Source organism: Photobacterium lutimaris, assembly GCF_003025555.1.
Lineage (GTDB): Bacteria > Pseudomonadota > Gammaproteobacteria > Enterobacterales > Vibrionaceae > Photobacterium > Photobacterium lutimaris.
The window spans coordinates 285,592-400,934 of sequence record NZ_PYMH01000002.1; the positions used below are offsets into that span (position 1 = coordinate 285,592).

Below are 115,343 nucleotides of genomic sequence, written 5' to 3' on the forward strand. Positions count from 1 at the left end.
AAAGATTGGGTAGAACACTGAACGGATCGACAGAGGAAGGCCCTTGTTGAAGGCAAAGAATGACAACGCCAGGCCCACAATGGCATAAATCGCCCAACCGTGGATACCCCAGTGAAATATGGTCGCACCCATTGCCAAGGCTTTGGCATCTTCGGTATACGGCTCAACATTGAACGGTGTCCCCCACCAGTCAGTGAAGTAAGCGGTTGGTTCCGCTACGCCCCAGAACAGCAAACCGATACCCATACCTGCAGAAAACAGCATTGCCAGCCAAGACACCCTTGAATGCTCTGGCTGGGCATCTTTACCACCGATACGGATTTTACCCAACGGGGATACCATTAGTACCAATGAGAAAAACAGGAAGAAGTTGGTGATCCACATGAAGAACACATCGAAATCGTTGAGGATGCCGTTCTTAAGGCCATTCAACGCTTCTTTCGCTGTATCAGGATCAATAAAAAGGAGTCCCGTAAGGAAAATTAAGATCAGTCCTGCGCTGGTGCCGAAAACAGGGTTATGTATATCAAAACCCCATTTCTGAATGTTGTCCTGACCCACCTGATAGTCGGTCGTCTCGATACTATATTTCTTTAGTACACTATCCATAATACTCTTTAAACGCTTTGTCATTGGTGCTTTCCTATCCAAGAAAAGCACCTTTGAATTGTCAGTGATAAAAAAACAATTTAGAGCACTAAACAATTTATAATGTCGGCGTAGGTTAGCAGCTCTTGATAAACAATTCAAATACAGCGATATGGTGGATTTTTGTACTAAACGTTGCACTAACTGGTCATTTGATTGATATGGGTACTAAACATTAGGCAGTTGAACGTGTTTTTTAGGGGTTATTTAGGATTCGAAACATTTTGGTTTTTACTAGGTAAAGAAGACTATTCAGATAGAGTTTTTGGCCTTTAGTACTATCGTATTCAAACCTCAATTATTCGAACCAAAGGATGGGGTATAAAGTCATGAAAAACCATATGGATACAACAAACAAAAAAACGGCAACCACCTAATAATTAAGCGATTACTTAACTATTTTGTAATTACCGTTCTATTTACAATTCATTTGTTCTACGACTAGCCAAATGGGCTTTTATCAATCACCACTCCCCCACCAGCAAACGACTTTTTACGCCCTTGATCTGCAAGCCCATCGCCTCGAATACATCTTCGAAATTGCGGCACTGTGGCGGTAGATTGGGTAGGGAGAGCACTGCTTCATCGAAGAAGCGGGTTTGCTCTTGCTCGGTTTGCCAAGCAAGTTGCCACCACTCCATAATGCGCTCCCTTGATTCGCTTAGGCGGTGTGACTTAGGAACCCGATCGCTTTTGCTTAGGTTTTCACCAGTTGTAGTTGGCAACAAGTTCCACCTGTCGTTATTCGGCCAGTAGGCAAACGGAAGGCAGTGGTCAACGTGAAACTCTTTACGAAGTTTGGTCCCACTCCAAACGCTTTGGATTTCTGTTCCGCAGTCACGAAGTGTATCGACTTTTTTACGGATAACCCGAGTATCATGCTTCTCGTCTACCCAAATCAAACAGTTATGGTAGGTCTGTAAGTCAATATCCCTAGCTCTGTTACTTTCGTAACGCTTCATCTCTGAAACCCACTGGTTTACTACCAAGGGTTCAATCCAACTACTGTATAAACGTAAGCAATCCCAAAGGCTTTCATCAAGGATAAAGCTACCAAAGCTCGCCAAGAATTCGCTGTCGATAAAAAAGGATGACAGAGGCTTGCGCTGTTTGGATGCCTTTACCATCTCAAACAGACGATTGTCTTTTGTACCTTGGTAAATAAAGGTAACGGGACCACTTTTAATCGTTGCTAGGCTATCCGAGATCGTCTTTTGCAACGCTTTGGCATCATCACCAGTAAATAAAGCACCAATGGCAAGATCGTCTGCTGTTAAATGGGTAAGTTTTCTCCACCCTTCATCTTTAACAAAGCCAAGTCCTCTATTGGTATTGCTGTTTTGCTGGATGCCTATCGAGTCGCCAAAATCGATATCTAACAATCGCTTGAACTGCCTAACCCAATAGAGTGCAACAAGCCCTTGTGGCAAGGCAACCTTACCATCTGTTCGGTCTAATACCGCACCAGGATGAGCATCAGCAATACGAAGCAGCGTTCGCAGTAAAGCTAGCTTGTATGTCGCTGACTTACTGTCGTTCACAATAATATGACGCACTTTGGTGAGATCACCCGTGCCATCATCAGGAAGATTAAGCACCACTGTTTGCCATTGGACACTACTGCGCCCCATGGCATCGTTATTCAGCTCTGTCTTCAAGCAAACATGAAGCGCTCGTTTTTTAGCGAGTTGTTCGATCTCTTCTGCTGAAACGCCATGATTTTTCCTGCCGTCATCAAAGTCACCGTGGCGAAGTGTGATGATCAGCTTACCGTTAGGCGCTAGAAGGTTACTGAGTTTTCTAAAAGTGCGCTCTCGGTCAGAAGGCGAAATATGCATCCATACTGCTGATAGCAAGATGACGTCGAATCGGATACCGAGAGAAATGACTTTTTTTAGCTCAGGAAGGTTATCGTCAAGCCAGACGACCTCCTGTGATTGAGTGTGCTGTTTGCCTATATCACGAAGCGCCTCTGCTGGCTCAACGGCATACACTTCGCAACCATTTTCGGCAAACCATAATGCATCACGCCCACTTCCCGCACCGATATCAAGTACGCATGGCTGCTTACCTATATCATCAGACACAGGCCAAAAGCGTTTCCAGCTGGAGTGCACATGTTCAAAGGCGAGTGTTTGATAGTCTCGGGCTAAGCGAGAAGCATTATTGTGGTAAAAGCAATCTTTCATAGGAGAAGCGGCATGGTGATGACTTAACGTTTTATTTTCATCACTTTAGCTTATATTTTAGTAAGTTAAAGTGATGATTGTCATTATTGTAGGCGCTTTTATTAGAATAACGTCTTGATCTAGGCGTAACAGAGAGTTCCAAAATGCTGACTTCGGCTATCGTTAAACTGAGCTAACAGCCCCGCCGGTACACACTCCCCTGCCGAGTAATCATCAAGCTCTGACAGCTCGCTAATCACTAACAGTAAAATTTCCATAGCAACAGCAATATCGCTTTCAGCGAAGTTTGCCAAGGTTTTCCAACGGCGGCCGGTCTGACCATCTGGAAGGGAAACCAACTCGCACACTTTCAGGCTAATTGGCTTAAAGTTGCCTTCATCGCATGAGGTATCTTTTAAACCAAAGAAGTCAATCGGCATCACTGATCCCATTCGAACCTTCGCGCTGACTTTGGTGAGAGTGTCGAGGCTTAGGTAGCAGTCTCGCTCAATCCCTTCGCTGATCATCAATCCTTCAACATACACCAACACACCCTGTGCCAAGTGGTCATCCAAGCATACCGTCCCATTATTCAGCGACAAATAAGCTTGCTTCAATTGGTGTCTTGTCAAGTTCATGATTGGTTTCCCGTTTGTTGATTTTGTTGGAGCCAGTCAGCTCTTCAGCTTTGCTACTTGTTTAGCTGTAAATCAGAGGCTTTCTTCACCAGTCTAATTCTCTTCAGCGCAGTATTGTCCACATACAAAGCAAAATTTCACCACTAAAGATTTGTGGACATTCGAGAAAACACTTGTTCGCTTTTAATTCACTCAAAGCAAAGCATTTTTATGTCACTAGCGGGTGATTTATACCACTAAACAGCTAAGTACCACAAATTAATACACCTACTCAAAACAAGCACAACCACTTTATCTACTCATAATGAGTATGTAAACCTGTTAATTTAAACAGTTAGTTACTGCTTTTGGTTATGTGTTTGTTTTAGTTAGTCTAACTTCCTTTAACTCGGTGTGATCTTTATAAATAGCCTTGCTTCTACTGATTATCGGTATATATTAGTGGCTAATAAAGTACTGGATAAATACACATGACCTCATACAACACTGCTGGAGTATCACACATGGATGTCGAGACAAAGCTCAATGCTGTTGGTTCGGCGCAACGTGAACGGCTAGCCTTTATAGACTTTGCCCTTTACTTTCTGGGCGAGTTGACTCGAAAGGATTTAATTGACCGTTTTGCGGTAGGTCATGCTGCTACTACTCGAGACTTTGCGCTTTATAAAGAGATCGCACCGGATAACCTCAAGCTAGATATGCGATCAAAAAAGTACTACAAGCAGCCTGGATTCAGCCCGTTGTTTAATCTCGATCTGAAAAAGACGCTAGCAACGATCTCTCTGGGCTATGGCGATGGTTTCTCAGGCCACCAGGATTTTCCTATCCAGTGTGAGTCCCCGACGTCGCTGACCGTTCCGCGTACGCCTATCATGGCGGCGCTGTGTGAAGGTATTTACCGTAACAAGCTGCTAGAAATTGAGTACATCTCCACCTCTAGTGGTAAAAGCCGCCGTGTGATTGCCCCTCACAGTCTTGTTGATTCAGGTAACCGCTGGCACGTACGTTCTTTCGACCGTAAAAATGAACAGTTCATGGATGTGGTTTGTAACCGCGTAATCTCTGTAACGATTCTTGATGATGAGCCTACAACTGATGAGCGGATTGAAGCTGATCGCCAATGGCAGAAATACATCGAGGTTGAGCTGATCCCCCACCCCCATCAAGGGAACCCAGAAGCTATCGAGCTGGACTACGAAATGAAAGATGGCAAGTTGGTCATTGAAGTTCGTGCGGCACTTGCGGGATACCTGCTAAGAAAGTGGGAAGTCGATTGCAGCGAAGACGGCCGCCTACATGAATATGTCGGCTATCAATTAGCCTTGGCTAACCCACAAGCGCTGTACCAAGTAAATAGTGCAACGCTAGCACCAGGATATAAGCCAAAAGAAAACTAATCTCGATTGAGCTTGCCAACACATAAATAAAAACCGCCCAGTTGGACGGTTTTTGTTATCAATCATTGATAATGGCGAAGTCAACGCCCCTACAGATAAAGTGCTTTTAGTTTAAGTGCTTCTTTCTTACCCGGGATCGCTTGCTGGTCATCAATAACTGAAGCTTGCTTTAGCGGTGCCAGTATCGATGATGCTTTCTTCTTACCCTCAACAGACTGCGTTTCACCGTCGCGAATTAGGTAGTTTCCTGATGCATGAGCGCTGTTAATGACATCATCATATTTGCTCTCAACATGAAAACGCAGAGAAACGTTTTCTGTAAACGTGCCTTGTTCAATATCCCCTGAATATGGGCTCTGGCGAAACAAGAAATTGAATCGTTTATTGTCAATGGCAACATTGTCACTCAGCACCAGTGAGCCAGGGTTAAAGTTATCGGTAAAGCCGTCCATATTGTTGTTGAATGACAAGCTGTTTTTAACAACGTGAGGGACAGGAATACCTTCGCCGCCTAATTTAAAGCCATTACCTATGGTGCCACCTTTGTTGGAGACCTCTAAGGTACGCCCATTGTTGAACGCGATGGAGTCAATAATAGTGACGGCACCGTTTGCACCATCCTCTACCTTATTAAATAAATCCCAGCCATCATCGATGTTGTGGTGTGACAAGCAACGGATAAAAGTATTGCCATCGCCAATTCGCATCTTGGCTGCAAAGCCATCGGCATTGATTTGCGATGGGTCCATATTGTTATAGCTCTCACTGTCGATCACGGTATTATGGCTGGCCCATAAAGCACGACCGATATTTTCCGGTGATGTAATTTGGAACCCTGTATCAGGAGCGCTATGTGTCACCATTTTTTCAAATGTATTGTGACTGCCATGGACAATAAACTGGGCGTGAGCCACCTCGATATTGTGGTAGTGCCAGTAGTTGGCATCATGATGGAACTCGGAAATAAACCGCACCTTGTCACCCACGGCACGCAGTGTCTTCGTCTGCTCAGCCGTACCACTTGCCGTAATAGGAATAGTGATCCCAGCGTAATCACCATCCTGAAGCAAGATAGTACCACCAGCAGGTAACAGCTCAATTGCCGTTTTCAAGTCAAACGGGCTGTCAGCAGAGCCATCACCATCAGCGGACCCATTATGAGCGACATAGAGCTCCATAGGATTGATGGAAGGCGTATATTCAACATTATAAGAAAGCGTCTTGCTGTCCATCTCGGGGCCTTCAACGGCTGTGAAGACCAAGTCGAGTTTATTTTCTGCCTTATGAAGATCAACGGTATGATGGAAAAGCTCGCCGGCCGTTACCGCTTTCTTCACAACCGTTGTACCGCCGCGCTTTAGCTCAAACGTGCCGCTGTAATTCGCTCTTGCCTGAACCGGAAATGCTTTCACCAGTGAACGCTCGTAGGAAGCCTTCTGCAAAACAAGCCCCACCGGTTTTGCTTCATATAGCGGCGCATCGACAGTATCGGCCTCTGAAACATCTAACAATACGTTGCTAACCGTCATTTTTGCATTACGTGAGGCAAAAAAGCCAACATACTGTGAGTCAGGGTTCTGTACTTCGACTATGTTTGCATTCGCACCTTTCACTTCTTGGGTTACCGTTTCACTTCCCTTGCGGTAGCTCACGACAAATCCTTCGTTGGTACGAGTCAACGTCATTTTGTAGCTCTCAGGCGACCCGTAGCTTATGCCGTCCACATAGTCTACACGGCTTAACCTGTTGCCTGCCGTGCCCCACGGTTGGTAGACCCCTTCACGAAATGAAGCATTGATATTGGTCATTCCATCATTGGTGCGGCTATGGGAACGCATTAAGTTCATAACCATATTGGATGATGACGGAAACTCTTCATGCCCTTCTGGTTGGGGAACTAAACGTTCAGCCCCTAAGATATCACGCACCATCAGCCCGGCCCCTTCCTGACGATTCGGTGTCGCCCCCGTTTCGGGTCCAAGCTGCTCGAGTACGATATCAGCACTCAGAGTAAAGTTAATGTCCGTTGGCAACTCGGTATAATAGAAAGTCATACCTTCATGGGAATTGGCCAACTTGCCGCCACGGCTTTCGATAGTAAACTCTTGCTGCAGCAAACCAGGTTGTACTTTCAGCCCATCTGCCGTGACTTGGTTCACGCCGACTTTTTCAGGCAAAATAGTCGAACCAAAGTTCATATCTGTCGACTGGCCAAAGGTAATGGCTTTCCACGTCAATTCATCAACAATAATATCAGCTGCATAAGCTGAAGGGATGAATAGCGTACTTAACAATAATGATAGTGTTGTTTTTTTCATTGTTCTTCACCTGTTAAAAACTGTACTTCATGCCCAAACGGTAACGAATTGCGTAATCATCTTTATATCCGTCTCCATCTTTATCAAACGTCAACGCACCAACTTCTACGAATGGAACCCAACCACTTGATAGCTGAGAGTATTCACCAAAGACATTAACCAAATGATCGCGATCCTTATCTTTCCAACCGCCTTTACCCTCGTCCAAATCTTTGTATTCCAGATCCACTCCGACCCTACCCCAAGCTAACTTGTAATCAGTGACAAAATTTAGCTGATGATATGAAGAGTCGTCACCGGATACCGGGCGATCCAGGCCATATCGGTAGCGTAATGAAGCTCCCCAGTTATCGGATATTTTCGCTGCACCTCTAATATTAAACTTGTGAACCGTTTTCGTGCTCGACACATCAGCGGCATACGCTGGCTGAAGACTGAAGCGATCATTCACCTTATAGTTATAACTTACACCGACCTCATGACCGCCACTCTTCATTTTCTGAATGAATTCATCCTCATGGTGACGCCATTTTGCCTCTACCGACAAACCAATACCGTTATCAAACCGGTGTGAAACAGAAATTCGGTCTCTGTGCTTGTCGCCATCACGATCGGGCATGTATTCATGCCTTAAATTGATCGTGGTCGCAAAAGCCGACGTGGAGGTCAGAACAGCAATTAGTGTGAGGGGTAACAGCTTTTGTTTCATATTTAAAATACCGTTTTAATTTATATTAAACTCGATTTCAATATACACACGAAAAAGCAAAAAAAAAGAACAAATAACCTGAAATGTGATCACTGAAACGGCGTTTCATTTAATTCATGAAACTGTACCCTGTGCTGTGGTCCTCGTTATCGTTGTTATCTTTACTCTTTTTGGGATAACGCTGGAGTTTAGTTATGCTCATGAACAAAAGTTACAAAAGCACTAGATAGTTACATAAACGCCCTCCTCAATTTTCCTAGTTGTACATGTTGTTAGACTACGGCCAAACCACAACAACACTTAAAACAGGTGAATTATGTTTTCCAATAACACCATGAGCCAAAGCGATAAGCGCATGATGAATGTGATTTTTGCGCTATCTGCTGCCGTGATTTTGCTGGCAACCGCGCAAAACCATATGCCTACCGGCATCATTGGGGCAATTGGCGTAATGGCCGTCGTTGGCTATATCTTGAATGTCGCTGGTGACAAAACCCCAATCGTTAGCCAGTTCTTCGGTGGCGGTGCCATTGTTATTATTTTTGGCTCTTCTTATATTTTCCACAGTGGCCTGCTTCCCCAAGAAACGACTGAAACCATCACTACTTTTGTAAAGGGCGGCGGCTTTCTGTCTTTCTTTATCGCGAGCCTGGTCACCGGCTCTATTTTAGGTATGGACACCAATGTCCTTAAGAAAGCAGCCCTTAAATATATCCCTGTGATCCTTGGCGGTGTGGCTTGTGCATTCTTGTTTGCCGGCATTGTGGGAGCCGCACTGGGCCATGGCTTCATGGAGTCAGTCATGCTGATTGCCCTGCCAATTATGGGCGGTGGTATGGGTGCGGGTGCCGTGCCTTTGGTCGAGATCATGTCTGGTAACACTGGTATGTCTGCAGAAATGTTGCTATCCAAAATGGTTCCGGCGCTGGCTATCGGCAATGCAATCGCCATCGTAATGGCTGGCCTGTTGGATAAAGTGGGTAAGTTCTTCCCTTCCCTGACTGGTAACGGTCAGCTGATGCGCGGCAAAGTGGAAGAGCAGCAAGAAGAAACCGAAGAGCAGCCAATTTCAATTAATGTACTGGGTATTGGTGCCCTACTGGCGATTACGATGTATTTCGTTGGCTCAATGTTGAGCAGCCTGATCAGCATGCACACTTACGCGCTGATGATCATCTTCGTTGCTTTGGTGAAAGTCGCGGGCTTCATGCCACGTGAACTTGAGCGTGCAGCACACGGTTGGTACAAATTCGTGGTGGATAACCTAACGCCAGCCCTACTTGTCGGTATCGGTGTTGCTTATACCGACCTTAACCAAATCATGGACTCACTAAGCCTGGTTTACTTCCTGATGGTGTTTGCCACTGTATTAGGTGCGATTGTTGGTACTGCCGTTATCGGTCGCTTGATGGGCTTTAACCCAATTGAAGCGTCTATTACTGCAGGTCTTTGCATGGCTAACATGGGCGGTACGGGTGATGTCGCGGTACTGGCTGCCAGTAAACGTATGGCGCTGATGCCGTTTGCGCAGATCTCCTCGCGTATCGGTGGGGCATTCATGTTGATATTGGCCACCATGATTATAGAGTTGCTGAAATAACGCTTTAGAGTTATCACTTTATGCCGGGTTAGCGATGCTGCCCGGCATTTTCCATTCTATGGCTAGTGTTATCGATAGATTTATCCATAACTCGTTAGTTAAAAGATATCTAGCACAGTATTTCCACTTCAATTGCAGTTATAATCCGTGCCAAATTTCGAGCTTAATCACACTACCTGTTCAATGAAACTAAAGAGCTACCTTGCCCTGACAACCTTAGCAACGACGTCTTCTATTGTTGTTGTTGTGACGACCTTTATCTTCTACTTACTGCAGAATGCGCATATTAACGGTATCGAAGAGCGAGGCTTGGAGCTGGCACGGGTGCTTGCCCATGATCCTGTGGTCATTGAGGCGGTAAAATCTAAGAACAACCACCAGCCGTTCGAATTACAGGGTTATATAGAAGATATTCGCAGTAAAACCGATGCTTCGTTTATTGTTGTGACCGATCAGCAAGCTTTTCGTCTCACTCACCCAGACCAAGATAAAGTCGGGCTGCATTTCAACGGCGATGACATTTACCCAACCTTAAATCATGGCGTGGACCATACCAGTGTCGCATCCGGCACGCTGGGCAAAGCGATCCGTAACTTCTCGCCCATCATTGATAACGGCCGCATTATCGGCGTGGTCAATATCGGCTATATGTATGATCGCAGCATCGGTATTTTAATGGAGCAATTTGGTAAAATTGCCGGGCTTGTGGCGGTTGTTTACTTACTGGGTGTCAGTATTACCAGTGCGTTTGTGTTCAAGATGAAGCGTACTTTCCTTGATTACGAGCCCGAGATTATCGTTCATAAATTTCGCGAACGTGAGATGATCCTCAACAGCATTCGTGATGGCATTATTGCCATCGATAACAATCACGGTATTAGCACGATGAACCACAGTGCCAGCAAGATGATCTCGATGGGAAAGTTGGGGCCGCATGATTACATTAACCAACCGCTTTCGTCCTTTTCGACCACACTGAGCCATCTGGTGCTGTCCGACAATGACAGCTTCCACCAGGGTAACTTCAACATCGGCAAGCACTCCTATCGTGCCGACATCTACCCTATCAAGCACAACAAAGGCATTAGTGGCCACGTCATTGTTTTTTATGCAAATTTAGATCAAAATGAATTGGAGCGAGAAGTTACGTACCTCAAGAACTATGCTGAGCTGTTACGCAGTAAAACCCATGAATATTCTAACAAGCTCAATGTGCTGTCGGGGATGTTGCAACTGGGTAACTTTGATAGCGCCGTCGATTATATTCAGCAAGAAACAGACAGCTATCAGTCGATTATCCGCAGTATTGTTACCTCAGTAAACGACAGCGCCATTGCCGGATTGCTAATGGCCAAGTTCAACAAGGCGTCTGATCTCGGGGTAGCCTTTACCTTGGATGACGATACCTGCCTGTCCAGCTATGAAAAGGCCATCTCTGAAAAACTGGTCACCATTATCGGCAACCTGATCGACAATGCCCTGCTCGCCGCGTGGCAAAACCGTAATCAGAAGCCTGCGGAAATTCAGCTATACCTGAGCGATCGTAGCCAGCATATTATTATCGAAGTGCAAGATACCGGTGCAGGGGTACCGGCTGAGATCTGTGATTCGATCTTAGAGTTTGGTGTGAGCAGCAAACACGACGACCAACAAAATGGGGTTGGCCTCTACTTGGTCAACCAACTTGTCGATTACTTCCATGGCAGTATCGACTGGGAACGCACTGAACAAGACACCACCTTGTTTAGCCTGTATTTAGACAAACAGATCACAACACGCTTATGACAAAAACAACGGTCATGGTACTGGAAGACGATATTCGCGCCAGCTATACCCTTGAGTCGACCATCAACCAACATCCACAATTTACGGTGGTAGCTGTCAGCGAAAGCTACGCTGATGCGCTGTTGCAATTTAACGCCTTCAAACCCGACTTAGTGTTTGTGGACATCACCCTACCCGATGGCAATGGCTTGGCACTCATCCGTGAGCTACGTGCCCAGAATGTCACCTGCAGCTTTATAATGACTACCGCAGAGCGCGAGGCTGCGACGGTCGAGCAAGCGGTACAGCTGGGTGTGATGGATTATCTGGTCAAGCCGATCCGCATGTCGCGGGTAAACCAAGCGTTGGAAGATTATCTGAAATACCGTCGCACCCTGACCACGGCGGCAACCGTCGACCAAAATGATATCGACCAGTTGTTCCGCAAGTCATCTGCAGCGCCGGTGCGAATGACCCCAAAAGGTATTGACGCGACAACCTTGGCGAATCTCAAACAGATATTAATCAACGAGCAACTACAGGATTTTTCGGCGGATGATATTGGCAAGAAAATGAATGTCAGCCGGATCACCGCCCGCCGCTACCTGGAGTTTCTGGAAACGGAAGGGATGATCAAGTTAGTGCTTAACTACAAAACCGGTGGTAGGCCGCAACGGCTTTATCAGCTGTTGCAGTAATACCGCCAATCAATTTAGTCAGCACTATTTAGGAATATTGAACGACTTCTCGCCTTTACAGGTAAAGGTAAAGTAACGACTGCGTTCATGAAATGCAGAGAAGCCTTGGCCACGGCAATACGCGCCATTTAGCTCATGCATGTAGGCCAAGGTACTTTGATCTTTGACCGAGAAATAACTGTTGTTATCACAGACGATGCGAATTTTACCGTCATCACCTTGCGCGTAAGACTGAACTTTGGATCCACACAAGGTAAAACTGGCTTCGACAAACTCGTCAGCACGCTCATCAACAGATTTGGAACATCCTGCTATTACCAGGGGCAAAAAAGTCACAAGTAGTAAGTTTTTCACGACCGGTCTCCTACACACATATTAGTAAATGTCTAATAATCAGTGTAGTGCGAGTTTGTGATTGCCGTGTCTCAATTCTTGCATAAATAACTTTTTTATTTAATTGAGTGTCAACTTTATCCGTTCATCTGTCTTTTTTTGCCTTTTGGCTCATCAATACGGCGACGGTGCCAGATAGAGTAATGGCGCAGTCCTGCCGGGCCGTGGGCAATAACCACCGACATCACGAGAATGACAATGAACAACTCAGGTTTGTGTTGCGGGATCAAGAAAAAGCTACTGAGCAGGCCTAACTTTAGATAAGTCAGCACACCTTTTAACTGGATGAGCCATAACCGCGATTGGCGAATTTCCAATCCAGTCATAATTAACCCTGTCACCATTGCCATGATCCACCAATGAATCCACAGCGACTTCTCTACCCCGTACAGGATCCCACCCGCACTGCCTGCAATGCCGAGGATGTGCATGGCACGAATAGCCGTTTTACTTAAACGCTGGATCCAAAAGCGGGTTTCAGACATGCCGAACTCTTGATTGTGAGCATTATCGGTGCGCTTTTTTCCTGACGACTGCTTTCGTTCAGGAGGAGAGGCTTTATCAGAAGAGGCTTTATCAGAAGAGGCTTTCGAGGGTTGATTCATGGTAATGACAGGGTATTCAAACAATGCGGTGAAGAATACCCTTTATACCCGCAATTAACTAGGGGCATTATTTTCGAGGTGCTAGGTCGATATCTCAGCGTGGCGCTTTGGTCAACATGGTAATTTTGCCATCAATAACGAGGTAGCAGTCCATTCCCGCTGCATGAGCGGCTCGTTGGCCTAGCTCTGTATCTTCAAACACCACACACTCATGCGGTTCAACCCCGATACGCTTGGCAGCTTCTAGGAAGGTATCAGGATCGGGTTTGTGGTTGTCAACATCATCAGCCGTTACCAACGCATCGAGCATAGGTAGGATGCCCACCTGATCAAGTAAAGGCTCGGCATTGAACAGTCGGCTACCCGTGCCGACGGCTACTTTCTTGGTGCCTTTATTATCCAGGAGGATCTGGTACACCGGCTCAATCACTTCGCCCTTGTAGGGAATATCATCGTAAAACTTGTACTTGGTATTTGCTAAGCGCTCTGTATCAAAGTTCTGGCGGAAGCTTCGGTTGATCTCGTTGGCAATTTTCACACTAGGCATTCCGCCTAAGTGATAAAACCAATCGCGATCAAAGGGGATCTCATGAATCGCACAGGTTTTCTCCCATGCTTCCAAGTGTGCTGGCATTGAATCAACCAGCGTTCCGTCCATATCGAAAATGATACCTTTGTAGCTTGATAAATCCATGTTTCTCCTTGTTTACTTTAACTGTGTTTTGGGCTTCGTTTACCTCCAAAACACCCGTGCATCGTAACGGCACTACATGACACTTATATTGCAATCTCCTCCCTGTGTAAACCTTAACAAGCCCTAGAAAACTGTACACTTGTTCACATTTCGAGCAAAAGAATCTATTAAAGCCATAAAAAATAGCAAATCCTCCCTCACCACCTATACATGCAAATATTTTGCATATATATTCAAACGATACACATTGATATTCACTGTGCCTTTTTTGATATTGGACGTACAGCTAAGGAACGCTACATGGGCCAACCAGACATTACCTCCCTCATACCAATTATTATCACCCTCGCCTTATCCCTCACAACACGAAACGTTGTGATCGGTTTATTTGGCGGTGTTTTCAGTGGCGTCGTAATGCTCAACGGTATTGCACCACTTGATACGTTCGGCACTTTGGTCAAGGACTATCTCGTCCCTCAACTCACCGACAGCTATAACGCAGGCGTGATCGTTCTGCTGGTATTTATTGGTGGCTTTGTCGCGTTGATGGAGCAATCTGGCGGTGGGCAAGCTTTTGCTGCGAAGGTGACCCACTGGGTCAGTAGTAAATGCCGCGCTCAGCTATCATCATGGTTTGGTGGGATTTTTATTTTCTTCTCCGATTTAGGTACGCCACTTATTGTCGGCCCGGTTTTCCGTCCGTTATTTGACAAGCTCAAGCTGTCTCGTCAAAAACTCGCATTCATCATTGATTCTACCTCTTCCCCTGTCGCGATACTGATCCCCTTTATTGGCTGGGGGGTGTACATCATGGGCCTGCTGCAAAAAGAGTTCACTTCACTGGGTGTCGCCATCACTGACTGGGAAGCCTTCGTCAGAGCGATTCCTTTCCAGTTCTATGCATTTTTAGCTATTTTCATTGTCCCCTTGGTCGCAATCAAAAAGCTCGATTTCGGCCCGATGGCCATTGCAGAAGCGAAAGCTCAGCAAGGAATTATTACTGCTGCCAGTACTGATAGCCTAAAGACATTTACGCATAAAAATGCAAAAGCCTCTTTTGTATTCGCGCCACTGCTTGTCATGGCTTTGGTACTGGTCATGATGCTGGCGCCGCTGGGATTCCCGTTTGAAAAGGTATCTGGCTCGGTATTCCGTGCAGCGCTTTCCAGTGCCTACTTCTTTGCTGCAATCACCTTAATTTCTCTGATGGCGTTCTATGGTGTTCGCAAAATTAATGATGGGATCAGCGTTTACCTCAAAGGCATGGGAAACATGATGCAAGTCGCTATTGTCCTCATCTTGGCTTGGACGCTAAGCAGCGTGGGTAAAGAACTGGGTACAGCGGCTTACATTGCAGAACAAGCACAAGCAGGCTTTCCTTATTGGTTAGTACCCGCAGTGGCATTCTTGCTGTCAGCGATTATTTCTTTTGCGACCGGATCGTCTTGGGGTACTTTTGCCATCATGATGCCGCTTGTGATCCCGACAGCCATTGCCATCGATGCCCCATTGTATGCCTGCATTGGTGCTGTACTCTCTGGTGGGTTGTTCGGTGATCACTGCTCACCGATTTCAGAAACTACAATTTTATCGTCGACAGGATCGGGGTGTGATCAGTTTGAGCACTTCAGAACACAGTTACCTTATGCATTGCTCAACGGCTCTATTGCCTTGGTCAGCTTCATCGCGGCGGGTTTGATGCAAAGCCCTGCGGTATTGGCTTTCGCCCTTGTATCACAGGCTTGTATGGTTTACTTGCTGGCAAAATGGCAGCGCAATGCGCAACCTTCACCCGTGAGTTCTACACAAGCATAAACAAGATACAAAACAGTCAGCGGATCACGCTGGCTGTTTTGCTGATCCTACTCCACGTCCATTTTCACCAATCCCCACTTTTTCGCCACACGATCAAAGAAACCCTGGGTTTGCTTCAACTCGATCCAATGGTTTACGTAATTGATCCACACTTGATCTTCTTTGGGCAGCAACATGGCAATGGGAGTAGGTAGGCGCATACCATCAACCTTGGCCACACTGAGCTGCGGATAGCGTTTTACCAAGGTGGCCGCTTCGATATTGGAGGTAACGATCGCAGTCGTTTTGTTATCCAGCAGATATTGATGGGTTAATTTGGCATTTTCGCTAGCGTGTTTTCTCGCATCCGGCAGTAGCTCTTCTACCAAGCTTTGCTGCACAGTACCTGCGGTTGTCGTGAGAATCACCGATGAAGCGTTGAAGTCACTCCATGTGCGAAAACGCTTTGCATTGGCTTTGTTCACGACGGGAACAAAAGCCAGATGGTAATAAGTCTTGCTGTAGCCAGCTAATCTCGCTCGGTGCATATTCAGTGACGCGCTACCCGACATATCGTACTTATCGGTAATCACACCGTTGACCAATTTTTTCCATGACGTTGGCACGTACTCCACCGTCACACCGAGATCTTTGGCTAGTTCGGTAGTGATATCAATATCAAAACCACGATAAAAATTTGTGGCAGGATCGCGCATTGTCATCGGGCTCCAGTCACCCGTTGTCCCGACCCTCAGCACGCCGCGATCGATAATCTCTGTCAGCCGACTTTTAGCGGCATGAGCCGCCCCTGAAAGCAATGACATCAAAATACAAACAATGACAGCTCCACTTTTTATGTGGCATGTCTTCATAGATGCCCCTGATAACCATCACAAAACTTATCTATAAAGATAGCAGTAATTGATCGCGGTAAAATTAACCTTTGGGGCTTTTATAGCCTTGTAAAAACATTGAGACAGTTGATTTTAGGTACTGCTTGCGCTCTTGTTCTGATTCTCCACTCTGCTGACCAAGATATGCCCAATAGACGCTCCGACCATGGCACATCAATAGAAACTGCATCGCCGCATCGGCGCAATTCAAATCACCGGTTAACACGCCTTTAGCAACTAACTGTCCTAAATACTCAGCCAACATTTCTGTTGTATTTCGAGGTCCTGCATTCAAGTAGACGCTTGCAAGATCTGGGTGAGTATCACTTTGTCTTACTGCCGCTTTATATGTATTCAACGCCTCATCACTGAGTAACATATTCTGGAAACGCCAAGCGAAGTCTTCAAGCACTTTTTGAGGCTCTCTGGGATCATCCAACAAGCAGATATCTAGCTGATTTGCAGTACATTTAGCCCGGATACAAGTATCAAATAACTCATCCTTTGTCTTAAAATGTGAATACACCGTTTGCTTGGACACCTGCGCTCTTAATGCGATGGCTTCCATGCTGATACCATAGCCCTGTTCGCAGAACAGCTCTGTCGCAGCCTGTAAAATTTGTTCCCTTTTCTGGGCACTTCTTGCAGTTAACATGCACTTCCCCTTAATTAACAACTCTAATAATTTTTAATACAATCAAACTGGACAGTCTAGTTTATATGGTTTATTTTTTACACATGGACTGGACAGTCTAGTTTATATCCCAATTATTTGGATATCTCAACCTAAGGCAGGGCAAGATGAAAAGGATAACAATCGCCGGTGTCATGATGGCTTCTATGTTACTAGCAGGATGCAATAGCGCTACGACGTCACCACCCGAGCAGCAAATGAACCCGTTGTTGAGTGTCAATACATTCGCGCTAGCCCCTTCCGATCACTACAATGTCGAGCGCGAATATGTCGGGATGATACAAGCTGGGCAACAAGCGAATTTGGGTGCCGAACTGGGTGGCAAAGTAGCCCGTCTCTTGGCTGACATAGGTGACAACGTAAAAGTCGGTGATCCCCTTCTTATTCTCGATACCCAACTTTTAGTGACCCAAGCAGATGAATTACGCGCTCAGCAGTCTCAAATAACCGCTCAACTTGACTTGGTTGAAGCGAGTTTAAAACGTCAGAATTCATTGAAGAAGAAAGGATTCAGTGCCGATTCAGATATTGATGCTCTCAACAGCCAACGTAATGCGCTGCGAGCCAACTACCGACAACTGACGGCAGCTTTAGCTGCCAACCAGCTCAGGCAAGATAAGTCGACCGTCTACGCACCTTATGATGGCACCATCAGTGCTCGTTACATATCAAAAGGTGATGTGATCAATACCGGCACCCCAACCCTTACCCTGCTGTCGTCTACCAGCAAAGAAGCCCATATAGGCATACCCGCTAAACAGCTTACTAAATTGATCGGGCATAACGGTGTGTGGCAGCTTCGGGTTGGCACAAGGGGTTACCCTGTCACCCTGGTAAACCCTGGTGCTCGTGTTGACAGCGGCTCGCGCACCGTCAAACTTCGCTTTGCTTTACCTGAGTCGGCTGACGTTATCGACGGGGAGCTTGCCTATCTGCAATTTAACGATGTATACGATAAGCCCGGCTATTGGATCCCCCTGTCGGCCATGACCGATGGACTCCGCGGGGTCTGGAATGTCTTTGTTCTAAGCGAGCAAGCCCAACAGCATCTTGTTGAGCGTCGATCTATTCAGGTTCTTCATGCCAACGCTGAGCATGCATATGTAACGGGCGCGCTGACACCTGGCGAGCGGATCATTTCAGACGGGCTTCATCGCCTTGTCCCCGGCCAGACTGTGCAACCAATAAAAAAGTTACCACTTCCGCTGAAAACACGCGATGAGGCAGTGTTATGAAGATGGAAGCCATTATCAGCAATACCCGCCTGTTAATATTAGCCATTGCACTCTTGGTCGTGACAGGCCTCTCGGCAATGACGTCGCTACCTAGGGCTGAAGATCCGGTGATCTATAACCGTCATGCCAGCATCATTACCCACTTCCCGGGGGCAACAGCCGAACGGGTTGAAGCGCTTATCACCGAGAAGATAGAAACTGAACTGCGTCAACTGGAAGAGATTAAAGAGCTATCGTCGGTATCCAGACCCGGCATATCCGTCATTCAAGTTGTACTCAATGATGATATCGTCGATTCTGTGCCTGTATGGTCAAGAACAAGGGATAAGCTTTCAGATGTGACACCTTCGTTGCCTGCAGGCTCCACAATACCCGAATTAGAAAGTGACCATGGCTATGCCTTCACCATGATCACAGCCCTCACTTGGCAAGGTGAAAGCCAGCCGGACCTACTGACCTTACGCCGCTATGCCATTGAACTTGGCAACCGGATGCGGATCATGCGCGGTGTAGAGTTCGTCGATACTTATGGCCTGCCTGATGAAGAAATTCAGGTCACGCTTGATCCTGCGGCAACCAGCGCACTTGGCCGCTCTGCCATTTCCTTGTCGCAAGCTATCGATCAGGCGGATGCGAAAAATTCAGCCGGTGAACTGATCAATGGCAATCATCGCTTTGCCTTAGAAGTGTCTGATTCACTGGATACCCTAGACAGAGTTCGCCGTGTACCAATAGCGATGGATGACAATGGTTTTTTGATCAGAGTCGAAGATATTGCAGAGGTTGAGCGAAAGGCAGCATCCCCCCCCGCTAAAATGGGCGTTGTAAACGGAAAGCCTGCGATGATTGTGGCTGCCCGCATGCAGCCAACATTACGTGTTGATCAATGGACTGAACGAATGAATAAACTGTTGGAACAATTCCAGCAGCAGCTTCCTTCTAATATTTCTGTCGATGTCATTTTCGAGCAAGAAAGCTATACCGAAACCCGCCTATCTGATCTTACCGATAGTTTATTGCTTGGTTTTTCAATTATCTTAGTCGTATTGCTACTGACCTTGGGGATCCGCTCTGCCATTATCGTGGCCGTTTCCTTACCGTTAACCAGCCTTGTTACCCTGTCGATGATGAAGTTCACAGGGTTGCCTATCAACCAAATGTCAGTCACCGGTCTGATTGTTGCCCTTGGTATCATGGTCGATAACGCCATTGTGATGGTCGATACCATTCAACATTATCGCCAACAGGGCAAAGAAAAGATTACAGCGGCACTGCAGGCAATCCAGCATTTATGGATCCCGCTGCTTGGTTCGACCCTGACAACAGTACTGGCTTTCGCACCGATCTTCCTCATGCCAGGCCCGGCTGGAGAGTTCGTAGGAGCGATTGCCGTAACCGTATGTTTCTCGTTGGTTGGATCATACTTGATCTCCCACACGCTGGTCGCCGGCTTTGCTTCCCGCCTATTACCTACGACCAATCAGGGTCAACGCTGGTACCATACTGGTATTGTTATTCCTGCGGTGAGCCAACGCTTTGCTGGCACCATTCGTTTGGCCATCAAACACCCACTGCTTACCGCCGGTCTGGTGTGTATTCTGCCATTCACCGGTTTTGGGGCGGCAACGCAACTAACCGAGCAGTTCTTCCCGCCCTCTGATAGGGATATGTTCGAAATACAGCTATTCTTACCTCCGCAAGCCAGCATTTTTGCTACTTCGGAAGCCACTCAGCAGGTGGACGATATCATGGCAAGCTATGAGGGCGTCGAGCAGGTCAGCTGGATAGTCGGCGGCAACTTCCCCTCATTCTATTACAACCTCGTCAGTCGCCAGCAAGGTGCACCTTATTTTGCCCAGGCAATGGTCAAGGTCCGTGATTTCGAGTTGGCCAACACCATCATAGCGCCCCTTCAGGCTGATCTTGATACGCAAATGCCTCATGCCCAGATCCTTGTTAGAAAACTGGAACAGGGTCCTCCGTTCAATGCACCGCTTGAAGTCAGGCTTTATGGCCCGAACCTTGATAGGCTCAAAGCGATTGGTGAAGACATTCGTCTGATCATGGCAAACACACCAAACGTCACCCATACCCGAGAAACGCTACAACCGGGAACACCAAAGGTGTGGCTCAACGTAAACGAGGAGGCGAGCCAGCTCAGTGGTCTAACCCTCAAAGGCTTTGCTGATTTGCTCCAAGCCACCTTTACAGGCCGTTTGAGCGGCAGCATTATCGAGTCGACAGAATCGATCCCTGTCCGGGTTCGGGTTAGCGATCACAACCGTGAGAATATGAGCCAGTTGAGCAGCCTACCGCTGCCCATACAAGCCGACAGTGATCTCATCGGGTTACCTGTTTTTGCTATCGCCGATTTGTCTCTCACCCCTAGCCGAGGGGCGATACCCCGTCGTAACGGGCAACGTGTAAACGTGATTGAAGGCTATATTCGGGCTGGTGTGCTGCCACAAACTGCGCTGGTGCCTTTTCAGGCAAAACTGGATGAATACCGTTCAACGATGCCAAGTGGCTACACCATTGAGTTTGGTGGTGAGTCGGCAGAACGAGATGAATCTGTCGGTAACTTGATGGCAAACCTGACGATGGTGATCACCTTGCTCGTTATGGTTGTCGTACTGTCATTCAACTCATTCCGCTTAAGTCTGGTTATTTTCTTCGTCGGAATACTTTCAGCAGGATTGGGGTTCCTGTCAGTCGCCACATTTGGCTACCCGTTTGGCTTTACCGTTATCATCGGTTTACTCGGTCTGGTCGGCTTAGCCATTAATGCTGCCATCGTGATTCTGGCTGAACTGAAGAGCTGCCCACAAGCCAGTGAAGGTAACCAAGATGCAATCGTTGTCGCCGTAATGAGCTGTACCCGACATATCACCTCAACAACAATCACGACAATTGGGGGGTTCATGCCACTGATCCTATCCGGTGGCGGTTTCTGGCCTCCTTTTGCCGTCACGATTGCAGGCGGTACTTTGCTCACGACCCTGGTCTCATTTTACTTTGTTCCTGCTGCGTTCAAACTGGCAGTGAAGTACAAACCGTTAGCGGTCCGCAACGTGGAATGGCAACCAAGCTAAGCACAACAGCTAGGATGATCGAGCGATGATTGGATAATCGTTGAAAGGATGAATGACGGGCGTGCCCGTCATTCTTTATTACTGGCAGTATTTCTGTAACATACTGTATGAATTAGAAAAGTTGTCATTTGGAAAGTATTCGTTATTGATCAGTAAGCTTTTGCTCTTAGCCCAATTATGGGCAAATGAGCCATTACCATAAGGAATATCGTAAATTTCAAAATGCCGCTCATCACGAGTATAAATCAGGTTCGCGGCCATCCTCCCCGAACGCTGTAAGGTATTTTTGTAGTACTGAAAATCACCCTGGCAGCTTTTAACCACATATGAACCCTTTTCACTGCGTACACTGATATAGTAATTCGCCGTATTTTCGAACTTACTCAGGTGCCATAGACCTGCATCATTGCTCATTTGTATACGGGGTAAAATCACTTCTTTTTCAATCACCACGCTCGACGGCAACTCAGCCTTCGCCGAACTTGGGTTTTCGCTCTCATTTGGATCATGGTGAAGCAGGCGTATAGTCGGCTTACTGACTTTTTGAGGCTCGGGGTTAAGGCTATTCCATCCATTCAGCAACGGCTCTTTCGCAGGCCCCATTGCAAGCCATACCAAAGCGACGGGTGCCGCAAACATCGCCAAGCGCGTCCAATACCGGCTCTGGCCGATGGCTTTAATTTGTTTGGCTACAGCGGGTGTTAACTTTTGTGAGGCCGTCACTAATTGCCCTGATAAATCAGCTTTCGTAACCTCTGTCTTGTCACTGCCTTTTTCACGGCGAAGGCTATCCACTTTAGATTGCAGACGGCGATTTTCACGGCGCAGCACCTGCATATCTTCTTCCATCATCAGCCTATATTTTTTTCCATCTTCTGGCTGTTCAAGCGCAGCTTGGAGTCTTTTTTCCAGGTCTTTATTACGTTGTTGAAGGACCTGGTTTGTTTCTTCAAGCTGCTGGCATTTTTTCTGCCATATCTGGACTTGTTCATTAGACTTGAGGTAGACCGTCTTTAGCGCCTCTTCATCGCCATGTCCAGACAACACCTTTTCATAAGCCTGACTAACCAGTTGCATCATTGACTTTGACCCCCCTTTATCAGGGTGGCAACGGCTTGAAAGAAATTTATATCGCCGCTTTACATCAGCCACTGGTGTATTCTTTTCTATTCCCAGAATATCGAAATATGTTGTCATTCCATTTTTACCGAAAACATTTTCTGAACTAACATCTCATTTTTATTATATGCAGACCAAAGCATATTGCGAGGCCGATTATCTCTATCTGTCGATTTAACACTCAATAAAAGCAAAAAAAAACCTACCACCATAAGTGATAGGCTGTTCTTTGTCCAAATGTGATTACCTCCCGTTATTAAGGGGTAATCATCCCAATATGCCGTCAGGTATGGAGGTTGTGTTTTCGCATCCTGAACTCACCTGGTGAGCACCCCATGTGTTTCTTAAAAACTCGAGAAAAATATGAGACATCTTTAAAGCCTGTTGAGTGGGCAATCTGAGATATTTTCTCTCTGTCAGAGCTCAGTAACCCACAAGCTAAGTCAAGCCGCTTCTTGATAATGTACTGCTTCAAAGTAACGCCCATCACGTTGTGAAACAGACGTGAAAAGTAAGTGGGAGAATAATGGCAAGCATTGGCGAGATCTTCTTCCCTTAACGGTGAGCTGATGTTCTCATCGATGATCTTCAATGCGGGCCTGATTGACAGTTCACGCTGTTCATAACCCTGTACCGGCTCGGCAACAACATTGTGGGTATGAAGCCTGCTGAAACACGCATCAATCTCTTGTTTAGTTGCGTTGGCGGCAATCACATCCTCACCACCAGCTCGGAGGACATTCAAGGCAAGATCGGCATCAAGACTGTGATAGACCACCACAACCTTGGTCTGCGGGAAACGGCCTTTCACCGACTGCAACAATTCAAAACCATTCGACGTTGAGTCTACGACTTCAAGGAAGATCAGCTCCTGACCTGTCATGGTTGACAACAGCTCAAAAGGTGAGACGTCCACCACATCATGTGACATCTTAAGGTTTTCTTTCGCTTCTGCCACTTTATCGAAGTGGCTACAACTAACCCATATCACAGCTTCACCTTAATCTGTTAAGAAAATTACAAACGCATGTCTGTATAAACTCTCCTTGTCATAAAACTTCGTCGCATCATTTATAGTTTTATGTCCGTCAAAAAAGTGACGTCATATTGATAATTAACGTCTATAAACCCAAAAAATTCCAGACGGCGAATTTGTTGCAACTTTAAAGCTATTTTCTCAAAATAATCTGCTATTGTGATGACTTCAACGAGTTAAAGCACATAAATGCCTTTACAAGGCACTCTAATATAGCCAATTCGAATTTCAAAAATATTTTAATTCTAAAAAAGTCTATTTAAATGTTCTATCTCGTATGTTCTTAAAATTATCTTTTGCTCTTTTTCGCCACACACACCGCAAATTTATAGCGCCGGAGCCTCCAAGCAAGAAAGAGACCATATCAACACATTCCCATATACTCCGTCATATCATATCCAACCAATGTCACATTTTTATAAGCCCACTCGCACTAGTTACGTGACTTCTGACATTTTATCCTGACAACTTGAACAATGATTATTTTAGAAGGTGGAATCAATGGCAAAAAGCGGATTCAGGTGTATATTAAAGCGCTCGCTTATCGCTTTTTGTGTTCTCGCCCAGTCATCATTTAGCCTTGCTCATGTACCGCAACTTGTACTGTACTATCCCGACTGGCAAATTTATCAAAAAGCCTCTCCTGTCCTCAGCGAACTGGCTATCGACAACGCCACGCATTTAGTTTATGCCTTTCTTGCCGTCTGTGGTCCAGTCACGCATTCCTCAGAAAACATCCAGCAATTGATGGAAAAACGGTGCGCGGGCAAGCCCATCGGCCATGTGGTTGTCTTGGATGAACATGCGGCACTCAAGGCCAACCTGCGTGGTAACACCTCGCATCAGACGTACTATCGAGGTAACTTTGGCCAACTAAAATATCTCAAAGAACAAAATCCTGATTTAACTATTATTGCCAGTATTGGCGGTTGGACGCTCTCAGAGCCTTTCCATACCGTAACTGCCAACCAGCAGTATCAGGCAAACATGATCCGTAGCATTCGTGCATTGTTAAAAAAATACCCGTTTTTTGGTGGTGTGCAAATAAACTGGGAGTACCCCGGAGGCTATGGGCTATCCGGGTTAGGACTCAACGAACGCGAGTCAGAAAAACAAGGATATACTCAGCTTTTACACGGTGTCAGAGCTGAACTTGATAAATTGGGCAACGAAATGCTCAGCAGTTACGAATTATCGATCACTTACAATGCCAGCCAAAAGCACCGTGGCAGTATCGACTGGCCCAAAGTGAGCCCATTATTAAGCACGGTGTACTTGATGAGCTATGACTACCATGGCCCATGGCGCAATATTGTTGGACATCATACTAACTTACATGAAACACCATTGACCCCTGAAGGATTATCGGTTTCAAGCCAGGTACAGCACCTACTCGAACAATCGATTCCTGCGACAAAAATCCTTATTGGCAGTCCATTTTATGGCCGAGGCTGGAAAGGCGTCGATAATGTTAGCGAAAACAACCTTGAAGCACTCACAGCGAAAGAAATCGATGGCCTCTCCTCTTCACTCACAGAGTCCGGCTTTATTCGTTACAATGATCTTTCTCAGCATTTCCTTGGCAATGAGGAAAATGGGTTTGTCTATTTCTACGATCAACAAGCTGAAGCTGCAGTGCTCTATAATCCGGCATCGAAAGACTACATTACATTCGAATCACCGCGCTCGGCCAAAGCCAAGGCCACCTATGTCAATCAACAGCAATTAGGCGGCATGTTTATCTGGGAGGTCACCGCGGATCATCAAAACCAGTTACTTGATGCCATTTCGAGTGGGTTGGAATCCTCCCCGCAATAGGCCATAGCCAATGAAGATACCTGCATAAAAATCTGGCACGTCAAATCATCCATTTACATTTTGTTGATTTTTTTGAAGACAATCTCATTTTTATCTATTAGTATGTCCGGGAAATTTGAGTTCCGATGAAGACAGCAGGAGAGTGGCACGTACACGTTTTTAAACGTTAAGTACAAGCCCGCCGAAGAAGTAAGCTCGCTATCCCGTTCGCAGCCACTGCAAACAATGGCAAGTAAATCTTTCAGGCACCCTACTCGGTTAAACACTGAGAAAGGTATGGACTGTTGTTGGAGGAGCCTCTGGAGAGATCCGTTTAGTCGGACGCCGAAGGAGCAAACCTGAATTCAGGTGAAACTCTCAGGCAAAAGGACAGAGGAGATAAGATCAACAGCACAGAAAGTAACACCAACATTCTGAAACACCACACAACGGTATAACTGTTGTTCTTTATCTCTTCCTTTGATGTTTAAAGGTAAAGAGAAAATGAACCCACTATATAATTTTTTACAAACTATTGATAACCTCGTTTGGGGCCCACCACTACTTCTTTTGCTCGTAGGTACAGGTGTTTACCTGACAGTTCGTTTAGGACTGATCCAAATCCGCTACCTACCACTCGCTTTGGGCTACCTGTTTAAGGGAAATAAAAACAGCAAGGCAGACGGCGACGTCTCAAGCTTTGCTGCACTTTGCACCGCTCTTTCCGCTACAATCGGTACCGGTAATATTGTCGGTGTTGCAACCGCTATAAAACTGGGTGGTCCGGGTGCCTTATTTTGGATGTGGCTTGCCGCTTTATTTGGCATGGCAACAAAATATGCAGAGTGTCTGTTGGCAGTGAAATACCGCGAGGTTGATGCTAACGGTCAAATGCTTGGCGGCCCGATGTACTACATTGAAAAGGGAACCGGTCAAAAATGGCTCGCACGTATGTTTGCCGTATTTGCACTCGGCGTAGCCTGTTTTGGTATTGGTACTTTCCCCCAAGCCAATGCCATTGTTGACGCAGCCTACCTATCATTTGAGATCCCGCGTGAAATCACTGTCGTGGTTCTCACGTTCCTTGTGGCAGTGGTCACCCTTGGCGGTGTGAAATCTATTGCCAACGTCGCCAGCAAAGTCGTGCCGTTCATGGCCGTGTTTTACATCATTGCCTGTGTCATTGTTCTTGGCTCACAATACAGCGCGATCCCTGAGGCTATTCAGCTTGTGGTGCAATCGGCCTTTACCGGTCATGCCGCAACAGGTGGTTTTGTTGGTGCCGGTATCATGCTGGCTATCCAGTCTGGTATTGCCCGTGGTGTCTTCTCGAACGAGTCGGGCCTAGGTAGTGCACCTATGGCAGCCGCGGCAGCAAAAACAGATTCCTGTGTAGAGCAAGGCTTGATTTCGATGACAGGGACTTTCTTCGATACCATCATCATTTGTACCATGACAGGTCTTACTTTGGTGGTCACGGGGGCTTGGCAGAGTGATTATGCGGGTGCAGCGATGACCAGTTATGCCTTTGCCAGCGGGTTGGACTCTAGTTTCATTGGCCCTATGATGGTCACTATCGGTCTGATGTTCTTCGCCTTTACGACTATTTTAGGCTGGAACTACTACGGTGAGCGCTGTGTTACATACCTATTTGGTGTAAAAGCTATCCTTCCCTACAAGGTATTCTTCCTGGTATTGATTGCGGCTGGCGCCTTTATGAAGCTGGATATGATTTGGCTGATTGCCGATATCGTTAATGGCTTGATGGCTGTCCCGAACCTAATTGGTTTGATCTTGCTACGTGACGTGGTTGTATCGGAAACCAAAGCGTTTTTCCAACAACTGAATCCACCAACGCAAGCACAAACAATTTGAATGCGGTGAGTTAAAAATAACACCCAGCGCACAGTCCGTTGACCAAACACCCTTCGACAAAAACATCGAGGGGTGTTTTTTATTCTAGACGCCGGGTTAGTTGCTGGTATACATCAAAGCTACTGTCCTCGAGACGGCAATCAACAATCTTATCCCCTTGGTGTTTGAAGTAAGCCATCCCTGTCATCATGACTTTTTGTTTTTTCGCTGGGATCTTTGCCCATCCCCCGCAATACAGAGCATGACATTGGTAAACAACGACAGTTTTGTTGTCATCGCTAACCGTATCAATAATTCGGAAGGTAACATCTCTGAACCGCTGCCCCCACACCGTAATAAAGTTGAGGTACTCAGTATGACTGAGCAGGTAGCTCTTTCCACCGGGGACGTGGAAATGAAAAGGATCGGTAGCTAACGCCTGTAGCCTGGTACTGTTAGCGTTAGACCAAACATCATTAAACCATTGCAGAACCCACTTCTCATCCATGTGATATAACTCCAAGTCCGCTGCTTACTCACATTTAGCATAGAACTTATAGAGCCTTCTACCTAATCATCTGTAGCGATATGACCGTTGATTTTGTCTCACTCAGAGCCAGCGCCGTTATCGATCGCCATTAACCTGTGGGCGCTAAACAGTTATGCCGACAAAGCTAGCCGCGAAAATGCCGCCTGATAATGCGCAAGATTCGGAATATGCGTGTGGGGACCATTAACGATACCAACTTCAACATAATCGTAGCCCAACTCTTGTGATGCATGCTTGTTACGATCCCCTTTGGCAAACACAACACGGCGTTCAAATACAACACCAGAGTCTTGCTTGGCACGAAAAGCAGCCAACGCCATAATTTCAGTTCGGCTTAGTGCATCAGATGCTGAGGTAAAAGTCAGATTACTAACATCAAAACCTGCTGCACGCAGTTTCAATTTCGCTGTCGATGCCCAGCCACTGGTCGCGATAGCAATATATGTATCTTGGAGATCTTTCATTTTTGTCAAAAATGCTTTCGCCCCCATCGCTTCACTCACTGTCTCTGGGTATTCCTTGATAGCTTGTTGAACCAAACTGGAAAAGCGATTTTCTACTTTACGATGAATCAGTGATCGACTCTCGGCAATAGCGTATTTAGCGATGAGCTCGTCTAATACACCTGCATCCGTCAGATTGGCGTATTGGCTTAGGTCTGTATCCATTTCAATTCCTAGCACTTCATTGACTGCTTTAACATAACAATCCAACTCTAGGTCATGTGAATCCACCAGCGCCCCATCAATATCCAATAAAAACAAATTTGCCATTTTTTATCCTTATGACTCGCTGCATTCGACGCAAGATAATGCGCTTGTAAAAAAAATGTTGCAACCCTTAATTTAAACCAACCTGTAAAATCTTGTTTCAAATCAAGCCTTATTTGTCAGTACGTTACTCACTGCATGATAGCTTTCACCACTAACTGTTCACTTATCAATCAATGGCCTCCCCTTACCACGACCAACACCTGAGCAAAGTATAACCACAAAATATAACAAACAGATTAATATCATCACATTTTTGACCCAACATTACCTTGTGATCCGTATTACTCTTGTATAGCAACATAAAAAGTCAGATCAAAAACTAAAAACAAAGTCGTTAATTGTGAGCAATAAGAAAGGTAGTAATATGAAATACACTGCAAATAGAAGGAATTTCCTCAAACTTGGGCTTGCCAGTATCATCGGTATTACTGTTGGTAAAGAGTTATTGGTTAAGCCTGCTCATGCCGCAGACTTGCCCCAACTGACTGAGGATGACCCTCAAGCAAAAGCCCTTCAATACGTTCATCAAGCAGCAGACAGTGAAAAACATTGTGGTAATTGTGCCCTTATTCAGGGTAATGAGGGAGACGAGTGGCGTCCTTGTGCTATCTTCCCCGGCAAAGCCGTCAACACCAATGGCTGGTGTAGCGCTTGGGTGAAGAAGCCTTAATGCGCAGTTTTATTTAAGCAACAAGATGTAAAATGAAAGCCTGCCTATCAATAGCCAGGCTTTTTTATTGCTCCATTTGGATTATTTGAAGCAATGATCAGCCCAGCGGGCCAGTCCGGCAGTGACCGAGCCAAAATAACTACCACTCACAACCGGTATTCCCGGTAATTGCTGCTCGATACAAGCACGCAGGATCGGCGAGCGTGCTGTGCCCCCTGTCATATAGACGACATCAGGCTTAATACCGCTTTGCTCAATGGCATCGGTTACCAGCTGGCTAATGTGTACTCTTGGCGCTTCAATCGCCTGAGCCATTTGCTGCTGGCTAACTTCAACTTCAAGTAAAGAAGATAGATGCGACAGCGCTAGGCTATGTACCGGTGAGTCAGATAGTGCAATCTTGCACTCTTCGGCTTTTCGCACAAGCTGATAGCCCAGAGTCTCACGATACACTTTTAGCAGGTGCAGCAACTTTTCAGGCTCAGCAGCATCGCGCTGTAGCTGCTTCAATACCGCAAGATTGGCTGAGCCATAAAAATCCGTTTGGGCAACCACGTTATTGATGGCGATGGGGTTCCAGAATTGACCGATCGGCATATCAATCCCTTTCTGGGTTTTACTCCCCAACCCGAGTTGCGGCATAATTTGGCGAAAAGCCAGATAGATATCAAGATCATTACCGCCAACGCGCAAACCGGTATGGGCCAGTAAACTATCGGTACGATCGACTTTACCTGCCCAACTTGGCCCCATCTGGATCATTGAACAGTCTGTCGTACCGCCACCGATATCGACCACCAACACGGTTTTGTCTTCTGTCAGAGTGCTTTCGTATTCAAGGCCGGCAGCGACAGGCTCGAACTGAAACTCAATGTGTTCAAAGCCGGCTCGCTTGGCTGCCTGGCGCAATATCGCTTCCGCCTGCTGGTTGGCTTTTTCACCACCGGAGCCCTGGAAATTGACTGGACGGCCAATCATGGTACTGGTGATGGCTTTATCTAGCTGGGCTTCTGCCTTGCACTTGATATTGCTCATCATGGCACAGACCAGATCTTCAAAAAAACGGATTTGCACATCGCGCAAACCGTTAGCGCCCAAGAATGATTTAGGGGATTTTACGTAATAGACTTCTTCAGGATCTTCGAGGTACAGATCGAGGGCGGCTTGACCAAAAAGCAAATCACCTTTCTCGACAATAATGTCTTCTTCACGGTTAAAGGCTATTGCGCGGCGCAGAACCTGTTCACCCAAGTCATCAACGGGCTGCACGCCCATATAACGGTAAAGATACTCACTTACCGCTTCTCGAGTTGGTGCACATAATGTCGAAGGGATGAAACTGTTTTCACCTTCCAGAGCCAACATGCGTGGCTGGCCATGCTCCATGACAGCTACGGAACAATTGGCCGTGCCATAATCAAAACCGATAAACATGTTATCCTCCGAACCAAGAAAAGCCGGCCATCATACTGAAATTAGCCATTAGTTCAATCAGGAGTTTATAACAATGCCCGGTCTATACGATTAATTTCCCCGTTAGGTGCCTATCATCTCTGTTTCATCAACGCGACAGCCAAGCCAGACGTTATAAACGTGACGCCAGCACCGATATTTAAGCCAGCCACAAACTTTGGCTTTTTACTGAGCCAACAGCTAAGCCGTGATGAGAACACCCCCATCATGCTGAACCCCATCGCTGTCAGCACGGCAAACCACACCCCATAAACAACCATCTGTACAGTCACCGAGCCCAGTTCAGGATTAACAAATTGAGGAACGAACGCCAGTACAAACATACCTGGTTTGGGGTTAAGAGCCGCTGAAAAGAACCCTGTTGAAAAGATCGTTTTTAATGATTGTTCTTTTGCTGCCTCGAGCGTAAATAGGCTCCTGGATCGTAATACTTTAATTCCCAACCAAATTAAATATGCCGCACCAATCGCTTTGACTATATAGAAAACCACCTCAGAGGTTTGGATTAATAAGGTAAGCCCAAAGGTTGCGGCAAAAACATGAAACAGAATACCGGCACCAGAAGAGCAACCCGACACAACCGCTGCGAGCTTTCCCTGGCTTAACCCTCGACCAATAGCCAGTAAGTTGTCAGGTCCCGGAGAGATCACTAATAACACGCAAGCCAGCGTATAGGCAAAAAAAACGTCAAGTGGAAACATAACACTCCTTGTTATTTAATCGTTTACCAAGATAATTACACCTTCACTTGGTACGTAAGATCAGTGACCTCATCACCGGTCATACCCCGAAAACCCCAGCAGTGTGCAGGCTGCTCCTTGATAATAATTTCAATATCAACAGGCAACAGACCCAAAGTATTTTCAATCTCAGTAAATAATGATTTGATTAATGCCTTCTTTGTCTCGTCTCTGCGCCCTTGCATCATGTTTATTTCAATGACTGTATAGGCATCACTTCGACTACCGGGGTAATAAAAGTCTTCTTTTTCCATAGGGAAAAAGCGATGAGAACGTTTATCGTCTGGTAGTCCAAGCTCCCTATTCATACAATATTGAATAACGTCGGAAAGTCTCGATTTTATCGGGTTGAGGTTGTTCTTAATGCCATAAATAATAATCATCATAGTTCCATTGATGCATTGCCCAACCTCAAAATATCGCGCAGATGAGTATTAATTAAAATATGAGATCATGACATTACGTCAGTTAATCATTATTAATTTCATAATTTGTGAAGTAAGCCGTAACTTAGCATGCTGTTTATTCACGGTGAGTGACAATACACACAAATGGCGACTGAGTAATTTAAGCGCTAACGTATAACGAACATAGAAAAAACCGGTCATCGGCTGAATTGAGTAAATCACCCAATCTACAGCACATGAATAACCGGTTGATACTGGTGTTAAAGCCCTTTGATGCTTTGTGCTTCCAGCTCGGTAAAATATCTCAGCGTCTTGACCTTCAGCTCCTGGGTGGCCGGCGCATCACACGCAATAACGGTCTTTGGGTGTAGCTGAAGTGCCGATACTGTCCATAGGTGGTTTACCGATCCTTCCACAGCCGCTTCCAACGCCAGGGCCTTGTTGTGGCCAGTGATCAAAAGCAGTATTTCTTCTGAGTCCAACAAGGTGCCGACCCCAATTGTCAGGGCTGATTTTGGCACCTGATGAATATCGGAGTCGAAGAATCGCGAATTGGCGATACGGGTATCTTCGGTGAGGGTCTTCACTCGTGTCCGCGAGGCCAGCGAGGAGGCCGGTTCGTTGAAAGCAATATGGCCGTCATTACCTACTCCCCCCATGAACAAATGTATTTTCCCGTAGGCTTTGATCTTCGCTTCATACCGCTGGCATTCCGCTTCGTTGTCACCGGTATTACCGTCTAGCAGGTTGATGTTCTCTCGCGGAATATCAATATGGTTAAAGAAATTGTCGAACATGAATGTGCGGTATGACTGTGGGTGATCCGCTGTGATCCCGACATACTCGTCCATATTGAACGTAACGACATGCTTGAAACTGACATCCCCTTCGCGGTGCATTTGAATCAGCTCACGATAGGTCGCCAGTGGCGTGCCGCCGGTCGGTAGGCCGAGAACAAACGGACGCTCTGCAGTTGGTTGATAGTCATTGATGCGCTTGGCAATATGTCTTGCCGCCCACTTGCCAACCTGGCTGCAGCTTTGTAGTGGTATCAATCGCATTGTTCTCTCCTGGTATGGTTTTCCAGCATGGCTTTATCGCCATGCCCTAATAATTGGTGATAATAAATATTTACTGCGGCAATAAGAGGCGCTTTCGGTTTAATACCGTTCTTGTAATAACATTCAGCAAAATTAAAAATGTCATTGCCAATAGGCAATGTCCAATCCAAAGTGAAGCACCTGTTAATTGAATATACTGGTATGTTGCTGTTGTGAATGCCGCCATCGGAAAAGTAAAAGCCCAAAAGGCCAAACTAAAGTTGGTCTCAATGATTTTTCTTATATTGAGCAATAGTGCTATCGATGCGATAACTGCCCAGAGATAGTAGCCCACACTTACAGCCGATAATCTAATCGCGTAGGTTTGCTGCCCCAAGAAAAACATTGATGGCGTCGCCATCATAATAAAATAGGTCGGATATAAGGGTTTGGCGATAAATGATTTTTTGATTAATCGCGACAATAATGCCAGATAAACCCCTCCGCCAACCAACATACCCACTAAAAACATAAAGTAGCCGAATCCTTTAAACCATTCGGGAACAAAGATAGAGCAGACTACATTTGCCAATGGCGGGATCAAAAATGTTGGATTAAAGGTTATCAGCAGGTTTTCGTAGCTATATACCCAGCGAGTAAGGATGAAAATAAACAGCGGAACTTGAATTACCGCGCCAAGCATCCAAAGAGCTGGGCTGTTAAACAGCCCAGAAAGCAAGAATAGAGAAATCGTACCGCATGATAGGAAATTGCGACTTACCATGTTCGCCATTTCATCAAAATATTGCGTCGGTTTTTTCCTATACCTTGCGAATAAACTCAAAGTAAAGATCAGCAGCATGACGATGGCACCTACCGCTACCGCAGTAACGGTAGGTGCGAGAGCGTTGATCCCAGAAGCTTTAGCTGCGGTAGCCAGTCCAGCAACACCCATTACTGATGACATCAGAGTGACCGGTAATCGAAGAAACGTGTTACTAGACATCATCTACCTTATGCTTTTTTCATTAGCAGGCTGATAGACTCAGCTTGGGTGCCAACAATAATCTGCAAGTTCTTCTCACCCACGTGGACGATGCCAAGCGAGCCCAGCGCCTTGATTTTGTTGTCACATACCAGCGACTTGTCTTTCACAGAAAGTCGCAGACGTGTGATACAGGCATTGATTTCCGTTAGGTTATCTTTACCACCAAGCGCCTCAACATAGGCATTAGCAAGCTCGCCCATATCAGAGATTGGCGTAGCTTCAGTCTGCAGCTCCGACTCGTCTTCACGGCCCAATGTTTTTAGGTTGAACTTGAGAATCGCAAAGCGGAATGTGACAAAGTAAATCAAACCGAACACCAAGCCCTGCGGTACCAGCATATACCAGCTGGTTGCCAGTGGGTTTTGCGCTTGAAGCACCAGGTCAACCAGGCCGGCAGAAAATCCGAAGCCGGAAATCCACTCCATCGACGACGCGATGTACAGCGACAGACCCATCAAGAATGCATGTAAAGCAAATAGCATCGGTGCGGTGAACATGAACGCAAACTCAAGCGGCTCACTAACACCGGTAAAGAAAGAGGCAAAAGACGCCGCGATAACCAGTGAAGCAACACGGGTTTTATTCTTTTTGTGGGCCGTGACGTACATTGCCAGACCAGCAGCAGGTAGACCGAACATCAGTACCGGGAAGAAGCCCGCCATGTAACGCCCCGTCACACCCGGTTGCGCCGAACCTTCAGCAATAGATTGGGCACCACCCAGGAAGGTTGGCATGTCGTTGATACCGGCTACGTCATACCAAAAAACAGGGTTCAACGCGTGGTGAAGACCGGTTGGGATAAGCAATCGGTTGAAGAAGCCAAATAGGCCTGCACCGATGGAGTCTTGCGCATACATCCAAGCGCCGAAGTTGGTCATACCTGAGAACATGCCGTTCCAGATTTCCATCAATACACCGGCGATAACGATACCGGCTACAGCCGACAGGATAGGTACCAGTCGTTTACCGCTGAAAAATGACAGTGCCTTGGGCAGTTGCGTCTCAGAGAATCGGTTATAGATAGCGGCGACCACAACACCAACGATAATCGCTACAAACTGATTATCAACTTTATTAAATGCAGCAGGAATATCAGCGATATCCATACCTTTGATCATGGCCATTGTTGACGGGTCAAGCAGCGCCATCACCACCAGCCAACAAACCAAACCTGACAATGCCGCCGCGCCATCACGGTCCTTCGACATACCGAAAGCAATACCGACAGCAAACAGAATTGGAATATTCTTGAGAATTGCACCGCCGGATTTTATTAAGAAGGCCGCGATTTGGCTATCATGGCCCCAGCTTACTGGGTCAACCCAGTAACCAATACCCATTAAGATCGCCGCTGCAGGTAGGGCTGCAATCGGGATCATCAAGGCTTGTCCAACTTTTTGTAAATAGCCAAAAACGTTGATTTTCATTATTTGATTCCTTTGAAATCGATAAGTTCTATTTCTTGCGCCTGCAACCAGCTTTTGATTTCGTCTGATAAGAGGACGCTCAGTTCATGTTCACGTTGTGTCGTATAAGACGATAAGCTGGCAAGCTCATCGCCTGAATAGCCCGGGTGGGCCATAATTTCTACGGTAGTCTCGTTGTCGCTACCTTTTAATTCGAGAATGGTATCTTTCAAGCCTTTTATATTTGCGCGCTCACCGTAAAATTGAGCACTGAACTTATCTGTTGTTTTGACAGCAAGCGCTTGTATATCCTCGATATAATAATCAGCTCTGCGAGATGCCAGCCCCACTTCGTTGGCAAACTTAATAAAGCCATCTCTTAAATTGGGTAAAAACGCGGCAAAATGATGAGAATCGAAATGATCAATATCGACACCGTAAGACTTTGCATTCAGATATTGATTCATTGCCTCGATATAAACGTGCTCTGCATTAATTTTATCGGCATTGTCTGTCAGGTATTTACGGCTGTGAAACTCACCGTTGCTATCAACCAGACTGCTAATTTCTTCCGGTTCAGAGACTGGCTTACCCAATGTCAAATTAACGTGCAGACCGATACTTTCTAACTTGTGTGTGTGGATTAGATCAATCGCATCGGCCGTGCCAAGCTGATTCACCATCAGGGTCGTCGATGTCACGACCCCGTTATTCATGGCTTCGACAATGGCAGCATTAACCCCTTTGGTTAAACCAAAGTCATCGGCATTAATGATCAGTTTCATGTTTACCCCTGTAAAATCTCGAAGTTTTCAGGTTTAAATTGCGGTAACTGGTGGGCATTTTGGATTAGCGTATCTTTGAGTGCGCGTTCTAGCTTCACGCCCGTCCCGACAATCGGGTTGATCGTAAGGGCACGCAGGCCGGTTTCGACATCGCCTTTCATCGCCGATTCGATAGTCAGCCTTTCAAACGTCTTCATGCTCTGAAGCAGGCGAAGCGTGTCTTCTGGGAACGCCGCGACGCTGAGTGGATGTGCACCCGACGAGCGGATAATCGCGCTGACTTCAACCGCACAATCATCCGGCAGGCCGCTGATTGCCCCCTTGTTCATTGTGTTGACATGCATGATCTCGCCGGTGTTGTTGTAGATGGCATTCATTATTTTGCATGCCGACTCTGAATAATACTGGCCACCACGGAGCTCAAGCTCTTTGGGCTTCTCGTTCAGGTTTTCGTCTTTATAAACATCGAACAGTTTTTCTTCGATCTGTTTAACGACATCGGCGCGGTTTACCGCTTTGCTGTTTTTGGCAATTTCCTTTTCGAGGATATCTTCGCTCGCGTAGTAGTAACGCAGGTACGAGCAAGGCAGCATGTTCATATTCTTCAGCAGGGCTTTTGACCAGCTGAACTGTGCGATATTTTGAGGGCGCATCTTGTCGTTGCCCGCCAGCACTTCGTCGATCACAAACTGCATTTTGTCTTGGTTTTTATGGATAATTTGACGGGCCCAGACCAGATGGTTCAAACCAGCAATTTGCATAAAGAAGTCTTCACTGTCGGCATCCAGCAATTCCATTGCACCGCGCTCCATATTGACCGGTACATTACACAGGCCGATAGTTTTGGTGGTGCTGTTGCGCAAAATAGCCTCGGTCACCATGCCCGATGGATTGGTGAAGTTAAGCAGCCATGCATCTGGGCAAAGCTCTTCCATTTCGTAAGCAATATCTAGCGCCACAGGAATAGTACGGCAGGCGTTGGCATAACCAACAATCCCATTGGTTTCCTGGGCAATCATGCCATGCTCGGCAGCAATGCGTTCATCGCGGATACGGCTTTCCAGACAACCGGCTCTAAATTGCGAACACACAAAATCCGCATCTTTCAGCGCATCGGCGCGATTGGCCGTCAGGTGGATCTGCATCTTGCTACCGACTTTGTCCGCCATACGCTTGGTCAGACCGTAGATAATTTCCGCTTTCCACCAGCTCTCTTCGATATCGACCAGCCACAACTCGCCGATTGGCATCGTTTCAACGCGCTTTAGCAGACCTTCTACCAATTCAGGTGTGTAACTTGAGCCTGCGCCGATTACGGCAACTTTCAATAACTTTTGCATGTTTGATTACCATCTAGTGATTACATGCATTAGTTTTTCAGATGCTTAGGTGGTTAACAAATCATAAAAAGTACGGTATAAATTAATACAGTTAATCCATAGAAGCCTAAGACTATGCTCCGAACCAGTGCCAATCACAATAATATTTACCTTTTCTTAGCCACTGCTGAGACGCTAAGTTTTACCGAGGCTGGACAAAAATTCGGTATAACTCAAGGGGCTGTGAGCTATCGGATAAAACAACTTGAAGATGAAATCGGTTGTAAACTCTTCATCCGGCAGGTCAGGCGTATCGCATTGACACCCGAGGGAAAGCAGCTTTACGATGCCGTTAGCCAGTCTTATGAAGTCATCGACAATGTGATCTCTGACCTGAAAGATCCAACGCCATCAGGTGAATTGCGTATCGGTGCCTCCCCGTCATTTTCATCGCGTGTGCTTATCCCCGCTCTACCTAGATTTCTCGAACAATATCCGCAGATGAATATTCGCGTGGTCACCTCGAGTATTTCGCAAACATTTAATGATGAATCGATGGATGTCGCGATAGTTTACGCCGATAGAATCAGTGAGTTTCATACTGAGCCGGTGATACGCGAGAGCATCGTTCCAATCTGCAGTCCAGCCTATGCCCGTAAGCACAACCTGTTTTCTGGAAACAAAACCTTGTCCGGCCTGACCCTGATAGACAATGTCAATTCGTCGAACTGGTTGCAATGGCTTAACGACGGCGAGTACATCGCTACCCACAACAACCGGTTCCTCGTCGATGACTTCCACAGTACCCTATCTGCAGCGACCTCGGGTATCGGCTTGGCAATTGGCCGCTGGAGCTTGGTCAAAGATCTTATTCATTCGGGTGAACTCGTCGCTCCTTATCAGGCCGTGCTGACAAACAAGCACTATTGGCTGGTGTCGGTTAAGGGAATGGAGCACCGGGCAAGCTACAAGCTTTTCTCAAGCTGGGTAAATAACGACGTGTTCGGAAAGAAAACATAATCCGATAATGAAACAGAAGTAGGAAGCACAATATTTTCGTTCAAGAAACGAGAAAATTGATTCTTGTTAGCGATCTAACCTTCTTTTTCATCCATACTTACTGTTTTAAAACTAAATACAATTATCAGTATGAATACGCTAACTAAAATTGTTGCTTCTACCCTCTTCTTTCTTGTAGTCCTTACCGGATGTAGTGAAAGTGAAACACCTAAAGAAGGGGTGAAATACACCGTTGTCCAAACCCCAAGTGAAGACGTTGCCGATGTTGTGGAAGTGTTTTCCCTGGGTTGTGGTCACTGTCGTAACATGGAATTGATGCTGCCAGAAATCAAAAAACTGGCTGACGTCGATATCGATCAGGTACACGTCACGTTTAACGAGAGTGCCCAGTACGCCGCTTACCTTTACTACACAGCAGCAATCCAGAGCAATGGCAAACCATCACCTGAGTTAAAGGAAGCCTTGTTTGGCTTCGTCCAAGAACTCGCTGCCAATTTGGATGAAGAAGGACGCAAGAATAAGTTGGATGAAATCTTCAGCCAATATAATCTTGTGAGTCCTTTTGATCTTAATGACGAACAAAAAGAACACGTATACCAACAGATGACCAATGCCAACCAACTTGAGCAGAATGCACAAATTACGTCTGTGCCAGCTTTCTTGGTAAAAGGAAAATACCTGGTCCAAAGCGCGGCTCACGACAGCTTGGAAGATTTAGCAAATACCATCCGTTTCCTGTCTGAAAAACAGTAATAGTGAAATATTGACGCTTATTCAAATGGGTTAGCCTGATGGCTAGCCCGCTATTTTATAACGCCAAGGATGATCCTACCGCCCCCTTACACTGTCACGCTTCCATTCTCCCCCATTAAGTTTCTATACCATCACCGCATTATTACTGCTCTCATAAAATTGGTCTCAGCCCCGCGTCTCTCGTGCCCATTGCCATTCAAAGCAAATATTTCTTACCAACTATTCACTCAATATCACTTAAATCGCCCAAACAATCATCGATATCAATAGCAAAAATATCTAAAACTCAATCTCTAAAAAAATTACTTTATCGCCACGTTCTCGTATTTACATTCTGGCGCTATAGCAAAGCATCGCCACATGTAAAAGTTGTAAAAAAACGAAATCTAAAACCATTAAAATCATAAACTTAAGTATAAAAGTTTCTATATCCCCACCCATTAAGATCATTTCACTATTACTACATAGAACTAAGTAATAAAAAGTAAAACAAGCACTGACAAAGTGCGACACACTATTAAAATTAGGAATTATGAAATGAACAAAAAGCTGATTGCCCTCGCAGTGGCAGCCGCGGCAGCATCATCGTCTGTACATGCATTGGAAGTTTATAATGATGGCACTAACACTTTCTCAGTAGGTGGTCGTTTGGCGGCAAGTGCTCGCTTCTCTGATGGTGACTCTGAGCTTCGTAACCAATCATCTCGTATTAACTTCGGTTATACTCATGCGCTAGAAAGTGGCTGGGATATCGGTACCCGTGCCGAATGGGCATACGATGCACTGGCAAACAGTTCGGAAGGCAGTCATATTTCAAACCGCCTTGGCTACATCACCGCAGATAATGAAGATTTTGGTCACTTCACTCTTGGTAAAGCGTGGTCAGTTCACTACGATGTAACCGGTAAAACTGACCGGTTCTGGATCTATGGTGGTAATACAGCAGGTAACTACGACGGTATCTCTGGTGACGGTGGTGTTCACGGCACTGGTCGTGCGGACGATGTCATCCAATACCGTAACAACTTCTATGGCGTTCAGATTGGTCTTCAATACCAATTCCAAGATTCAAACCTAAAACGCAACAATGACGGTAATGTTATTGGTGGCTACGACCGAGATTACGGTTACCAGGCAATGGCTGGCTATGACGTCGATACGGGCATGGGTATTCTTGGCCTGAGCGGTGTTTATGGCGAAACGAAATTCGATGACCGCGAAGATGCCAAAGTGGCCAACGCCGTTATCTCTTACGAGTACAATGGCCTGAATCTTGCTGCCAACTACGGTGAGTTCCGTAATCACCAGAGCGAAACGTCAAATGACGCATTCAAAAAATCTAATTTCAGCAGCAGCAGTGTGACTGCCGGTGGCATGCTAAGATCAGCAACGGGTGTCGAACTATTCGCTTCATATGATATCAACCAATTCCAAATTCTTGGTGGATACAACCAACTTGAAGACGATAACTCAAAAGCAAAATTTGCATACGCTACCCTAGGTGCAGCCTATTTCACCGGCCCGATCGTCCTCGCTGCGGAATACAAAATTGATACTAGCAGCAAAACGGATACCGGCGCAGATGCCAAGCTAGAAAACGAACTTGGCTTGCTAGTACGTTACAACTTCTAAGCGACTCAATTTAATGTACTAAACTCGCAATACTGTGTTCATTCTGTCGAATTAATTTGACAACATTGGAGCATCTGACGGTGCTCCTTCTTTATTCAAGCGTACTCTGCGCTTACAGTGAAACACTCCCCTCCTGCGTTTATTGTCAAACCGCTAGAACGAACCATAATTTTACTGTGACATCGCGTTTTGCTATATGCGAATCCCCCCAAAGGTTATCTTTAAAATCAACATACTAGCGAGCTTATATTGATGGAAAAATGAGCCCCGTCGAGCGACTCGATCACATTTCATCAATCTTGTTTACAACCAATCCATCTATCAACAAGGCTGGTATTAACGATTGGTTACAAAGGCCACTAATCGGCTTGTCAAGACTTGAAGATCTGCTGGGTTAGTGGTTTGATCTCCGCCTTGCTGAGTTTCACCCTTCACGCTCAACAGGGTGAGTAAGCTATATAGGATTGTATATTTCAGTTCATAGCAAGCAGCAACACAACAAAATAACAGTAAGGTGCATTCATAATGGCGAAATCCCCAACCGCTTCGGAAGTCTCTCAAGCCGTCGATATCGAGTACCAATCCACTTCAATGGAAATTTGGGACAGTAAATATCGTTTGAAATCAAAGCACGGAGAAGCTATTGATGTCACGCTTGATGATACTTTCAAACGCGTTGCCCGCGCATTGGCAGATCTAGAAAAAGATGACGCTAGAGATCATTGGTATAACGAATTTCTTTGGGCACTCCGTAACGGGGCAATTCCTGCTGGACGTATCACTTCTAATGCAGGCGCATTCGAACACAAACCTGCAACGTCTACCATTAACTGTACTGTCTCTGGCACCATTGAAGACTCAATGGATGATATTCTGGGTAAAGTACATGAAGCCGGCCTAACCCTAAAAGCGGGCTGCGGTATCGGTTACGACTTTTCTACCCTACGTCCACGCGGTGCTTTTGTCTCTGGCGCTGGCGCATACACATCTGGCCCACTTTCTTTCATGGATATCTATGACAAGATGTGTTTCACCGTCTCTTCGGCCGGCGGTCGCCGCGGTGCACAAATGGGCACTATGGACATCCGCCACCCGGATGTTATCGAATTTATTCGTGCCAAACGAGAAGATGGTCGCCTACGCCAATTCAACCTGTCACTGCTGATCAACGAAGAATTCATTGAAGCCGTTAAGAACGATGCACCTTGGCAACTTATTTTCCCAATCACGGCAAAAGAAGCGAAGCAAGACAAGCTAGACCTTGATAACGACGACAGTATCGTTTGGGCTGACTGGCCAAGCAAAGAAAACTTGGTTGAAGATGCAGAAGGCCGTGTAGCATGTAAAATCTACCGTACGCTTCCCGCTCGTAACCTGTGGAATGTCATTATGACCTCCACGTACGACTATGCTGAACCCGGCTTTATTCTGATTGATAAAGTAAACCAGATGAACAACAACTGGTTCTGTGAGGAAATCCGTGCAACTAACCCGTGTGGTGAGCAACCACTACCGCCTTACGGTGCTTGCTTACTAGGCTCAGTTAACCTTACTAAGTTTGTTCGTGAACCGTTTACTGATAATGCCCACTTCGACTGGGATGCCTACCGCAAGGTTGTCGCTATCTTTACCCGCATGCTAGATAACGTGGTAGAGATCAACCAACTTCCACTTGAGAAGCAACGACACGAGATCACCAGCAAGCGCCGTCACGGCATGGGCTTCCTGGGCCTGGGTTCGACCACGACCATGCTCAAGCACAAATACGGTAGCGCCGCTTCTGTTGCCTTTACCGAGCAAGTTGCACAAGAAATGGCGATCACGGGCTGGAAAGAAGGCTTGAAGCTCGGCAAAGAAAAAGGGGTAGCGCCAGTGATGGACGAAGCGTTCGAGATCACAGCCAAGATGCTACGCCTACGCCCTGAGATGGCAAAAGATGGCATTAAAGTCGGTGATAAAGTGAAAGGTAAAGTCCTTCACGCCAAGTACAGCCGCTACATGCAGCAGGTTGGTGAGATCGAGCCTAAGCTGATTGACGATCTCGTCAAGCACGGCTGTCGTTTCACCCACCACAGCTCAATTGCACCGACGGGCACTATCTCCCTGTCTCTGGCCAACAACGCCAGTAACGGCATTGAACCAAGCTTTGCACATCACTACACCCGTAACGTGATTGTACCGGGTAAGAAGAGCAAAGAAAGCGTCAATGTATACAGCTTCGAGCTGTTGGCATACCGCAAGCTGATCAACAAAAAAGCGATGCCATACAGTACCGATGAAGCATGTCAGCTTCCTGAGTACTTTATTACAGCTGATGACATTACGCCAAGCCAGCACGTAGAAGTGCAAGCCGCCGCTCAGCGCTGGATTGACTCGTCGATCTCAAAGACGGCAAACGTACCGACCGACTTCCCGTTTGAAGACTTCAAAGACATCTACATGGATGCCTATGACAAGGGCTTGAAAGGCTGCACGACTTTCCGCTTCAACCCCGAAGTTTTCCAAGGTGTATTGGTGAAAGAGCAAGATCTCGAAAACACCACCTATGTCTTCACCCTAGAAGATGGCTCGACGTTTGAAGCCAAGGGCAATGAAGAGATTGAATACGACGGCGAAACGCATTCCGCAGCAAACCTTTATGATGCCTTGAAAGAAGGCTACTACGGTAAATTTTAAGGTACAGGTTAGAGACAAATGACAAAGAAAATCGACGGCAAAATTGTCGCCTTTAAAGTAAAGAGCAAAGAATCAGACGTACCTCAAGCCGCACCTGCTGTGCCTGAATATGAAGTACAGCACATGCATGAAGATATGCAGCGCCCAGAAAAATTGCTCGGCACGACGTATAAGCTGAAAACACCTGAGCATATCTCAGAGCACTCACTGTTTATAACTGTTAATGATGTCGTGCTTAATGAAGGCACCGAACATGAAGTGCGCCGCCCGTTCGAAGTCTTCATCAACTCCAAGAGCCAGGAGCACTTCCAGTGGATTGTTGCGTTAACCCGCATCATGTCAGCAGTATTCCGCAAGGGGGGTGACTGTACCTTCTTGGTAGAAGAGCTGCGTTCTGTATTTGACCCTCGTGGTGGTTACTGGAACAAGGGCAAGTATGTGCCTTCTTTGATTGCTGAAATTGGTAATGTGATCGAACAGCACCTAACTGAAATTGGCATGCTGGGCAAGCCAGAAGTTGACGTACACCAACAAGCATTCCTTGATGCCAAGAAAGCCGAACTCGTAGGCAAGAAAGAAGATGTGGCTGACGAAGAATCTAGTAGCTTCCCGCCAAGCGCGACACTTTGTTATAAGTGCCACAACAAGTCCGTCATCGTCAAAGATGGCTGCCAGACTTGCTTAAACTGCGGCGATTCCAAGTGTGGCTAAGGATTAATAAAGCCCAATAAGATCGGTTGAGCGATCCTCACAATATTAGAAATCCGAGTGTACCAATTCACTCGGATTTTTTTATGCTCGCTAAATAAGGCTATGTGCATAAAACTTAGTCATAAAAGTTGATTTAACGACCAAACAGTCGGAAATAATGACGTCCACTTCAAACTGTTCACCATTGCCGGCTCACAGGGTTGCTATTGGCTATCACAATGAGATCTTACCAGTATCTATCATCTTTCTAGGATGCTATAAAAGTACGATCGTTCTTATTTTATACCCTATGACGACACACCCAACAAGGAAATACTGATGGCGCATACTGAGTTACAACAAGGCATGGAAACATTCACCACGCCATCACTTGATACCCCTTTCACACTGACGAATGGTACAACAATTAAAAATCGCCTGTTCAAATCGGCGATGAGTGAACAGTTAGGTGACACTCGCCATAACCCTCGAACGGGTTTGGTGACCCTATACCGCCGCTGGGCACAGGGTGGAATTGGGCTGTCGATAACCGGAAATATTATGGTTGATCGTGATGCGCTCGGTGAGCCGAAGAATGTCGTCTTGGATGAACAAAGTGACTTAACTATCTTCAAGCAATGGGCTGAGGCAGGCAAACAAAACGGCGCTCACATCTGGCCTCAACTCAACCATCCAGGCAAGCAAATCCCCAGCTTTTTGTCCAAAGAGCCGGTAGCCCCATCCGCAATTTCTTTATCAAGAGGACTTGAGAAAGGTTTCAATACACCTAGAGCACTAACCGAAGATGAAATTCTAGTCATCATCAATAAATTTGCCACTAGCGCTCAATTAGCCAAAGAGGCTGGCTTTACTGGGGTACAAATTCACGGTGCCCATGGTTATTTGGTGAGCCAGTTCTTATCTCCTCGACATAACCAACGCGATGACCAATGGGGCGGTACTCTCGAAAATCGTATGCGTTTTGTTCTCGAGGTTTACAAGGCAATTCGTGAACAGGTGGGCAATGACTTCCCTATTGGTATCAAACTAAACAGTGCCGATTTTATGAAAGGCGGTTTTTCTGAAGAAGACTCCATGCAGGTTGTGCAGTCATTAGCTGACGCTGGTATTGATTTGATTGAAATCTCAGGTGGTACCTATGAAAGCCCTTCTATGATGGGCAGTAAAAAAGGTACTAAAGCAGACAGCAAAGTTAAAGAGAGTACGATTAAGCGTGAAGCCTATTTCCTTGAATACATGGAAAAAGTGCGCAAACTGGTTAAGACACCGTTAGTGGTCACCGGCGGTTTCCGAAGCGCGCCAGCCATGACAGAAGCCCTTGAGAGCGGAGCGACAGACTTTATCGGTTTGGCTCGAACAACGGCTGTCGATGCCGAGTTCCCCAATAAACTGTTGGCGGACAATCAATACAGTATGCCGCTTACCAATCCGACAACAGGTAACAAAGCCATGGATAGCTTAGGCATGCTCAGTATTACTTGGTATGAGCAACAATTGTGGCGTATGGCAAAAGGGGGCGATCCTAAACCCAATTTGAATGCTTGGGTCGTTGTCTTCAAGACGTTGGCAAGCGCCGGTATATACGCCTTTAGAAAGCGCCGAGCTTAAGACATTATTGAAAAAGCAACATTTTAGACCAATAGCATTATTTACTAGTGTTATTGGTATTAATTTGCCTTTTGCCTTCGTAGCATCAGCATATAGCCAATACTGGCACACAGGACGATAGTTGCCGGTAATAACATTGCTACCATGCCCACAACGTTGAGCATCTTGGCACCAACAAATGCACCGGCGCTAAAAGCGACCAGAATGCTTCCCTGCATGACGAGCTGCGGTAAGTTCAAGGCCCGTCGGCTGATCATATGCCCCAATGCCGCCCCTAAATCAGAGACGATTCCGGTAAGGTGGGTGGTACGGATAACGGATCCACTGTAGGTGGCAATCATTGCATTCTGAAGGCCACAAGCAAATGAGGCGAGAAATTCACCGGTCATTTTATGATGGTAGAAATAGTATGTAGCGGCAAACAGTACCACAGCTTCGATAAACAAAGCAGTGCCATAGCTGCGTCCCAGCCTGAGCGCTTCGTTATGAATAATCATCCCAGATGTTACGGCACCTAAAAAGAAACAGCCAACAATACTCAAGAGATAAACCGTTGCGTGGTGGTTCTCAACCGTCAGTGCGCTCATTGCTTGGGTAATTGTACCGGTTACATGTGAAACGGCATTATTGGTAAACGTCAGCAAAGCCATAGCATTAAGTGCACCAGCACTGAATGCGAGCATAATAGCGCCCAGTAAGATCCAGGACGGAATACGAGTAACCATAAGTTAAACCAAGCGAAGTAAGAAAAACTGAAGCGCGGAAGTCTAGCACGAAACCAGTGTGATAGCATGGTATATAAGGTAGGCTTAGGCTAAACCCAATTGGCGTCAATCAGCTGGATTCACACATCTTGACGTTACTTGGAAACATAAGCTTTGCAAACACCTTGATTTACACGCTCCCCCTTTGTTATAACCGCCTTCCCTAACTGTTTTGGCGACAAGCAGACTCAAAACTAACAATCAGGAACTTATGCCCTCTGAGCAGCCACAAAAAAAACACAACGACAGCAAGAAGCATTCTGCTTCAAAGCAATTCGCTCCTAAGCCTACAGGTCCTAAACCTGCTCAAAAGGTTGAAGACGTCTACGAGTACGCTATCTGGTGGCTAAACCAACGGAGTTATTCAGTCGCGACGCTCAAAGAGAAGCTACCTCGAAAAACAACAAATTCTGAATGGATAAATCAGGTCATCAACCGTTTGCTTGAATTGGGCTACCTGTGCGATAAACGCTATGCTGAAACCTTTGTGCAGTCGCGTTGCCGCTCTTATGGCCCGACGGTGCTGGCTCAAAAGCTCAAGTTACAAGGTGTCAGCCAAGCCGACATAGATAATGCCCTACAGACCATCGATGAATCTGAGCAAGATGAGCTGATAAATCGGGTCATCAACAAATATGCCGGGAAAAAGAGTGCCAAAGATATCAGTTTGCGCTTACGGCAAGAGGGCGTCAGTGCTTCAAGAGTACAAGCAATACTGGCTCAATCGCTTGATAGCGAGCATGAATTACAGCTGGCAGAAAGGCTGATAAATAAACACCAAAAAAAAATGGGAAGAACTGGCCTTATCCAAAAACTGCGCAGTGAAGGTATCGCTCAAGAGTGCATAGAGGAATTGTTACTCAATGAAGCCGAAGAAGACGGAGAAAACGGAGTGAGTGACGATCAACGTAAAGCGCTGGCGTTTCTCAACAAAAAGTATAAGTCCCCTATCACCGACTTCACCGATAAGAAGAAAGCGACGGCTTTCTTGGTACGAAAAGGATTCAGCTTTGCTGATGCCAATTATGCACTTGAGCATCATTTAGAATAAATAGTAAGGGGGATGACGTCTAAAGCGATGGTATATATCCCCCCTTTCAGCTGCTTTCTATGGTGTATCCTTACTAGAAATAGAATAGTTGCTCTTGAGTGACCCCCTCTTCTTCGAAGCTAATCAGTCCAGCCCCGACAATCTCACCCAGCTGCCACTTACACCAAGCCTTGTCGCCATCAACCATCACCTCTGTGATTTCCATTGTATCTCCATGCTTTTTAAGCTCAGCGATATATTCATGAAGATCTGATTTGTGATGAACAACCCCGTCTTTATCAAGAAGCTTGTACTCTGGCGTCACATTTGCAGCAATAACATTTGCATCCAAACTTGAAAAGCCACTGGCATAACCACCTAACTTATCTTGTGCTGACATGAACCGACCCTCGTATAGCCTAGACTCTGTTGCAGTATAGTACTTAGCCATCATAAATCTCCCCCGATTACTCTTATAACTGAGCCTGCAGCCTAGGGAAATCGCTCCTACGCTTAACCCTAAAATGAGAGGAAAAAGCCACTGGGAGTATCCAATGGTACATCAACTTATTCTGGTCGTTATGGCACCCATTTTTTGGGTTCAAGGTAAACATGTTCGTAGATCGATTCCGTGCCTCAAAGAAGCTGAGGGGCCTCGCCGTGGGAAAAGCAATAAAGTTGCAGGTAGACAAGGAAAATGTGTTTCAATCCAAAAACCCCTTCGGATCCTGCTGCTTGGCGATTCTGCCGCTGCCGGCGTAGGTGCTGAGCATCAATCACAAGCGTTATCCGGTCAGATCATCTCGGCCCTTCACCATCAATTCCATGTCGAATGGCAATTGATCGCAAAAACAGGCTTTACCACGAAACAAATACTGCAATCAGCTCTATTACATCCTAAACAAATGTATGATGTCGTTGTGGTCTCTGCTGGAGTCAATGATGTCACCAGGCCAACCAGCGCAGCTACATGGATCAAGCAGCAACAAATGCTCACCAATACGTTACGCAGTCACTTTTCGTGCCAGCATATTATTCTCAATGAGATCCCACCGATGGAAGTATTCCCATCCCTTCCCCACCCGTTACGCTGGTACTTAGGCAGCAAGGCAAAAGCGTTTAACAAAAAGCTGACCAAATGGGTCGCAACACAACCTGATTGTGAAATCGTCAACATTGGAGGACCGCTTGATGTTGTGCATATGGCCACTGATGGCTTTCACCCAGGGCCAATAATCTACCAACAATGGGGACAAGCGGTAGCCCAACTCATAAAGTCACGGTGGTCTTCATAATCCCCCCTCGAGGATCACCATCTTTGACCCACCTAACATCTTTCTGCCAGTAATCCCGTTACACTCCGCGCCGTTTATTCTTATGGCACGTATTTGACGTATAAATTTATGGCAACCATTAAAGATGTCGCCCAATTGGCCGGTGTATCCACCGCAACCGTGTCACGGGTGATTAACCGCTCGGCTTATGTTGAACCTGTTACGCTGGAGAGGGTGGAAAAAGCGATTAAAAGCTTGAATTACCAGCGTGATGCACGCGCAACCGCCCTCGCCAGTCGCTCCAACAACACCCTTGGACTATTAACCGGTAATCTTGCCGATCCTTTCTTTGCCCTTATCGCCAAACACGTAGAGGAAGTGGCCCGACAAAATGGCTGCCAGCTGGTTGTCGTCAGTGGGGGTCATAACGCCCAGCGGGAAAAAGAGGGGTTAGACTTTCTGATCAGCCAAGGCTGCGAGGCCATGGTCGTCCATTCAAAAATGCTCGACGATACCACTCTGCTTAGATATAGCGCGCAATTGCCTGCGATGGTCTTACTTAACCGCACCATACCGCAAATTGCCAATCGCTCGGTGTGGGTTGATAACCGCAAGGGAGCGGCCGAATCCGTCAGTCATTTAATCGCTCAAGGCCACCACAAGATAGCCTGCGTCACCAGTGATTTACCTATAGAAGATAGAACTGACCGACTGGATGGCTATCGAGATGCGATGCAGCAAGCCAACCTCACCATTCAACCGAACTGGATCATCAATCAAAACTTCAGCGAACACGGAGGCGAATTGGCCGGTGAGCAGCTAATCACACAGTGTCCGGAGGTGACTGCGGTAGTTACTTTCAACGATGTCATGGCGGCAGGTCTGATGGCAAGCCTTCATTCACACGGGATGCATGTGCCAAATGACATCTCGATTGTCGGCTTTGATGATGTATTGCTCGCTCGCTACCTCTACCCTCGCCTGTCAACGATGCATAACCCGATTGACGCGATGTCGACACATGCTGCCAATCTGGCGTTACAACTCAAGGCGAGTGGATTGAATCCACCGAGTGAGCACCAGTTTCAAGCAACATTCATAGAGAGACAAACCGTGACAAGCCCAAGAAAGGGGCATTTAGCCCCAAAACTGTGAAGTAACTCATATGTACATACGCCATGTAAGCGCTTACATGAAACCGTCACCTAGGTCTCATTTTAGAATTGAGGCCGCTCTTAACATTGTGTCATTGAAACAGACGTGTACTTACTTGAAGAGGACAACACAATGACAAATACAAAGCCTCTGCCATCACTTTCACTGGCGATAGCCCCTATCGCAGTAATGTTTGGCTTACTGGCAATTGGTTACGGCATGCTTGGACTGCGTATCGAGCCGCTACTTCTCGTCTCTGCCGCTTTTACAGGCTTCATCGCTTATCGCATGGGCTATAACTGGGATGACATCATGGGGGCGATTGTTGAAAAACTAGCCAAAGCCATGCCGGTTATTCTTATCCTTGTGTCGGTGGGTGGCTTGATTGCCAGCTGGATGGTCAGCGGTACCATCCCCTACATGGTTTACTGGGGCCTGAAAGTCATCAGCCCTGAATATATTTTGATTGCCGCCTTCTTTGTCACCAGTGTCGTATCAGTTTGTACCGGTACATCGTGGGGCTCTGCAGGGACTGTCGGTGTCGCACTGATGGGGGTTGCTGCAGGCTTGGATGTATCCCTCGCTGCAGCGGCCGGTGCGGTGGTTTCTGGCGCCTATTTTGGCGATAAAATCTCCCCGCTTTCAGATTCAACTAACTTTGCGCCGGTTGTTTCTGGCACCACGCTTTATGAGCACATTCAACACATGCTCTACACCACACTGCCGGGCTTTGTTATCGCATCCGTCGTATTCTTCTTTGCGGGACAGCATGGTGATGTTACTGGTGTTGCCGAGCCACAAAAAGTGGTCGAGATCTTAGCGGGTATTGAAAGCCTCTATAACCTGAACATCCTGCTTGTCATCCCACCAGCGATGATCCTGTGGGGAGCGTTGACTAAAAAACCGGTGATCCCACTGATGCTAACCGCATCGGCTATCGCACTTGGCTTAGGCATGGTTCTCCAAGGCTTTAGCCTGCAGCAAGGCTTCCAAGCTTATGTTGACGGTTTCAATATCAGCATGTTCAGCGCCAATGGCCACGCCATTGACGCCATCATCCCTGATGTTTCCAAACTACTAAATCGTGGTGGCTTGTTCTCGATGATGAGCACAATCCTACTGGTATTCTGCGCCTTTGCTTTTGCCGGTATCCTCAGCCTAACCGGTGCACTCAATGTGGTACTGGGCCACTTCCTGCACATGATCCGCAGCACAGGTCAGCTGATTCTTTCGACCGTCATTGCCACCATCACTGTTGTGTTCACCACATCAGACGGTAAGTTGGCACTGCTTATTCCGGGTGAACTGTTCCAGAACGCCTACCGCAAGATGGGTCTAGATACCAAGAACTTATCCCGGACTATCGAAGATGCCGGCACCATTATTGAACCGCTTGTACCTTGGACGGCCGCTGGTGTGTATATGGCGGGTACTTTGGGGGTATCCACCTTGGATTACCTACCATGGGCAATCCAGTGTTACACCGGCGTGATCTTCGCCATTATTTACGGCTTCACAGGCTTTGGTATCGCTAAAGCTCCTGTAGATAAAGCATCTGCAAATAAAGAACAACAAACAGAAAATCACTCAGCCGTTGCTGAAGCGAAATAAGGTAACACCATGACAGTAACTTTCGACCACGTTCATGACCGCCGTTCTACCGGCTCCCTAAAATGGGACTTCATGACCGAAAAACTGGGCTTAGATTCAGAAGAGCGCCTACCTATGTGGGTATCGGATTACGACTTCCAAGCCCCGCCTGCGGTACTGGAGGCCCTAAGTCAGCGCATTGAACATGGTATCTTTGGTTATGCCGAGCGTAACAACGAGTACTACCAAGCGATCATCAATTGGTACCAACAGCAGCACGGGATCAACATAGATCAACGTTGGATCACCACCGTGCACGGTGTACTACCCGGCTTATCCATGTTGATCCAGATGCTGACCAAGCCAGGTGAACAGGTGGTGATGCAAACCCCGGGTTATGGCTCATTCCGTAAAATCACCGAGCTAAACGACCGTGAAATTGTCGCTAACCCGCTGGTGAATGATAACGGCGACTACCGAATGGATCTCAACCACCTTGAGCAGTGTTTTGCACAAGGGTGCAAGGTGATGATTTTCTGTAACCCGCATAATCCAGTCGGTAAGGCATGGTCGCAAAGTGAAATTTTTGCACTTGCCGAATTATGCGAGCGTTATCAGGTGTGGCTACTGAGTGACGAGATCTGGGGTGACTTAGCCATGCCGGGCCACCAATACTACTCCGCACTATCGCTACCTGAGCATTTGCAGCAACGACTTATCGTTGCCACTGCAGCAAGCAAGACATTTGGCTTATCGTCGCTACGGATCTCCAACTTTATGATCCCAAATAGCGATGTTAAAGCTCAATTTGTCCGCCGTCTTGATGCCCATGGCATGGATGTATACAACAGCCTGGCAATGTGCGCTGCGACAACGGCTTATCAATCATCCGGTGATTGGCTCAAGGCCCTAAAACTCTATCTTCAGGGCAACATCGATACTCTATCGACTTTTATTGAGCAAGAACTGCCAGCGCTTCAGTTCCAGCAACCACAGGCGGGTTACTTGGCGTGGGTGGACTGTCGTCAATTGGGAATTGATGATTCAGTGTTGGAGAAACGTCTGGTTGACGCAGGTATCGTACCTAGCATGGGCATTGCCTTTGGCACTGAAGGAGCCGGTTTTATCCGCTTGAACCTAGGGTGTCCACGTGACACCTTGCTTGAGGCTTGCAAGCGGCTGAAAGTGGCACTCGCAAAATAATATAGCAATCTTTCTTTTAAAGGATCTGATCCCGTCAGATCCTTTTTTAGTAATTACAATACCCACCTCAACGTTTTTACTTGCAAGCAATACTGTATATATCCCAGCACGTTTTACTAAGCCACTCAATAAAACAAGTGCGATACCTCTCAGAAATTCCCCTGAAGATAAAGTAGCATTACACACATACCATCAGATATCTGTAAGGTACCAAGCAGTATTGAAACCGAGAATAAAAATGCAAAAAGTGAATGACTTTGATCTCAAGTTACTCCATCTATTTATTACCATTGTCGAATCAGGAGGCTTTTCTGCAGCCCAATTTAAGTTGAACATGCACCAGTCCACCATCAGCACTCGCATGAATGACCTAGAAACACGAATGGGTATGACCCTATGTCGCCGTGGCAGAAGAGGGTTTCAGCTGACAAGTGATGGGCAGAAGGTCTACCAATACAGTAAAGAGTTATTTCAGGATATCACCCGATTTGAATACCGGCTCGATGGCATCCGCAATGTTTCTCATGGCCATATTTACCTAGCCCTCACCGACAACTTGGCAACCAACCCGCAGTGTAAAATTCAAAAAGCTATCCGCTACTTTTGCAAAAACTATCCCAAGGTCACCATCGATACCGATATCCGAGACTCATACCAAATTGAAATGATGCTGCTGGAAGGCAAAGTTGAATTAGGGGTTACCTCCTCGGAAACGCAAAAAGATGGTCTGAGCTACACTTTTTTATTCAATGAAAAACAATGTCTTTACTGCTCGGCAGAGCATCCTATCCTCACCCTTTCTCGGGAAGTTCAAATCGAGGATTTACTCAAATACCCGATTGTCGAACGCGGTTTAGCGCATAAAATCACCCCACTCAGCGAAGCCAAGGATTTAAGGCACCTCGCAAACAGTACCAATATGGAGGCAACTGCACACCTGATCTTGTCAGGAAACTTTGTCGGCTATCTACCCGACACTATGCCAATATTTGGGAGCAGCGCGGTGAAATGGTCAAAGTCAACGCACCTTCGCTCGAATACCTTGCGGACTTCCACCTGGCCACTTTAGATTCAAAAGAGCAGTCTCTAGCTGCCACCCAGTTAATAAATGCTATTATCAGCGCTCACGACACTCAAGATAAAGACTTACACACTGCATAAGGTCTTCTCATCCATTTATGAACTACGGGATAATATCTATTATCCCGTCAATTTTATTTCATTATTTTCAATACATCGAATTCACGCAAAGTAACCATCTTAAGCTCACTATTTAATATCTTGGTGAAAAAGCGCTAAATATTTACAGACAAAAATAAAGCCAATCGAAGAAGCAATTAACTATCAAACCTACTCACTATCTCGTTAGGTTGGCTGAATAAAAGGTAAATCTATGAGCGTTTATCCATGTATTAATATTCGATTAGACACGATCACCAAAAATACGAAAAATATGGTAGCAACCTGCACAAGCCATGGTATTACCCCCGCCGGCGTGACCAAACTCGCCTGTGCCTATCCGCAAGTCGGACAGGCCATTATCAATGGCGGTATTCACCTACTGGCTGATTCACGTATTGCCAACCTAAAAAAACTGAATCACCTCAATGCACAAAAAATGTTGCTGAGATTACCCGCGATCAGTGAAGCGGCTGACGTTGTCCGCTATGCAGATATTTCCTTAAATTCTGAGCTGGCAACCTTACACGCGCTATCAGCAGAAGCCGTCGAACAGCACCGTCTGCACCAAGTCATTCTTATGCATGACTTGGGCGATCTCCGTGAAGGGGCATTCTTTGAAGAAGAAACGTTGGCGCTTGCTCGCCAGGCCATGACCTTGCCAGGCATTGAACTGGTTGGCCTTGGCACTAACCTCGCCTGCTATGGTGGTGTTGAACCTAGTACCGAAAACCAGTGTTGCCTTCTCACTATTGCCGATAAAATAGAAGCCGAAAACCAAATTAAGCTGAAATATGTTACTGGAGCTAGTTCTGCTGGGCTAAATATCATGCAGAGTGGAGAAATCCCTAAAGGTATCAACCAGCTCAGGTTAGGGGCATCATTGCTTATGGGAATCGGGCTTAATGATGAACCGATACCCAATACCAGCCAGAACACCTTCGATCTTTCAACAGAGATCATCGAAATAAAAGTTAAGCCATCAGTACCATCCCATTCCACGGCATTGGATGCCTTTGGTAATAAACCTCATTTTATTGACCGCGGACTGCGTAAACGCGCCATCTGTGCTATCGGCAAACAAGATGTCGATATCAATCAAATCACACCTCTAGACAATAACATCCTTGTTATTGGCGGCAGTAGTGACCATCTGATCCTGGATATCAATGACAGTGACAATAACTACCAAGTTGGCAGTTTAGTGACATTCAACCTTTCATACGGTGGTGTCTTGCAGTGCATGACCTCCGAATACGTTAACAAACATTTTATCTAGTTTCGTCTAACCAAAGCGGGCAACATAAGCCCGCTTTGAACTCGCTGCTCAAATTTACAACTCTTGCTTTTCGTCTTTCCATCTCCCTATTCACTTCATTATCCACCACATGAAGCCTATATTTCTCCAGTAGGCAAAAAATCAACTTCGTTAATATTTTCAATCGTACGACTATTTATACCAATCTGGATAAGTAGTTGATCAAATATTTATGTAGGTTGGTATTACTATTTATGAAAATAATGCAGGTAAAAGAAAAGCCACCAGCAACAATAATTACTGGTGGCTTATAAAAACCCAATAGCTGATTAATTACATCATTGCGCCAATACTGAGAGTGGCCATAATTAAAACGGTCAGCATACCAATCAATGGCGCAACCCATTTTAACCAACGTACATATGGTACACGAGCTATTGCCAGCCCTCCCATCAGTACGGCTGACGTTGGTGTCACCATGTTCACAAGACCGGAAGCGGATTGATAAGCCGTTACGACCAAATCACGACCTACACCTGCAAAATCAGCAAGCGGAGCCATAATCGGCATGGTTAATACCGCAAGGCCAGAAGATGAAGGAACAACAAACGAAAGTAGAACCTCCAGCCAATACATTACGTTGATGAATACAATAGAAGACAGGCCTGTAACTGCGTGTTCAGCATAGTTCAGTACGGTATCAGTGATCATACCGCGGTCCATGATAACCACTATACCTCGTGCAATACCGATGATAAGCGCAACCCCAAGCAGATCACGAGCACCATTGATGAAGCTTGATGTTAGCTCCTCTTCGCTCATACGAGCGACTAAGCCAATGATGATGGTAGCAGCCAGGAACATGGCTGATATTTCGGCCATCCACCAACCCGCCATAGCCACGCCGTAGATCATAATTCCAAACGACGCGGCAAAAAGAGCCAGAATAATTTTGCGCGTAGTCGTAAATTCCATCAGCTCATCAGACTGATTACCCAGGAAGAAGGCTTTATTCTCTTCGTACTTGTCATACACGATAGACTTGGTCTTGTCTTCACGAACCATTTTGGCATAGCGCATAACATAACCAACGCAAATCACCCAGCCAATTATCAAGATAGCAAAGCGCGGTTCGATTCCTTCTGTAAATGGGATGCTCGCAGCATTGGAGGCAATAACGGTGGCAAATGGATTGATAGTGGAGCCGAGGCTGCCAATACCCGCACCTAACTGAACAGTTGCCGCCGCGACTAGAGGGTCAAAGCGGGCCAGCATCATGACAGGAACCAATAACGTGTAAAATGGAATTGTCTCTTCAGCCATACCATAAATCGTCCCCCCTGCGGCGAACATCGCCATCAATATGGGGATCATCAACTCTTCCCGACCTTTAAAACGTGCGGTTACACGGGCTATACCAGCATCAATAGCCCCCGTTTTAGTTACCAAGCCAAGAAACCCACCGATGACGAGAATAAATAAAGCAACGTCAATAGCTGCTGCTTCATAACTGTTGTGATCGTAAAAGCCATCAATGGGTGCCAGCAGAACATCCACTACACCCTGCGGGTTATTATCAATAGGTTGGTAGGTACCGCTTACTGGTACTTCCCTACCTAGTTCTTCATTCATTACGCGTTCATACTGACCAGCAGGAATAAGCCAGGTTAGCAGCGCTACAAACGCAATAAGGGCAAAAAGTATTGTGTAAGCTGAAGGAAATTTAAAATTAGCAAAAAAACCAGTCTTCTCTTCTTTCGTCGCGGTTTGGGTCGTCATTATTGTCTCCTTGTCTTACTACTGTCGCCAGTAGAAAACGATCGCTCTATATACCAAACACTGAATAGGAATTGTTATTGGAAAATTAGAAATCTAAAAATTATTCGAAGTTTTCTTTTATTAATACGTCACCGCCCAAAATCATCGCTTTTCCTTTGGCAATAACGGAATGGATAGTAAAGTCATCATTAAAAATGCAGACATCAGCATCATGACCCGTTTCGATCCGACCTTTATTTATACCTAACGTGTCGGCAACGTTTGCTGTCATCATGGCAATAGCCTGCTCTGGCTCAATGCCGACATTGATTAATTTCGGCAAAAACTCCAGGTTGCTATCACAACTTGCCGCGACAATACCGGTAAGCTCCCCTTGTTCATTAAATTCTGGCAGGCTTCCGTTACCATCTGAACTGGTGGTAATACGATCCGCAGCAACGCCCGACTCAAGTGCATGCTTTATCATCTGATCTTGAGGAGCATAATTCCCGGGAGCGGAAGTAATATCGATTTTTCCACCTTTCAATGCAAAGCTAATCGCTTCGTCAAATAAACCGGCATTGCGCTCGAGGTGTGTTGGCGAAAAGTGTTGAATCGGTATGCCCATGTCTAGCAGTTCATCTATCTTATCAAATGCATTGGGTAGATCTCCCATGTGAATATGAAGGACACCGCGTTTTCCCGATAACAGCCCCGCGACTCTGATATCAGAGGTAATACGTGCTAACTCCTGTGTGGTAGGGAAAGAACAGCGATGATCAGCCAAGGCGACCTTTACGCCCAGAACCGAGGGGATGAAAGCAATATCATCCCGGATCGACCCGGTGATGGTTTTGGTTGGCACTTCATAAGAGCCTGTGTACATGTAAGCGCTCATGCCACTTTCAGTTAATGCGGCGGCTTTGGCATACAAGTCTCGGGGAGAACGTGAAATACCATCAGTTCCGAGCACACCTATAACAGTGGTGGTTCCAGCTTGTAACAGTTTTTTTAAGGTCACCTGCGGTACTCTGCTGATAAAACCGGACTCTCCTCCTCCACCGATGAGATGTACATGCTGATCAATCAATCCTGGTGTGACAATTTTCCCACAGCAGTCAATGGTAGATACGCTCGGTAGCCCCGCCACATTTAAATCAGGATCAATGGCGAGTATTTTTCCTTGTCCGATTAAAATGTCCGTTTTACCGACTTTTTTAGGATTATATAAATTTGTATTTTTCAGTAGGGTAAACATGATTCCTCTGTCCTTTGGGATCTGTAACTTCCGATAATCGTAAAACTATCCGACGGTCACCATAAACAAGCGAAAGGCATCAAGGCAGTATATTTGGATCTATGTACAAAGCACATATCGCCTTACCTCGCTCGTTGGTTGTAAACATTGAACGACTATTGGAGGAAAAGATAAATAGTGAGGTTAGGATAGTTACTTTGCGTGAAATCGATGTATTGCAAAAGAGGATTCAAAAGGCTTATTTATCAATCAATTATGATATCACTGACAGTTCTGCATCAGGCTAACAAAAAACAATAAACCCTCCCAACGATTGAGAGGCCACATATAAGCTTAAAGCTGAACCATGAATGACTTATCGAGAGGAATACGGAACTCCTTACCCATCATGCTATAGATGTTGACTCGCACCGTATTCCAGTTATATTCGAACACACTATCATCGGTCTCCAGGCTTTGCGTTAATATCCATTCTGTTGCGTAGCCCATCATAGCGTTGCCAAAATCCATATAAGGCGCATCTGCGGGTACACGGTATGGCACTGTCGATAGCTTCATCATCGCATTGTTCACGCTGGTCGGTTCGGTTAACTTGTTGGCAAAATAACTCGCATGCAGAAAGCGGCTATGTGCATTACCGATACCAATAGAGCCATAGTCGGTATCTCGATCAGCATTTTCCCAGCTCGATACTACCTCTTTCCGTTGGTCTAAGTGCTGTTGCAGTGATGGATCATTAGTCATCACCATTGCCTCTTCACCACGATATGTGTTGACTCGGCCCTCATCCATCTCAATGACCAATCGGTCACCGCTTTTGTCTGTTACTGACCAATGCAGGTTCATTTCCATTGGCATACCTTGAAGGCTTAAACGCCCAAAATCTAAAGTCGGCAACGCTTCAACGACTTCAGTAACCGAGGCGTAATTGGCCAGTAAGTATTCACCAAAAGTAAACTGCGTGATCTGCGAGGTATTAGTTACCGGCTCCATCACCATCGAAGGGTAGAACAGTGTATTAACTTGCAGGCCTTCACTGTTCACTCCATCCCTACAAGCTCTCCATAAGCAAAAATAGCCACAATATCGTACTTTACTTCATAGTTATCGCCGATCGCGTTACCTTGAATCGAGCGCATCTCACCTTTGTTTATGTTTCCCAATACAGGGGGAGTGGCTTCGATTTCACGTTGGGATATACGGTTAACTTTAAAGCGATAACGCAAATCATTGAAATCATGTTATGAGGATCAACCCCTCACTTAGAGGCTATATTCACGACTATGTTCTTTGAACAACTTGAGGGTTTCTTTAGCGACAGGCCCTAAAAGAGTATTGCGTTACCATAAATTAAGCGGAAACTGTAAGGTACTATTGATTTCATCTATCTCAATAGATTCCAGCTCACCGGATTGCAAGTGCTCTTCAACACAATGTTGAGGAACGATAGCCCACGCCTCGCCACAAAGAAGTAGCTGCTTGAGAACACAAAGACCCATTAAAAAATAAGATGTAATAAAACCTTGAGAAACACTCATCTTCTAGCACTGTGTCAGTTATAAAATCTCACATATCTTGATGTGGTTTTAACTAAGTTTTAAGGCAGATTAACAAGGTTATCAGGTATAATTTTCGCCAGTTTTGAAACCGATGGCGAGTGAAGAATGCCTAACCCTACACAGCAACAAGTTAGTCACTGCCATGTAATGGCAAAGCCGAGCAGCTCCGTTTGTAACATCGACTGTACCTATTGTTTTTATTTGGAAAAAGAAAACCTATACCCCGAAAGAAAACACAACTGGAAAATGTCAGAAGAGACATTAGAGCTTTATATTAAACAGCAGATAGAAGCCCAAGACAGTGATATAGTTGATTTTGCCTGGCAAGGTGGCGAACCAACCCTTATGGGGCTCGATTTTTTCAAAAAAGCAGTGGCAATACAAAAACAATATAAAAAACATCGCCACATCAATAATGCTTTTCAAACCAATGCGATATTGCTCAATGATGAGTGGTGTGAGTTTTTCAAGCGGGAAGACTTTCTGGTTGGTGTATCGATTGACGGTCCAGCCGAACTGCATGATGCATATCGCGTCAACCGCGCGGGACGGCCAACCCATGATAAAGTCATGGCCGGCATTGCCTTTTTAAAGAAATACAAAGTAGAGTTTAATACCCTAACCGTCGTGAATGACCAAAATGCCAAATATCCAGAAAAAGTATATGACTTTTTAGTTGGCATTGGCTCTAAGCACTTGCAGTTCATTCCGCTGGTTGAACGTCAATCTGCCGAAATCACAGCCGATGGTTTGCAACTTATTGACCCAGACTTTGGCCATCAAGCTAGCGTTACTCCTTGGTCTGTGTCGCCACAACATTACGGTAATTTTCTTAACCGCATATTTGACCACTGGATCACCAAAGATGTTGGCCGGATCTATGTCAACATGTTCGATACCACGCTGGCAACTTGGTGCGGCCAACCTGCCGGCCTATGCATCTTTTCGCCAACTTGCGGCCATGCTTTTGCCCTTGAGTCGAATGGTGATTTATATAACTGCGACCACTATGTCTATCCTGAACACCGACTCGGCAACATCCATTCACAGAGTATTAGAGAGCTAAATCTTTCCGATCAAGCCAATACCTTTGGCCTCAACAAACGAGATAAGCTCACCACCCAGTGCCAGCAATGCGACTTCCGCTTCGCATGCCACGGCGGCTGTCCAAAACATCGCTTCCACACATCGAAAACAGGCCAGCCGGGTCACAACTACTTCTGTGAAGGCTATGAAGCTTACTTCAAGCACACCGCGCCTTATATGCAAATGATGAGAGATCTAATTATGCACGGCCGCCCTGTTTCAGAAATCATGCTGCATCTACATCGCCAGCGGAGCGAAATACAACAACAGGCCGTAGGAAGAAATGCCCCTTGCCCATGTGGCAGCGGTAAGAAATACAAGCGTTGCTGCGGATAATAAAAAAGGTGTCACCAATTTGGTGACACCTATCTATTCAGCGCAATATGAAATGATGATTTAGATTTCAGCTTCAGCTTCAGCTGATTCAATCAGCGCTTGGTACTTATTCAACCATTCGTTACCGTAAGCAGCAAGAGACCACGCTGCAGCAGTTTTCACTGCGTTTAACTGCACGCGCGTTCATTGTGTTGTTGATGAATCTACCCCCTAAAGATGTCAATTAGGTGACGGCAAAATGAAACTAATTATATGGATATAAAGAGAAAGATAGGTGTATATCGATAACGTCTACATCGGCCACTGCATCATAATATTGTCTGAATATATCGAGCTGCCAGAGTGTACTGTTAGCTAATCCAATACACGCTTCAGCCCTGACACGTAAGCAGGAAATTGTGAAACAGTATTGTGGCCGGCCCCGGTAATGACAACGACCTCAACCAGCTGCTCGCCAAATTCAGCAATTAACCGGTCCGTTCTAGCCCGGGGGATCACCCGATCCTCTTCTGCAATGAAGATATAGGTTTGAGCCTTAATCTCTTTTACCCTATCTAAAGATCGGTATTTATCTTTGATCATCCAGGAAACGGGAAACATCCAGTAAATATCTTTTGCGACATTTTCAATACTATCAAATGGTGTCACCAAGATAAGTTTGTCCACTTGCCGATTCGCCGCCACATACGTGGCAATACCGGAACCAAGGCTTCGACCCATCAAGGATACTGAATCATGTTTACCTTTAACCGACTGAAATATCTCTACAGCATCGCGATATAATGCCGTCTCAGTTGGCGACCCCACGTTATTTCCATACCCTCGATACGGGATTAGATAGACGGTGTAATTGGGGATTACCGCTTTAAAGAATGGAATATTGGCTTCGATACTTTCTGCGTTTCCACCGTAATAGATTAACGCCTTAGGTTGCCCTTGATTGAGCACCCAGCCAGAGAGCGGTACACCATCAACAACGAAGCGGGTATTCATCTCGCCGTAAACATCACTGGCACTTTGGGGAAAATACAGAAACTGACGTTGCAGGGAACAAAAAGTAAGAACAAAAAGTGCGTATAGCACCACCAGGGTTACCCACATGCTGTTCATTCCCGCCACCTGCCGTGCCTGAGCTCATACCTATAATATACAAGCGCATAAATAACTATATTGATCCCCACAGCGGCAATACCCAGTAAAACTTGGACACCAACGTGTATGCCAACCGGATAAATAACGGGGATAATATAGTGCTCAACAAACCCTCCCGGATAGCCTTCGCCACCTGCCGCTTGTCTCAATTGGTTTTCCAATGGCGTTAACGGGCAGATCCAGCCTTTGAAACTGAGCACAGTAACCCATAGCGCCGCAGGAATATGGACAAACAGCATATAGCCACGCCATAGTACCAACGAGCCTCCGAACAGTGCGAAGATGATAAATACAAGGTGAAGTATTACGACCAGATCTGCCAGTATTCGATAAACCATAAGCTATCACCCCCTTCCCTTGGTCAAACATAGCTTATTAAAACAATCACTGTTATCCACATTCAGGTCAAACTTTGAAAGTTATACCGACCTGCAACGCGTGGGTTCTTAGGTGTTATCAACAAATTTTGGGGACAGTTCCAACAGGGCGATATAAGAAGATAGTAGTATCAGACGACCAGATGAAAGAAAATGATAAATGCAACGTTACTCATAGCATCTCTGGCTCAAGACAAAAAAGGCACTCGTAAGCCCATGCTTAGAGTGCCCTTTAAATTAATATGATGCGTTAAAGCAATTAGATGGCTTCACCGTTGATGGTAACAGCGACGTCGATGTTGCCACGAGTAGCGTTCGAATACGGGCAAACCTGGTGTGCCGTGCGTACAAGCTGAAGAGCGCTTTCCTGGTCCATATCCAAAGTGGCTGCCAGGCTCACGGTCAGGGCAAAGCCACCTTCTGAGTTCGGGCCAATACCTACCTCTGCCGTTACCGGCGCTGTTGTCACGGGCAATTTTGCTTCTCGAGCAACGTGTAGGATCGCATTGGAGAAACACGCGGCATAACCGGCAGCAAATAGCTGCTCGGGGTTTGTTGCGGTACCGCTGCCACCCATCGCTTTCGGATAGGCCAAATCGACGTTCAATAGGCCATCGTCAGTTGCGACTTTACCGTTACGCCCTGCAAGTGCTGTTGCTTTTGTTGAGTACAGTGTTGTCATAATTATCCCTCTTCAATTTGAGTTGCGCGCAATCTAATTGCCAGCAATCATAATTCGAAATAATAGTGGTGGTCAAGTATATTGCGCACAACTTAGTTTTATTTCTTATCGAATTACAGAGGGCAAAATGACAAACAACCCCGATGATTTTGAGACCAAAGAAGCAATAGCGCTTGAAAATCAAGTCTGTTTTCCACTCTATAGTGCCGCCAATGCTGTCGTCCGTGCTTATCGCCCGCTACTAAATGCGTTGGATCTTACTTATCCACAATATTTGGTAATGATTGTACTTTGGGAAAAAAATGGCATTAACGTTAAGGAGTTAGGAGCAAAACTATATCTGGATTCCGGGACATTGACGCCGCTACTAAAGCGCCTTGAAACCAAAAAGCTGGTTGTCCGTACCCGTGGTCTCGAAGACGAACGCGTCAGAATGATATCGCTTTCTGACGAAGGTGCCGCCCTAAAAGAAAAAGCCCTCGCAATACCCAGCGAAATGGCCTGTAAAGTGGGTGGAGATATCGAAGAACTTGCTCAACTCAAATACCTGTGTGAGAAGCTGGTAAAAAAGCTCAATCGCTAGACCGGTAGAGATAATTTAGCATGATGAACGGCCAAGCTTGATTAGACAGGACTCAACCAGTTTGCTCAGCGAGTTGGGTCACCTATGCGAAGGGTGTCTGTTGAGCTTGGTAATGATTTGCCCTAAAGGTGTTTCACATACTACAACTTGTTACCTTTGAACTTATTTTTTTCCGAGTACACTCTGAGTAAATAATTTTTCTGTCATGGAGGCGTTATGAGTGGTGGTGTTACAGCTGCAGTCTTAGCATCAGAGTCGGTTTCGACATTGTCATGGGATAACCTGATTTTGCCTTTGGCTATTCTAGGCATCGGAATCTTAACGTTGTATTCAAAACGTATTTTTACGTGGCTCGATGATAAGTCACCAGAGTTGAAAAAGAAGGATAAGAAGAAAAATAACAAATAATGGCACCAAAACCTGCCAGTTAAAACGTTTGTACCGCTTTATCAGCCTTGTTAAAAGATCATTCACATCCTGACTCACCTTTGCCCGTGCGACCTGAAGTCGTATGAAACGTTGTTCACCACGATAAGAGTGAACCATCTGTATCACCAGATGACCCTAGGATCCTTAATAAAGCAGCGAATCCGACAATGTAACGAAACTCGGTTGCTAGACCGAGTGCGAACTGAATCGTGAGAGGACGTTCTTCCTGATAACCACAAATCGGGTAAGTGCTAGGGTGTCAGTATGATGAACGTAAGTGAATCCACGTAAGGCGCGTTATATGATGAAGCAGCGGAAGTGGTTAATACGCTGTGGCCAAAACGGCAATGAGCGTCGGAAAGGGGTTGGGCAATGCCCTTTCGTGATCGTTATGCTCTCCGCACTAGAGTGGGCATCTAACCTGACGTTTTAAGTAACATACGGAACAGGGTAAGCCTGTATATCTCCCTCAGGGAAAGCCGTCTGTGAAGATCGCCGATAGGTATGCAGGTAAAGGCGGTTAGAGAAAGCAAATGCCGTGTTGTAATGATGCGGATATCTCGATGATTTTTCGACGCGTCTGTTTAAGCAAAGCGGGAAGAGCTTTGGCATCAGTGCCGTGTTTTTTAACTTTTCACTCACCTTCACCAAACATACTCAAGTTTTATTGAGTGTGCCAATTCGTTTACTAGAAATATAAGCGTCCGCGTAAACCAAATACAACAGCAACTACTTCATTTGAGAATGCAGGGTCAACGATAACCTGCATATCTGGCGTTAATTGAAAATGGTCACCAAATTGCATGTTGTAATAGATTTCTGCAACGATTTGAGAATCATCAATGCCAAACTCAGCCTCGTTAATTTTAGACCAGTTGACTGCAACACCGAGTGTGTTTGTCGGTTGACCAAGCCCGAAGTATCCCACCCCAGTGGATACAGATGTCTTGTACAAAGCAGCATCTCCTTCTAATGAGTACCCCATTCTAAAAAAGGGCATTATGTTATCATTCACAAAATAGCTTGCAGAAAAGTTAAACCCGCTACTTTTTTTACTACTATGGCGAGCAGAACCATTCGTGGCTTCTGTGGGATCAAGGTGCCAATAGGTAACATGGACATTATTGGTATAAATGTTCTCCTGTGAAGATGTCCAACCAAGTTCTATAGACTTAAACAGATCATGCTCATTGAATAATGAGTCAAACCCACCAAACATCTTTTCTACATCAGAATAACCATTTGCATCTGCTACACCTGCAACCACATAGTAGTTGTCTGTGATCATGTGTCCGATCGTTAAACCTAACAGTCCATCATCGGGTAGCCCCATCGCCCCTGATCCAGTTTGAAATGCAAGATTTGAGAAGCCTGACCAAGGGCTGGCAAGTGCATATACATCGACATAATCCGTTACGTCTTGGAAACCGATGATCATTGACGTTTTTCCATCGTTTAGCTTTTGCTTCCAATGAAAATTCGTAATACGTGTTCCTTGATCATTAAAAGCAGGGTTGAGCATACCAACATACCCCAGGTTTTCATCGGCCATAAACGCATAAGAGTTAATTGCTGAATCCGTATAGGCGTGTCTATGTTCGATCTTCCAAACAAAACCGCCGGTATTTTGGCTTCCTAGATTGACTAAGTTCCACTGACCGTAGAAACGAGCGACACCAGACGCAACAGAGGCTTTCTCACCATTAAAACCGCTGCTGCTGGAAAATCCTTGCGAATTGTAATCCAAGCCGAACGTTAGTCCTGAGTCTGCTAAAGATTCTCGCAATGGCTTTTGAACATTTTTTTGCGCTGAAATTGTATTCTCAACGGTGTCAGGGCTCTCAAAATTGGCTGCATAAATTGGATATGAAAACATAGTAGCAGCGACGGCAAGGGTTAGTTTTTTAGGCGTTAGAGTCATTATGATGTCTTTGTGCTGTTTGTGTATAGCAGAGATCTTAACAACCCAATCCGGTATAATGAGCCATTTTACGACAATAAAAAAGGGCGAGATAAAGCCTCGCCCTTTCAACAGCACTACCAACTCACTTTATTTAAGTGTGTTTTTGTAAACCACCCCATCTTTCATAATCATTTGGATGTTCTTACTAGGGTCACCCAGCAGGGAAACATCTTTAAGTGGATTACCATCAATAATGAGTAAATCAGCGTAAGCGCCAACCTCCACAACACCCAGTTTCGCTTCTTGCTGGTACGGATCTCTTAAACCACTTAAACGGAACAACTCAGCGTTGTCAGACGTAGCTTGCTTTAAGATCTCATAGTCAGAAAAGTACTTTTTACGTGCAGCGAACTCCATGTTTTGCAATGCTTGTTTTTCAGGAGGACCAAACAAGTCTGTCCCCCAAGCTATTTTGACATTGTACTTTTTAGCAAGCGTCAACATCTTTTCGGACTTTTCATTTACCATACGCATTTTCGGCTCAGATGGCGTGCCAACAATATTAAGCTGCTCAGGTGTCATACCAAAAAGAAAGGCTTGTGGCGATAACCAAACGCCTTTCTCACCCATCAATTTTAACGTATCTTCTTTCAAAAATGGGCCGTGCTCAATGGATTTCACCCCTGCCTCTACTGCCTGCTTCACTGCCCCATCAGTATAAGCGTGCACTGCAACATAGGTGCCCCAATGCTCGGCTTCAGTAGTGATCGCTTTCATTTCCTCATAGGTATACTGTAAGGTATCAAGAGGATCGTAATAACTTGATACACCGCCACCAGCCATGACTTTCAATTGAGTTGCACCGCTACGCAGTACTTCACGAGCCGCCTTTTGAACTTCTGGTACGCCATCAGCGATATAACTCCAACCAAACAACGCCGCTTTATCTGGAATGCCCGTGAAGTAAGGCGAGATATATTGTTTTGAAGTAGCTAGATCGCCATGCCCAGAGGTCTGAGAAATAAATGCATTTGATGGATAAACGCGCGGACCTGGAATTTTTCCACTATCAATTGCACGCTTGATCCCACCAACAGGCCCGCCAACATCTCGTACCGTTGTAAACCCACGTAGTAACATATCTTTGGCCCCAACTACCGATAGTGCTGCTGAGTAAAAAATAGTGTCTTCATAAATCGATACATTAGGTACATCGTTTAAGGTTAGATGTACGTGCGCATCAGTAAGGCCGGGCATTAAGGTTTTACCTTGTCCATCTATAACAGTGGCCCCCTCTGAAGGTTTGATACCTGATGCTATTTCAACGACTTTATTATTTTCAATCAGAACATCTAAGTTCTCATATAGCTTATTTTCAATGCCGTTAAAGATGTTTACATCCGAAATTAAAGTTTGGTTGATGTCTTGGGCAAGCGCCGAGCTGCTCATAACTAAAGCTAAGGCTGAAATTGGCAATGTTAATCGTGACTTTTCTCTAGAGTTTTTCATCATATCTCTCACTTTATGGGGTTATAATTCATCGATTTTCAGGAAAAAACTTTTAAAAAGTATCCACTTTACTGCAATGGGTACTTTTCAATACTGACTTCGTATAGTTTGTAAAGGCTCTGCACACCAGAAACACCATCTGAGTACTCGACTGTTTTATTGACGTTTTCTATCTGTAATTGACCAGTCACCCAAACCGGATGATGGATAGACTCTAATTCAAAGCCATCATTCGTTTTTACATAGATAATTTGATTGGGAGGAGGGGGCGGCGTATGTATACAAGATCCTGCAGAGGGGACGAGGAAAAACTCGGTGACTTTATTATCGGTAAAGGCTAACGGTGTGATAAACCCAGCAATTTTCACGAACTGATCATCTAACTCTACTGTAGGACTCGTTGCTCGCTTTACGTTTGCTGCAATCATTTCTTCTCGAGATTTAAGTATCTCGGTAGCATCAATATCGAACTCGGAAAGGCTATCTATAAGTTTAGATTTGAGTTCCAGTTGCTCTTTTGTTGGAGAGGGCTTCTCTGAGATTCTTGCTACTACTCTTAAATCATCAACCTGTTTGCGAGTCAATACTGAAAATGGATTGCTTATTTTCGAGTCCATTTCCGGCATGAGTTGAAGCCACGTAATTTCTAACTGAGCATGCGCCACCAATGGCATTATTAGAAATATGAAAGTTATTACTTGTCTCATTGGATCTCTCTGATTGATTTGAGTTGCGTCTAAATAAGAAGATAAACTAGTATAGATAGCTAAACCCGCGCATGGAGCCATTTTGCGACACAGCAGTGATTAAAGAATTGAATAGGAATCCCGATGAAGTTTGCCCACATCGAATTTATCCAGAAAAGTTATTTCACAAACTTCGTTTTTGAAGTATCAAAGAGAACTAATGTTTTAGATCTATCTGAAATTCCAATTGAAGCGCTAAATGCTCGTTGTCGTTCTACGCAATTGCCCAAAAATGCAATTAAGGTAATTTTTGAACAGCTATTTACGAACTTATCTGATTCCGAGTTCGACTCACTCCTAGGTGATATCTGTAAAGAGAGCCTAGTACCTAATCTATTGCAATTTCTTCGGCCAAATAGCTCTCTCATTGAAGCGCTAAGTGGTTTAGGTGATGTATTAAAGTCTTTCTATGGAGACAGCCAAGTGTCTATTCAGTTTGTAGGTAAAAACTGGTGGTTAGTTCGTCAAAGGGAGTTAGACAATAAAGCTTGGTTTACAGCCTCCGAAATTTTTACCGTTATCATGTTTCGTGAAATCCTGAGTGCGTTAACTCATCGTACGATTTCTTATGAGAATGCTGCGATTCAAAGTAGCGCTACAATGATAGACAGAATTAATAGTATTGACGGGTTTCAACAAGCACAAATATTTTCATCTCGCCCGGTTACTGCGGTTGCGATCCCACTTTATATTCTTCCTGAAAGTGCGGTTATCAATAAAAAAAATAAAGGTAGTTTAACAATCGCAAAAATTGAAGCAGCAAATCAAGATGACTTTCTACGTAAATTTAAGTCAGCTATTCGACCTTATATATCATCGGGTAAAGTAACTATTGAATTTGCAGCTGACTTAGTCGGCATAGAAGTACGAACGTTACAACGCCAGATAAAACGGTGTGGCACGACTTTTCGCAACATAAACGAAGAGCTTCTGGTTGATTATGCGTGCCAAATGCTACTGAACACGACATGGACTAGTCATCAAATTGCAATTAACCTTGGCTATTCGGATACCTCACATTTTGCCCGGATGTTTAAAAAAAGAATGAATTGCTCACCGAAACAATATCGTGATTCAAAGATTAGTATCTAACCTTAACCGAACTGGCATATCATTGCCTAAAGTGACCTTGCTTAGGCATGTTGATCTTTGCGGTACATGATAGCCACATCATTGAAAACGCCAGTAACACCATATTGTGAATCGTCCCGGATTTGTCGGAGGCTAACTTTCTTGAGAGAATTCATAGACTGGAACTTAGATGGGATTTATGGAAGCCTCAATGCTTAAGGTATAGTCTATGAGACAAACTAAACCTATCCGCAGATGAAATGGCATTCTAGCGAACCTTGGTCGAAAACGAATTATCTGTGCGTGAGCTTGGGATCGATGCTTTACCTAACCTTGCGATAGAGCTAACTCAGCAGCTTCATAAATCAGCGGCAGGAGAGGTAATCAAGCTTGTGCTTGAGCAAGCAAAGGGGCTAGTGGACGGCTGGTATAAATAATGACAAAGGCAAGGTTTGAAACCTTGCCTTTTGAATATCTATGCGCTCCAACTATGAATGTCACTGACGTTCCACATTCAGAAAAGTTATGGCAATAACAGCATATAGGCGTTTAAGTCTAAATGACTTCTGTCCAATAAAAAGTTATACCAACCACATCGAAAATTAAACAAGTGTCACGCAGGCGACACTTGTTCCTCGACTTATCCTTTATGCGTTAACAACACCATCACTTCGGCATGTTCGGTATGGGGAAACATATCAAACCACTGTAGTCGTTTTAGCTCGTAGTGCGGTAGATCTAACAAATCGTGTTTCAACGTCTGTGGATTACAGCTCGAATATATAATGTGTTTAGGAGCCAGTAACGAGAGCTGTTCCGTTAATACTTGCCCTAACCCACGGCGTGGCGGGTTAACCAATACCAATTCGGGCGCACTCCCCTGCTGTTGTGAAAAACAGGCTGAATCCAAGGCGTCAAAGTCCAGATTGTTAATCCCTAATTGTTTGGCGGAATACTTAGCACTGGCAATCGCTTCAGGTTCAATTTCAATACCGACAACCTGTTCGACGTCATTGGCGCAGTGCAGTGCAAAGCCGCCAACACCACAGAACAAGTCCCACATAGTATTTGGTGATAACGCCTTTACCCAATCACGAGCTGTAATGTAGAGTTTTTCTGCAACCTTGGGGTTAGTCTGGAAAAAACTTTTCGGCCTGATCACCAATGGGACGCCATTGAATACCTCAACCAATTGCTGGGTCTCGGTCAGGAAAATTTCTTCCTCTCCTTCCAAGCGAGCCATATGGATGGGTTGTAGGTTCACCGACACCACTTTTACTTGTGGGCAATCAGCAAGCAAGCGATCAAGGTTAGCTTCTATGCGGGCTAATGCCTCTCGGCTTCGCAACACAAGCCGCATCATATATTCGCCTTGGCACTCGGAGCGAGTGAGCAAGATGTATTTCAGCTCACCTTTCTTTTTTATTTTATTGTAAGGCGGGATCCCCGCTCTTCTGATCCAATTTTCCAAATAGGTCAGCAAAACCTGCATATCATCAGGATAAAGTGGGCATTTACACAAGCTCACCGGTTGGTTGTCACAGCCATCGATACCAATAACTGGTGCATGCGCTGCCCCCAACACCACCATTTTGGCCTTGTTCCTAAAACCTGTTTCATCACTACAAACAGCGGGAAGCCATTGTTCAGGCATCATCGATGAAAACAACTGCTTTAGCTGTTCATCCTTTCGCTGAACTTGCTGAGAATAAGGCACATCAGAATAGACACAAGAGCGGCAGCGCTGCAGGTCATAGTGAGAACATTGCATGGGTGTACGACTATTAAAGAAAAGCGCTAGTCTATTCCTTTATTGAAAAAGCACCATTTGGGTTATTGATGGGAGCGATGATCCATTTTTATGATATTGCTGACATTTTAGGCAAGAGTATTCTGTTGATTTGAATATCAATGTTAGCTCAAAGAAACCAAGCCATGATTTTGCTAGCTTAACGCAAACTCAAATTACCCTGCACTATTATGAAACTCAGCCAACTTAATGCGTTTAAAGCCGTCATTGAATGCCAGACTGTTACCGCGGCCGCCGAGCGCCTTCATCTCAGCCAACCCGCGGTGAGCCGATTATTATCAAGCCTAGAGTCACGGCTAGGGTTTAAATTGTTTATTCGTAAAGGTAACCGCCTTGAACTCAGCGACGAAGGGCAGGCATTTTATCTTGAGGTGGCCAAGGTATTCGACGCCGTGTCCGGTTTAGATCAAGTGGCCCACTCTATTCGTTCAAGCCACTTTGGTAGCCTCAATATTGCCGCCATGCCGCTACTCTCCAATGCGTTCCTACCCCGCGTCGTAGCAACCTTTCTAACCCAAACACCTAGGCTAAAGTTAGGCTTTAAGACCTATCGCTCAGAAGAGGTTGTGCGTCGGGTACAAAGCCAAACCGCCGATATCGGTTTTGCCTTTGTCGATGATATCGTGGCAGGTGTGAAAGCCCAGCGTGTAGAATGCGAGTGCGTATGCTTGCTCCCCGCCAGCTCGCCGTTGGCAAAACGAACAGTCATCGATATCTATGATATTGCCGATCAGGTATTAATCCGCCATGAGAAAGACGCCACCCAGCGCCAAATAGATTCCTTGCTAAGACGCTATAACCTATCGACTATCGAGCATATCGAAGTGTCACTCGCCAGTACTGCAGCGGCGCTAGTAAAAGAAGGCATTGGTATTGCGATCACTGACCCGTTTACCGCCGTCATGGAAAGCGAGCACCCACATGTAGTTATGCGACCGCTCGTTTTCAACCTAGCGTTTGAATTTGACATTCTTTATCCAGCACTCAAACCTATCCATCGCCATGCCGAGCACTTCATCGAGCAATTCATGCTATTGGCCGACTCGCTTGATGTTCAGTTAAAAATAGGTCCGATGAGAGATCTTGATGAATAGCCTTTGGGATGACATCACACTTACCTTGCATATAGCCCGCGATAACAAATCAATGATTAAACATTAAAAATCAGTCATATAAAGCCAATTGATATTTATCATATTACTTTTTTGCATGGCTGTTTGTTCCTTTGGCATTGGCGATAAAACACGATAATTCCTTACTGTAGCCATAACAACGACACACATTAAAAGGAATAATCATGACAAATCGTGTCTCTATCATTGGCTCAGGAAACGCCGGATTAACAGCGGCCTATCACTTCACTAAACAGGGTGCTGATGTTTGCCTTTACGGTAGCCCGGGCTTTGATCAACCACTGAAAGATATTGAACAACGCGGTGGTATCGAAGCCCTTAGCCACTTCAATGACGTGGAGCTCACGTTCGCCGGGTTTCAAACTCTCGACAGGGTCAGTCGAGATCTTAAAGAAACCCTGGCTTATGCCGATATTGTGGTACTTCCAGTGCCTTCGTTCGCCCAAGAGCCTTTGTTTATTGAGATGCTACCTCATCTTCGTGATGGTCAAATCGTCATGCTGATGCCGGGGAATTACGGCTCGTTAGTACTCAATAAAATCAAACACGAGCAAGGTTATGGCGAGCTTGATATTACCTTTGTCGATGCTATTTCAATCCCTTGGGCCACCCGCATTGTCGGGCCTGCCCAGTTGGCGATCTTAGGGATGAAAGAGTTCCTACCCGTGGCAGCTTTCCCCGCCAAGCGCACACAGGTGGCAATTGATGCCCTTCAAGCAGTAATGCCTCTCCCTCTTTCCGCACTCAATAACGTGCTTGAAGCGGGTTTAGAGAATATTAACTTTGGTGGACACCCGCTGCTCACGACACTGAATATGGGGCTGCTGGAAAACTTTGATGGCCAGTTCAACTACTACAAAGATTGCTGCTCTGTCTCAACGGCCAAAGCCGCGGCGGTAATGGAAAGTGAGCGTCTCGCTATCGGCCAGCAACTCAATCTGTCGCTGAAACCGGAATTAGATGCAATGAATGCGCTTTACAACATGGATTGCAAAACCGTTTATGAAGTTAACCGCACCTCTGAAACGCACGGCAAGCTCAACAGCGCACCAAACTCGGCGAGTAATCGCTATATCACAGAAGATGCCGCTTACTTGTTGGTGCCTTGCTTTGAGCTTGGCCAACTGACTGGGGTAAATACCCCGATGATCACCGCCTGCCTGCACATTGATAACGCCTATAACGACACGGACTATTTCACCACAGGGAGAACATTAAAAAAAATGGGGCTTGATAACCTTTCTGCCCAGGAAATCATGGACTTTGTAGCGTAAGCCAAGCGCAATTGACAAATATGGGGCTGCGGGCCCCATAAAGGACTGAACGATGAGCAAATTTAAATTTCCTTCTGCCTATACAATCTTAATGTTGCTAACAGTATTCATGGCGTTACTCACTTGGATGATCCCTGCGGGTCAATACCAGATGGAGCTCAATGAAACACTGGGCAAACTGGTTCCAGTTGTTGGCTCCTACCAAACCGTCGAGGCGAACCCTCAAGGTATTATTGATATCTTGATGGCCCCTATTCAAGGTTTTTACGACCCATCTGACTATGTTGCGCGGGCCGTTGATGTCGCCTTGTTCGTGTTGGTTATCGGTGGATTTCTAGCGGTCGTGACCGAGACTGGGGCGATTGATGCGGGTATCGCAGGTACAATGAAGCGTCTTGCAGGCCGGGAAAAATGGATGATCCCGATCCTTATGGGGCTTTTCGCACTAGGTGGGACGGTTTACGGTATGGCTGAAGAAACAATCCCCTTCTATGCCCTGCTAATTCCGGTCATGATTGCAGCAGGCTATGACAGTATTGTTGGTGTCGCCATTATTATGGTTGGAGCAGGTATTGGCTGCCTCGGCTCAACCATTAACCCTTTTGCTACTGTTATTGCTTCCAATGCTGCTGAAATCAGTTTCATGGAAGGCTTTGCCCTTCGGGCTGTCATCCTCATTCTTGGTTGGCTACTGTGTGTCTTTTATGTCATGCGGTACGCAGAACGCGTTAAACAAGATCCCTCTCGCTCTATTGTCGCCCACCAGCATGACGATAACCTTAACCATTTCCTTCATGGTAAACAAAAAACCACACCCGAGCTTACCAATACCCGTAAAGCGGTGTTAGCCATTTTTGCCCTGACGTTTGTCGTCATGATGTGGGGCGTATCCGTCGCGGGTTGGTGGATGGCGGAACTATCAGCCCTGTTTATTGGCTCCAGTATCCTCGTCGGCTTTGTCGGTCGCTTATCTGAAGTCGAAATCACCGACAGTTTTGTCAATGGTGCTAGGGATCTGCTGGGTGTTGCCCTGATCATTGCGATTGCTCGTGGCCTAGTTGTCGTGATGGACAACGGTAATATCACACACACTATCCTTAACTATGCTGAAGGCTTGTTGGGTGGGTTAAATGAGATTGCCTTTATCAATGCCATCTACTGGGTAGAAGCGGTACTGTGTCTTGTTGTGCCTTCATCATCTGGTCTTGCCGTACTTTCAATGCCGGTATTGGCACCACTTGCTGATTTTGCCGGTGTTAGCCGAGAGTTGGTTGTTACGGCTTTCCAATCTGCATCTGGTCTTCCTAACCTTGTCACACCGACTTCTGGCGTTGTCATGGGTGGGCTTGCCATCGGGCGCGTTGCCTACTCATCTTGGCTACGCTTTATCGGCCCGCTGATTGGCATCCTGACTGTGATGATTATGCTACTGCTGAGCGTGGGGGTGGTGCTTAGCTAGCAATGATGCTGTATCAAAAATTAAGTTAAAAGCCAGACGATGAGTCTGGCTTTTTTGTTGTCAATTAAGAGAGAAAATCAATCGTTTTGATTGGGAATGGGTCTAATGATGGGAATAAGTCCGTTAAATTCCCCGTATAGCCAAACCAATTGGCTAAAGTCGCATTCACCTGATCAGCCGCGATTTCAGGGATCAGGCGACCATTGTTGTAGTCGTACTTACTGCCCGGCGTTAAGTCAGGCCATTTACCGTAAGCTTTACCACCATTAACCGAACCGCCCATCACGAGTTGGTGGCCGGCCCAACCATGATCGGTACCGGTATCATTGGCCATAAGGCGACGACCAAAGTCGGACATGGTAAAGGTAGTGACCTTATCCAGCATTTGGATATCTTTGAGCGCTTGGTAGAAGTCTGCCATCGCGTCAGACAATTGCTCGAGTAAAGCATGATGAACATTTTTCTGGTTATGATGCGTATCAAACCCTCCGAGGCCAACAAAGTAGACCTGGCGGTGGTGCCCCATCTCAGCATGCTTTTCAATTAACTTGGCGGTGGTATGCAGCTGCTCGCCTAAAGATGTACGGACGCTGTCATCGTCCTCTTCACCCAACAATTCAGCAAGCCTCTCATTTTGGTAGTATCGGCTCGACATGACATCTGCGTAGTTGTCTTTGAACAAGTTATTAAACTGCCGATCAAAATGATAGGTCATCGCTTCATAGCGCTCATGTTGGTCTAATCCGTTATATTTTCCGGCTCCCCCTCCCGTCATCACCATTTGCTCATACATATCATTGCGCAGCCATTTCTGCTCACCATTCAATGACATCATTGGCGACAAATCATTAGACATATAAACGCTTTCAACCATACGTCCCGCCCAACCCAGTTTGTCATCCATGTTGAGTGCACCAGACTGCCACATAGTTTGCTGTAGGTTGTGCGCCATCAGAAAGTCAGGGACAGGGTAAGGATTCGTTTCTCCAATAATTGGTCCAACCAACTGGCCAGAGTTAACAATGACTGTCGCATTATTATCTCTAAACACAGATTCCAACCTGGCCATTGCAGGGTGTAAACCGAGGTTAACGGCTGGTCGGTTATCACCGGCTTCTGATTGAATACCAATATCGATCAAATCACGCTTTTCAATCGCTAGCGTTGGCCTTGCCTTTTCATACTTATCGTACTCACCATCAATAGGTACCACCATATTGAAGGCATCATTGCCACCGAACAAGAAGATACAAACGAGGGCTTTAAATTCATCATCACCGGCGACAGCCTGCTTGCTCAGTGATAACCCCGGCAAGGCTGATAATGCGCCAAGTGCTGTTGAGCTTTTTAAAAAGTGGCGACGTGAAATCTTCATAACTTACTCCTGGCAGCGAAAATCAGGCGAACATTGAATAGCAAATAATGTGGCGAAGGTTCTTCTGTCGACACCGATGTTTTGGTTGGTCATATCAATCAATAAATCTTCGATGTAGTGATGAAGTTCATCTGACATCAAGCCAAAGAAGAGCCTCTCATTAAGCCACGCCATATACTTTTCAGGATCATCAACCAGGTTTTCCAACTGGGTTCTATTCCAGGACCACTGCTTCTCGCCGGTATATCGGTGGCTGAGGATCACCCCCCACATCGCATTCGAAATACGGCGCATGGCATCCATCGCCAGAATATTGAACTCCGGAGCGGTAAGCATTTTATTGGCAATTTCACCCTTAGGCGCATAGTCGGGTTCGTAGAAATTGAACACGCTCGGCGCCTGCAGCGGTGCCTGACCGAAGTTATTTTGCAAACCAGGAAAATCCCACCAACGTCGCGAGTCATTGCTTTTCACATCCAGTGCCCGGCAAAAGTTGGTCATCACAATAACCGGTTCTTTGACCTTGCCAAAATTTCGCTGACTGGCACCAAACTCCTGATAATCAACCATCGCCCGCCCAGCGATAAGATCCTCATCGAGCAAGATAGCTTTAATAACGGCTTTCATATTGCCGCGTATACCTTGACCATCATCGATAAAGACCCTCGCTACGCGTTCAATATAATTACGGCGCGGGTTACTGATGGTCAGCCTTTGAATAAGAAGACGTGAGATAAATACAGGGGTATTAGGATGCTCATATAACAGCTGGATCGCCATATCCAGATCTTCTGCTGCGCTTTGCCCTGCCGGAAAGACCGTTCCCAGTACCTCTTTTTCTCCTCTGTCATGCCACTCTTTCGTTGCAACCATCGGCTTGGTATTACTGTCGCGACCATCATCGCTTTTCGCCTTGTTCCAACCGGTCAGTGCTCGTGCCAACTCTTCGACATCGTGCTGGGAATATGCCGGTATTTTATTCCCATTGTGATCGAGCTCAGGCATGCCATTAATGTTCAGTTTCCATAACCCAATAGAAAAAAGCTGCATCACTTCGCGGGCATAATTCTCATCCGGATATGTCTGCCTACCTTCGTCATAGGCCCGGCTTCCGGCCAAGGTTAGGAATTGTCCCATGGCTGGGTGCAACGTAACGGCTTTGAGTAAAACATCAAAGCGCTCGAAGGCATTTCTCACCAACACATCATAATATGATACCAACCCTTCACCTGCTGGCCCGCCATTTTTAGAGACCACCAGCACCTGACTTAGGGCAAAAGCAACACGCTGGCGAAGCTGGTCGGCACCTGTCAGGCTACGCTGCCACCAAGCACTCATTCGGGCACTTTCATTAAGAGGCTCACCCGTTGCGTCGGCGACTCTCTGTGCTAATCCTAGGTGTACATTTTGACGGGAGAACTGGTCGTCAAACCAACCATCAATACCACCATTGAATGTAAGAAGTGCTTCGACATCTCCGTTCTTAGGGCCAAATGTTGCACGATACAAAAACTTCGCAGCTTGTATCGGATCATCTATTGCTGTAACCACAACGCTTCCTTCAACTTTTATACGTTATTATTCAGCTTCATTTTCAATCAAGCCAACTACACAGCAATCATATTGACCATATAAAAAATATTGTTCATTTATTGTCAATTTTCATTCAGGCTATTTATTATGGAAACTAAGTATCAAAACAAAAAATGTTACATTTTAAGATTTAATTAATTGACAATACTTTGAAATTTACTTGATAAATAGCTCACGCAATATCGCTGCTATGGCATCGAAAGAATAAAAAAAGCCAAGCAATGCTTGGCTTTTCATTCTCTTCCATAGGATCACGGCGTTGAGGCTATAGGAAAGGTATTGTCGAGTGCTTAAACTTCTCTAAAGACGGGAATAGTGCTTTACTCTCACCATCAAAACCGAACCATTGCGCTAACGTGGCATTAACCTGATCAGCGGCGATCTCAGGGATCAACCGACCGTTTTTGTAGTTATATTCGCTCTCTGGTGACAAATCAGGCCATTTCCCGTAAGCCTTACCCCCTTTGACCGCGCCGCCCATCACGAGTTGATGCCCTGCCCAACCATGGTCGGTTCCGGAATCATTGGCCATAATACGGCGACCAAAATCAGACATGGTAAAAGTCGTGACATTATTGGATAAGCCCTGGCCCTGCATTTCCTGGTAAAACGCTGCCATCGCATCGGCAACTTGCCCTAGGAGTGCCGAATGGGTATCGGCTTGATCCTTATGAGTATCAAAACCACCAAGACCAAGGAAGAAGATCTGACGGCGATGCTGAAGCGCATTACTATTACGTACTTTGATCAACTTGGCTGTCGTATGGAGCATTTTCCCCAGCGCAGTTGTCGGGAAACCGTCCAAATCCTCTTCAGTGTCGAGCACGCTGGCCAAATTGTCATTCTCGTAATAACGACTTGCCATGGTGGTCGAATAATTGTCGGTAAACAGATTGGCATATTGTTCGTTGAAATGACGCAACATCGCATCGACCCGGTTGCTGGTATTCATGCCATTATAATCACCAGCCCCATCGCTGGTCATCACCAAAGGCTCGACATGATTATTCCGCAACCACTTCTGCTCACCGTTGAGTGACATCAAAGGTGACAAAGTACCGGATAGTTGCATATGTTCAACCATTCTCCCCGCCCAACCGAGTGGATCCCCCATATTTTTGGCACCAGACTGCCACATGGTTTGCTGCAGGTTATGCGCCATCAAAAAGTCAGGAAGCTGACAATTAGGGTTCGGGCTGCCGATAACCGGCTCCACCAGTTGTCCGGTATTGACCAAAACGGTGGCATTGCCGTCGGCAAAGGCCGGCCCTAGCGACGCCATTGCCGGATGCAGTCCCAGCGGTACGTTGTTATCAGTTTCTATCCCCAAAGGGACCAAGCTGTTTTGGTCAATCGCCAGCCCCGGCCTTGCCGCTTGATACTTCTGGTAATTGCCAACATCATCAGGGATTACCATGTTATAGGCATCATTGCCCCCGAACAGGAAAATACACACCAGGGCTTTGTAATCATCTGGCGCGGCATGAGCCATATTCAAGCCGGTAACGGCAGGGGCAACCGATGTTGCCCCAAGCGCTGCCGTGCTTTTTAAAAAGTGGCGACGTGATAATTTCATGGTTTACTCCTGGCAGCGAAACTCGGGGGAACATTGAATAGCAAACAGCGTGTCGTTGATCTTTCTGTCATCTTCACGGTTTTCGGCTGTCATCGTCGCAAGCATTTCACGGATATAATCTGCCAGCTCCTCTGACATCAAACCAGCGAAGAAACATTCATTTAGCAAACCAATGTACTCATCGGGATTATTAATTTTCCTTTCGTACTGTCTTCGGCTCCAAGACCAACGTTTGAGATCGGTGCTGTCATGGGAAAGGATCACAGTCCACATCCGGTTGGAAATTCGTCGCATGCTGTCCATCGACAAGATCGCAAACTCCGGGGCGCACAGTTGTTTATCGCTGATCTCCCCTTTGGGGGCATAATCCGGCTGATAGAAGTTGAATACACTTGAAGCGCGTAGCGGTGCCTGACCAAAGTTATTCTGCGTCGCGGGGAAATCCCACCACCGAGTAGGATCGTTGCTTTTTACCTTCAGCGCCCGGCACAGATTGGCCATCGCGATCAGGGGCTCTTTGACCTTGCCGAAGTTACGTTCGTTACTTCCGCCCTTTTGGTCATTAGCCATGGCTTTACCATCCAGCACGTCTTGGTCAAGCAAAATGGCCCGGATCACGGCCTGCATATCTCCCCTGACACCTTTGCCATTATCCTTGAAGATATTGGAAACACGCTGAATATACGAACGCCGTGGATTACTGATGGTTAATCGCTTGATCAGCAGGGTTGAAATAAACATCGGGGTATTTCGGTGGTAGAAAAGCAAATCAATCGCCTGAGTCAAATCATCTTGGGGGGACTGCCCTTCCTCGAAGATCTGGCCTAGAACCTCTTTCTGACTGAAATCATGGCGCCTGTCGTCTGCATACATCGGTGTTAAATAGGTATCACGACGCCAGCCCGTCAGTACCTTCGCCAATTGCTCGACATCATCCTGAGTGTAGCTAGGCTCTTTGTTACCATTCGCATCCAACTTCGGCATCCCGTTGCTTTGCAACTGCCACAACCCGATACTAAACAGCTGCATCACTTCACGGGCATAGTTTTCATCCGGGAACGTGTTGTCATCAAGATTGGCTGCTCGGCTCCCCTCTAGGGTCAGGAACTTCCCCATTGCAGGGCTCAGTGTGACGGCTTCGAGCAAATCACGAAAGTTGCCGAATGCGTGCTTGATCAACAGATCATAGTATTCCACCAGCCCTTCTGAGTTAGGACCACCGTTACTAGAGACGACGAAAATCTGGCTTAATGCAAAAGCAACTCGCTGTCGCAACTGGTCGCCGGCGTTGAGACTGCGGTTCCACCATGCACTGAGCCGTGCATTCTCATTAAGCTTATCATTACTCGCATTAGCATAGGCTTCAGCCAAAGGCCGGTGTAATCTCCAGCTACGTGTGAACTGATCGTCCAGCCACGCATCGGTCCCTAACGTTAGAAAATCATCGACATCCCCTTGCTTGGGACCGAAGGTTGCTCGGTACAGGAATTTTGCCGCCTGTTTCGGGTCATCTATTGATCTAACCACGACGCTTACCTCTCTCCTTATTTAGTTTTTTGTTATTAACTAATGATAATGAAAGAGAAGAGTTAATTGACGAGTAAAATAGTTTTTTTCTGGAAGTAGAGTAGCAAAATGCAGAATGAAGAGTAAATCGGCAACGGCTTAAGGTTTTAAACAGACACAAACGCCAAATAGGGACACTGTCGTCAAATGTATCGAAATGTACGGATCACAAAAACGCTATTGAACATTGTTTTATTAAGGCGTAGCATTCACAGCAACAATAAGTCAGCAGGTAAATATTGCCTTCGACATAAAAGGCGTAAGCCTCTATTACAACATTAGGATAAACATGAAAAAGTTAATGCTACTTCCTTTGGCGGCACTTGTGGGTGCATCTTTCGCTGCCAGCGCACAAGAACCTATGACCCAGAACTTCGACTACATTTCTGGTGGTCTGCAAATCAGTAAGTTCAGTGAAGACCTATTGTCTGAAGCAAATGCTAACACTGGCACTCTTGCAACAACAGATGGCGGTGCTGGCCTTTACCTACGCGGTAGCTGGAACTTCACTGATAACTTCTTCGTAGAAATGCGTGGTGATGCAGTAGCAGCAGACGATATGACCTTGTCAAATGGTCTACTGGGCCTTGGCTACTTCATGCCAATGAATGACGACCTAACCGTTTATGGTTTGGCCGGTTTTGCTAACACCCGTTACGATCTAGATGTAAAAACACCAATCGGTACATTTGGCGGAAATGAAACACAATCAGGCTTTACTGGTGAGCTAGGTGCACGCTACCAAGTGATGGATCGCTGGACAATCGAACCAGCTGTTCGCTTCGCAGCTTACGATGATACTATGTACGAGCTTCGCCTAGGTAACAACGTGAAAATGACTGATCATGTAAGCCTTGAAGCTAACCTTTCGCGCAATGATTACGATGCCTTCGCTGAAACCAACTTCCAACTTGGTGCGCGCTACAGCTTCTAAGTGTGTCTCGCTAGACGCTCTTGCTAAATTAGAATATATACATTCGCTTTCGCTAGGTTAAAGCAACGGCCTGTGGTAGATAACTACCTACAGGCCGTTTTTTTATCTTTTAACGAAAACCATTAAGCTTGTCGATAACCGTAGCAAACTCATCGACCTGCTTGGCGACCATATCAACACTTTGCTGCCAGAATTCAGGTTGGCGGATATCCATACCCAAGTGTTTCTCGACAACCTCTTCTGCTGTCATCGAGCCGGTGTCACGTAGCAAAGCTTTATAGTCGGTATAAAAGCTATCCCCTTTTGCTTCGCGCTGGGCATATACCCCTTTGCTGAACAAATAGCCAAACAAATACGGATAGTTATAAAAGCTGATTTCCGCAATACTGAAGTGAAGCTTGCTGGCCCAAAACATCTCATTGGTTTCATCCATGGCTTCACCGTACCAATCCTGCCACGTTTCAGCCATGAGTGTCTTTAGCTGCTCGGGTGTGAACTCCCCTTCTTTACGCTGCTCGTAATAGGCTTTTTCAAACTCGTAGCGGACAGGGATATTGACCATCAACGCCAATGACGACTGCGCTTCTTCCCACAACATCAACAGCTTTTCTTGCTCACTGTCAGCTTTTGCCATTAATGCATCACGCACCACGTTTTCGGCAAAGATAGAGGCCGTTTCCGCCAGTGTCATCGGATAACGGCTTTGCACCAACGGCATGTCTTTCATGACCCAGTTGTGGAAAGCATGACCCAATTCGTGGGCCAAGGTCAGTACATCCGACATACTGCCGCCCCAGGTCATAAAGACCAGTGGCGTTCTGCTATCAGCAAGCTTGGTGCAGTAGGCACCTAAACGCTTATTCGGCTGAGGGGCTGCATCAATAAGCTGCTTCTCCACCATCATATCGACGAAGTCGGCCATTTCAGGATCAACATCGCCAAACGCGTCGCGAATAATATCGATACCTTCGGCAAAACTGTACGACGTCCCCTCTCCCCCAGACAATGCTGGCATAGATGCCATTTCATCCCAAGGTTTGAGCTTATCCGTACCCAACAGCCGTGCCATTTGTAAACCCGCCTTCTGGCCTGTATGACGATTGTCTTTGGCAACAACCATCATGGCATCTAGGGTGGCTTTATCGATTCGGCTGGTGTGCAAGCTCGGGTCAAGGAAATCAACCGGCAGGGTATGACTACGCTTTTGGTATTCCGTCAATCGGGCACCGGATAGTGCATTTAAGATGGCGGCAAAACTTTCCTGATGTGCAGCCATCGCTTCTGAAACAGCACGCCAAGCTGGCTCTCTACGTAAACTGTCACTGCCGTACAAAATACTGGCGGCCTGAGATAACCCCATACGTTCTTGTTGACCATCAGGCAATTGCAAAGTCACTTTCAAGCTACCGGTAATATTGTCGTACAGGCGTCCCCATGCCAGCTTTCCATCCACATCCATTGCGGTAAGCAGCTGCTCTTCGGCTACAGATAGCTGCTGGGGCTTCAGTAACCGCTCTCGCTCAAGCAGGAAGCGCCAAGGTGATAGTGCTTCACCTTGTTTTTCACCCATAGCGAGCAAAGAATCAAATTCATCAACAGTAAGGTTAACGACTGCCTGCATAAACGGGGTCATGGCTTGATCAAGCTCGGACTGCAAGACATTCACTTTCCCGAGTAGCCTTTTTGCCTGCTCATCCGCCGCATCTACCGACAAGATGCAGTTGGCAAACGCACTGAGCGTCATCACTTTTACACGTTCGGCTTGCTGCATGACTAATGCTGATGCCAAACCATCTAACGACGTTGAGTCCAATGTTGCCAATTTTGGAAACAGTGCCTCAACGCCTGCCAGATCTTGCTCAATCTTTGGATCATTCAGATCTTGGTAAGCAACAGATAAATCCCAGCTCGGTATATTCATTCGTTCTCCTTGATGAGCGATATGCGTAATTCGCAAACAGCGTTAATCAATAAACAATAGGCAAGATTTGCCGTCGTGCTCAATCCGCTGAACTTGCGTAGAAAAGACAGATTCTAGTGTCTCCACTGTCATGACGTCGTGTGGTTTTCCCTTTACCACACATGACCCGTTGTTCAACAAAATAACTTTATCCGCTTCCCTCAGGGTGCGGTTCAAGTCATGGTTCGCCATAACAACTGCTATTCCTTTGCTCGCAAGTCGGCGGATAAGTTGGTACATAATCGCTTCTTGGCCAATATCCAGCGCCGAGGCGGGTTCGTCCAATAACAGTAACTGCGCATCGGGGTTCAATGTTGGCCAAACTTGGAGACAGGCAGCAGCCAACCTCACCCTTTGCCATTCACCACCCGACAATTGTTGAATATTACGATTGAGCTTATCTGCAATTTTTAACGCTCCACAGACGTCATCTAATGCTTCTTGGACATCATTGGCGGCAAGTTCACCAAGGGGCGATAACGCCAACGACAGATAATGGTAAACCCCAACCGCAAATGCTGGTTTGTCCTGCTGCGACAAGTAGCTGCGCATGCGGGCAAGGTGAGGGAGATCCAACGAAGCGATAATCTCACCGGCCAAGGTAACTTCCCCTTGGGCCTCAACCAAACCAGACAACATGGAAATTGCGCTACTTTTTCCACTGCCGTTAGGGCCAATCAAGTGGACAATTTCACCGCGACGAACAGAAAATGAAACCGGTAATAATCGCGGTGGCATCGCCAAGTTTTGAGCGGATAGGATCACTGGCTGTGGTTCTGATATTGTTTCCATTCACAACCTTCTTAATCAATTTGCGAACGCAAAAGCATCCAAATAAACACAGGGGCACCTAAACTGGTGATCACTACCCCAACCGGCAACTCTGCAGCGGGGAGCATGACCCGTGCAAGCGTATCGGCTAATGCCAATAGCAACGCACCACACAATGCAGACAAGGGCAGTAAATAGCGGTTTTCGGTCCCCAGAGCCAAACGCAGTAGATGCGGGACAACCAAACCAATAAAACCGATGACGCCCGCCAAGGCAACCGAGGCCCCCACCAACAGCGACACCACCAGAATTAAACGCCAACGGCTAGCTTCGACATCGAGACCCAATTGCTTTGCCTGATGCTCACCCAGCATTAGCAAATCTAATTTACGACCTTGAAGACAAAGCCACAGCAGTACCGGCAGGACAAACAGTAATAACGTCAGCTGATGCCAGCTCACCCCGGCAACACTTCCCATCAGCCAATACATAAGCATTCGAAGGTTCAAATCATCACTGAAATAGAAAGCCCAGGTAACAGCAGCGCCAGACAAAATGCCTAGCGCGACCCCGATAAGCAACAAACGTGCGGTTGAGACCCGCTTACGCCGCGATAAGCCAACCAGAATAAGGGTAAAGAGGAAGGCTCCCGCCATCGCGGCCACCATCATCAGCAGGGGAGTTGGCGCAAAAGGTAAAGCAAACAGCAAGATAACCAGCGCGAGGCTTGCCCCTCCGGAAATACCCAGCACGCCCGGTTCGGCCAGCGGGTTGCCTAACAATACTTGTAGTACCGCACCTGACGCCGCCAGTGATGCACCAACGGCAATCGCAGCCAATAATCGAGGCATTCTAAGCTGAAGCAGCAATTGTTGCTCAAGACCGCTTTGGGCAGACCACGGCCAGATAAAGATTTCACCGACAGACAGGGAGAGAAAGCAGGCAACGGTTAAAGCTACAGCCGCGATGGCAAAGCCCATACGCCATCTCATTTGACGGCGAAGTAAAAGATCATTTAACAGCATGTATAAGAAGGCATAATGACTAAGGACGCCTTACCATACCGCCTCACTCATAAAATGGAAAGTTAGCTTTTATAGAATGCGGCAACCAGTGCATTAAACGACGGCTTTAACCTGTCCATCAATACTAACCTCAACCTTTTTTACCAGCAAACAGGCTCGTTGACCAATAGCCACTTTGGTATTAGGAAAAACGACCGCCTCCCCTTCTTCCAGTACGTAATATTCAATGTCTTTGTCACGCCCCAGCAACGTTCCCTGCGGGTACATGGTGAAGTTGGCTTGATCATCAGGGAAATTCAACGTGAAATGCTCAGTCTGCTTCATCAGGGATCTTGTCACTTTGTAGACAACAAGCTTCTCTTTCTGCCACTGATAGTCAGGGCTTAGTTGAGTGACAAGCTCAACCAGCGCTTGATAGAACGGCGATAAACGCTGCAGATCATTATGACCAAATGGTGCCACTTTACCCAATTCAACCGTTAGGGCTTGGGCTCCAAAGTACTCCGCGCTATACCAACTGAATGTCGGTGAAGGCGCGTTGGATAATAACGCCGCTTCGATTTCGGCCTGCTGAAGAAAAACAAACAAATCACGTTGTCGGGTTTGGTGGGTCGAAAATGGACTAACCACAAACGTATAGTGGGTAGAGCCTCTTATTGCACAGTGCAGATCAAGGTGCCAGCGAGATTGCTCTTCACCATTACCTTGCAGGTAAAACGCCCTGACGGCCCGTTGTAATTGATTAGCTCGAATGCAATCTGGGTTTAATTCTGCGTTGCTAGCCTTAAACAATCGGTTCATGTTCTCATCAACAAAACGCCGCTGTAAATTGATAGCCTCAGGATGGCCAATAATCACTAGCAATCGATGAACAGGCTGTATTTCGCCCGACACGGTTAGGCTAACAAGACGTTGCAACAATTCAATGGGGCTGGTTTCATCACCATGTACGCCAGATGAAAGTACAATGTCTTTAGCGTCGGAGGAAATACCAGTAGGTGAAATCTGAAGAATACCCCGCCCCATAAGAGTGAACTCTGTACCTGACTCAGCCAGCCACGTCCCTTGTTCTTCAGGCAGACTCATATCCAATGTTGCTGTCAGAAACTTGCCTTCCTTTACCAGCTGTAGCATTCCCATTAACCACCTCCATGTTATTAGCTAATTTAGCGCTAATAGAATGGCTTCATTTTACCCCTGCAAGATTCACATTGAAACCATGTAAAAACATAAATTTAACATTACACGCACAACTTAACACTCGTAAGACATACGGTTTCCCTTTTTGCCCTAGGCGATCAGAAGTACAGCAACAAAGATTGGGGAGTTAATCGCTCCGAACATATTCAATCTATTGCGCAAATGGCTAAATTTTAAATATAAAAAACCCGGGTAAGTTCTACACACCTTACCCGGGTTCGGTTTTGTCAATGAATTCGCGATTACTGTTCGATTTCGATATTTTCTACGCGAGCTTTCAATTTCTGACCTGGACGGAAAGTCACAACACGGCGGGCTGAGATAGGAATATCTTCACCCGTTTTTGGATTTCTTCCCGGACGCTCGTTCTTGTCGCGAAGATCAAAGTTACCAAAACCTGATAGCTTAACCTGTTCACCACATTCAAGCGCTTTTCTGATTTCCTCAAAGAAGACTTCCACCGTATCCTTGGCGTCCCGTTTGCTCAATCCAACATTTTCAAACAGGTTCTCAGCCAAATCGGCTTTTGTGAGCGCCATAGATAATTCCCTCAAGACTATATTGAATGGATTGTAGGATGACATAGGTCATTCCTACAGCGAATTAGTCGAGTCGGACAGAAGCCAGAAAACGCTAAATTAGCCTGCTTCTCCGCCCTCAATCCTAACTAGAGACAAGTTTATGCCAACTTGCTGATTTCCGCCAACTTTTTTATGTCAACTTATCTTTAAATAATTGATTTTTGCTAGCACAAATAGGCCTATTCCATGCACCTTGTTGTGCTTATTACGAATAATTACTGGCAAAATTTGCTAAAAACTCGCCAACTTCCAACATATATTGCTGATATTATGTGTTGATGTAGAAATAACCGCTATCTATCAGAAAGTTACCGTATTTAGATTCAGATCAAAAAAATTACAACGCTCAGGACGAATTTATAAAACAATGACTTAAAAACACATCACTTTTTGCCTCATTGCCATTCTACTGGCACATCCCTATAAATCCCCTCTCAACCGCCCAGAGAGATGTCTGCTACCCTTCCCTCATTGACATCGCCTATCAGGCAAATTTAAGGCAAAAAAAACCCTGCCTAATTGGCAGGGTTTTTAGCAATCAACGAATTGAATTAGTCACGCAGTGACGCACCAAACTTCTCTGATACGTGGGCAACAATCGCATCGACAGAACCTGCAATGTCAGCATCTTCAAGCGTACGCTCAAGAGACTGAAGTGTCAGGGCAATCGCCAAGCTCTTCTTGCCTTCTTCAACGCCCTTTCCAACGTAAACATCAAACAGCTTAGCGTCAGTTAGGAATTCACCACCGGCTTCTAGACAAGCGTTTACGATGTCACCAGAAGCAACGGCTTCATCAACAACAACGGCAATGTCACGACGGTTAGCAGGGAACTTAGAAAGCGCAACAGCCTCTGGGATCACTTTGGTGTTGATCGCAGACCATTCTACTTCAAATACGATAGTACGGCCGTTCAGACCAAACTTACGCTCTAGTTCTGGGTGAACTGTACCGATCACACCAACTTGCTTACCATCTACAACGATTGCTGCAGATTGGCCAGGGTGAAGTGCTGGATGGTTAGCCGCTGCGAAGCTGTATGCCTTCTCGTTAGCAGAAAGCTCAAGAACGGCTTCCAGATCGCCTTTCAGGTCAAAGAAATCAACGGTGTTGGTTTCGATATCCCAATGCTCTTCGCTACGTGTACCCGCAATAACACCGGCTAGCATAGGCTCTTGGCGCATGCCGTTCTCAGCGTTATCACATGGGATGAAACGTAGGCCGTATTCGAATAGGCGAACACGTGGTTGCTGACGCTTCTGGTTGTGAACAACGGTGTTTAGCAAGCCTTGGATTAGGCCAAGGCGCATAGCTGACATATCCGCAGAGATTGGGAATGGCAGGACTAGCGGCTCAACGCCAGGAACGATCAGTTTCTGCTGCTCTGGTTCAACAAAGCTGTAAGTGATCGCTTCTTGGTAACCACGGTCAACAAGCAGGTTACGAACACGCTTAAGCGGAAGGTTCGCTTCTACGTGATCGTTCATCTTAAGTGCTGCAGCTGGGTTCTGGTTTGGAATGTTGTCGTAACCGTAGATACGGCCAACTTCTTCGATCAGATCCTGCTCGATGGCGATATCGAAGCGCCATGTCGGTGCAGTTGCAGTCCAACCCGCTTCGGTTGCTTCTACGCTCAGGCCTAGACGCTCTAGGATCTCAACCACATCGCTGTCAGCAATGTGGTGACCTAGTAGGTTGTCTAGTTTCGTGCGGCGCAGTGCTACTGTGTTTGGCTTAGGAAGATCGGCTTCAGACTCCTGGGCAACAACAGGGGCAACGTCACCACCACAGATTTCAACGAGAAGCTGAGTAGCACGCTCCATTGCGCTCACTTGCAGTGCGTAATCCACACCACGCTCGAAACGCATTGAAGAATCAGTGTGAAGACCGTAGCTACGTGCACGACCACGGATATGATCCGGAGCGAAGAACGCACACTCTAGTAGCACGTCTTTAGTCTCAGTTGTTACACCGGACTGTTCGCCGCCAAAGATACCAGCGATTGCTAGCGCTTTGTTGTGGTCTGCCACAACCAGCGTATCTGCGTTTAGCTCAGCTTCGTTGCCATCTAGAAGAGTTAGCTTCTCACCCTGCTCTGCCATACGAACCACGATGCCACCTTCGATCTTAGCAAGATCAAATGCGTGCATTGGCTGGCCCTGCTCAAGCAGAACAAAGTTTGTGATGTCGACAACTGGATCGATTGAACGGATTCCGCAACGACGAAGTTTCTCTTGCATCCAAAGCGGCGTTTCAGCCTGAACATTCACGTTCTTAACCACACGGCCAAGGTAACGTGGACATGCAGCAGGTGCTTTCACTTCGATAGATACAGTGTCGTCGATAGACGGAGCCACTGCTTCTGCCGTTGGTTCTGTCACATCAGCGCGGTTCAGTACGCCAACTTCGCGAGCAAGACCACGAATGCTGAAACAGTCAGCACGGTTTGCCGTTAGGTCAACATCAACAGTCACGTCGTCTAGACCTAGGAATTCACGGAAATCTGTACCGTTTACCGCATCTTCAGCCAACTCCATGATGCCGTCAGACTCAACGTCAATACCCAGCTCTGTGAATGAGCAAAGCATGCCGTGAGAAGGCTGACCACGTAGTTTGGCTTTCTTGATTTTGAAATCGCCTGGTAGTACAGCACCAACAGTCGCTACAGCCACTTTCAGGCCAAGACGACAGTTAGAAGCACCACAAACGATGTCTAGTAGTTCTTCTGCACCAACATCTACTTTGGTGACGCGCAGTTTGTCAGCATCTGGGTGCTGGCCGCACTCAACAACCTGACCCACTTTAACGCCAGTAAATGTGCCAGCTACAGGTAGTACGTCGTCTACCTCAAGGCCAGCCATAGTGATTTGGTGAGTTAGCTCGTCAGTTGTAACCGCAGGGTTTACCCACTCACGAAGCCAAGATTCGCTAAATTTCATAGTGTATGAACCTCTGGATTACTTGAATTGTTTTAGGAAACGAAGGTCGTTCTCGAAGAACGCACGTAGGTCGTTTACGCCGTAACGAAGCATGGTTAGACGCTCAACGCCCATACCAAATGCAAAACCAGAGTATTTCTCAGGGTCGATACCCACACTACGAAGTACGTTCGGGTGAACCATACCGCAGCCTAGTACCTCAAGCCATTTACCGTTTTTACCTTTAACGTCAACTTCAGCTGAAGGCTCAGTGAACGGGAAGTAAGAAGGACGGAAACGCACTTCCACTTCTTCTTCGAAGAAGTTACATAGGAAGTCGTGAAGAATGCCTTTAAGTTGCGCGAAGTTTACATTCTCATCAACCAGCATACCTTCCACCTGGTGGAACATTGGGGTGTGCGTCTGATCATAATCGTTACGGTAAACACGGCCCGGAGCGATGAAACGGAAAGGAGGCTTGCCATTTTCCATCGTACGGATCTGAACGCCAGACGTGTGAGTACGCAACATTAGATCAGGGTTGAAGAAGAAAGTATCGTGGTCAGTACGTGCTGGGTGATCTTCAGCAATGTTCAACGCATCGAAGTTGTGGAATGCATCTTCGATTTCAGGACCAGACTCAGTGTTAAAGCCTAGCTCGCCGAAGAACTGCTCAATACGCTCAACAGTACGTGTTACTGGGTGCAGACCACCATTTTCAATGCGACGACCTGGAAGGGTCACATCAATCGTTTCAGCCGCTAGCTTGGCTTCAAGCTCGGCACGCTGAAGTGCGTCTTTGCGAGCGACAATCGCTTGCTGAACGGCACCTTTAGCCTTGTTAATTTCCTGACCAGCAGAGCGACGCTCTTCCGGTGGAAGTTTACCCAAACCTTGAAGTTGAAGGGTCAATTCACCCTTTTTGCCCAAATATTGGACACGCACTTCGTCCAGAGCGACTAATGAATCAGCCTGCTCGATAGCTGCCGTTGCGTTGGCAATAATCTCGTCTAGATGTTGCATCGTTTCCTCATCCACCTACAGGTGGCGTCCTTTAGGGAGATATAAATTCGCGTAACGATACATACTAAAGAAACATGCGTCTAAATCCAAACCCAATCGTAAGAAAACCGTTGGATTGCGTGAAAAAAACACCATTTCCTCTCAAGGCTAGGTTAATTGATGGTACCAGCTGTGACTTGCTGCTCTTGAGGGAAACTGGCAGTACACATTGTCGCAGCAACAATACCCTCAACCATATTCTCTAGCGGCATGGAAGGGAGGGAAGTTGAACCGTTATCAGCCGCTCAAAATCGACCACCTCTGACAACAAAGCCCACAATATGTGGGCTTTAAGTAATATCACTCAATCATTTTATTGCTTTATTGGGCTAACGATACAAACTTCTCGTTATTCACAATTTCTTTTATTAGCGCTTGTGTCGTTGGACCAAACGCATCTGCAACATTTTTACACGCGCCAGCAGCTGACCAGCTTGTATCAAACTCATGTTTAATATTAACGAGGAAACTCTCACCATTTGTAGAGGCTACATTAGCAGTAATCTGCCAACTCGCTGGTGATACCGAGCTAAATGACACATCCTCTAAATCAATATCAACCTTAGAAGCCTTGGCACTATACTTCTGCGCCATAATTAGCTCTTCGAGGAATGCATCTTGAACATATTCAGGAATTGTCTTTCCGGGATACACCACAACATCACCATTCAAGCGACAAAGTAACGATACATCATCGCTCATTGTAACTTTTCCCACAGCTAAACTAGAGTCATCATCCAGCGTTGTTTGTATTGTCGCAACATTGCTTGCCGAAGCCTTATATGGGATTGCATTCGTTGTTTCACAACCAGAAAGAAATGCAACGGCCGCCGCAACAACACTAACCTTTACGTAGCAAAATTTCACTTTAACATCCTGTTTTTAATGAATATATTGGAAGTCAAACATTATCACGCCCGCCCCAATATGAACACTGTCACGTATTATTTTTTTGATGTTTATCATTTTAATTATTCAAGCGGCAGATGACAAAGGTGGCAATTTGGTGGGAGCGGAAAATGGTAAATTGAAGTTTTTGACGAGAAATGGAAAGCGGATTTTATAACCAAACGAAAAAAGGAGAGCCGAGGCTCTCCTTTCAACATCAAACTAGACAGTAATTAATTACTGTGCAGCTTTTGCTTTTTCAACTAGTACCGCGAAGGTAGCTTTGTCGAATACAGCGATATCAGCAAGGATCTTACGATCGATTTCGATAGACGCTTTCTTAAGACCGTTGATGAAACGGCTGTAAGACATACCGTTCTGACGAGCAGCAGCGTTGATACGTGCAATCCAAAGTTGACGGAAAGTACGTTTCTTGTTGCGACGGTCACGGTAAGCGTATTGACCAGCTTTAGTAACAGCTTGGAAAGCTACGCGGTAAACACGTGAACGTGCACCGTAGTAACCTTTAGCTTGTTTAAGAACTTTCTTGTGACGTGCACGTGCTTGTACACCACGTTTTACGCGAGGCATAGGAGACTCCTAACTAAAATTAAAAAATAAAACTAAAAACGATTAAGCGAACGGAAGCATACGTGCAACAGCTGCCACTTCACACTTAGGAAGGATAGCGTTTGGACGAAGCTGACGTTTGTTCTTAGTAGTACGTTTAGTCAGGATGTGACGCTTAGTTGCGTGCTTAAACTTGAAGCCACCAGCAGTTTTCTTGAAACGCTTAGCAGCACCTTTGTTGGATTTCATCTTAGGCATGATGAGACTCCGCATTGTTGATAGTTAATAACATAGTAATAAGGCGAACAAAAGCGCTGCTGTTAAGCAGCGCTTTTAGCTACTTGAATGCCTTAATTACTTCTTCTTTGGAGCAAGCATCATCGTCATTTGACGACCTTCTACTCGATTAGGGAAACTTTCAACAACCGCTAGGTCGATGAGGTCTTCCTTAATACGATTTAGAAGCTCGATACCAAGACTCTGGTGGGCCATTTCACGACCGCGGAAACGCAGTGTGACCTTGCCCTTGTTGCCCTCTTCTAAAAAGCGACTCAGGTTGCGCAGTTTTACCTGATAATCGCCTTCGTCCGTACCAGGTCGGAATTTAACTTCCTTGATCTGGATTTGTTTCTGCTTTTTCTTTTGCTCTTTAGCAGCCTTGCTCTTTTCGAACAGGTACTTGCCATAGTCCATCACGCGACAAACTGGTGGCTCGGCATTAGGGCTGATTTCAACTAAGTCTACACCAGCTTCATTAGCAAGATTTACTGCTTCTTCAATAGAAACAACACCAACTGATTCACCGTCTAGACCAGTTAAACGTACTTCACGTACGCCACGAATTTCACCATTTAAGCGATGTGCATTTTGCTTAACTGGTGCTTGGGTTCTTCTTCCGCCTTTAATACCTTATTCCTCCACAACATTGAGCTTGCGACTGCTAACTTCTTGCTGCAAGTATGCAACAAGGTCGTCAATCTTAAATTTACCCAAATCTTTACCCTTGCGAGTACGTACTGCAATTTCGCCTGCTTCGACTTCTTTGTCACCGCACACGAGCATGTATGGTACACGCTTCAAAGTATGTTCGCGAATTTTAAAGCCAATCTTCTCATTTCTCAAGTCCGCATTCACACGAATTCCAGATTTTTGAAGTTTTTCGACTACTTGTTGAACATATTCTGCCTGGCTATCAGTGATATTCATCACAACCGCCTGCTGAGGCGCCAACCAAGTTGGGAAGAAGCCAGCATATTCTTCAATAAGGATACCGATGAAACGCTCTAGTGAACCTAGAATAGCACGGTGGATCATAACAGGCGTATGACGCTCGTTATCTTCACCAACGTAAGTTGCACCTAGACGTTCAGGGAGTGCGAAGTCTAACTGAACTGTGCCGCACTGCCAAGCCCTATCTAGACAATCATGCAAAGTAAATTCAATTTTCGGTCCGTAGAACGCGCCTTCACCCTCTTGAATCTCGTAAGGGATCTTCATTGATTCTAGTGCAAGTTTTAGATCTGACTCTGCTTTATCCCACATTTCATCAGAACCTACGCGCTTCTCAGGGCGTGTAGACAGCTTAACAACGATGTTATCAAAGCCAAATGTCTGATATGTGTCGTAAACCATCTCGATACAGCTGGTTACTTCAGCCTGAACCTGCTCTTCTGTACAGAAGACGTGGGCATCGTCCTGAGTAAAGCCACGTACACGCATGATGCCGTGTAGTGCGCCTGATGGTTCGTTACGGTGACATGAGCCAAACTCAGCCATACGTAGCGGTAGATCACGGTATGATTTCAGGCCTTGGTTAAAGATCTGAACGTGACCTGGGCAGTTCATCGGCTTGATAGCATATTCACGGTTCTCTGAAGACGTCGTGAACATTGCTTCTGCGTACTTGTCCCAGTGACCAGAACGTTCCCAAAGCACGCGATCCATCATTAGTGGACCTTTTACTTCTTGGTAACCGTACTCAGTCAGCTTTTCGCGAATGAAGACTTCAAGGTCACGGAAGATAGACCAACCATTGTGGTGCCAGAACACCATACCCGGTGCTTCTTGCTGCATGTGGAACAAGTCTAGCTGCTTACCGATTTTACGGTGGTCACGCTTAGCCGCTTCTTCTAGGCGAGTAAGGTGCGCTTTAAGTGCTTTCTTATCGTGGAAAGCGGTACCGTAGATACGTTGAAGCATCTTGTTGTCGCTGTTACCACGCCAGTAAGCACCAGCAACGTTCAGCAGTGTAAAGTGCTGACAGAAGCCCATGTGCGGTACGTGTGGACCACGACACATATCGATGTATTCTTCGTGGTGGTATAGGCCTGGACGGTCATCGCGAGAAACGTTCTCGTCAAGGATTTCCACTTTGTATGATTCGCCACGTGATTCAAACGTATCACGTGCTTCCTGCCAGCTGACCTTTTTCTTGATAACTTGGTATTTGGTTTTCGCCAGCTCTTTCATACGCTTTTCAATCTTTTCAAGATCTTCTTGCGTAAGCGACTCTTCTAGGTCGATGTCGTAGTAGAAGCCATTATCGATTGTTGGACCAATCGCCATTTTCGCTTCAGGGTACAGCTGCTTAATCGCATGACCAAGAAGGTGAGCACAAGAGTGACGAACGATCTCAAGACCGTCTACTTCATCTTTAACAGTGATGATTTCAAGGCTAGCATCTTCTTCGATCAGGTCACACGCGTCTACACGGTTACCATTAACACGACCGGCAATAGTTGCCTTCGCAAGACCAGGACCGATCGATTGCGCGACTTCCATTGTAGATACTGGGTTGTCAAATTGACGCTGACTGCCGTCAGGAAGAGTAATTACAGGCATGTAAATATCCTTTCACAGTGGTCTTGCACACCAAGCAAGACATGTTGAATTAACAATATAAAGCTATGAGAGCTAAATAAAAGAAGCTCAGAAATCCGGCGCTGCAATACTGAGCAGACCAAAATGGCTGAGCGAAGCAGCAACTATAACAAACGCCTGTGACACTTTGCAAAGCCATGCCTGATTTATTTTCCTATATTCCCAACTCACTTGGGTACAAGACGAAAACTAACGACATAAAGCTGCTTGGTGCCTGGGTAAATGTCTTCAAGTACCTCTCGCAACCGCTCAAGTGACATATTTTCCTGTACCGCATGGGTCTCGTTCAATTCATCAAACAAAACAGGTTCAACGCCAACTATATCAAGTCGGCCAAATTGCCTGCCCTCTTGATAAATCACTGCATTAACGCGGCTCCCAACGTCATAGTGGCTATCCGATTCATCACGGATCGTGATTGTTTTCTTTTCAGCCAGTACATCACTTTCAAAGCAAGCCAAGAAGAGCATTTCTTTTGTCGCCATGTCGATCACCGTTATTGGTTTATCCCTAAGCAAACTGTAGCTATTTCACGGTTGTAGCGTTCAAAACTTGAAATTAAGGAAGAAAGTTGCTTTGATTTGTATAGGCAATTAGGAAAGTGTTATGGCTCAGTCACCTCGTTATCAGCAAATCAAGGCTTACCTATTGGAACGGATTCACGCTCGCCAATGGCCACCTGGTCATAAAATCCCTACCGAGATCGCGCTGTCGGAACAATTCTCGGTCAGTCGTATGACGGCAAACAAAGCCATCACCGAATTGGTCAAGGAAGGCTTCCTTGAAAGAACGCCTCGCCTCGGTACATTTGTCTGTAACAAAAAAGCTGAATCACCGCTGATGGAGATCCGCAATATTGCCGATGAGGTAAAGAATCGAGGGCATCGTTACACCTCAGATGTGATCTCCCAGTCGACCATTCACGCGACCGAGGATATCGCCCTGCGATTAGGTGTCCGCCAAGGTACTGCGGTCTATTTCACCCAAATTGTCCATTTCGAAAATAGCTCTCCCATACAACTGGAAGAGCGCTGGGTTAACCCCGATCATGCCCCAGCTTATATTGAGCAAGACTTTAATTCTCAAACGCCCAATGAGTACTTGGTCAAAGCCTGTCCGCTCAGTGATATTGAACATACTGTCGAAGCATTGCTCGCGCCACTGCGTATTGCTGAGTTGCTCAAGGTCAGTCCCCAGTCCCCCTGCTTACTGCTCAACCGCCGTACCTGGAGCAATAAAAACTTAATCAGTACCGCCCTGCTCTATCATCCAGGCAATAAATACAAACTCAGCTCACGAGCCCAGGTCGGATCTTTGGCAAGTAACGAGTAACCCCGCGTCTACTTTACGGGGGTCATATCACCATCGACCATTATTTTGTGCTGGCTAGACCAGAATCAAACGTGCGACCCCTCTCATAATTCAACATTTGTCAGCAATTAATTACAATTACGGTCACATTTCATTTACATCCCACCTTGAATTTCAGCCTCTAATTGCCTATTTATTTGTATATACATTATGGGTTCTAGAAACTATTGCTAGAAACAACCACTAGAAATACTAATAACTTCAGGGTCACGAAATGGATAGAGTGCTGACAAACGTCAATATGGTCACCCTTGCAGGCGATGATGGCTACCAAGTCATCAACGATGCCATGATTGGTATCCAAGATGGGGTGATTGTGTATGCCGGCCACAAGGAACATTTTGACTGCCACGGCCACCCTGACGTTATGGATTGTCAGGGAGCGCTTGTTACTCCGGGACTGATAGACTGTCACACTCACCTTGTATTTGCCGGCAACCGCGCTTCTGAGTTCGAACAGCGTCTTAACGGTGTGCCCTATGAGCAAATCGCAAAAGCAGGCGGAGGGATACTATCCACTGTTCGGGCTACCCGCGAAGCATCTGAAGAGACTCTGTTTAGACTTGCCTCTGAGCGTTTGCACGGTTTGAAAAATGAGGGGGTAACCACCGTAGAGATCAAATCAGGCTATGGTCTGACTCTTGATGACGAGCTAAAAATGCTAAGGGTTGCCCGACGTATTGGGGAGATGCCTGATATTAACGTATCCACCACCCTACTGGCAGCTCATGCTCTACCACCGGAATACTCCGATGATCCAGACCGCTATATTCAGTTCATTTGTGATGAAATTCTCCCGGCCGCGGCACAGGAGAACTTGGCCGATGCTGTTGACGTCTTCTGTGAAGGTATTGGTTTCAGTACGCAACAGTGCCAGCGAGTTTTCCATGCGGCCCAAAAACATGGCCTTGCTATCAAAGGGCACACTGAGCAACTTTCCAATCTAGGTGGCAGCACAATGGCTGCCCGAATGGGGGCACTGTCTGTCGATCATATTGAATACCTCGATAACGAAGGGGTCGCTGCCCTCGCTGCCTGTGGCACTGTTGCTACCCTGCTACCCGGTGCCTTTTATTTCCTGCGCGAAAACCAAATGCCGCCCATTGATCAGTTACGTGAGTTAAACGTGCCAATGGCGATTGCCACTGATTTCAATCCCGGAACGTCCCCCATCGCGTCAATCCGTACCATGATGAACATGGCGTGCACCTTGTTCCGAATGACACCGCAAGAATGCCTACAAGGTGTCACCACAAATGCGGCCCAAGCACTTGGGATGGGCGGATTACGCGGTCAAATCCGTGAAGGAATGCAGGCCGATTTGGCAATTTGGACTGTATCCCACCCTGCCGAGCTGTCGTACCGTATTGGTGTTCCAGATCTCAAAGCGCGGGTAGTCAACGGTGAACTATTCATTCACCAACACTCAGAGCGATAAGGAGCATCATATGCCAGTTGATATGACGGTCTGGCAAGGTCGTAGCGATCCAGAAGATGGTAGCCTCGGATTACGTTGGCATGAAGTGATAAAGCCAGCTGACGAAGCGAATGAGCCGGGCATCATGCTACTCGGATTCGCCTGTGATGAAGGCGTATCACGTAATAAAGGCCGCACAGGTGCCTTTGATGCACCAATAACGATTCGAAAAGCGTTGGCGAATCTAGCTTGGCACCACACAGAGCCAGCCTATGACGGTGGAGATATTCTTTGCAACGACGGTAATCTCGAACTTGCCCAGCAACGCCTCGGGGAAGATGTATGCCGCGCCCTTCGCCAAAACCACAAAGTGATTGTATTAGGCGGTGGCCACGAAGTGGCTTGGGGAACTTTCCAAGGGCTCGGTAGCTATTTATTACAAAAGCAGCACGTCTTGCAAACGCAACATACCCCAAGAGGTGGGTTTAAATCTGAAGAGTTGGATATCGTCAACAAAGTACCGAAAATCGGCATTATCAACTTTGATGCCCATTTTGATCTGCGTAATCCCCCTCCAGGCTCATCGGCCGAGCGAGGCAGTTCAGGCACCCCATTTCAGCAAATCGCACGTTTTTGTGAGCTCCAAGGCTGGCCTTTCAACTATGCCTGTCTTGGCTTGAACCGCGCTAGCAATACCCAAGCGCTGTATGACAAAGCCGACAAAATGGGGGTGCTGTATTTCGATGATTGCGAACTTACCCACCAGCGGCTGCCACTGATTATCGAATCACTGGAGCACTTTATTGCCCAATGCGACTACCTCTACCTCACCATAGATATTGATGTATTCCCTGCCAGTACCGCACCGGGAGTCAGTGCTCCTGCCGCGCGAGGCGTGCCGCAGGAAATCATAGAACCATTGCTCAACACGGTACTTTCGGCAGAAACCACCGCAGGAAGCAAGAAAGTACTGGTTGCCGATATGGCGGAATACAACCCCCGTTTTGATATCGACACCCAAACTGCACGACTCGCTGCGCGATTGGCTTGGACCATCGCCCGTGCCCTACGTTAATCAACACCGCTGTCTTCTTAAACTATTACATTGACAGCATTGCAAGGAGAGCCACATGACACAAGATACCCAACCACGCTTGGACGAAAGCCGGACGATTATCGCCCCAACAGGCACCACGCTAAATGCCAAGTCATGGTTAACCGAAGCTCCGCTAAGGATGCTGATGAACAATCTGCATCCTGATGTAGCGGAACACCCACACGCTTTGGTGGTATATGGCGGTATTGGTCGTGCTGCAAGGAATTGGCAGTGCTATGACAAAATTGTCGAGGTGCTAAAGCGCCTTGAAGAAGATGAAACTCTGCTGGTGCAATCTGGTAAACCTGTCGGTGTATTCAAAACCCACAGTAATGCGCCTAGGGTACTCATTGCTAATTCAAACTTGGTCCCTCACTGGGCCAACTGGGAACACTTCAACGAGCTCGATAAAGAAGGTTTGATGATGTACGGTCAGATGACCGCGGGCAGCTGGATCTACATCGGCTCCCAAGGCATCGTCCAAGGCACCTACGAAACCTTTGTTGCCATGGCAAAGCAGCACTTCAATGGTGACAGCTCGGGGCGTTGGATCCTCACCGGTGGCCTTGGCGGTATGGGTGGCGCTCAGCCACTGGCTGCGACCATGGCGGGTTTTTCAATGTTAGCCGTTGAGTGTGATGAAAGCCGAATCGACTACCGCCTGCGTACCGGCTATGTCGATTGCAAAGCGACCTCATTAGATGAAGCCTTGGCGATTATCGAAGAAGCCAAGCAAACCGGTAAACCGGTCTCTGTTGGTCTACTTGGCAATGCGGCAGATGTATACCCTGAAATTGTCCGTCGTGGCATTGTTCCTGATTGCACCACTGACCAAACATCGGCCCATGATCCGCTAAACGGTTACCTACCACAGGGTTGGACCATGGAATACGCTGCACAGATGCGCCAGCAAGACGAAGCAGCAGTGGTTAAAGCTGCCAAGGCATCGATGGCCGTTCAAGTTGAAGCGATGTTAGCGCTGCAAGCTGCAGGCTCGGCGACTGTCGATTACGGCAACAATATCCGCCAAATGGCCTTTGAGGTCGGTGTTGAAAATGCCTTTGATTTCCCGGGCTTTGTTCCAGCCTATATTCGTCCGTTATTCTGCGAGGGTGTTGGCCCGTTCCGCTGGGCGGCGCTATCTGGCGATCCGGAAGATATCTACAAGACAGACCAAAAAGTCAAAGAGCTGATCCCTGATAACCCTCACCTGCACAACTGGCTAGACATGGCCCGCGAGCGCATCCAGTTCCAAGGCTTACCTTCCCGTATCTGCTGGGTGGGACTGAAAGACCGTGCCCGTCTAGGTAAAGCTTTTAACGAAATGGTTAAAAATGGCGAGCTTAAAGCGCCAATCGTTATTGGCCGTGATCACCTCGACTCAGGCTCTGTCGCTAGCCCGAACCGTGAAACAGAAGGCATGATGGATGGCTCCGATGCCGTATCCGACTGGCCATTGCTCAACGCCCTTCTCAACACCGCGTCCGGTGCGACTTGGGTATCCCTACACCATGGCGGTGGCGTTGGTATGGGCTTCTCGCAACATTCGGGCATGGTCATTGTTTGTGATGGTACTGATGCTGCTGCTGAACGTGTCGGCCGTGTACTTCGCAATGACCCAGCCACGGGCGTGATGCGCCATGCCGATGCCGGTTATGACATCGCTGTTAACTGTGCCGAGGAACAAGGCTTAGATTTGCCAATGATCCCATCAACTCAAAAATAATAACGAATAATCGCCTAAGGACGTTGTATGTACCAAATTGAAATCAACCCGGGAAAATTATCGCTCAAGCAGCTGCGACACATCAATCGCCACAAAGTGACACTGTCACTCAACAAGGCTGCCTATGATGATATGTTGGTCAGTACCAAAGCTGTAGAGCTAGTGATCACAGAAGACAGAGTCGTTTATGGGATCAACACCGGCTTTGGCCTGCTTGCCAATACCCGTATCGCGGTCGAAGACTTAGAAACACTACAGCGCAGTATCGTTCTCTCTCACGCCGCTGGCATCGGCAAATTAATGGAAGATGATACTGTCAGACTCATGATGGCGCTGAAGATCAACAGCCTTGCCCGAGGTTACTCGGGGATCCGCCCTAAAGTCGTTGATGCACTCATAACGCTGGTCAATGCCGAAGTGTACCCATGCATTCCACAAAAAGGATCCGTCGGCGCGTCGGGGGATCTTGCCCCGCTGGCACACATGAGCACCGTTTTACTGGGTGAAGGCCAGGCTCGCCACAATGGTGAAATCATCAGTGGTGCAGCCGCACTCAAGATTGCCGGGCTTGAACCGATTACGCTGGCCCCCAAAGAAGGGCTTGCTTTGCTCAATGGCACCCAAGCCTCAACGGCGTTTGCCCTTGAAGGCTTATTTGCCGCTGAAGATTTGTATGCGTCGGGCACCGTCTGCGGGGCGATGTCGGTAGATGCGGCGTTGGGTAGCCGTCGACCTTTCGATCCGCGTATCCATCGCGTACGAGGCCACCGTAGTCAAATTGATGCAGCAATGGCTTACCGTCATATGCTAGACAAAGAGAGTGAGATTGGCTTATCGCACCAGCAATGTGACAAGGTCCAAGATCCTTATTCGCTGCGCTGTCAGCCGCAAGTGATGGGTGCCTGTCTACAACAAATCCGCCATTCTGCCGATATCCTCGAAATCGAAGCGAATGCTGTTTCTGACAACCCACTGGTATTTGCCGATGATGGCGACATTATTTCGGGTGGTAACTTCCATGCCGAGCCTGTCGCGATGGCTGCAGATAGCCTTGCATTGGCCATTGCCGAAATTGGTAGCTTATCAGAACGTCGAATGGCGCTATTGATTGATAGCGGCCTGAGTAAACTCCCTCCGTTCTTGGTGGATAATGGCGGTGTAAATTCCGGCTTTATGATAGCCCAAGTGACCGCAGCAGCACTGGCAAGTGAAAACAAAACCCTCGCCCACCCAGCTTCTGTTGATAGTTTGCCGACGTCCGCTAACCAGGAAGATCATGTCTCGATGGCAACCTTTGCAGGTAGAAGACTCAAGGACATGGCCGAAAATACCCGCGGGATCTTAGCCGTCGAATTACTGGCTGCCGCTCAAGGCTTGGATTTCCGCTCGCCGAACCGCAGTTCAGATCGCTTGGAGCAAGCCAAAGAAATGCTACGTGCCCGTGTGAGCTTCTACGATAAAGATCGGTATTTTGCACCTGATATCGAAAAAGCAAACGAACTCCTATTGGAAGCGCATTACAACACCTTGATGCCTTCACAATTACTGCCGAGTTTATAAGGGCATTAAGGCAAATCGTCCAATGATAAAAAACGCCCCTTATTAAGATTAAATAAGGGGCGTTTTCTTTATTATTGAGGGGTTTAAAGTTTAGGATTTCAGCTAACTACACAACCAACTCACCAGCCCCTTTGGCCGATGTTTCACTGTTCTCGACCAAGAATACCGTTGCAGCTTGCTTTAACTGCTGCCATTCAGCATCGTCTACCTCAATTCCTTCCTGCCACGCCTGTAGGTATGTGTCGCGCAAGCTTGAAGAATCCAGCAGAGCAAAGCCAGTTACCCCTGATGACGGCACGGCAAAATCAGAGACCGACAGCTCAATAATCATGTCATGCTGGCTGTCTTTGTCGGTATCAACATCCTCAGACTGGAGCAGCTCAGGGAAAACACAGCCCTTGTTGAGCATGTAAAGCGTCTTTTTGGCATCAGAGCCATTTGACCATTGTGCCTTGCACGCTAGTCCCTTGGCGGCTAACTTAACCAACTCACTGTAAGCTAACCAACGGTTATGGCAATGGTGGACATGAATCGTTAATGACTTAGTGTGTACCAGTTGCTCTACAGCATAATCCATGATACTCGGTAAGTGGCAAACCAAGCTGGTACCATGCATATCGACATCAATACGGTCTGGAGTAGGCTTTGTTAATGTGATCGGACCATCTTTTTCACCGGCAAGATAAGGAAGCGCCTTGTTAAAATGCCCGACACCGTTAAGGCCAACCATCTGCAAATCTGCCACCATATTCGCGATAACGTCCGCTTCGCCACAGCAACGGCGCAAACCTAGGAATGCCTTGTAAACTGCGGTGACAAGCTCATTATGGGTTACAATCATTTAGCCTCTCCTGCTAGTTCTTGTGCTGATGGCAGGATAGGAAATAACCATTCACCATCGTGGATTTCATCCAATAGCGGCGCGCCTTGGAAAAAGGTCACCTGAACCCAGCGATCTGAACGCGGGTCAAATTTCGTCGCACCGAAGACGGCTAACTTACAGCGTAGCAGGTGCATCGGCAGAGACCCTTTGTGCAGCACGTTCATCTGGATATCGCCCATGACTTTGTTGCCCAATGTCCAAGCCCTTTTTGCGATACCGCGATATTCTGGGTTCAATAATAAGAACTCAGCGAGCGTTTGCTCCGCCTCAGCCTTTAGCAAAGCGCTATATAAGCGGTAGACCTGTCGACCGATATCCAATGGCAATTCTCGCTCTTCCCCAGCTTCTACACCTCGTACGCCAAGTCGAGGCTCTTCTTTGTCTTGGGAGCGGTACCAGAACCAGTAATTGTTCTCAGGACGCTGGAAATCCGTATCAATAGCCCAGCGATAGCGGCTTTCAAGCAACTGCATGAAATCCGAGACCTTCTTACCACTGGTTAACGACAACGTCTCATCGCAATTCATTTTTTCTTGATAGCTATCTGCAATGTCTGGATAGAGCTCCATCACACAAGAAAGTACGATTTCCTGCGTTTCCAAGCTCATTGATTGAGATTGGGCAATCACACTGTACCAGTCTGGTGTCACATCGGCAGACACGGTTGCCACCGTGCTGCAAAAAGCCACGAGCTCCTCCACCGCCTGCTTGTTCAGCCCGCGCTGGTGATCATCAATCGTGACAACCTGAGAGAGATGGGTCTTGGCCTGTTCGAGCAGCTGGGACAACGCATCCACCTTAGTCGCATCGAATGGCTGGCTCAAAATCTCTGCCAATGCTTCTTCACGGGTAGTCATCCACTGATCAACAATGCAAGGATGGTTTATCAGGTAAGGTGCCATACCCAACCCAGTCGCGTTACCCACACCCAGATAGCGCTGCAACGAACGGTGAAGTGAAACGGCATTCTCCCCTCCGCGCTGCTTGGCTAGATAATCGACCCAGTCCAGACTAAATTCACGCAGGAGATAAACGGCACACATCTGCGCACTGAAAGACTGGTGAAAATCCGGGTTGTCTTCCAGCAATTTGAAATCTGCAATACCGAACTTGCCATTACCATATACTGCCGTTGTTCGCAGAATATAACCCACATTTGCTAGCTGTTGTGGATCCGGCTGCTGGCCTTGGGACAGGCTCGAAACAAGGTGTTCAAACACCCGCACACTCTTGTTGGCTCGTGCCAGTACCAAGGCACGGTTCGGGTTTCGCCCAGCTTCTTGTAATGGTACGTTTGCTTGAAGCTGCACCAACAATTGTGGTGATACTTCACCATCAACCAAGGCTAGCGTCACATCCCACTTTTCAGCAATCACGCGATCGTTACGTTCTTCGTCACTGATCTCGTCGCAGAACACCACAAGGTGGTACTGGTTTTCCTGTGTTTCTAGACGATAGATAGCGTGCCCATAGCCTTCTGGCGACAGCTGCCAATCATGTTGGCTTACCTGCCAGTTTTTCTGGGCCATTTGACGAATAAAATAGCGCACAAAACTAATTCGGTTTTGGTGCATAGCCCCCAACCTTTCAGGTGCCATAACGACTTCAGGTTGACGTAGGGTGTTATCAGATTTCAAGGAACGATGTGCATCCATATTGCTCACCATCAATTTTATAATTATGTTTCTGGTTATAGGCGTCCAACTACCGCCCGGGAATATTGCTCTTATGATATTGCTGTTGCTTTCTCATGCCCCTTGCGAGGCATGATGGATCTATACCTTTCTAGAATAAGTACTTATAGCGTTTGGTATTAAACCCCTTGCTCTTTGGCCATCTTGATTGCAATTTTTGGCGCATCCCATAACGATGGCAGCAATATCAACGAGACCGGCACTGCGGTGATAACGATGAAAGATTGCAGGGCCGACACCCCACCAGAGCCAAGAGAAATCAAAATCAATGCGGTCAGGCCCATCATTACGCCCCAGAAAGTACGGATAAAGGCGTTAGGCTCCGTCTCGCCACTGATCACCACACTGATGGTATAAGTCATGGAGTCACCGGTGGTCACAATGAAAATAGTGGTCAGAATCAGGAACAAAATCGACACTATCATTGGAAAAGGCAGCTGCTGAGTAATCGCCAATAGCGCTCCCGGTAAGTTAAAGCCTTCGAAAGCCTTACTGACCGTACCTGGGTCTGCCATCTCAAATGCCACCCCAGTCCCCCCCACAATGGTGAACCAGAAACAGGTAACTAAAGGGGCCATCACACTGTGGGTCATCACTAATTGGCGAATTGTACGTCCACGGGATATACGCGAGATAAAGATAGCCATCATAGGGCCGTAGCCGAGGAACCAGCCCCAGAAAAACACGGTCCACCAGCTTAACCAGCCTTCATCACCACGGTAAGTAGACATTGGTATGAAGTTGTCTAGCATGGTACCGACACCTTGCAGATAGCCATTAACAATGAAGTTTGTCGGACCGACCAATAAGATGTAAGCCATCAAGCCAACGGCCAAGATAATATTCCAGCGGCTTAAGATTTGAATGCCTCGGTTCAAACCACTCAGGGCAGAAAGGGTATAGATTGCAATGGCAAACAAGATAATGATCAACTGAGTGGTGAAGCCATCAGGAATAGCAAACAAGGCATTAAGCGCATAGCTGATCTGCAAACCGAGGAAGCCAATAGGACCAATCGTGCCGGCGGCTACGGCGATAATGCAGCATGCATCGATAGTGGCACCAATTCCTCCTTTCAGCGCACGCTCACCAAGCAATGGGTAAAGTAATGTACGTGGCTTTAGCGGAAGACCTTTATCATAATGTAGATGCATTAATACAATCGACGTCAAACAGCCTGTGATCGCCCATGCCAAGAAGCCCCAGTGCATGAAAGATTGCGATAGGCTGTTAATCGCCTGCTGCCACGGCGTTGTCGCCTCACCATACAACGGCGGCGCACTGACATAATGGGCAATAGGCTCAGCGGCAGCCCAAAATACCCCTCCTCCAGCAAGTAAGGTACAGAGCATAATCGCGATCCAGCGAAAAGCATCAATTTCAGGCTCATCCAGGTTGCCAAGTTTTACATGCCCCGTCCTGCCCGCTGCTAAAGCCAGGCCAATCAAGAAAGTCAGTAGCAATAAAATTTGCCAGTAAGGTCCGAAATACTTAACCGACCAGGCAAAGCCGGTATTGACCAAGGAAGAAAGCAATTCATGGTCAAACAGCGCTAGCACGACAAATAGCGCTAAAAAACCACCGCTTAGCCATAGAACCGGGTTATTAATTCCTAATTTATCAGTGAGTGTTTCTGTTGTGTGTTGCTCTGCTTGTAAAGACGCAGTGCTAACCGACTCTGTTTTGGTCGCTTCCGTCTTTACCGTATTCATAATCTCAGACATGTACTGTCTCCAGCGGTTGGTGGATTTGTCTGGGCAAAAAAGAATATAGGCGGCCTGCTTGAATTTATTGGAATGGCAGGCCGTTTATGCTGTTACTCAGCGGGCTGCAAGCCGCTTTGCAAGAACTCGAACCAGTTACCGCCAATGATTTGTCCCGCCTCGGCTTCACTAAACCCTGTCTTGATCAGCCCGTTGTAGATGTTTTCCATCCCACGGCTACCGCTAAACCAAGGTAAGGCGTCAGGCCAACCAGCATTGCTGGAAGAGCCTTCACCGTAATCCATCACTTTCGACCAGCGGCCATTACGCATCCACTCCAGTACCGACTGTGGTTGGTTCAGGCACAAATCGCTCCCGATCCCCAAATGTTCGACACCGACCATATCAGCGGTACGGGCAACCATTTGGCAGAAGTCTTCAAGTGTGCATTGGCTGCCATTGGGCAAGTGGAACGGGTACAGGCTAAAGCCCAGCAACCCACCACGATCGGTCAACGCCTTGATAACCGCATCAGATTTATTACGCAGCGCATCATGAGCAAATGTCGGGTTAGCATGACTGATACAAATCGGCCGAGCAGATAAGTCTATTGCCTCAAGGGTCGAGCGCTCGGCACTGTGCGACATATCGATTATCATGCCGACACGATTCATTTCATCGACCACCTGCTTACCGAAGCGGGTAATACCGTTGTCGTTTTGCTCATAACACCCTGTCGCCAGCAGGCTCTGGTTGTTATAGGTCAACTGCATAATCAACAAACCCTGACGACGCATCACCTCGACCAAACCAATTTCATCATCAATTGGCGAGCAGTTTTGCGCACCAAACATGATCCCGACTTTGCCTTGCGCTTTTGCCGCTTCGACATCAGCCATCGACAGAACGGGCATAATCAAGTCCGCATTGCGCTCGAACAACAGGTTCCACTCGGCAAAACGACTTAGCGTTTCGCGGGCAGTTTCGTGATACACCAAGGTGGCATGTACGGCATGGATACCACTCGCCTTCAATGTCTGGAAATACTCGCGATCCCAGTGACAGTACTGCAAACCATCAATGACTATTTGCTGTTGATACATAGGCCACTCCTTAGTAAGGACGCTGGTAAGCAGTTTTCACGACGGTGTAGAACTCTTTGGCATACTGGCCTTGTTCACGAGGGCCAAAGCTCGACTCTTTACGGCCACCAAACGGTACGTGGTAATCCGTTCCTGCTGTTGGCAAGTTCACCATCGCACAACCGGTTTGGATCTGCTCTTTGAACAGTGCGCTGGTGCGCAGGCTTTGGGTGATGATGCCGCCGGTCAGGCCGAAACGGGTATCATTGGCGGTAGCAATCGCCTCATCCAAATCAGACACCTTGATGACACAGGCCATTGGGGCGAAGACTTCTTCTTGGTTCACTTCCCAACTGTTCTGGGTATTAAGGAACAGTGTTGGCGACATATAGTAACCTTCGTGCTGCAAGCTCAAACGCTCACCACCAAAGGCCAGCTCGGCGCCACTTTGGCGGGCTTTTTCTACCCAGCCGAAGTTGGCTTCCAGCTGCTTGCTATCAACTACAGGCCCCATAAAGACCCCATCTTCCAGCGCATGACCGACTTTAAGCTCGCTCATACGTTTGATTAGCGCTTCTACATAAGCATCATGGATACTGTCCATGACCACCAAGCGTGATGACGCCGTACATTTCTGGCCCGCACCCGAATATGAACCCGCTATAGTGGCTTCCACCGCGGTTTGAATATCGGCATCATCAGCAACAATCAATGCATTCTTACTGCCCATCTCAAGCTGGCAGCGAACGAAATTCGGTGCGGTTGCAGCTGCCACTTTACGGCCTGTTTCAACTGATCCGGTAAAGCTCACCGCTTGAATTTGCTTTGAATTAATCAGTGTATCGCCCACTTCAGCACCGCTACCTAGTACAAGGTTGAATGTGCCAGCAGGGAGCCCTTGTCGCGAAATGATTTCGGTTAACGCAACAGCACTGGCTGGAGTCAGGTTGGCTGGTTTCCAAATTACACTGTTGCCAAACGCCAGTGCCGGCGCAATTTTCCAAGCCGCTGTTGCGGTAGGGAAATTCCAAGGCGAGATAATAGCCACAGTACCGACCGCTTCTCGGGTCACTTCAACCGAGACCCCGGGGCGAACAGAAGCCGCGTTATCACCCACCTGACGCAATACTTCTGCGGCATAATATTGGAAGAACTGACCGGCACGGTAGATTTCACCACGCCCTTCTGCAAACGGCTTACCTTCTTCGCTTGAAAGTAAACGGCCTAGCTCGTCACAACGAGCAATCAATTCGTCACCAATAGCTTGCAGCACGGCTAATTTGCGCTCCAATGGTGCTTTTTCCCACTCAGGCTGCGCTGCATTTGCTGCATCAATCGCCTGCTGGACCTGTGCTTGGCTAGCTTGGGCAAAATCACCCAAATTCTGGCTGATATCCGATGGATTGATGTTAGCCACAGTACGCTGACCAGCTTGCCACTCATTACCAATAAAAAGGGATTGCTCTGCTTGAATAGTCATTGTTATGTCCTTATTCCTTTACTGCGGCGTAAACCACTAGCTCAACTAACATTTCTTCACGTGCCAGCCCGGCAACAACCATGGCTGCACGGTTAGGGTATGGGGCATTGAAGTACTCAGCGTAAACCTTATTAACCGTGGCAAGGTACTCTCGGTCTGTGACATAAATCAGCACCTGTAATACCGAATCCAGCGACTCTCCCGCACACTCCAAGGTATGGGCGAGGTTGTCCAATGTCTTACGGGTCTGGGCCTCGATCCCGCCTTCCACCACAACGCCATTCTGATCAATAGGGATCTGCGCAGTGTAGAGCGTTCCATTATGAGTAATGGCCCACTCAAGCGGGGCTTTCGATGCAAATAGAGAGGTTTTGACAGCTTGCTTTTGTTCTTGAAGGCTCACGCTCAACTCCATTTTGTAATCAAGATGTTTCAAGTTGGTTAAATCATGCACTAACTGTACTGATATATCTAACGGTTAATTTTTTACAATTGATAAATTTTATTTAACACTTGATATCAGGCATGATGGATAAAGGGCTTACAGGGAGATAGCAATGGGCATTAAGCTTCAGCAAATGATTCATTTTGTGATGGTGGTCGAAGAAGGCGGATTTCGTGCTGCTGCAAAGCGAGCAAACCGCTCACAGGCTGCACTTTCTACTTCGGTAAAAGAACTGGAACGTACCTTGGGGCAAACGCTATTTGAAACCGGGCATAAGGCGCAGCTTACGCCGTTTGGCAAAGTTTCTTATCCGAAGATCACCCAATTCCTCAGCATTTACCATGACCTAGATAATGACCTGAAAGCCATCGCTTCTGGCCATCAGGGAAAAGTACGCATCGCGTGTGTTCCTTCTGTGGCAGCAAAGCTCATTCCCAGCGTTTTGGCTGCATTTTGCGAACGCTACCCCAAAGTCGAAGTCAGCTTGATAGATGATAACGCAGCTGGCGTCGAAGCTCGGCTACTGGCAGGAGAAGTTGATTTGGCCTTGGGAAATTGCTCGCATTTTGATGATGAAGCGATCTCTTTTACCCCACTGCTTTCAGACCCACTTGGTGTGGTCTGTCTGCAAGATAACCCCTTGGCCGAATTTGAAGAAGGGATCAATTGGGAAACCTTACTCAAACAACCTTTTATTCGCAATGGCACCTGTACACTTTTAGAGCCTACCCCTGCCCGCGTACTTAGTGAGAAAGCCCTCTACTCAGTCGAGAACATCACTTCGCTATTTTCAGTCTTAGAGTTAGGCATCGGGATCACCACCTTGCCCAAACTGGCCTTCCCAACCAATGAGACCAAGCTTGTCTGGCGACCGCTTATCGACCCACCGCTCAAGCGGGATATAGGCATTTTCCGCCTAACCGACCGTACTATCTCACCACAGGCCAATGCATTCTATTCGCTTTGTGTTGAATACCTTATGTATACAGGTGAAGCGCTAAATGAATGCATACCCGATTAAAGATGATGACCTTTCAATACCCTGTCGTGTACCCGTCAAGCCTCCACAAAGCGGAGCCTTATCAGGTCGTTGAAAAATTTAACCTTGTTTTCAAGACTAAAATTTATGGGCCGATCTTTAAAACCTTGATAAATACCCAGTTATTTGTTCAATAAATAGACTACTATGTTGAAGAGGCAACGAGCCCAACTGCATATTGATGTGTCGTGGAGGATGCTATGTGGCAAGCAATTTCTCACCAACTTTCTGAGGTATTGGATAGACCGTTCAAAATCAGCGAAAAGGAAGTTCTTGAAGGCGGTGACATTAATGAATGCTACTGCATCGGAGACGGTAATGAGCGTTACTTCGTTAAACTTAACGACCGCGAACGGCTTGTCATCTTCGAAACAGAAGCAGAAAGCCTGAGGATGCTCAACGAGACAGACTGTATCCAAGTCCCCCAGTTTGTCCACCTTGGTGCCAGCAAAGACCGTGCATTTATTGTGCTCAATTACTTGCCGACCAAAGTCATCGATAACCAGTCAGCTTACACCCTTGGCGAACAACTGGCGCGTATGCATGCTTGGGGCGATCAAGGGGAATACGGCTTTGACCTCGACAACTATATCGGGTTAACCCCACAACCCAATCAATGGTGCCGTAAATGGTGTCGTTTCTTTGCTGAACAACGTATTGCCTGGCAACTGCAGCTCTGCTCCGAAAAAGGCATTGAGTTTGGCAATATCGATATGATCACCAGCAAAGTTATCGATTTGCTTGTCCATCACCAACCCAAACCATCATTGCTCCATGGTGACCTTTGGCATGGTAATACCGCTGTTACTGTCACTGGGCCGATCATTTTTGATCCTGCCAGCTACTGGGGGGATCGTGAATGCGACATCGCCATGACAGAATTATTTGGTGGCTTCCCTCCTAGCTTCTACGAAGGATACCAGTCGGTGTGGCCTTTGGGTGATGGCTATGAAGAACGTAAGGCTCTCTATAACCTATACCATGTGCTCAACCACTGTAATTTGTTTGGCGGCAGTTATATAACACAAGCTGAACAAATGATGGACCAGTTAGGGCTTAGATAAGCTCAGCTTTTCGCACTACGCGGCCAAGGCGACATAAACGAGCCATGCTGGAGTAAATACCTGCTCCAGCTTAAGGCGGCACGCTCTGGCAAACCACAACCAGAGGTTTATACCCAACGGGCTTCAAGGTACTTGGGCAGACATCAATACTACTGACCTAAAACTTAACTCGTTACTCGAAGCAAATAAGCAACTTATTGCATTTATGCGGTGACATTACATGTTGAAAAATGTGTAAATCAAACCATCATATTTTTTGCATCTTTTTATCCAGCCGATTCATACCTAAAATGTTCCATAACTGACCTAACATTTATTTCATCAATATAAACAAAAATTTGTACGTCCAGTCTTTTTTCGCTATCTGATCTTTACCTGTTCGTTATTTCCCATAAATTTCTATCGCTTCAAACTTTATAGTTAATTTGAGGCGAAAACGAATGCTTAACGCTAAAGTTAAATCATTGAGTTGAACCTGTCGCGTTCACAAGAATGATTGCAACTGGGATGCCCATTCTTGTTGTAAGTTTGCAAGGAGTACACAATGAATAACTTTACTGAGCAGACGGTAGCCTGCCCACATTGCGGCCACAATATCCATATTACCCTTGATGCCAGTGCTGGTAGCCAAGAGTTTTATGATGACTGCCCCGCCTGCTGTCATGCTATCCACCTAAATATGCAAGTCGATGACTTACACAAGACCATCAATTTATTTGTCGACGCCGATGATGAGCAAATATTCTAAATTTGGGTCTTGGATTGAACGGTATAACGAATTGGAAGGAACAAAAAACCCCTACTGATAAGTAGGGGTTTTCTTTATATAAAACCTTACTTTTTATATTGGATAATTTACCCTAGACCTTTTTCTGCCAGTACCCTTTCTACGGTATCAACAATGGCTTGGGTTTGTGGATCAATTTCTATATTGACTTTAGCGCCTATCTGCTTCGCACCAAATAATGTTCGTTGCAATGTTTCAGGAATTAAATGCACGCAAAAGCGAGACTCTTCCACTTTGCCAATGGTCAATGAGCAACCGTCTAAGCCAATATATCCCTTTCTTAATATATATTTATTGTATGACTCAGGAATTTCAAACCAAATTGTGGTGTTATTTGGCGAGACTTCAATATCAACAATCTTGGTCACGGCGTTAATGTGACCAGACATTGAATGGCCACCAATTTCATCACCAAACTTTGCTGCACGCTCAATATTTACGCTCTCTCCAACACGCAGCTCACCAAGATTTGTCACTGCTAACGTTTCTTGCATCAGATCGAATGAGACATTGTCTCCTTCCAGCTTGGTTACCGTTAGACAGCAACCATTGTGGGCGACAGAAGCGCCCACTTCTAGCCCATCACGCATCTTGCCGAACAAACGGACAACGTGAGTTTGAAACGCTTCTTTTTTATCGATGGCGATAACTTCGGCTGTACCCTGAACAATTCCGGTAAACATAACAACTCCTGCTGGTAAGCTAACTTTCAGCATGTTAACAGCAAACCAACGTAGTAAAAAGTAAGCCAACGTAGTAAAAAGCAAGCCAAATTGCACTCTTAAGCTTAACCTTATATCCTCAACACATATTCACTCATTTCTTACCGATCACATTGAGTTGGACTCAACATGCTTACACACCTAAGAAAAAATCTTAATCGACACATTCAGGTGTTAATGGCATTGTTGGTTATTCTAACGGCGCTTCCTATCGGCTTTCTTTGGCATCAAAGTGCCGAACGTATTGTTCATAATACCATTGAGAATATATATAAGTATGCCAGTCAGTCTGTCATTAGCCACCTTGATGATTTCTTAACCCAAGCAAACAAAGTCTACACCCACCAGGAGCGGATTCAGGCTGAGCTCAGCACTATCATCAATGATAGAAAAGCCCTTCTGAGCCACCTTACCAATGTGCTCAACCATCACGATGATATCGATTATTTCTACTTTGCCAACACAGATGGCGGGCTGGTTTCTGTTGGCCACCAAAGCGACGATCTCTATTACTTAATCGAGTCCGAAACAGGAAATGCCGGACAACTATCTCGCTTTGAGTCAGATTATAACGGCATCAAAGGGACGTTTATTGAAACAACAGCGGGCTTTGATGCCAGAGAAAAGATGTGGTATCAAGATGCCACCAAAGTTAACCAACCGGTATGGAGCAAGATCTATGCCGGCGCATTCGACCCAACATTACTCGGTATCACCCTGTCAAAAGCGCAGCGTGGTCTCAATGGGGAGCTACTAGGGGTTTGGGGGCTGGATTTAACCTTAAATACAGTCATCCAGGAACTCTATAAGAGCAAATTAAGTCGTCATGGCGATGTCGTATTGTTTTATAAAAACAATATCATCTTAGCCAGTACGTCAAAAAAGCATGCTGTACATACCGGAAAGCTGAAATCGATTAACCACGCAAACACCCCGATTCTGGATAAATTAATTCGACTCGATAGTAACCAAGGCAATAATCTCATCCTGATCGATCATGACGGAAAGCAATGGGCAGGCTTTATTGCCGATTACAGTCT

General features: G+C 46.5%; 100 protein-coding genes, 1 pseudogene and 1 riboswitch (2 of these 102 only partly in view). Of the genes and pseudogenes, 42 read left to right on the forward strand and 59 right to left on the reverse strand.

The features are described 5' to 3' along the window. The 3 genes from C9I99_RS06870 to C9I99_RS06880 form a co-directional block, all read right to left on the reverse strand. A protein-coding gene (locus tag C9I99_RS06870) for a BCCT family transporter (protein WP_107348525.1) crosses the window boundary here: on the reverse strand, window positions 1–609 show its start. The gene continues 969 nt to the left of window position 1, outside the view; only the first 609 of its 1,578 coding nucleotides appear in the window; its start codon is at window positions 607–609; its stop codon lies beyond the left edge, outside the window. A 503-nt stretch (window positions 610–1,112) separates the two neighbouring features. Next, window positions 1,113–2,837, reverse strand: a complete 1,725-nt coding sequence (locus C9I99_RS06875; RefSeq protein WP_107348132.1) for a class I SAM-dependent methyltransferase — start codon at window positions 2,835–2,837, stop codon at window positions 1,113–1,115. A 119-nt stretch (window positions 2,838–2,956) separates the two neighbouring features. Further along, the gene (locus tag C9I99_RS06880; RefSeq protein ID WP_107348133.1) at window positions 2,957–3,454 is read right to left on the reverse strand and encodes a hypothetical protein; all 498 of its coding nucleotides are present in this window, start codon (window positions 3,452–3,454) and stop codon (window positions 2,957–2,959) included. Between the two features lie 503 nt (window positions 3,455–3,957). Here C9I99_RS06880 and C9I99_RS06885 point away from each other — a divergent pair. Continuing rightward, complete coding sequence (locus C9I99_RS06885) at window positions 3,958–4,851, forward strand: WYL domain-containing protein (RefSeq protein WP_107348134.1); 894 nt, start codon at window positions 3,958–3,960, stop codon at window positions 4,849–4,851. Between the two features lie 89 nt (window positions 4,852–4,940). Here the strand turns inward: C9I99_RS06885 and C9I99_RS06890 are convergent, their stop codons facing one another. After that, window positions 4,941–7,169, reverse strand: a complete 2,229-nt coding sequence (locus C9I99_RS06890; protein WP_107348135.1) for a right-handed parallel beta-helix repeat-containing protein — start codon at window positions 7,167–7,169, stop codon at window positions 4,941–4,943. A 13-nt stretch (window positions 7,170–7,182) separates the two neighbouring features. Beyond that, window positions 7,183–7,878: an oligogalacturonate-specific porin KdgM family protein gene (locus tag C9I99_RS06895; protein ID WP_166645372.1), complete on the reverse strand. Its 696-nt coding sequence runs from the start codon at window positions 7,876–7,878 to the stop codon at window positions 7,183–7,185. Between the two features lie 316 nt (window positions 7,879–8,194). Here C9I99_RS06895 and C9I99_RS06900 point away from each other — a divergent pair, with 316 nt between their 5' ends. The 3 genes from C9I99_RS06900 (at window position 8,195) to C9I99_RS06910 (ending at window position 11,940) form a co-directional block, all read left to right on the forward strand. Further along, window positions 8,195–9,478, forward strand: coding sequence for a 2-hydroxycarboxylate transporter family protein (locus C9I99_RS06900; protein ID WP_107348136.1), 1,284 nt, complete (start codon window positions 8,195–8,197; stop codon window positions 9,476–9,478). Between the two features lie 183 nt (window positions 9,479–9,661). After that, entirely contained in the window at window positions 9,662–11,263 is a 1,602-nt protein-coding gene (locus C9I99_RS06905; protein ID WP_107348137.1) for an ATP-binding protein, read from the forward strand. Further along, window positions 11,260–11,940, forward strand: a complete 681-nt coding sequence (locus C9I99_RS06910; RefSeq protein ID WP_208113354.1) for a response regulator — start codon at window positions 11,260–11,262, stop codon at window positions 11,938–11,940. Before C9I99_RS06905 ends, C9I99_RS06910 begins: the two co-directional genes overlap by 4 nt. A gap of 24 nt (window positions 11,941–11,964) precedes the next feature. On the opposite strand, the gene C9I99_RS06915 is transcribed toward C9I99_RS06910, so the two are convergent. The 3 genes from C9I99_RS06915 to C9I99_RS06925 all read right to left on the reverse strand — a co-directional run bounded on the left by C9I99_RS06915 (window position 11,965) and on the right by C9I99_RS06925 (window position 13,632). Next, window positions 11,965–12,294: a hypothetical protein gene (locus C9I99_RS06915; RefSeq protein ID WP_107348138.1), complete on the reverse strand. Its 330-nt coding sequence runs from the start codon at window positions 12,292–12,294 to the stop codon at window positions 11,965–11,967. A gap of 116 nt (window positions 12,295–12,410) precedes the next feature. Further along, window positions 12,411–12,938, reverse strand: a complete 528-nt coding sequence (locus C9I99_RS06920; RefSeq protein ID WP_243734340.1) for a hypothetical protein — start codon at window positions 12,936–12,938, stop codon at window positions 12,411–12,413. Window positions 12,939–13,032: 94 nt separating this feature from the next. Continuing rightward, the gene (locus tag C9I99_RS06925; RefSeq protein ID WP_107348139.1) at window positions 13,033–13,632 is read right to left on the reverse strand and encodes a beta-phosphoglucomutase family hydrolase; all 600 of its coding nucleotides are present in this window, start codon (window positions 13,630–13,632) and stop codon (window positions 13,033–13,035) included. Between the two features lie 300 nt (window positions 13,633–13,932). On the opposite strand from C9I99_RS06925, the gene C9I99_RS06930 reads away from it, so the two are divergent. Further along, window positions 13,933–15,447, forward strand: coding sequence for a Na+/H+ antiporter NhaC family protein (locus C9I99_RS06930; RefSeq protein WP_107348140.1), 1,515 nt, complete (start codon window positions 13,933–13,935; stop codon window positions 15,445–15,447). A 47-nt stretch (window positions 15,448–15,494) separates the two neighbouring features. On the opposite strand, the gene C9I99_RS06935 is transcribed toward C9I99_RS06930, so the two are convergent. Then, entirely contained in the window at window positions 15,495–16,298 is an 804-nt protein-coding gene (locus C9I99_RS06935; RefSeq protein WP_107348141.1) for a transporter substrate-binding domain-containing protein, read from the reverse strand. A gap of 64 nt (window positions 16,299–16,362) precedes the next feature. Beyond that, a complete protein-coding gene (locus C9I99_RS06940) occupies window positions 16,363–16,974 on the reverse strand; it encodes a TetR/AcrR family transcriptional regulator (RefSeq protein ID WP_107348142.1) in 612 nt (203 codons plus the stop codon). 146 nt (window positions 16,975–17,120) lie between these two features. On the opposite strand from C9I99_RS06940, the gene C9I99_RS06945 reads away from it, so the two are divergent. Together C9I99_RS06945 and C9I99_RS06950 are read left to right on the forward strand one after the other, a co-directional pair. Beyond that, the gene (locus tag C9I99_RS06945; RefSeq protein ID WP_107348143.1) at window positions 17,121–18,248 is read left to right on the forward strand and encodes an efflux RND transporter periplasmic adaptor subunit; all 1,128 of its coding nucleotides are present in this window, start codon (window positions 17,121–17,123) and stop codon (window positions 18,246–18,248) included. 2 nt (window positions 18,249–18,250) lie between these two features. After that, window positions 18,251–21,340, forward strand: a complete 3,090-nt coding sequence (locus tag C9I99_RS06950) for an efflux RND transporter permease subunit (RefSeq protein WP_107348529.1) — start codon at window positions 18,251–18,253, stop codon at window positions 21,338–21,340. A 78-nt stretch (window positions 21,341–21,418) separates the two neighbouring features. Here C9I99_RS06950 and C9I99_RS06955 read toward each other — a convergent pair whose 3' ends face one another. Then, entirely contained in the window at window positions 21,419–22,537 is a 1,119-nt protein-coding gene (locus C9I99_RS06955; protein WP_107348144.1) for a DnaJ domain-containing protein, read from the reverse strand. Window positions 22,538–22,742: 205 nt separating this feature from the next. Continuing rightward, complete coding sequence (locus C9I99_RS06960; protein WP_107348145.1) at window positions 22,743–23,450, reverse strand: helix-turn-helix domain-containing protein; 708 nt, start codon at window positions 23,448–23,450, stop codon at window positions 22,743–22,745. Window positions 23,451–23,996: 546 nt separating this feature from the next. On the opposite strand from C9I99_RS06960, the gene C9I99_RS06965 reads away from it, so the two are divergent. Continuing rightward, a complete protein-coding gene (locus tag C9I99_RS06965; protein WP_107348146.1) occupies window positions 23,997–25,313 on the forward strand; it encodes a glycoside hydrolase family 18 protein in 1,317 nt (438 codons plus the stop codon). A gap of 289 nt (window positions 25,314–25,602) precedes the next feature. Beyond that, a riboswitch (glycine riboswitch) is annotated at window positions 25,603–25,696 on the forward strand. A 100-nt stretch (window positions 25,697–25,796) separates the two neighbouring features. After that, window positions 25,797–27,167 (forward strand): alanine/glycine:cation symporter family protein, encoded by a 1,371-nt coding sequence (locus tag C9I99_RS06970; RefSeq protein WP_107348147.1) that lies wholly within the window; start codon window positions 25,797–25,799, stop codon window positions 27,165–27,167. 79 nt (window positions 27,168–27,246) lie between these two features. Here the strand turns inward: C9I99_RS06970 and C9I99_RS06975 are convergent, their stop codons facing one another. Together C9I99_RS06975 and C9I99_RS06980 are read right to left on the reverse strand one after the other, a co-directional pair. Then, the gene (locus tag C9I99_RS06975; RefSeq protein ID WP_107348148.1) at window positions 27,247–27,654 is read right to left on the reverse strand and encodes a nuclear transport factor 2 family protein; all 408 of its coding nucleotides are present in this window, start codon (window positions 27,652–27,654) and stop codon (window positions 27,247–27,249) included. A 152-nt stretch (window positions 27,655–27,806) separates the two neighbouring features. Further along, the gene (locus C9I99_RS06980; RefSeq protein WP_107348149.1) at window positions 27,807–28,469 is read right to left on the reverse strand and encodes an HAD hydrolase-like protein; all 663 of its coding nucleotides are present in this window, start codon (window positions 28,467–28,469) and stop codon (window positions 27,807–27,809) included. 364 nt (window positions 28,470–28,833) lie between these two features. On the opposite strand from C9I99_RS06980, the gene C9I99_RS06985 reads away from it, so the two are divergent. Further along, complete coding sequence (locus tag C9I99_RS06985; protein ID WP_107348150.1) at window positions 28,834–29,139, forward strand: high-potential iron-sulfur protein; 306 nt, start codon at window positions 28,834–28,836, stop codon at window positions 29,137–29,139. A gap of 81 nt (window positions 29,140–29,220) precedes the next feature. On the opposite strand, the gene yegD is transcribed toward C9I99_RS06985, so the two are convergent. The 8 genes from yegD to C9I99_RS07025 all read right to left on the reverse strand — a co-directional run bounded on the left by yegD (window position 29,221) and on the right by C9I99_RS07025 (window position 37,378). After that, window positions 29,221–30,573 carry a molecular chaperone gene (gene yegD / locus C9I99_RS06990; RefSeq protein ID WP_107348151.1) on the reverse strand — a complete coding sequence of 451 codons (1,353 nt, stop codon included), beginning with the start codon at window positions 30,571–30,573 and terminating at the stop codon, window positions 29,221–29,223. A gap of 113 nt (window positions 30,574–30,686) precedes the next feature. Next, the gene (locus tag C9I99_RS06995; protein WP_107348152.1) at window positions 30,687–31,313 is read right to left on the reverse strand and encodes a LysE family translocator; all 627 of its coding nucleotides are present in this window, start codon (window positions 31,311–31,313) and stop codon (window positions 30,687–30,689) included. 35 nt (window positions 31,314–31,348) lie between these two features. After that, window positions 31,349–31,735, reverse strand: coding sequence for a tautomerase family protein (locus C9I99_RS07000; protein ID WP_107348153.1), 387 nt, complete (start codon window positions 31,733–31,735; stop codon window positions 31,349–31,351). 284 nt (window positions 31,736–32,019) lie between these two features. After that, window positions 32,020–32,820, reverse strand: a complete 801-nt coding sequence (gene nagB / locus C9I99_RS07005; protein WP_107348154.1) for a glucosamine-6-phosphate deaminase — start codon at window positions 32,818–32,820, stop codon at window positions 32,020–32,022. Window positions 32,821–32,890: 70 nt separating this feature from the next. After that, on the reverse strand, window positions 32,891–33,808 hold the full coding sequence (locus C9I99_RS07010; RefSeq protein ID WP_107348155.1) for an SLAC1 family transporter: 918 nt from the start codon (window positions 33,806–33,808) through the stop codon (window positions 32,891–32,893). Between the two features lie 5 nt (window positions 33,809–33,813). Next, a complete protein-coding gene (nagE, locus tag C9I99_RS07015) occupies window positions 33,814–35,268 on the reverse strand; it encodes an N-acetylglucosamine-specific PTS transporter subunit IIBC (RefSeq protein ID WP_166645393.1) in 1,455 nt (484 codons plus the stop codon). Between the two features lie 5 nt (window positions 35,269–35,273). Continuing rightward, on the reverse strand, window positions 35,274–36,038 hold the full coding sequence (locus tag C9I99_RS07020) for a ChbG/HpnK family deacetylase (RefSeq protein WP_107348157.1): 765 nt from the start codon (window positions 36,036–36,038) through the stop codon (window positions 35,274–35,276). 2 nt (window positions 36,039–36,040) lie between these two features. Next, complete coding sequence (locus C9I99_RS07025) at window positions 36,041–37,378, reverse strand: 6-phospho-beta-glucosidase (RefSeq protein ID WP_107348158.1); 1,338 nt, start codon at window positions 37,376–37,378, stop codon at window positions 36,041–36,043. Between the two features lie 114 nt (window positions 37,379–37,492). On the opposite strand from C9I99_RS07025, the gene C9I99_RS07030 reads away from it, so the two are divergent. From C9I99_RS07030 to C9I99_RS07055, 6 genes are all read left to right on the forward strand, one after another. Beyond that, on the forward strand, window positions 37,493–38,377 hold the full coding sequence (locus tag C9I99_RS07030) for a LysR substrate-binding domain-containing protein (RefSeq protein ID WP_107348159.1): 885 nt from the start codon (window positions 37,493–37,495) through the stop codon (window positions 38,375–38,377). Window positions 38,378–38,506: 129 nt separating this feature from the next. Next, window positions 38,507–39,130: a thioredoxin domain-containing protein gene (locus C9I99_RS07035; protein ID WP_107348160.1), complete on the forward strand. Its 624-nt coding sequence runs from the start codon at window positions 38,507–38,509 to the stop codon at window positions 39,128–39,130. 537 nt (window positions 39,131–39,667) lie between these two features. Continuing rightward, complete coding sequence (locus C9I99_RS07040; RefSeq protein ID WP_107348161.1) at window positions 39,668–40,762, forward strand: porin; 1,095 nt, start codon at window positions 39,668–39,670, stop codon at window positions 40,760–40,762. A 525-nt stretch (window positions 40,763–41,287) separates the two neighbouring features. Then, complete coding sequence (locus C9I99_RS07045; RefSeq protein ID WP_107348162.1) at window positions 41,288–43,438, forward strand: adenosylcobalamin-dependent ribonucleoside-diphosphate reductase; 2,151 nt, start codon at window positions 41,288–41,290, stop codon at window positions 43,436–43,438. An 18-nt stretch (window positions 43,439–43,456) separates the two neighbouring features. Further along, window positions 43,457–44,149 (forward strand): TSCPD domain-containing protein, encoded by a 693-nt coding sequence (locus C9I99_RS07050; RefSeq protein ID WP_107348163.1) that lies wholly within the window; start codon window positions 43,457–43,459, stop codon window positions 44,147–44,149. 345 nt (window positions 44,150–44,494) lie between these two features. Beyond that, window positions 44,495–45,757: an NADH:flavin oxidoreductase/NADH oxidase family protein gene (locus C9I99_RS07055; protein ID WP_107348530.1), complete on the forward strand. Its 1,263-nt coding sequence runs from the start codon at window positions 44,495–44,497 to the stop codon at window positions 45,755–45,757. 59 nt (window positions 45,758–45,816) lie between these two features. On the opposite strand, the gene C9I99_RS07060 is transcribed toward C9I99_RS07055, so the two are convergent. Further along, entirely contained in the window at window positions 45,817–46,482 is a 666-nt protein-coding gene (locus tag C9I99_RS07060) for a YoaK family protein (protein WP_107348164.1), read from the reverse strand. A 250-nt stretch (window positions 46,483–46,732) separates the two neighbouring features. Between C9I99_RS07060 and C9I99_RS07065 the strand changes: the two genes are divergently transcribed. Next, window positions 46,733–47,572, forward strand: a complete 840-nt coding sequence (locus tag C9I99_RS07065) for a regulatory protein RecX (RefSeq protein WP_107348165.1) — start codon at window positions 46,733–46,735, stop codon at window positions 47,570–47,572. Window positions 47,573–47,645: 73 nt separating this feature from the next. Here C9I99_RS07065 and C9I99_RS07070 read toward each other — a convergent pair whose 3' ends face one another. Next, window positions 47,646–47,951 carry a nuclear transport factor 2 family protein gene (locus C9I99_RS07070; protein WP_107348166.1) on the reverse strand — a complete coding sequence of 102 codons (306 nt, stop codon included), beginning with the start codon at window positions 47,949–47,951 and terminating at the stop codon, window positions 47,646–47,648. Between the two features lie 154 nt (window positions 47,952–48,105). Here C9I99_RS07070 and C9I99_RS07075 point away from each other — a divergent pair, with 154 nt between their 5' ends. The 6 genes from C9I99_RS07075 to C9I99_RS07100 all read left to right on the forward strand — a co-directional run bounded on the left by C9I99_RS07075 (window position 48,106) and on the right by C9I99_RS07100 (window position 55,231). After that, on the forward strand, window positions 48,106–48,846 hold the full coding sequence (locus C9I99_RS07075; protein WP_107348167.1) for an SGNH/GDSL hydrolase family protein: 741 nt from the start codon (window positions 48,106–48,108) through the stop codon (window positions 48,844–48,846). Window positions 48,847–48,954: 108 nt separating this feature from the next. Next, the gene (locus tag C9I99_RS07080; protein WP_107348168.1) at window positions 48,955–49,980 is read left to right on the forward strand and encodes a LacI family DNA-binding transcriptional regulator; all 1,026 of its coding nucleotides are present in this window, start codon (window positions 48,955–48,957) and stop codon (window positions 49,978–49,980) included. A 132-nt stretch (window positions 49,981–50,112) separates the two neighbouring features. Beyond that, window positions 50,113–51,591, forward strand: a complete 1,479-nt coding sequence (gene nhaC, locus C9I99_RS07085; RefSeq protein WP_107348169.1) for a Na+/H+ antiporter NhaC — start codon at window positions 50,113–50,115, stop codon at window positions 51,589–51,591. A gap of 9 nt (window positions 51,592–51,600) precedes the next feature. Next, complete coding sequence (locus C9I99_RS07090) at window positions 51,601–52,773, forward strand: MalY/PatB family protein (RefSeq protein WP_107348170.1); 1,173 nt, start codon at window positions 51,601–51,603, stop codon at window positions 52,771–52,773. 238 nt (window positions 52,774–53,011) lie between these two features. Continuing rightward, window positions 53,012–53,842, forward strand: coding sequence for a LysR family transcriptional regulator (locus C9I99_RS07095; protein ID WP_338069656.1), 831 nt, complete (start codon window positions 53,012–53,014; stop codon window positions 53,840–53,842). A 324-nt stretch (window positions 53,843–54,166) separates the two neighbouring features. Next, complete coding sequence (locus tag C9I99_RS07100; protein ID WP_107348171.1) at window positions 54,167–55,231, forward strand: alanine/ornithine racemase family PLP-dependent enzyme; 1,065 nt, start codon at window positions 54,167–54,169, stop codon at window positions 55,229–55,231. Between the two features lie 312 nt (window positions 55,232–55,543). On the opposite strand, the gene C9I99_RS07105 is transcribed toward C9I99_RS07100, so the two are convergent. The 4 genes from C9I99_RS07105 to C9I99_RS27005 all read right to left on the reverse strand — a co-directional run bounded on the left by C9I99_RS07105 (window position 55,544) and on the right by C9I99_RS27005 (window position 59,764). Then, entirely contained in the window at window positions 55,544–56,989 is a 1,446-nt protein-coding gene (locus C9I99_RS07105) for a YfcC family protein (protein WP_107348172.1), read from the reverse strand. A gap of 100 nt (window positions 56,990–57,089) precedes the next feature. Continuing rightward, window positions 57,090–58,226, reverse strand: a complete 1,137-nt coding sequence (gene iadA / locus C9I99_RS07110; protein WP_107348173.1) for a beta-aspartyl-peptidase — start codon at window positions 58,224–58,226, stop codon at window positions 57,090–57,092. Window positions 58,227–58,559: 333 nt separating this feature from the next. Then, complete coding sequence (locus C9I99_RS07115) at window positions 58,560–59,270, reverse strand: linear amide C-N hydrolase (RefSeq protein ID WP_243734343.1); 711 nt, start codon at window positions 59,268–59,270, stop codon at window positions 58,560–58,562. A gap of 296 nt (window positions 59,271–59,566) precedes the next feature. After that, window positions 59,567–59,764 (reverse strand): hypothetical protein, encoded by a 198-nt coding sequence (locus C9I99_RS27005; RefSeq protein WP_133638213.1) that lies wholly within the window; start codon window positions 59,762–59,764, stop codon window positions 59,567–59,569. Between the two features lie 126 nt (window positions 59,765–59,890). Here C9I99_RS27005 and C9I99_RS07120 point away from each other — a divergent pair, with 126 nt between their 5' ends. Further along, on the forward strand, window positions 59,891–61,207 hold the full coding sequence (locus C9I99_RS07120; protein WP_107348174.1) for an anaerobic sulfatase maturase: 1,317 nt from the start codon (window positions 59,891–59,893) through the stop codon (window positions 61,205–61,207). A 354-nt stretch (window positions 61,208–61,561) separates the two neighbouring features. Here C9I99_RS07120 and C9I99_RS07125 read toward each other — a convergent pair whose 3' ends face one another. The 3 genes from C9I99_RS07125 to ohr form a co-directional block, all read right to left on the reverse strand. Then, window positions 61,562–62,317 (reverse strand): alpha/beta hydrolase, encoded by a 756-nt coding sequence (locus C9I99_RS07125; RefSeq protein ID WP_107348175.1) that lies wholly within the window; start codon window positions 62,315–62,317, stop codon window positions 61,562–61,564. Beyond that, window positions 62,314–62,697, reverse strand: coding sequence for a DUF2784 domain-containing protein (locus tag C9I99_RS07130; RefSeq protein WP_107348176.1), 384 nt, complete (start codon window positions 62,695–62,697; stop codon window positions 62,314–62,316). The genes C9I99_RS07125 and C9I99_RS07130 overlap by 4 nt, the downstream gene beginning before the upstream one ends. A gap of 298 nt (window positions 62,698–62,995) precedes the next feature. Continuing rightward, window positions 62,996–63,418: an organic hydroperoxide reductase Ohr gene (gene ohr, locus C9I99_RS07135; protein WP_107348177.1), complete on the reverse strand. Its 423-nt coding sequence runs from the start codon at window positions 63,416–63,418 to the stop codon at window positions 62,996–62,998. A gap of 127 nt (window positions 63,419–63,545) precedes the next feature. Between ohr and ohrR the strand changes: the two genes are divergently transcribed. The 3 genes from ohrR to C9I99_RS27525 all read left to right on the forward strand — a co-directional run bounded on the left by ohrR (window position 63,546) and on the right by C9I99_RS27525 (window position 64,863). Beyond that, window positions 63,546–64,001: a transcriptional regulator OhrR gene (gene ohrR, locus C9I99_RS07140; protein ID WP_107348178.1), complete on the forward strand. Its 456-nt coding sequence runs from the start codon at window positions 63,546–63,548 to the stop codon at window positions 63,999–64,001. 216 nt (window positions 64,002–64,217) lie between these two features. Then, complete coding sequence (locus tag C9I99_RS07145; protein WP_107348179.1) at window positions 64,218–64,409, forward strand: hypothetical protein; 192 nt, start codon at window positions 64,218–64,220, stop codon at window positions 64,407–64,409. Window positions 64,410–64,731: 322 nt separating this feature from the next. Continuing rightward, window positions 64,732–64,863, forward strand: a complete 132-nt coding sequence (locus C9I99_RS27525) for a hypothetical protein (RefSeq protein WP_275937911.1) — start codon at window positions 64,732–64,734, stop codon at window positions 64,861–64,863. 255 nt (window positions 64,864–65,118) lie between these two features. Here the strand turns inward: C9I99_RS27525 and C9I99_RS07155 are convergent, their stop codons facing one another. The 3 genes from C9I99_RS07155 to C9I99_RS07165 form a co-directional block, all read right to left on the reverse strand. Further along, window positions 65,119–66,351, reverse strand: coding sequence for a carbohydrate porin (locus tag C9I99_RS07155; RefSeq protein ID WP_107348531.1), 1,233 nt, complete (start codon window positions 66,349–66,351; stop codon window positions 65,119–65,121). Window positions 66,352–66,480: 129 nt separating this feature from the next. Continuing rightward, window positions 66,481–67,845, reverse strand: coding sequence for a metal-dependent hydrolase family protein (locus C9I99_RS07160; RefSeq protein WP_208113356.1), 1,365 nt, complete (start codon window positions 67,843–67,845; stop codon window positions 66,481–66,483). 65 nt (window positions 67,846–67,910) lie between these two features. Continuing rightward, on the reverse strand, window positions 67,911–68,549 hold the full coding sequence (locus C9I99_RS07165) for a DUF3299 domain-containing protein (protein ID WP_166645374.1): 639 nt from the start codon (window positions 68,547–68,549) through the stop codon (window positions 67,911–67,913). 123 nt (window positions 68,550–68,672) lie between these two features. On the opposite strand from C9I99_RS07165, the gene C9I99_RS07170 reads away from it, so the two are divergent. Both C9I99_RS07170 and C9I99_RS07175 read left to right on the forward strand, forming a co-directional pair. Next, on the forward strand, window positions 68,673–69,680 hold the full coding sequence (locus C9I99_RS07170; RefSeq protein WP_107348181.1) for a helix-turn-helix domain-containing protein: 1,008 nt from the start codon (window positions 68,673–68,675) through the stop codon (window positions 69,678–69,680). Window positions 69,681–69,892: 212 nt separating this feature from the next. Next, window positions 69,893–70,096: pseudogene (locus C9I99_RS07175) on the forward strand (hypothetical protein); the annotation flags it as partial. Between the two features lie 203 nt (window positions 70,097–70,299). Here C9I99_RS07175 and rlmC read toward each other — a convergent pair. Continuing rightward, a complete protein-coding gene (rlmC, locus tag C9I99_RS07180; protein WP_107348182.1) occupies window positions 70,300–71,430 on the reverse strand; it encodes a 23S rRNA (uracil(747)-C(5))-methyltransferase RlmC in 1,131 nt (376 codons plus the stop codon). A gap of 209 nt (window positions 71,431–71,639) precedes the next feature. On the opposite strand from rlmC, the gene C9I99_RS07185 reads away from it, so the two are divergent. The 3 genes from C9I99_RS07185 (at window position 71,640) to C9I99_RS07195 (ending at window position 75,335) form a co-directional block, all read left to right on the forward strand. Then, a complete protein-coding gene (locus C9I99_RS07185) occupies window positions 71,640–72,563 on the forward strand; it encodes a LysR family transcriptional regulator (RefSeq protein WP_107348183.1) in 924 nt (307 codons plus the stop codon). A 203-nt stretch (window positions 72,564–72,766) separates the two neighbouring features. Beyond that, window positions 72,767–73,876 (forward strand): NAD/NADP-dependent octopine/nopaline dehydrogenase family protein, encoded by a 1,110-nt coding sequence (locus tag C9I99_RS07190; protein ID WP_107348184.1) that lies wholly within the window; start codon window positions 72,767–72,769, stop codon window positions 73,874–73,876. A gap of 52 nt (window positions 73,877–73,928) precedes the next feature. Beyond that, window positions 73,929–75,335: a YfcC family protein gene (locus C9I99_RS07195; RefSeq protein ID WP_107348185.1), complete on the forward strand. Its 1,407-nt coding sequence runs from the start codon at window positions 73,929–73,931 to the stop codon at window positions 75,333–75,335. Window positions 75,336–75,399: 64 nt separating this feature from the next. On the opposite strand, the gene C9I99_RS07200 is transcribed toward C9I99_RS07195, so the two are convergent. From C9I99_RS07200 to C9I99_RS07215, 4 genes are all read right to left on the reverse strand, one after another. Continuing rightward, complete coding sequence (locus tag C9I99_RS07200; protein WP_107348186.1) at window positions 75,400–76,710, reverse strand: DUF1501 domain-containing protein; 1,311 nt, start codon at window positions 76,708–76,710, stop codon at window positions 75,400–75,402. A 3-nt stretch (window positions 76,711–76,713) separates the two neighbouring features. Continuing rightward, window positions 76,714–78,261 carry a DUF1800 domain-containing protein gene (locus C9I99_RS07205; RefSeq protein WP_243734344.1) on the reverse strand — a complete coding sequence of 516 codons (1,548 nt, stop codon included), beginning with the start codon at window positions 78,259–78,261 and terminating at the stop codon, window positions 76,714–76,716. Between the two features lie 307 nt (window positions 78,262–78,568). Further along, the gene (locus C9I99_RS07210; RefSeq protein ID WP_107348187.1) at window positions 78,569–79,879 is read right to left on the reverse strand and encodes a DUF1501 domain-containing protein; all 1,311 of its coding nucleotides are present in this window, start codon (window positions 79,877–79,879) and stop codon (window positions 78,569–78,571) included. Between the two features lie 3 nt (window positions 79,880–79,882). Further along, window positions 79,883–81,406 (reverse strand): DUF1800 domain-containing protein, encoded by a 1,524-nt coding sequence (locus C9I99_RS07215; protein ID WP_243734346.1) that lies wholly within the window; start codon window positions 81,404–81,406, stop codon window positions 79,883–79,885. Between the two features lie 328 nt (window positions 81,407–81,734). Between C9I99_RS07215 and C9I99_RS07220 the strand changes: the two genes are divergently transcribed. After that, window positions 81,735–82,379 carry an outer membrane beta-barrel protein gene (locus C9I99_RS07220; RefSeq protein ID WP_107348188.1) on the forward strand — a complete coding sequence of 215 codons (645 nt, stop codon included), beginning with the start codon at window positions 81,735–81,737 and terminating at the stop codon, window positions 82,377–82,379. Between the two features lie 109 nt (window positions 82,380–82,488). Here C9I99_RS07220 and C9I99_RS07225 read toward each other — a convergent pair whose 3' ends face one another. From C9I99_RS07225 to yqfB, 13 genes are all read right to left on the reverse strand, one after another. Further along, a complete protein-coding gene (locus C9I99_RS07225) occupies window positions 82,489–84,300 on the reverse strand; it encodes a M3 family oligoendopeptidase (protein ID WP_107348189.1) in 1,812 nt (603 codons plus the stop codon). Between the two features lie 42 nt (window positions 84,301–84,342). Further along, the gene (btuD, locus tag C9I99_RS07230) at window positions 84,343–85,104 is read right to left on the reverse strand and encodes a vitamin B12 ABC transporter ATP-binding protein BtuD (protein ID WP_107348535.1); all 762 of its coding nucleotides are present in this window, start codon (window positions 85,102–85,104) and stop codon (window positions 84,343–84,345) included. A 38-nt stretch (window positions 85,105–85,142) separates the two neighbouring features. Further along, window positions 85,143–86,135, reverse strand: coding sequence for a vitamin B12 ABC transporter permease BtuC (btuC, locus tag C9I99_RS07235; RefSeq protein ID WP_107348190.1), 993 nt, complete (start codon window positions 86,133–86,135; stop codon window positions 85,143–85,145). A 93-nt stretch (window positions 86,136–86,228) separates the two neighbouring features. Further along, complete coding sequence (locus C9I99_RS07240) at window positions 86,229–87,275, reverse strand: succinylglutamate desuccinylase (protein WP_107348191.1); 1,047 nt, start codon at window positions 87,273–87,275, stop codon at window positions 86,229–86,231. Window positions 87,276–87,577: 302 nt separating this feature from the next. Then, window positions 87,578–87,874, reverse strand: coding sequence for an integration host factor subunit alpha (gene ihfA / locus C9I99_RS07245; protein ID WP_107348192.1), 297 nt, complete (start codon window positions 87,872–87,874; stop codon window positions 87,578–87,580). A 593-nt stretch (window positions 87,875–88,467) separates the two neighbouring features. Further along, window positions 88,468–90,855 (reverse strand): phenylalanine--tRNA ligase subunit beta, encoded by a 2,388-nt coding sequence (gene pheT / locus C9I99_RS07250; RefSeq protein WP_107348193.1) that lies wholly within the window; start codon window positions 90,853–90,855, stop codon window positions 88,468–88,470. A gap of 18 nt (window positions 90,856–90,873) precedes the next feature. Then, window positions 90,874–91,857: a phenylalanine--tRNA ligase subunit alpha gene (gene pheS / locus C9I99_RS07255; protein WP_107297789.1), complete on the reverse strand. Its 984-nt coding sequence runs from the start codon at window positions 91,855–91,857 to the stop codon at window positions 90,874–90,876. Window positions 91,858–92,217: 360 nt separating this feature from the next. Beyond that, the gene (locus tag C9I99_RS07260) at window positions 92,218–92,763 is read right to left on the reverse strand and encodes a hypothetical protein (protein ID WP_107348194.1); all 546 of its coding nucleotides are present in this window, start codon (window positions 92,761–92,763) and stop codon (window positions 92,218–92,220) included. A gap of 258 nt (window positions 92,764–93,021) precedes the next feature. Further along, on the reverse strand, window positions 93,022–93,375 hold the full coding sequence (gene rplT / locus C9I99_RS07265; RefSeq protein WP_107348195.1) for a 50S ribosomal protein L20: 354 nt from the start codon (window positions 93,373–93,375) through the stop codon (window positions 93,022–93,024). Between the two features lie 42 nt (window positions 93,376–93,417). Then, window positions 93,418–93,612, reverse strand: coding sequence for a 50S ribosomal protein L35 (gene rpmI / locus C9I99_RS07270; RefSeq protein WP_036832349.1), 195 nt, complete (start codon window positions 93,610–93,612; stop codon window positions 93,418–93,420). Window positions 93,613–93,708: 96 nt separating this feature from the next. Then, window positions 93,709–94,260 carry a translation initiation factor IF-3 gene (gene infC / locus C9I99_RS07275; RefSeq protein ID WP_107348196.1) on the reverse strand — a complete coding sequence of 184 codons (552 nt, stop codon included), beginning with the start codon at window positions 94,258–94,260 and terminating at the stop codon, window positions 93,709–93,711. Window positions 94,261–94,263: 3 nt separating this feature from the next. Further along, a complete protein-coding gene (gene thrS / locus C9I99_RS07280) occupies window positions 94,264–96,195 on the reverse strand; it encodes a threonine--tRNA ligase (RefSeq protein ID WP_107348197.1) in 1,932 nt (643 codons plus the stop codon). Window positions 96,196–96,401: 206 nt separating this feature from the next. Then, window positions 96,402–96,704 carry a N(4)-acetylcytidine aminohydrolase gene (yqfB, locus tag C9I99_RS07285; RefSeq protein WP_166645396.1) on the reverse strand — a complete coding sequence of 101 codons (303 nt, stop codon included), beginning with the start codon at window positions 96,702–96,704 and terminating at the stop codon, window positions 96,402–96,404. 136 nt (window positions 96,705–96,840) lie between these two features. Here yqfB and hutC point away from each other — a divergent pair, with 136 nt between their 5' ends. The 5 genes from hutC (at window position 96,841) to hutH (ending at window position 103,404) form a co-directional block, all read left to right on the forward strand. Then, entirely contained in the window at window positions 96,841–97,566 is a 726-nt protein-coding gene (gene hutC, locus C9I99_RS07290) for a histidine utilization transcriptional repressor HutC (RefSeq protein WP_107348199.1), read from the forward strand. A gap of 253 nt (window positions 97,567–97,819) precedes the next feature. Further along, window positions 97,820–99,043, forward strand: coding sequence for an imidazolonepropionase (gene hutI / locus C9I99_RS07295; protein ID WP_107348200.1), 1,224 nt, complete (start codon window positions 97,820–97,822; stop codon window positions 99,041–99,043). Window positions 99,044–99,053: 10 nt separating this feature from the next. After that, entirely contained in the window at window positions 99,054–100,097 is a 1,044-nt protein-coding gene (locus C9I99_RS07300) for a formimidoylglutamase (protein WP_107348201.1), read from the forward strand. A 55-nt stretch (window positions 100,098–100,152) separates the two neighbouring features. Further along, the gene (gene hutU, locus C9I99_RS07305) at window positions 100,153–101,844 is read left to right on the forward strand and encodes a urocanate hydratase (RefSeq protein WP_107348202.1); all 1,692 of its coding nucleotides are present in this window, start codon (window positions 100,153–100,155) and stop codon (window positions 101,842–101,844) included. Between the two features lie 27 nt (window positions 101,845–101,871). Then, complete coding sequence (gene hutH / locus C9I99_RS07310; RefSeq protein ID WP_107348203.1) at window positions 101,872–103,404, forward strand: histidine ammonia-lyase; 1,533 nt, start codon at window positions 101,872–101,874, stop codon at window positions 103,402–103,404. Window positions 103,405–103,510: 106 nt separating this feature from the next. On the opposite strand, the gene C9I99_RS07315 is transcribed toward hutH, so the two are convergent. The 6 genes from C9I99_RS07315 to C9I99_RS07340 all read right to left on the reverse strand — a co-directional run bounded on the left by C9I99_RS07315 (window position 103,511) and on the right by C9I99_RS07340 (window position 110,661). After that, complete coding sequence (locus tag C9I99_RS07315; RefSeq protein WP_107348204.1) at window positions 103,511–104,245, reverse strand: DUF3726 domain-containing protein; 735 nt, start codon at window positions 104,243–104,245, stop codon at window positions 103,511–103,513. Then, a complete protein-coding gene (locus C9I99_RS07320) occupies window positions 104,242–105,942 on the reverse strand; it encodes a hypothetical protein (RefSeq protein WP_338069657.1) in 1,701 nt (566 codons plus the stop codon). Before C9I99_RS07320 ends, C9I99_RS07315 begins: the two co-directional genes overlap by 4 nt. 158 nt (window positions 105,943–106,100) lie before the next feature. Continuing rightward, a complete protein-coding gene (locus C9I99_RS07325; RefSeq protein WP_107348206.1) occupies window positions 106,101–107,705 on the reverse strand; it encodes a BCCT family transporter in 1,605 nt (534 codons plus the stop codon). Between the two features lie 92 nt (window positions 107,706–107,797). Further along, window positions 107,798–108,787: a membrane dipeptidase gene (locus C9I99_RS07330; protein ID WP_107348207.1), complete on the reverse strand. Its 990-nt coding sequence runs from the start codon at window positions 108,785–108,787 to the stop codon at window positions 107,798–107,800. 10 nt (window positions 108,788–108,797) lie between these two features. Next, window positions 108,798–110,246 (reverse strand): aldehyde dehydrogenase family protein, encoded by a 1,449-nt coding sequence (locus tag C9I99_RS07335; RefSeq protein ID WP_107348208.1) that lies wholly within the window; start codon window positions 110,244–110,246, stop codon window positions 108,798–108,800. A 10-nt stretch (window positions 110,247–110,256) separates the two neighbouring features. Further along, window positions 110,257–110,661: a RidA family protein gene (locus C9I99_RS07340; RefSeq protein ID WP_107348209.1), complete on the reverse strand. Its 405-nt coding sequence runs from the start codon at window positions 110,659–110,661 to the stop codon at window positions 110,257–110,259. Between the two features lie 142 nt (window positions 110,662–110,803). Between C9I99_RS07340 and C9I99_RS07345 the strand changes: the two genes are divergently transcribed. From C9I99_RS07345 to C9I99_RS07355, 3 genes are all read left to right on the forward strand, one after another. Continuing rightward, a complete protein-coding gene (locus tag C9I99_RS07345; RefSeq protein ID WP_107348210.1) occupies window positions 110,804–111,712 on the forward strand; it encodes a LysR family transcriptional regulator in 909 nt (302 codons plus the stop codon). Between the two features lie 218 nt (window positions 111,713–111,930). Next, entirely contained in the window at window positions 111,931–112,794 is an 864-nt protein-coding gene (locus tag C9I99_RS07350) for a fructosamine kinase family protein (protein ID WP_107348211.1), read from the forward strand. 544 nt (window positions 112,795–113,338) lie between these two features. Beyond that, window positions 113,339–113,542: a CPXCG motif-containing cysteine-rich protein gene (locus C9I99_RS07355; RefSeq protein ID WP_107348212.1), complete on the forward strand. Its 204-nt coding sequence runs from the start codon at window positions 113,339–113,341 to the stop codon at window positions 113,540–113,542. A 107-nt stretch (window positions 113,543–113,649) separates the two neighbouring features. On the opposite strand, the gene C9I99_RS07360 is transcribed toward C9I99_RS07355, so the two are convergent. After that, window positions 113,650–114,264, reverse strand: coding sequence for a riboflavin synthase subunit alpha (locus tag C9I99_RS07360; RefSeq protein ID WP_107348536.1), 615 nt, complete (start codon window positions 114,262–114,264; stop codon window positions 113,650–113,652). A 216-nt stretch (window positions 114,265–114,480) separates the two neighbouring features. Between C9I99_RS07360 and C9I99_RS07365 the strand changes: the two genes are divergently transcribed. Further along, window positions 114,481–115,343, forward strand: partial view of a diguanylate cyclase domain-containing protein gene (locus C9I99_RS07365; protein ID WP_166645376.1) — the beginning only. The gene runs 922 nt beyond the window's last position; the window shows 863 of its 1,785 coding nt (coding positions 1–863); the start codon lies at window positions 114,481–114,483; the stop codon falls past the right edge of the window.

Coding starts and splice junctions, on each gene's coding strand:
- C9I99_RS07055 (WP_107348530.1), top strand. CDS start 44,495: ATGGAAACATTCACCACGCCATCACTTGATACCCCTTTCACACTGACG.
- C9I99_RS06880 (WP_107348133.1), bottom strand. CDS start 3,454: ATGAACTTGACAAGACACCAATTGAAGCAAGCTTATTTGTCGCTGAAT.
- C9I99_RS06940 (WP_107348142.1), bottom strand. CDS start 16,974: ATGTTAACTGCAAGAAGTGCCCAGAAAAGGGAACAAATTTTACAGGCT.
- C9I99_RS07000 (WP_107348153.1), bottom strand. CDS start 31,735: ATGATTATTATTTATGGCATTAAGAACAACCTCAACCCGATAAAATCG.
- C9I99_RS06985 (WP_107348150.1), top strand. CDS start 28,834: ATGAAATACACTGCAAATAGAAGGAATTTCCTCAAACTTGGGCTTGCC.
- C9I99_RS07340 (WP_107348209.1), bottom strand. CDS start 110,661: ATGGAGTTGAGCGTGAGCCTTCAAGAACAAAAGCAAGCTGTCAAAACC.
- C9I99_RS07025 (WP_107348158.1), bottom strand. CDS start 37,378: ATGCAAAAGTTATTGAAAGTTGCCGTAATCGGCGCAGGCTCAAGTTAC.
- C9I99_RS07045 (WP_107348162.1), top strand. CDS start 41,288: ATGGCGAAATCCCCAACCGCTTCGGAAGTCTCTCAAGCCGTCGATATC.
- C9I99_RS07120 (WP_107348174.1), top strand. CDS start 59,891: ATGCCTAACCCTACACAGCAACAAGTTAGTCACTGCCATGTAATGGCA.
- C9I99_RS07320 (WP_338069657.1), bottom strand. CDS start 105,942: ATGGATGCACATCGTTCCTTGAAATCTGATAACACCCTACGTCAACCT.
- C9I99_RS06970 (WP_107348147.1), top strand. CDS start 25,797: ATGAACCCACTATATAATTTTTTACAAACTATTGATAACCTCGTTTGG.
- C9I99_RS07225 (WP_107348189.1), bottom strand. CDS start 84,300: ATGAATATACCGAGCTGGGATTTATCTGTTGCTTACCAAGATCTGAAT.
- C9I99_RS07040 (WP_107348161.1), top strand. CDS start 39,668: ATGAACAAAAAGCTGATTGCCCTCGCAGTGGCAGCCGCGGCAGCATCA.
- C9I99_RS07190 (WP_107348184.1), top strand. CDS start 72,767: ATGACAAATCGTGTCTCTATCATTGGCTCAGGAAACGCCGGATTAACA.
- C9I99_RS07240 (WP_107348191.1), bottom strand. CDS start 87,275: ATGGGAATGCTACAGCTGGTAAAGGAAGGCAAGTTTCTGACAGCAACA.
- hutU (WP_107348202.1), top strand. CDS start 100,153: ATGACACAAGATACCCAACCACGCTTGGACGAAAGCCGGACGATTATC.
- C9I99_RS07095 (WP_338069656.1), top strand. CDS start 53,012: ATGCAAAAAGTGAATGACTTTGATCTCAAGTTACTCCATCTATTTATT.
- btuC (WP_107348190.1), bottom strand. CDS start 86,135: ATGCTGTTAAATGATCTTTTACTTCGCCGTCAAATGAGATGGCGTATG.
- C9I99_RS07065 (WP_107348165.1), top strand. CDS start 46,733: ATGCCCTCTGAGCAGCCACAAAAAAAACACAACGACAGCAAGAAGCAT.
- C9I99_RS06910 (WP_208113354.1), top strand. CDS start 11,260: ATGACAAAAACAACGGTCATGGTACTGGAAGACGATATTCGCGCCAGC.
- C9I99_RS06925 (WP_107348139.1), bottom strand. CDS start 13,632: ATGGATTTATCAAGCTACAAAGGTATCATTTTCGATATGGACGGAACG.
- pheS (WP_107297789.1), bottom strand. CDS start 91,857: ATGCAACATCTAGACGAGATTATTGCCAACGCAACGGCAGCTATCGAG.
- C9I99_RS06950 (WP_107348529.1), top strand. CDS start 18,251: ATGGAAGCCATTATCAGCAATACCCGCCTGTTAATATTAGCCATTGCA.
- C9I99_RS07125 (WP_107348175.1), bottom strand. CDS start 62,317: ATGAACAGCATGTGGGTAACCCTGGTGGTGCTATACGCACTTTTTGTT.
- C9I99_RS06895 (WP_166645372.1), bottom strand. CDS start 7,878: ATGAAACAAAAGCTGTTACCCCTCACACTAATTGCTGTTCTGACCTCC.
- C9I99_RS06995 (WP_107348152.1), bottom strand. CDS start 31,313: ATGTTTCCACTTGACGTTTTTTTTGCCTATACGCTGGCTTGCGTGTTA.
- C9I99_RS07325 (WP_107348206.1), bottom strand. CDS start 107,705: ATGTCTGAGATTATGAATACGGTAAAGACGGAAGCGACCAAAACAGAG.
- C9I99_RS06920 (WP_243734340.1), bottom strand. CDS start 12,938: ATGAATCAACCCTCGAAAGCCTCTTCTGATAAAGCCTCTTCTGATAAA.
- C9I99_RS07035 (WP_107348160.1), top strand. CDS start 38,507: ATGAATACGCTAACTAAAATTGTTGCTTCTACCCTCTTCTTTCTTGTA.
- C9I99_RS06975 (WP_107348148.1), bottom strand. CDS start 27,654: ATGGATGAGAAGTGGGTTCTGCAATGGTTTAATGATGTTTGGTCTAAC.
- hutH (WP_107348203.1), top strand. CDS start 101,872: ATGTACCAAATTGAAATCAACCCGGGAAAATTATCGCTCAAGCAGCTG.
- ohrR (WP_107348178.1), top strand. CDS start 63,546: ATGACAAACAACCCCGATGATTTTGAGACCAAAGAAGCAATAGCGCTT.
- C9I99_RS07360 (WP_107348536.1), bottom strand. CDS start 114,264: ATGTTTACCGGAATTGTTCAGGGTACAGCCGAAGTTATCGCCATCGAT.
- C9I99_RS07105 (WP_107348172.1), bottom strand. CDS start 56,989: ATGACGACCCAAACCGCGACGAAAGAAGAGAAGACTGGTTTTTTTGCT.
- nagB (WP_107348154.1), bottom strand. CDS start 32,820: ATGCGATTGATACCACTACAAAGCTGCAGCCAGGTTGGCAAGTGGGCG.
- C9I99_RS07200 (WP_107348186.1), bottom strand. CDS start 76,710: ATGAAGATTTCACGTCGCCACTTTTTAAAAAGCTCAACAGCACTTGGC.
- C9I99_RS07315 (WP_107348204.1), bottom strand. CDS start 104,245: ATGATTGTAACCCATAATGAGCTTGTCACCGCAGTTTACAAGGCATTC.
- C9I99_RS07100 (WP_107348171.1), top strand. CDS start 54,167: ATGAGCGTTTATCCATGTATTAATATTCGATTAGACACGATCACCAAA.
- C9I99_RS07070 (WP_107348166.1), bottom strand. CDS start 47,951: ATGTCAGCACAAGATAAGTTAGGTGGTTATGCCAGTGGCTTTTCAAGT.
- rplT (WP_107348195.1), bottom strand. CDS start 93,375: ATGCCTCGCGTAAAACGTGGTGTACAAGCACGTGCACGTCACAAGAAA.
- C9I99_RS07335 (WP_107348208.1), bottom strand. CDS start 110,246: ATGACTATTCAAGCAGAGCAATCCCTTTTTATTGGTAATGAGTGGCAA.
- C9I99_RS06885 (WP_107348134.1), top strand. CDS start 3,958: ATGGATGTCGAGACAAAGCTCAATGCTGTTGGTTCGGCGCAACGTGAA.
- C9I99_RS07010 (WP_107348155.1), bottom strand. CDS start 33,808: ATGATGTCTAGTAACACGTTTCTTCGATTACCGGTCACTCTGATGTCA.
- C9I99_RS06935 (WP_107348141.1), bottom strand. CDS start 16,298: ATGAAGACATGCCACATAAAAAGTGGAGCTGTCATTGTTTGTATTTTG.
- C9I99_RS07155 (WP_107348531.1), bottom strand. CDS start 66,351: ATGACTCTAACGCCTAAAAAACTAACCCTTGCCGTCGCTGCTACTATG.
- C9I99_RS07145 (WP_107348179.1), top strand. CDS start 64,218: ATGAGTGGTGGTGTTACAGCTGCAGTCTTAGCATCAGAGTCGGTTTCG.
- hutC (WP_107348199.1), top strand. CDS start 96,841: ATGGCTCAGTCACCTCGTTATCAGCAAATCAAGGCTTACCTATTGGAA.
- C9I99_RS07300 (WP_107348201.1), top strand. CDS start 99,054: ATGCCAGTTGATATGACGGTCTGGCAAGGTCGTAGCGATCCAGAAGAT.
- C9I99_RS07090 (WP_107348170.1), top strand. CDS start 51,601: ATGACAGTAACTTTCGACCACGTTCATGACCGCCGTTCTACCGGCTCC.
- C9I99_RS06890 (WP_107348135.1), bottom strand. CDS start 7,169: ATGAAAAAAACAACACTATCATTATTGTTAAGTACGCTATTCATCCCT.
- C9I99_RS06930 (WP_107348140.1), top strand. CDS start 13,933: ATGGGCCAACCAGACATTACCTCCCTCATACCAATTATTATCACCCTC.
- hutI (WP_107348200.1), top strand. CDS start 97,820: ATGGATAGAGTGCTGACAAACGTCAATATGGTCACCCTTGCAGGCGAT.
- C9I99_RS06900 (WP_107348136.1), top strand. CDS start 8,195: ATGTTTTCCAATAACACCATGAGCCAAAGCGATAAGCGCATGATGAAT.
- C9I99_RS07020 (WP_107348157.1), bottom strand. CDS start 36,038: ATGAAACTGATCATTAATGCCGATGACTTTGGTTTAACCAAAGGGGTT.
- C9I99_RS06945 (WP_107348143.1), top strand. CDS start 17,121: ATGAAAAGGATAACAATCGCCGGTGTCATGATGGCTTCTATGTTACTA.
- C9I99_RS07350 (WP_107348211.1), top strand. CDS start 111,931: ATGTGGCAAGCAATTTCTCACCAACTTTCTGAGGTATTGGATAGACCG.
- C9I99_RS07160 (WP_208113356.1), bottom strand. CDS start 67,845: ATGATGAAAAACTCTAGAGAAAAGTCACGATTAACATTGCCAATTTCA.
- C9I99_RS06875 (WP_107348132.1), bottom strand. CDS start 2,837: ATGAAAGATTGCTTTTACCACAATAATGCTTCTCGCTTAGCCCGAGAC.
- ohr (WP_107348177.1), bottom strand. CDS start 63,418: ATGACAACACTGTACTCAACAAAAGCAACAGCACTTGCAGGGCGTAAC.
- C9I99_RS27525 (WP_275937911.1), top strand. CDS start 64,732: ATGATGAAGCAGCGGAAGTGGTTAATACGCTGTGGCCAAAACGGCAAT.
- C9I99_RS07170 (WP_107348181.1), top strand. CDS start 68,673: ATGAAGTTTGCCCACATCGAATTTATCCAGAAAAGTTATTTCACAAAC.
- C9I99_RS06905 (WP_107348137.1), top strand. CDS start 9,662: ATGAAACTAAAGAGCTACCTTGCCCTGACAACCTTAGCAACGACGTCT.
- C9I99_RS07195 (WP_107348185.1), top strand. CDS start 73,929: ATGAGCAAATTTAAATTTCCTTCTGCCTATACAATCTTAATGTTGCTA.
- C9I99_RS07220 (WP_107348188.1), top strand. CDS start 81,735: ATGAAAAAGTTAATGCTACTTCCTTTGGCGGCACTTGTGGGTGCATCT.
- rlmC (WP_107348182.1), bottom strand. CDS start 71,430: ATGCAATGTTCTCACTATGACCTGCAGCGCTGCCGCTCTTGTGTCTAT.
- C9I99_RS07165 (WP_166645374.1), bottom strand. CDS start 68,549: ATGAGACAAGTAATAACTTTCATATTTCTAATAATGCCATTGGTGGCG.
- iadA (WP_107348173.1), bottom strand. CDS start 58,226: ATGTTTACCCTACTGAAAAATACAAATTTATATAATCCTAAAAAAGTC.
- C9I99_RS07210 (WP_107348187.1), bottom strand. CDS start 79,879: ATGAAATTATCACGTCGCCACTTTTTAAAAAGCACGGCAGCGCTTGGG.
- yegD (WP_107348151.1), bottom strand. CDS start 30,573: ATGTTTATCGGTTTTGATTATGGCACGGCCAATTGTTCCGTAGCTGTC.
- rpmI (WP_036832349.1), bottom strand. CDS start 93,612: ATGCCTAAGATGAAATCCAACAAAGGTGCTGCTAAGCGTTTCAAGAAA.
- C9I99_RS07060 (WP_107348164.1), bottom strand. CDS start 46,482: ATGGTTACTCGTATTCCGTCCTGGATCTTACTGGGCGCTATTATGCTC.
- ihfA (WP_107348192.1), bottom strand. CDS start 87,874: ATGGCGCTCACAAAAGCCGATTTGGCTGAGAACCTGTTTGAAAATGTT.
- C9I99_RS07130 (WP_107348176.1), bottom strand. CDS start 62,697: ATGGTTTATCGAATACTGGCAGATCTGGTCGTAATACTTCACCTTGTA.
- C9I99_RS07030 (WP_107348159.1), top strand. CDS start 37,493: ATGCTCCGAACCAGTGCCAATCACAATAATATTTACCTTTTCTTAGCC.
- C9I99_RS06980 (WP_107348149.1), bottom strand. CDS start 28,469: ATGGCAAATTTGTTTTTATTGGATATTGATGGGGCGCTGGTGGATTCA.
- C9I99_RS06965 (WP_107348146.1), top strand. CDS start 23,997: ATGGCAAAAAGCGGATTCAGGTGTATATTAAAGCGCTCGCTTATCGCT.
- thrS (WP_107348197.1), bottom strand. CDS start 96,195: ATGCCTGTAATTACTCTTCCTGACGGCAGTCAGCGTCAATTTGACAAC.
- pheT (WP_107348193.1), bottom strand. CDS start 90,855: ATGAAATTTAGCGAATCTTGGCTTCGTGAGTGGGTAAACCCTGCGGTT.
- yqfB (WP_166645396.1), bottom strand. CDS start 96,704: ATGCTCTTCTTGGCTTGCTTTGAAAGTGATGTACTGGCTGAAAAGAAA.
- C9I99_RS07185 (WP_107348183.1), top strand. CDS start 71,640: ATGAAACTCAGCCAACTTAATGCGTTTAAAGCCGTCATTGAATGCCAG.
- C9I99_RS07345 (WP_107348210.1), top strand. CDS start 110,804: ATGGGCATTAAGCTTCAGCAAATGATTCATTTTGTGATGGTGGTCGAA.
- C9I99_RS07075 (WP_107348167.1), top strand. CDS start 48,106: ATGGTACATCAACTTATTCTGGTCGTTATGGCACCCATTTTTTGGGTT.
- C9I99_RS06955 (WP_107348144.1), bottom strand. CDS start 22,537: ATGACAACATATTTCGATATTCTGGGAATAGAAAAGAATACACCAGTG.
- C9I99_RS07330 (WP_107348207.1), bottom strand. CDS start 108,787: ATGTATCAACAGCAAATAGTCATTGATGGTTTGCAGTACTGTCACTGG.
- C9I99_RS27005 (WP_133638213.1), bottom strand. CDS start 59,764: ATGAGTGTTTCTCAAGGTTTTATTACATCTTATTTTTTAATGGGTCTT.
- C9I99_RS07080 (WP_107348168.1), top strand. CDS start 48,955: ATGGCAACCATTAAAGATGTCGCCCAATTGGCCGGTGTATCCACCGCA.
- C9I99_RS07355 (WP_107348212.1), top strand. CDS start 113,339: ATGAATAACTTTACTGAGCAGACGGTAGCCTGCCCACATTGCGGCCAC.
- nhaC (WP_107348169.1), top strand. CDS start 50,113: ATGACAAATACAAAGCCTCTGCCATCACTTTCACTGGCGATAGCCCCT.
- C9I99_RS07050 (WP_107348163.1), top strand. CDS start 43,457: ATGACAAAGAAAATCGACGGCAAAATTGTCGCCTTTAAAGTAAAGAGC.